Below are 115,343 nucleotides of genomic sequence, written 5' to 3'. Positions count from 1 at the left end.
CATTTTCGATGTGGCCATGCCGGAGGTCCGCGGCCTGGAGACGCTGCGCCGACTCCAGGCCCATAGGGCGACCCGAAAAATCCCGGTCATCGTTACCTCTCCCCAGGCGGAACTCGAATACGAACTGCTGGACGTCTACGACTTTCTCCCCAAGCCTCTGGACGAGCGGCGGCTTCTCGAGGATCTGGGGCGGCTGGCCAAAAGCCCGCAGGGCAGGGATCCCCAGGCTCCCTATCCCCCCCTGGGAGACGGGGAGTTTGGACGGTTCCAAGACTACCTCATCCTGCACAGCGGTCTGCACTTCGACCGGCGCAACAGCAAGATTCTGGAGCGGGGGTTGATGCGCCGCATGCGCGCGGTCGGCGCCAGGGACTACCGGGACTATTTCGCCTACCTGGAGACCTATGCCGAGAGCCGCCAGGAGCTGAAGAAGCTCCTCGGCCTGCTGACCATCGGCGAAACCTACTTTTTCCGTTATCTGGCGCACTTCAAGGCCCTGGCCGGAAGGATCCTGCCGGAAATCATCCAGCGCAAACGCTCCGAGCGGACCCTGCGCATCTGGACGGCGGGCTGCTCTACCGGCGAGGAACCCTATTCCATCGCCATGCTCCTGCTGGAGATGTTCCCCCTGTTGGCCGACTGGCAGGTGAGCATCCTCGCCACGGACATCAACCAACGCTCCATGCGCTGCGCCCGTGACGGGGTGTACGGCGAACGCTCCCTGCGGGTGACCGAGCCCCTGTTCCGGGACCGCTACTTCCAGAGGCATGGCAGCTCCTATGTTCTCGACCCCCGGGTTAGGGATATGGTCGACTTCGGCTATTTCAACCTGCAGACGGGGGATTTCCCCTCGCCTGAAAACGGCACGTCCGACATCGATATTATCTTCTGTCGCAACGTGATGATCTACTTTCGCCTGGCCACGACCCGGCACATCGTGGAGAAGTTCTCCCGCTGTCTGCGGCCGGGGGGCTATCTTTTTCTGGGTCACGCCGAAACCCTGATCAACATCTCCGAGGACTTCGACCGGGTCCAGGAGGCGGGGGGGTTTTACTACCGCCTTCCGTTGGAGGGAGCCCGGGCGGCGAAGAGTCCCTCCCGAAGGCCGAAGCCTCCCGTTCCGGTGGCGCCCCCGAAACCGCGACCGCCCCGTCCCGTCGCAAAGCCGCCTTCGCCGCCGCCTGCCTCTCCTTCGCCCAAGCCCGACCTGGACGAGGTCTTTCGTCGCGCCGAGGAGGCCTTCGACCGGGAAGAATTAAAAACGGCTTCTAAGGAATATGATATAATCCTCCGCTGCCGGCCGGCCCATCGGGGAGCCTTGATCGGCAAGGGGTTCCTCTGCGCCAACCGGGGTCGCTTCGAGGAGGCCCTGGAGTACTGCCGGCTGGCCCTGGAGGCGGATGACCTGTGCCCGGACGCCTACTTTCTGCGCGGGCTCATTCTGGAGTTTCAGGAATACCTGGAGACGGCGGTGGCCGAGTACCGCAAGGCCCTTCTGCTCGACATGGACATGGTCATGCCCCACTACAATCTCAGCAAGCTCTACCTGCGCATGGGGCGGCAAGGCGACGCCCGGCGCGAGTTGAACAACACGGTCCGTCTTCTGGAAAAGATCCCCGAGGAGGCCTTCATCCCCCATTCGGGGGGACTTTCGCGGGCGGTCTTTTTGGAGGTGTGCCGGGAGGATGTCGCCCGCCTCGGCGAGGCGGGTTCGGCCCGGTAGCGGACGGAGAAGGGGAATCTCATGGATGAGCGAAAAGGCTACGAAATCGGGCATGTGCTCCGCGAGATGCGCCAGGAGTATTGGCGCGGCATCGAAGAGGCCTCTGAGAGCAGGGTCGCCGAGACCCGGGACTATGTCGTCTTCCGCCTGGGCGGCGAACGCTACGGCCTGCCCTCGGCGGTGGCCCGGGAAGTGGTGCGGATGCCGCGCCTTGTTCCGGTGCCGCGGGTCGGCGAGTACATCCGGGGGGTCGTCAACCTGCGCGGGCAGATCGTGGCGGTCACCGACCTGCGGCCGCTGTTCGGCCTGAAAGGGCGGGAGCTTCCCGCCGGGGGGCGCCTGGTCGTGGTGGAGGCTGCAGGGTTGACCACCGCACTGCTGGTGGAGATGGTGGAGGGGATTCGAGGAATCGAGGTCGAGGCCGTCGAGCCCCCCACCGAGGGGCTTGCGGGCTTTCCCCGCGAGGCCGTGGAGGGGCAGGTGGGCGGCGAAGACGGTCTTCTGATCCTCCTGAACATGGAGCATATTCTCGCCCGGCCCGAGTTCGTGGTCGATCAGAAGGGGGAGTAGCGGGGATATATTTTCCCCTCGCGCGCGGCAGGCCCGGGCAGGGGGGCATGGATAGTGACCATATACATTCAAAGGGGGTTGGCATGTTCAGTTGGATCACGGACCGCATTTCGGTAAAGATCAGCGTCTCACTCATTGTCGTTCTGGCGCTGCTCATGGGCCTGTTCACCTACTTCTTCACAGAACGGCGCGCCGAAGCCCTCAAGGAGCTGATGCTGACCAAGGCCCGGACCATCGCGCTGGTCGGTGCCGAGAGCATGGAGACCCTCCTGGTGGACGCCATCGACAGCGGGCGATTCACCCGGGAGCAGATCTTCGATGCCGACTACCGGAAGATCACCGAGGGGGCGCTGGCCGGCTCCGACATCCCCAAATACCACACCGCCTACGACCGATTTCTGGACGAAAAGATCCTTTCCATCCAGGACACCTTGCTCGAGGAGGACAGCATGGTCTCCTTTGCAGTCCTGGTGGACCGCAACGGCTACCTGCCCACCCACAACTCCCGCTATTCCCGGGCCCTGACCGGCAACCCCGACCAGGACCGGGACTGGAACCGGACCAAGCGCATCTTCAACGACCAGACCGGCCTGGCCGCCGCCCGCTACGACGGTGGCGACGGCAACAAGATCCTGCGCCAGGTTTACACGCGCGACACCGGGGAGACCATGTGGGACATCACCGCGCCGGTCTTAGTCAAGGGCGAGCACTGGGGCGGTTTCCGGATCGGCTTCTCCATCCAGGAGACCGAGGAGACCATCGCCGAGCTGCGCAACACCGTCGGGCTGTCCATGCTTCTTCTTCTGGTGGTCGCCTCGCTGACCATCTACCTGGTGGTTTTGCGCATCACCCTGCCCCTGAAGAGGGTGACGGCGGTCGCCGAGACCATCGCCGAGGGCAATCTGGACGAGACCATCGCCATCGAGTCCAACGACGAGATCGGCAAGCTGGCCAGCGCCTTCAACAAGATGACCCAGGTCATCGTCAAGAACCTGAAGAGCGAGATCGAGAAGAGCAATCGCCTCGTTCAAAGCGTCAAGGAGGCCATCCAGCAGCTTTCCTCCAGCGCCAACGAGATCATGGCCATCTCCGCTCAGCAGGCCTCCGGGGCGACCCAGCAGGCCTCCGCCGTCCAGGAGGCCACCACCACGTCAGAAGAGATCGCGGTCACCGCAAAGCAGGTGGCGGAGAACGCCCGCCGGGTCGAGGCCCAGGCCGAGATGGCCAGCTCGGCCGGCAGCAACGGCATGCAGGCCGTGGACAACGCCATCGACGGGATGGGCCAGATGAAGACCAAGGTCCAGTCCATCGCCGAGTCGATGCTCGAACTCGGGGAGAACTCCCAGAAGATCGGAGGGATCGTCGACATCATCGACGAGATCTCCGACCAGACCAACCTGCTCGCCCTCAATGCCGCTATCGAGGCGGCCGGGGCGGGGGAGGCCGGCAAGCGCTTCTCCATCGTCGCCAACGAGGTCAAGCGCCTCGCCGAGAGGACCGTCGATGCCACCGGTCAGATCAAGGGGCTCATCGATCAGATCCAGAAGGCCACCAACTCCACCATCATGCTGACCGAGGAGGGGACCAAGGGGGCCGATGCCGCCAGCACCCTGGTGGCGCGCATTTCCGAGGAGCTCTCCAATATCACCCAGATGGTCGAGGAGACCACAAACGCCGCCCGGGAGATCAAGCTCTCCACCCAGCAGCAGACCACCGCCAGCGAGCAGATGGCCGAGACCGTCGCCGAGGTGCGCGACGTGGCCACCCAGGTCGCGGCCAGCGCCCAGGAGACGACTCAGGCCATTACCGAGCTGACCAGCCTGGCCGAGCGCCTCAAGGAGTTGGTAGAGGAAGAGGACTAGGGTGAAGACCAAGAAGTTCATGGAGATCTTCGCCCGGGAGGCGGAGGAGCACCTCCAGGTGCTGCGCCGGGGGGTTCTCGTTCTGGAACAGGAGGAGTTCTCCCGGGAACAGGTACACGAGCTGCTGCGCAGCGCCCATACCCTGAAGGGGTCGGCGCGAATGCTCGACCTGGGGGACCTTGCCCGGGTCGCCCATCAGATGGAGAGCCTGCTGAAGGACCTCGAGGAGGGCCGCCGTCCAGTTTCTCCGGAGCTGGCCGACCTGCTCCTCGTCTCCACCGACGCCCTGGAGGCCCTCGTCGCCCAGGCCCATTCGGGCGGGGAGGTGGCGGTCAACGTCGACGCGGTCCTGGAGGGGCTGGAGACGGGCGTGATGCAGAAGGTTGCGCCGCCGGCCCCGGCCGCCACCGAACCGGAGGCGCGGACGACGGGGGAGAGCGTGCGCACCAGCGTGGCCCAGCTCGACCGGATGTTCAACCTGCTCGGGGAGACCCTCATCGTCCGCCGCTCCTTCGGTGAGCGGGGTCGGCAGCTGGGGCAGCTGCTCGGACGGCTGGACGGGTTTCTCGGAGGGCTTCGCAAGGCCGAAAAATACCGTCAGCTGAAGGGCATCCTCGACGACTTTCAGCGCCTGTCCCTCGACCTGGAGGGGGATACCCTCGACCTGGGCTATCTCGCCGAGGAGCTGCACGGCGGAGCCATGCAGCTGCGCATGGTCCCCCTGGAGAGTATCACCGACGAGATGCAGCGGGCGGTTCGGGACCTGGCCAGGGACCAGGGCAAAGAGGTGGAGCTGCTGGTTCGGGGGGAGCAGGTGGAGCTCGACCGGACCATCCTCGAGGCGGCCAAGCCCATGTTCCTTCACATGTTGCGCAATGCCGTGGACCACGGCATCGAAGTCCCCGAGGATCGCGTCCTGGCCGGGAAGCCTGAGCGGGGCCGGGTGGAGCTGGCCGCCCGTTACGAGGGGGGCTTCGTGCATCTGACTCTCAAGGACGACGGGCAGGGGATCGATCCGGAGCGGATCCGCGAGGTGGCGGTGGAGCGCCGCCTGATCACCGCGGAAGAGGCCCGCGGCCTTTCCGACGAAGAGGCGGTCTACCTGATCCTGCGTCCCGGGTTCACCACCCGGACCATCATCACGGACGTGTCCGGCCGCGGCGTCGGCATGGATGTGGTCAAGACCAATATCGACCGGGTGAAGGGGAACCTGGTGATTCATTCCGCGCCCGGCGAGGGGACCGAGATGTTTCTGCAGGTGCCTCTCACCCTGGCGGTGATCGCCGGGCTCGTGGTGGAGTGCGAGGGAGAGACATTCGCAATTCCCCTGCACTACATTTCGGAGATTCTGCGCCTGTCCGAGGGGGACATCCTCACCGAGGGAGGGCGGGAGGTGGTCCGGGTGCGGGGGGCGACCCTGCCCCTTCTTTCGCTGGGGGACATTCTCGGCCTGCCCCGGCGCCAGGGGGGCGGCCTGGGAGGGACCGTGACGGTTCTCGTCCTGAGCTTTCGCGAGCAGCAGCTGGCGTGCCTGATCTCCCGCTCCGGCGGTGTCCAGGACCTCGTGGTCAAGGGGATGGGTCAGCAGCTCAAAAGCGTCGAGTTCTTCTCCGGGGCGACCATCCTGGGGGACGGCTCCCCGGCCCTGATCCTCTCCATTCCCGACCTGTTCGGGGTCGGTCTGGCCGGCAAGGGGACGCGGCTGCGCCAGGAATTCGCCGCCACCCGGGAGGAGGCCCTTCGGGGACGGGTTCTGGTGGTGGACGATTCCATCACCACCCGGACCATGGAGAAGAACATTCTGCAGACCCAGGGCTACGACGTGACCGTGGCCATCTCGGGCGAGGAGGCCCTGGCCAAGGTCGCCGGAGCCGAATTCGACCTCGTGGTGACCGATGTCGAGATGCCCGGCATCGACGGTTTCGAGCTGACCCGCAGGTTGCGGGAGCTCCAGAATTACGCCGAGGTGCCGGTGATCATAGTCACTTCGCGGGCTTCCGACGATGACCGCCGCATGGGGATCGAGGTCGGCGCTCAGGCGTACATCGTCAAGGGAAGCTTCGATCAGGGCACCCTGCTGCAGACGGTTGAGACCCTCATCGGGTGAGGGCGTAACTCTCTTGAAGAGGGTAGGAAAAATGGTCAAGGTCCTCATCGCAGACGACTCCATGCTGGTCCGCCTGGTTCTCAAGGACCTGCTCGGCCGTGACCCCGGCATCCGGGTGATCGGAGAGGCGCGCGACGGCCGCCAGGCTGTGGATGAGGCCTGCCGGCTGCGCCCGGACCTGGTCATTATGGATATCATGATGCCGGTCATGGACGGGATCGATGCGGTGGTGGAGATCATGGCCCGCTGTCCCATCCCTATCCTCGTCCTCTCTTCCAACGTCGACCCCAACGACAGCCGCAGTGCCTTCAGCGCCATCCAGCACGGGGCCCTGGATGTCATGGAAAAGCCCCGGGGGGTGGTGACCGAGGCCTTCGAGGAGATTGCCGCCCGCCTCGTCGAAAAGGTCAAAATCCTGGCCCGAATCCGGGTCATGCACCATTTCCGCAAACGGCCCGGCATGAAGGCTGCTCCCCTGCCACCCCCTCCCGGCGGGCCGAGGGACATCCTCGCCATCGGCGCCTCCACCGGCGGGCCGAGAGGGGTCATGCACCTGCTGCAAGAACTGCCCCGCCGGACCGGGGTCCGGATCCTTATCGTTCAACACATCGCACGGGGTTTTGCCGCCGGCTTTGCCGAGTGGCTCGACCGGGAGAGTCCCTTTTCCGTGCGCCTGGCCCGCGAGGGGGATGTTCTGGAGGAGGGGGCCGTCCTGGTGGCTCCCAACCACCTGCACATGGAGGTGCGCAGCGAGCGCATTGCCCTCTCGGACGGCCCCCCGGTCCACAGCTGCCGCCCCTCGGTGGACACGCTTTTTTCCTCCCTGGCCCGGGAGCAACTGGCCCCGCGGACCGTGGCGGTTCTCCTCTCCGGGATGGGCCGCGACGGCGGAGAGGGAATGGCCTCTCTGCAGCGGGGGGGCGGATACAATATCGTCCAGGATGAGGCCACGAGCACCGTCTTCGGCATGCCCAAGGCCGCCATCGACCTGGGGGCTGCCCACCAGGTCCTGCCCTTGGGCGAAATTCCCGCAGCGATCGCCGCGCGGCTGGGGGCCGGGCCCTCCGCCTGAAGTCTTTTCATGCCCCGCCAACTGTGTTATTAAAAAGGCCGTAACCGGCCACCTCCCGAAACCGCACCCCGAGGAGAACGTTTAGAGCCATGAGCCTGCGCCTTTTCAATACCCTGACCCGCCAGAAGGAAGAGTTCCGCCCCCTGCAGCCCGGCAAGGTGGGCATGTACGTGTGCGGCGTGACCGTCTACGATTACTGTCACATCGGCCATGCCCGGGCCAACATCGTCTTTGACATCATCTACCGCTACCTTCGGTATGCCGGTTACGAGGTCAACTACGTGCGCAACTACACGGACGTGGACGACAAGATTATCAACCGGGCCAACGAGCGTGGCATCGACAGCCGAGAACTCGCCGAAGAGTTCATCCGGGCCTTCGACAAGGACATGGCGGCCCTCGGCCTCGACCTGCCGACCCACCAGCCGAAGGCGACTGAGCACATCCCGGAGATCCTCGCCATCATCGAAAAGCTCATCGACAAGGGGCTGGCCTACGCCTCTGGGGGAGACGTCTACTACGCAGTGGACAGCTTCCCCGGCTACCTGAAGCTCAGCGGGCGCAACATGGAGGAGATGCAGGCCGGAGCCCGCATCGCCCCCGGGGAGCAGAAGCGCAACCCCATGGACTTCGCCCTCTGGAAGGGGGCCAAGCCCGGCGAGCCAGCCTGGGAGTCCCCCTGGGGGTCGGGGCGCCCCGGGTGGCACATCGAGTGCTCGGCCATGAGCATGAAGTACCTCGGCGCATCCTTCGATATCCACGGCGGCGGCAAGGACCTCGTCTTTCCTCACCACGAGAACGAGATCGCCCAGAGCGAGGGGGCCAACGACAAACCCTTCGTCAAGTACTGGATGCACAACGGCTTCGTCAACGTCAACCAGGAGAAGATGAGCAAGTCTTTGGGCAACTTCTTCACCATCCGAGACATCCTCCAGAAATTCGACCCCGAGATCGTGCGTTTCTTCATCCTCTCGGCCCACTACCGCTCCCCCATCGACTTCTCCGACCAGAATCTCAAGGAAGCCCGGCAGGGACTGAGCCGCTTCTACGAGGGGCTGCAGACCGCCGCCGCGGCCGTTGACGGCTGCCCGGAGGGGGAGGCGACCTCGGACGAGGGGGCCCGGCTCGAGGCGAAGTTCCGCGAGGCGATGGACGACGACTTCAACACCGCTCTGGCCATTGGTCACCTCTTCGAGGGGGTGCGCGCCATGAACCGCATCGCCGCCACCAAGAAGTTCCGCAAAAAACCGGACCTTGTCTCCGCTGTGCGCGACCTGCACGACGCCCTGCTGCGCCTCGGCGCCGTCCTCGGCATATTCCTTTCCGACCCCGCCGGGTGGCTTCAGAAGCAGAAGTTCGCCGCTCTGGAGTCCCTCGACGTCACCGCGGAGGAGATCGACGCCCTCATCGCCGAGCGCCTGCAGGCCCGCGGGGAGAAGGATTTTGCCCGCTCCGACGAAATTCGCGACGGACTGGCGGCCAGGGGGATCGAACTCCTCGACAGCCCCGGGGGGACCGACTGGAAGGTGAAATAAATATTTGCCTCCGAGACACCGAGAGAGGCAAAAACAGGGCTGGCCTGCAATGACAAGAAGGGGCGTGGAAGAAATATTCCGCGCTCCTTTTTTATCGGGTTACAATAGGTTTGATTTTCCCCCGCCTTTTCCGTGACGCGGCGCTTCAACGGGTACTTGTATGGCCAAATTCGTCCTGAAATCCGACTACCAGCCCCGCGGGGACCAGCCCCGGGCCATCGAGGAGATCGCCGCCGGCATCGAACGGGGCGACAAGCACCAGGTGCTGCTCGGGGTCACCGGCAGCGGCAAGACCTTCACCATGGCCAACGTCATCGAGGGGGTGCAGCGGCCGACCCTCGTTCTGGCCCACAACAAGACCCTCGCCGCCCAGCTCTACGGGGAGTTCAAGGAACTCTTTCCCGACAACGCGGTGGAGTACTTCGTCTCCTACTACGACTATTATCAGCCCGAGGCCTACGTCGCTGTCACCGACACCTTTATCGAAAAGGACTCCTCCATCAACGAGGAGATCGACAAGCTGCGCCACAGCGCCACCCGATCCCTCCTCTCCCGGCATGACGTGATCATCGTCGCTTCGGTCTCCTGCATCTACGGCCTCGGCTCGCCGGAGGCCTACTACGGCATGCTGGTGCAGCTCGAGGAGGGGATGGAGCTGGAACGGGACAAGCTGCTGAAGCGCCTGGTGGAAATCCAGTACGAGCGCAACGACGTCGACTTTCACCGCGGCTCCTTCCGGGTGCGGGGCGACACCGTGGAGATCTTTCCCGCCTACGAAGAGAAGCGGGCGATCCGGGTCGAGTTTTTCGGCGACGAGGTCGAGGCCCTCTCAGAGATCGACCCCCTGCGCGGTGCCGTCCTCGACCGCATCCCCCGAACCGCGATCTTCCCCGCCAGCCACTACGTGGCGACCCGTCCCACCCTCGACCGGGCCATCGGCGAGATCCAGGAGGAGCTGCGGGAGCGGATTCAGCACTTCCGCGCCCAGAACAAACTCCTCGAGGCCCAGCGCATCGAGCAGCGCACCCTCTTCGACATCGAGATGATGGAGGAGATGGGCTACTGCCAGGGCATCGAGAACTACTCCCGGTTCCTCGACGGGAGAAAACCCGGCGAGGCCCCGGCGACCCTCTTCGACTACTTCCCCGAGGACGCCCTGCTCTTTATCGACGAGAGTCACGTCTCCGTCAGCCAGGTCGGGGCCATGTATCGGGGCGACCGGTCGCGAAAATCGACCCTCGTCGAGTACGGCTTCCGTCTTCCCTCGGCTCTTGACAACCGCCCCATGACTTTCGGCGAGTTCGAGGGCAAGGGACTGCAGACCCTCTACGTCTCCGCCACCCCGGCCGACTACGAACTGGAGAAGGCAGGAGGGGTCATCGTCGAGCAGATCGTCCGCCCGACCGGGCTGGTCGACCCCCCGATCTAGGTGAGGCCGGCCTCCGAGCAGGTCGATGACCTGATTCACGAACTCCGAGCCACCGTGGAGAAGGGGGACCGGGTGCTCGTCACCACCCTGACCAAGCGCATGGCCGAGGACCTCACGGGTTACCTGGAGGAACTCGGCATCCGGGTCCGCTATCTCCACTCGGACATCAAGACCGTGGAGCGCATGGAGATCCTGCGCGACCTGCGCAAGGGGGTCTTCGACGTTCTCGTCGGGATCAACCTGCTGCGCGAGGGCCTCGACCTTCCCGAGGTCTCCCTGGTGGCGATCCTCGACGCCGACAAGGAAGGGTTCCTGCGCTCGGAGCGCTCACTCATCCAGACCTGCGGGCGCGCCGCCCGCAACGTCGACGGCCGGGTGATCATGTACGCCGACAAGGTCACGCGTTCCATGCAGAAGTGCCTCGACGAGACCGAGCGGCGCCGGAAAGTCCAGTTCGCCTACAACGCGGAGCACGGCATCACCCCCGAAACGGTGAAGAAGAGCTTGCGATCCATTCTCGAGGACATCGCCGAGAAGGATTACGTGGAGCTGCCCCTGGTGGCCGAGGGCGAGGAAGAATACCGCACCCCGGACCAGCTGAAAAAGGAGATCGTCCGGACCAAGAAGGAGATGCTGAAGGCCGCGGCAGAGCTGGAGTTCGAGAAGGCGGCCGAGCTGCGCGACAAGTTGCTGGGGCTGGAGAGGCGGGAACTGGCGATGCGCTAGGGAAGGGTTGTCTGCTCTTAAAAAATGAAGCCCCCGCTGCACATACGCAGCGGGGGCTTTTTGCATGTCTGGTGGGGGAAGGATCAGGGAATTCTTACGTTGACGGTGGTCTCGCCGTCCCCCGAGACGAAGGTGACGGTGGCGGTGTCGCCGGAGGCGACATTGGGACGGCCGAAAATGGTCACGGTCGAAACGAAAAAGCCGTTGACGTCGGTGATGCCGCCGGTGGCGGAGACATTGAACTGACTGGGAAATTCCTGCCAGGTATTGTTCAAAGTCCACCCGCCCCCGTTCTCTTCGCAGGACGTCTGGTTGCCATAGGTCGGGTCGCTGCAGGTGCCTGCCGCCTCGCAAGACTCTTGCTCGAGAAAGGCGGAATCGGAGCAGACACCATAGGTTCCCAGGCTGTCAATGGTCACGAAGGCGGAGACCGGCTCGTAGGGTACCGGGATCGTGTCGCCCCCGTCCCGCACCAGCATGGTGACTTGGCCGCTATCCGTCAGCTTGGCGGGGACCGCCTCGACGCTGAAACCGGCGATGGGCGAGAAGCAGAAGCGCCCTTCGTCGACGGTGATGGCGCTGTCGTCGCTGCTGGCGGCGACGGTGAAGACCTTGGCCGACCCTATCGGGAGGTGGCGCTCGTCGATGTTCGGGACGTTGCCGCCGCCGACGTTGATGGTGTTGATGTTGGCCGGGTAGGTGACGAAGATGTCGGCCACTCCGTCCCGGGTCAGGGTGATCCCGGTGGTCATCGTTTCCGCATTGCCCCTCTCGATCGTGCCGGAGATGTAGCCGCCGAGCAGGGACGAGCCGACGAGGAATTCCTTGTTGGTGTAGGGCCCCGAGTAGTCGTTCTGGACGGTGAGGGTGGTGCCGCTGGCCGAGGCGGCGTGGCGGCTCTTGTCCTGGGCGGGGACTCCCCGCAGGATGACCCGGTCGCCCCCCTGGATGCCCCGGCTCGTCTCGTTGCGGGTGATGGTCGCGCCGATGGTTGCGGCGCCGGCTGTCATTGTGCTGCCCGAAACGGAAGAGGCGGTCCCCTCGGCGATGACCGAGTCGATCAGCCCGAGGTTGATGGCGGTGCCGTCGGGAACGCTGTTGCCGTAGCGGTCGGTGACCATCGCCGTGCCCTGGCGCCGGTAGAAGCCCCAGCCCAGTTCGTTGACCACCGATGCGGTGATGGCGCTGGTCAGGACGATGGTGTGGGGGGGGCCGGAGGAGATGGAGACCTGGGGCAGGCTCGCAATTACCGGGTCGGTCAAGGCGTTGCCGTCGGCGTCCACCAGGACCTCCACCCGGACCTCCACGGTGCCGGGGAGGGTCCCCTACTTGAGGTTGACGGGGATCATCCCGTCCACGGTGCGCAGCTCGATGGAGCCGGCGCCGCGGGTGTCGACCACTACCCGCTCGCCCTCCGCGTCGACCCCCTCGCCGGCGAGGTATTCCCCGCCGTAAGGCCGGGTCACGAAGCTTACCCGCAGGTTGTTGAGGGTCGGATCGTCGTAGGCCTCCTCGTTGATGGGGGCGCCGGAGTCGTCCACCACTTGGATGTTGAAGGTGGTCTGCTCGACCTGGCCGACGCCGGACACGGTGATGTGGGGTTCGGAGACGCTGAAAAGGACCGAAGCCGGGTCGCCGCTGGAGGGGGCCGGGCCGGTGTCGGGGACGGTCGTTGTGTCGTCTTCGGGGACGTTGACCATGCCCGAGGCGATCTCGAAGGTCTCGTCGGCCCGCAGGTTGGTGTTCTCCCCGCCCGGCGGGGTGATGGTCACGGTGACCGTCGCGGGCTTCTCCTCTTCTCCCGGATTGCTCGCCAGGGCGAAGCTGTAGGTGCCCCCGGGGCCGGTCGTGTCGGGTACGGTGAATTCGGTCAGGCCGACGAGGGTGCCGGCGTCGGTTTCGACCTTGACCGATGTTCCGGCCGTCAGGGCGTTGCCCCAGATGTCCATGAGATCGAAGGTGAAGGTCTGGCTGTCGCCGACGGCGATCTGGAAGTTGGTCGGAAAGAGGTTGATCGGCGCCACGTCGTCGGAGATCAGGATGTTCATGCTGGTCCAGATCATGGTGTCGTCGATGCAGTTGACCACGTCGGAGCTGAAGGCCCCGTTGCCGTCGACGTCGACGTAGAACTCGCCCGCCTCGAAGCTGCCGCTGTCGTTGGCGTCGATATACGGTTCGTCCATTTCGGTGACGCAGCTGTCGGTGCCGGCCTCGTAGGCCCCGTTGCCGTTCAGGTCGAGGAAATTTCCCTTGCCGGGGGTGAAGGCGACCACACGGCACAGGCCGGGGTTGCCCTCGGGCGCCAACCCGTCGAGATCGGGGACTGTCGGGGAGGAGGTCTGCAGGGCCGCCGAGGCCACGCCGAAGTTGGTGGTGGTGGTGAAGCCGCCGCTCTGGCCGATGGTGCCGCACTCGGAGATGAAGCTGACGGGGGTGCCGTTGGGCACCACGTTGCCGAAGCGGTCCCCCAGGTAGGCGCTGAGGGTGCTCTGCAGGCCGAGGGTGACGCCGCCGGCCAGGTTGAGGGTTTCCGCCCCCATAATGATGCGGCCTGCGTCCGGGGTGCTGCTGACGATGGTCACCCGGGCCTCGGTGATGATGAGCTTGCCCTCGCTGGTGGTGATGCTTGCGGTGACGGTGACGGTGCCCGCGACGGATCCGCTCTGGAGTGCGACCATGACGTTGCCGCCGGCGGTCGTTCCCGAGTCGAAGGTGAGGCTCTCGCCGCCGCCCAGGGGCGTCCGGATGGCGAATTCGACCTCCGTGCCGTCCGGGGCCGGGTTGCCCGACTCGTCGCGCACCTGGAACTTGATCTGGGAGGTGTCCTCGATGCCGCTGCCGAAAACCCCGATGGTCCCTGGGGAGACGCTCTCGGTAAGGATGGAGGCAGCCTCGCCGACGGCGACCTCGACCGTGATGCTGTCCGTCGCGGTGTCGGCGGTTGCGGTGATGAGGACGCTGCCGCCGGTGGTGCCGGCCTGGAAGGTGGCGACCGTCTGTCCCTGGCTGGTGGTGGCGGAGGGGGTGATGTCGCCCGATGTGGCGGTGAAGGTGACGAGGGTGCCGTCGTCGACCAGGTTGCCCTCGCCGTCGAAGACGGTGGCGGTGATGGTGGCCTGGCCGCCCTGGGACAGCAGGGTGCTGGCGGGCAGGGAGCTGTTCAGCTGGATGGCGGCGGGCTCGCCGGCACCGGGTTCGTCGGTTCCCGGGTCGACCGGGACAGGGCCCGGCGTGGTGCCGGCGGGGACCAGGTTGCCGCCGGTCGCGGCACCGCTGCCGTCGCTTCCTCCGCAGCCGCCAAGGGCCAGCATGGCGGAAAGCAAAAGCGCCAGGGTCAAGGCGTAAAAGCTTCTCATCCTCGTCCTCCTAAAAGATTGCAGAAGAGTGGTGTCGAAAAAACCGTTGTGCGGGCCGCCACTTTAAAAGGCATAGGAGACCGCCGTGCCGATGGAGACGGAGCTTTTGTACTGCCCTTCCAGGTCGATGTTGAGGCCGTTGCGCAGGGGCCAGCGGATGCCCAGAACGACGCCCATGTTGTTTTCTTCCTCGAGGGTTTCCTCCCGCAGTTTTTCACTGGAGAAGCCGCTGGCGGAGAAGACGTTGCGTACATCAGTTTCGGCCATGTGGTAGAAGGGCCCGCCGTAGAGGTATGCGCCTTCGAGCTCGATCTGGAACGCCAGCCCTATGTTGAATTCCCAGAGGTTGTCGAAGAAGACCTTTTCCCGTCCCGTGATCAGGGTCCCGGTCTGGGAGTCCTGGGCCACGGCGGTGGCGCTGTCATCGTAGAGGGAGAAGTAGCTTCCCTGGAAGAAAGAGCCTATTTCCAGGGTCTTGCCGATGAAGAGGGGCCCCTTGAGGGTAACCGTTCCATAAGGCAGCAGGCTGTTATCCGAATCGCCGTTCTCCAGAACATAGGCGTTTTCCATTTGCCAGTCGGCAACTCCGCCCCGCACGGTGGCTTCCCAGTGGCGGCCCAGGCCGATCCCCATCTGCAGGTAGAGCTGGTTCTGGTTGAGCTTGATGTCGCTGAAATCCCTGGAGGCGCCCTCCCAGTCGGCGGAGACGTGGAAATAGCCGGTGCCCAGGTCGATCTGCCCTGGGGCAAGGTCGGAAGAGAGGGGACCGAACGGGCCGGCATGGCTCAATCCGGCTCCCAGGAAAAACAAGAGCAAGGTTCCGAGAAAACCCTTTTTCATAGCCGTCTCCTTAAATTAAAAAAATCATTAGACTTCGGAGTTCAATAGCACGAAAAGAGCCTTAAAGCAACAGGTTTCACCCCGGCTTGCGCCTCTCCGGCGGGGCGGATGCAGGCGGCCATGGTGCTTCTCGGAATGGGTTTGCAGGCTTTGTGCCGAAAAAGGCAAGGCAGCGGAGGGGAGGGGCAGCCCGCCAACTCCCCCGGTTTGCTCCTGTTCCAGGTGAAGTGCAGCAAATACCTGTTATTCTTTTAGTAATTGGAGAATGGGAAACCATAACAAGGACGAGGTGGGATATGAGCGAACAGGGTGGAAATGAAAAGCGCTCTCTCGAAGTGGCCGAGGCGGCCCGGGAAAGCGCGTGGCAGAGGCCGAGTTTTGTCGGTGAGCTGTTCATGGGGAGGTTGCGGGCCGACCTGATCTTTCCCTTTCCGGAGCAGGGAGAGGCGGATCGCCGGGCCGGGGACGAAATCCTCGAACGGGTGAGGGCCTTTCTGGCGGAAAAGGTCGATGCCGACCGTATCGACCGGGAGAAGGAGATTCCCCCCGAGGTGATCGAAGGCCTGCGCGAACTCGGGCTGTTCGGGATCAAGCTTCCCGAGGATTACGGCGGGCTGGGTCTCTCCCAGGTCAACTACAACCGCATCATCCAGCTGGTGGCCAGCCACTGCGCCTCCACCGCGGTCATGCTCTCGGCCCACCAGAGCATCGGGGTGCCCCAGCCCCTCAAGATGTTCGGCACCGACGAGCAGAAGGCGAAGTACCTGCCACGCCTCGCGGCGGGGGCGATGAGCGCCTTCGCCCTGACCGAGCCGGAGGTCGGCTCCGACCCCTCCAGCATGACCACGGTCGCGACCCCGGTCGAAGACGGCGCCGCCTATCTCATCAACGGCCAGAAGTTGTGGATCACCAACGGTCCGGTCGCCGAACTGCTGATCGTCATGGCCCGCACCAACGACCCGGCGGAGGAGCGCCCTGAGATCACCGCCTTTATCGTGGAAGGAAGCGCCGAGGGGCTGGGCGTGGAGCACCGCTGCGACTTCCTGGGCCTGAAGGGGGTTCAGAACGGGCTGCTCGCTTTCAAGGACGTGCGGGTGCCGAAGGAGAACATCCTGGGCGGCCCCGGCGAGGGGCTGCGCCTCGCCCTGCGCACCCTCAACACCGGGCGCCTGACCCTGCCGGCGGCCTGCGGCGGGGCCATGAAGCAGGCCATCGCCATGGCCGGCCGCTGGGCCAAGGAGCGCCGCCAGTGGGGGGCCCCCGTCGGCCACCACGAGGCGGTTGCGGCCAAGCTCGCCACCATGAGTGCCGAGACCTACGCGGTGGAGAGCCTCACCTGGCTGACCTCGTCCCTGGCCGACCGGGAGGAGACCGATATCCGTCTCGAGGCGGCGATGGCCAAGCTCTTCTGCTCCGAGGCCCTGTGGCGGACCGTGGACGCCGGGCTTCAGGTGCGCGGGGGACGCGGGTACGAAACCGCCGATTCCCTGCGAGGCCGGGGAGAGCCTGCCATGCCCATGGAGCGGCTGCTGCGCGATGCGCGGATCAACCTCATTATCGAGGGGACGAGCGAGATCATGCACCTGTTCATCGCCCGCGAGGCCCTCGACCCGCATCTGAAGATCGCCGGCGCCTCGGCGACCTCCGGCAAGGTGGATTATCAGGGGGCCGCCAAGTTCTACGGCCTCTGGTATCCGGCCCTGTGGCTGCCCCGCTTCGCCACCCCGGGAGAGGTGGTCCTGCCCCGACGGCTGGCCCGCCATCTGCGCTTCGTGGAGCGCGGCGCCCGGCGCCTGGCCCGGGATCTGTTCCACATGATGGTCCTCCACCGTCAGGGGCTGCAGAAGAGGCAGATGGTCCTGGCGAGACTGGTCGACACCGGGGCGGAGCTCTTGGCCATGAGCGCGGCTCTGGCAAAGGCCTCCTCGCCCCGGGCCCACCCCGGCGAGGAGGAGCTGGCCGACCTGTTCTGCCGCCAGAGCCGCCGGCGCGTCGGTGATCTGCACCGGGCGGTCTACTGCAACGATGACCGGTTCGCCTACCGCACCGCCCGCCAGGTTCTGGCCGGGGCCTACCCCTGGCTGAAGGAGAACATCCTGAGCACCTGGGACGACGGAGCAGGAGGACCATGAGCGGTCCCTACGACCTCGTCATCCTCGGTTCCGGAACGAGCGCCTTCGCCGGCGCCCTGCGGGGGGCGGAGATGGGCGCCCGGGTGCTGATGGTGGAGCAGAGCCACTTGGGGGGCACCTGCGTCAACTGGGGGTGCATCCCCAGCAAGACCTTGATCCACCAGGCGGAGACCTACTTCGAGCCCCGCCGCAGCGGGCCCCTCGGCCTCGACTTGAGGGCCGGCCCCCCCGACTGCCGGCGCATCATGGAGGCCAAGCGTCGCGCGGTGGAGACCCTGCGTCGGTAGAACTACCAACAGGTTCTGGATGCCAACCCCGATATCGACGTGGTTCGCGGCCACGGCCGCTTCATCTCCCCCAGGGAGCTGCGGGTGGGGGCCGAGATCCTGGTTTCCGACCGCTTCCTCATCGCTTGCGGGGGGGTGCCCCGCAACCTCCCCATCCCCGGCCTTGCCGAGGTCGGTTTTCTGACCAGTTATTCGGCCCTCCACCTGCCCTGTTTCCCCCGCTCCCTGGTCATCATCGGCGGCGGGGTGATCGCCCTGGAGATGGGGCAGATGTTCAGCCGCTTCGGAACCCGGGTGACGATTCTGGAGCGCGGGGAGCGGCCCCTCAAGGAGTTCGATTCCCGCCTCACCGGCCTGCTTCGGCAACTGGTGACCGAGGAGGGGATGACCCTGGTCTTCGGCGCCGAGACCCGGCGTGCCTATCGCGAGGGGGAGGACGCCTGCCTGGTGGCGGCGGTGGACGGGGAGGAGCGGGTGCTGCGCGCCGAGCAGATCATGGTGGCGGTCGGCACCGCTCCGGCCACCTGCGACATCGGTCTGGAGGAAGCGGGGGTGAAGGCCGATCGCTCCGGCTTTATTCTCACCGATGCCGAGTGCCGCACCAGCGCACCGGGCATCTTTGCCGCCGGGGACGTTACCGGCCCGCCCCTCATCGCCCCGGCCGGGGCTCGGGAGGCGGAGGTCGCCGTGGAGAACATGCTCGATTCCGGCGCCCACCGTCGCATCGACCACCGGTGTACGCCGATGGCGGTTTTCATCGACCCGGAACTGGCCATGGTGGGCGATTTCCCGTTTCCGAAGGAGGCCGCGCTGGTCGAAACCTATCTCGATTTGCAGAAGGTGTCCAAGGCCCACGTCATGGGGGGGCGCCGAGGGGCCATTCTGCTCTGCGCCGAGCGGGAGACGGGGAGGATCGTCGGAGTGCAGGTGCTGGCGCCGCGGGCCGCCGACGTCATTCACGAGGCGGTCCTCGCCGTGCGCCTCGGCTTGACCGTCTATGATCTGGCCGAGACCGTTCACGTCCATCCCACGATCAGCGAGGGATTGCGCCAGGCGGCCCTGGAGAACATCCGTCAGCAAGGGGGCCGAGCCGCGCCTGCCGGAAAAAAGGGTTGAAATATTTTGAAAAATTTAATATTTATGCGGAGAGGATGAGTTCGCGTTCATTTTTAATCTAGGAGGGAGCATGAAGATCGCATCGATCCGGATTTTTGTTTTGCCGTTTCTTATCTTTCTGATCTGCGGGCAGGCCCTGGCCGCAGACGGCATACGCTGGCGGGGAAGCGGCGGGTGGGGGGCGGGGTTGCCCTACGGTCGCAATTACGACCCCGCCGCCGAGCAGAGCCTGCAGGGGACCGTCATGCGTTTGGATCGCTCGGCCCCGGTTCGGGGAATGGCCGACGGCCTTCACCTGATTCTTAAGACCCGCGACGGCCAGGTTTCGGTCCACCTCGGCCCGGTCTGGTTTCTGGAACGGCAGGACTTCTCCCTCGAGGAAGGCAGCAGCGTAGAGGTGGTCGGATCCCGGGTCATCTTCGACGGCGCTTCCGTCCTTATCGCCCGCCAGGTGAAAAAGGCGGACAAGGTCTTGGTCCTGCGCGACGGGGAGGGCTTTCCCCGTTGGAGCGGGTGGCGGCGCCGCTAGGGCCCTTTCGGAAGCGTCCGGCCCGAAGGGGTCGTCCTTTGCGAATCAAGCCCCCCGGGCTGATAGCGGCTCGGGGGGCTTTTGCATTTAAAGTAGGAAGTTGGCTCAACCTAAAAGTGGATCAATTTTTAAAAAATAATTGGATATAGTTAAGGACATTGGTTGCAAAGGTAAAAACTCCTGTTAAACATAGAGTTACGACAAAAGCAAATCCAGGGTGACCTGGTGACGCAAAGCTACCTGTCCTGGTCCGCAGGAAAGAGGGGCTGCCGAAGGGAGGATTGGCGTCCGAGAAAGGCCTGGCCCGGTTTGGCGGCAGGCCTTTTTTTTCTCGAATGCAAAGATAAGATGCGTTGAGGCGCTCCCCGTTATGAATAACAGGTTGTCCCGGTTTTTATTTTTCAAGGGAGGTGCATCGCCGGCTGCCGGCAGGGAGCGGCTCGGACTTGCGATCATCTTCGCCTGCCTGGTGGTTTCGGCGGTGATTCTCGTTTTCGTTCTGAACCTTCATCGGGACACCCGGATGATGCAGTACCGGGCCGAGGGGCAGCGCCTGATGCACGTCTTCCCAAAGATTCCCATGGAGGCTCATGCCCAGGGCCTTCTGTTGCGGAGTATTCTGCAGGCCTCCTCCGGCGTGGAGCGGGATTCCAACTTCGCTTACCTGGCGGTGTTCGACGCCGAGGGACACCTGCGCGACGAGGTCATCCGCCCGGGGGTGCTGGTCCCCGCCTTCGCCTTTTCCCGAGATCCGTCCACCTGGTACTCGGAGCGAGTCACGCAGGGCAGCGAAGGCGGACCGGAGATTCTCGAGTTCAGCGCCCCCCTGTTTAACGAGGGGGAGTTGGCCGGGCTCATTCGGCTCGGTTTTCTCGTTCCGGGCTTCGGCCTTGGCGGTGCGGGTTGGGACATCCTTCCCCTGCTGGCCCTCCCGGTCCTTTTGCTCGGGGCCTTTTTCTACTATCTGTTCAAGCGCGAGACTCGCCCCATCGAGGAACTGAACACCCAGTTGCAGCAACTCCTGGAGGGAAGCAGCCCGGTCAAGCGCGTCAGCATCAAGAAGTCCGGGACCATGCAGGAGGTGCTGGGGCGCCTGAATATCCTGCTCGAACATGACGGGACGCGCATCCGAGAGCTGGAGCAGAAGCAGATGAGCCAACTCACCGCGGACCGGGTGCTGCTGTACAAAAAAGAGAGCCTTGAGGCGATCCTGGAAGTACTTCCCGAAGGGGTGCTGGTGGTCGATGGCACCCTGGCGGCGACATTCGCCAACCGCAGGTTTGAAACGCTCCTCGGATGCGGCCGCAGGGACGTGCTCGGCCGGGGCTACAGCGAATGGTGCACGGACCCCGCCCTGTCTGCTTTTTTCGCCGGGCTGAAGGGCTCCCGGGGAGGGCTGCACAGGGCCAAGCTCGACTACCAGCCGCAGCAGCTGCCCGACCGGACCGTGGCGGTCCACGCCTTTCCCCTCGTCTCCCGGGGGGCCGAGGGCATCAGCCTCGGCACCCTGGTGGTGTTCCGGGATGTCACCTCCGAGGTCCTTGCCAAAAAGGCCCGCAGCGAGTTCGTGACCCACCTGGCCCACGAGATCAAGTCTCCCCTCAACGTGATGCGCATGTACAGCGAACTGCTGCTGGACAACAAGGGAGAGAAAGAGTTCAGCATCGAGGCGGTGAACACCATTTACGACGAGGTCGAGCGCCTCAGCACCCTGATAAACAGCCTGCTCAGCATCTCCAAGATCGAGATGGGAAGCCTCTCCCTGGAGCGTCAGCGGATCAAGCTCCTCGACCTGCTGCGCGACACCTTTCAGGCCGCGAGCAGAAACGGGCGGGGGGCCGACCTGCGTCTTCACATCGACCTGCCCCACGAAATGAGCCATGTGGCCATCGACAAAGACCTCTTCAGGATCGCTCTCAACAACCTGCTGACCAACGCCATCAAGTACAACCGGCCCGGCGGCAGCGTGACTCTCGCGGCAGAGGAGACCGAGGGTTTTATTACTATCCGGGTGCGGGATACCGGCGTCGGCATCGCGGCCGAGGACCGGGAGCGGATCTTTGACAAGTTCTTCCGCTCTTCCCGGGAGGAGATCCGCGACCTGCCCGGCCACGGTCTGGGTCTGCCCCTGGCCAGAAGCATCGTCGAGCTGCATCAGGGGCGGCTCTCGGTGGAAAGCGAGCCCGGCAAGGGGACTGAATTCACCATCGCCCTGAACAAGGGGCGCGGTCTGATCATGGAGGCCATCTGAGACATGAAACGCATTCTCATCGTCGATGACGAGCCCCATGTGCTGAGGGTCCTGAGATACGCTCTGGAGCGGGAGGGCTACCGGATCGAAACCGCCCGCGACGGGGCGGCGGCGCTGAAGCGAATCGCCGAGGCTCCCCCCGACACCATGATCACCGACCTGATGATGCCGGGAATGACCGGCCGGCAGCTCTGCCAGGAACTGCACCGCATTGACCCACGGCGCTCCTTTCCGATCTGGGTGATGACCTCCCGGGCGGAGCGTTCCGACCGGGAATGGATGGACGCCATCCCGAACCTGGAGTTCATGGAGAAGCCGGTCAGCCCCCGGTTCCTCCTCAGCAAACTGGAAGCTGTCCATGGCTGATACGGTTCTCAGGGATCTCGATTTTAGCGCCTGCGGGCGCCTCTTCTCCTCCCTGGTCGGAGACGGCCACGCTCTGGCGGTCTGCGACCGGGAGGGGGGGCCGCTCTGGGCGGGGGACCCTCCCGGTTCGGAGCGCCTGGAGGCTGCTCTGAAACGCTTCGGCCAGGAGCGGGGCTTTGCTGCCTCGGAGGGGAACATCGGCCGTCTCGAACTCGGAAGCGAGGGCACGCTGCTGGTTCATCCCATCGCATCCGAGGGCGAAGCGGCCCTCGGATGGCTGGCCGCCCTCGCTGAGGAGCCTGACTTGGCCGAAGAGCGGGCAGGTCGGCTTCGAGAGGCGTTGGGGCAGCTCGCGTCCGGCCTGGAAAGGGAGTGCCAGCTCAACATGGAGCTTGACGGGATGGCTGGGGAACTGGCCGAACGCTACGAGGAACTCAACCTCGTTTACGGCCTGTCCGGAATCGCCAAGGACTACGGCCAGGGCGAAGAGCTCTTCAAGCCCCTGCTGAAGTTGTGCACCCAGTTCCTGCGGGTCGATTTGGCCGTCTTTCTGCGCTCCGAAAAGGAATTGACCTTTCATGCCGGCGACCCCAAGCGGCCCCTCTCCGACATCGACCTGGTCCTCGCCCGCCTGCAGGGGGAGGTTTACCACTTCGTCGCCAGCGGGCGGGAGACCGCGATCATCAATCGACCCGACGATCCCAAGCGCGCTTACCTCTATTCGGATTCCAGCCACAAGATCCTGGCCACCCCGATCCTGGTCAAGCAGAAGGTTCAGGCGATCCTGGTGCTGATCCGCGCCGACGACCGCCCCGATTTCTCCAACAGCGACCGCAACCTGGTGGAGGTGCTGGCCGACCAGGCCGGCATCCTGATCCGGGACATGGACATTTTCCAGGAGATGAAGCTCTTCACCGAGCAGATGGTCTTGGCCCTGATCGAGGCCGTTGACGCCAAGGACCCCTATACTCGGGGACACTCGGAGCGGGTCAACCTCTATGCCATGGAGATAGGGCGCGAGATCGGTTTGGCCGGGGAGGACCTTCAGATTCTCTACTGGTCGTCCCTCCTTCACGATCTGGGCAAGGTCGGCATCCCCGACCGGGTCCTCTCCAAGCCCCAGGAGCTCGACCGGGACGAGAACTTTCTCATCCGGGGCCATGCTGAGAGGGGTTTCGAGATCCTCAACCACGTGATGCGGCTGCACTACGCTCTGCCCGGCATCCGCTACCACCACGAGCGCTTCGACGGCAGCGGCTACCCCTACGGTCTCAAGGGAAAGGCCATCCCCCTCCAGGCCCGGATCATCGCCGTCGCCGATACCTACGACGCCATGACCAGCTCCCGCGCCTACCGACCGGCACGCTCTCACGAAGAGGCCATGGCCGAAATGGAGCGGGTCTCCGGTTCCCAGCTCGACATGGACATCGTCGCCGTGTGGTTCGAGTTGGTGCGAAGCCGCCCGGAGATTATCAGCACCCTGAACCCCGTCGACAAGGTGGCCCAATGAACGGAATGCTGCAGACCCGGGTCGGGATGACCACCTACCTGACCCCGGCGGGGGCGATCGGGGAGGCGGGGGAGATGGCGGCTCTGAAACAGGCCGTGGAGGAGCACCTGCGCCTTCACCAGGGCAACCTGGTTCTCGACCTGGGGCGGACCCCGTCGGTCCAAAGCGCAGCCCTGGAATCCCTGCTCGACATCCACGACGAACTGGCCCGGGCCGGAGGCTCCCTCCAGGTGACCAACGCCAACGCCCTGCTCCGGGACATCTTCCTGGTGAGCGGCTTCAGCGACTACGTCGAGGTGAGCGACTAAGGCCGGCAGCGGCCGAGGACTTTTTGATGGGTATTGCCAGGGGAATTCCAAAACGCCTGGGCGAGCTTCTCCTCCAGAAGGGTTTGGTCAATGAGGACCAGGTCGCTCAGGCCGTGCGCCTGCAGACCGAGTCCAGCAAGCGGATGGGGCAGATCCTCATCGAGCGGGGCTGGGTCGCCGAGGCCGACCTGCTGCGCCTGCTCAGCGAGCAGTTCGCCCTGCCCTTCATCGCCCTGCGCCCCGGCATGTTCGACCCCGTGGCGGTGGGGCTCCTCAACAAGGAGACCGCCCGCCGCCTCGAAGTGCTCCCCTTGTTCCGGGTGCGGGGGGTCCTTTCGGTCGCCACCGGGGACCCCCAGGCGATCCCCAAGTTCGACGAGGTCGAGGCCCGCACCGGGCTCAAGGTGCGGCCGGTGCTGGCCCGGTCCGGGGAGATCCGCAAGAGCATCGAGGAGGCCTACGCCGGCAGCGGCACCATCAGCGACTACGTGGAGGACGTGGAGGAGGATTTCGAGCTGGTCGACAGCCAGCTCCTGAAGGACTACGCGGCCATCGACGAGATGGCCGAGGGCAGCCCGGTGGTCAACCTGGTCAACGCCATGATCCAGCGGGCGGTGCGCGAGGGGGCGAGCGACATCCACATCGAGCCGTCCCGCACCGTCTGCCGGGTGCGCTTCCGCATCGACGGCCTGCTCTACGAGGTCATGACCCCGCGCATCGAGATGCACGCCGCGATCGTCTCCCGGCTCAAGGTCATCGCCAACCTCGACATCGCCGAGCGGCGCCTCCCCCAGGACGGCCGCATCCAGGTCGCCACCCAAGGGCGCATGGTCGACCTGCGCTTCAGTTCCCTTCCCGGCATATTCGGCGAGAAGGTGGTCCTGCGGGTGCTCGACAAGAACAGCTCCGTGCTCGACATCAACAAGCTCGGCATGACCCCGGGAAACCTCGGCTTGTTCAAGGGGCTGCTGGGCAAGAGCAACGGCCTTATCCTGGTCACCGGCCCCACCGGCAGCGGCAAGAGCACCACCCTGTACGCCGCCATCAGCAACCTCAACAGCCGGGAGAAGAACATCGTCACCATCGAGGACCCGGTGGAGTACCAGCTCGACATCGTCAACCAGAACCAGGTCAAGGAGTCGATCGGGCTCGGCTTCGCGATGATGCTCAAGCACGTGCTGCGCCAGGACCCGGACATCATCATGGTCGGGGAGATCCGCGAGCACCAGACGGCGGAGATCGCCGTTCAGGCGGCCCTCACCGGCCACCTGGTCCTCTCCACCCTGCACACCAACGACGCCGCCGGGGCCCTGACCCGGATGCTCGACATGGGGATCGAGCCTTATCTCCTCTCCTCGGCCCTGATCGGGGTCATCGGCCAGCGCCTGGTGCGCACCATCTGCCCCGGGTGCAAGACGAGCTTCGTCCCCGACAAGAAAGTGGCGGCACTGCTCGGCGCCGAGGAGGGGAACCTGAGGCTGGCTCGGGGCCGGGGCTGTCCCGCCTGCTACGACTCGGGCTACAAGGGGCGGATCGGGATCCACGAGATCCTCCCCGCCGACAGCGACTTGCAGCGGCTCATGAACGCCCACCCCTCCCGGGAGCAGGTCGAGGCCTATGTCGGGGAGCGGGGGATCAAGACCCTGCTGGACGACGGATACGACCGGGTCCGGCGGGGTCAGACCACGGTCGAGGAGATTGCCCGCGCGGTTAACTCCGGGATGTGACGTATGGCTATTGAACTGAAAACCGCATCGGCGCCGGCCCCCGGCGCCAAAACCCTGAGCTGGCCTGCCTGGGCCCCGGCGCGCCGGGCCGGCATCAGCGGCCGGGAGCGGATGTTCTTCTCCGAGCGCCTGGCCCTGCTCCTGGAGACGGGGGGGGCTCTGGAGCCGAGCCTGCGCGCCCTGGGCAGGCAGACCGAAAACCCCCAGCTGAAAACGGTCATCGGCGCCCTGGCCGACGAGGTGCTGGAGGGGCGCTCCTTCTCTCAGGCCCTGGCCCGCCATCCCGACTGTTTTTCATCCACCTATGTCAACCTTGTGCAGGCCAGCGAGCAGGGCGGCTTTCTCCCCCGGGTGCTGGAGGAACTGAAGGGCCTGGAGGAGCGGCGCGAGCGGCTGCGTTCCAACCTCTCCACGGCCTTCTCCTACCCGGCGTTCCTGAGCGTCTTCTCCCTGGCGGTGATCATTTTCGTCCTCGTGGTGGTCTTTCCCAAGTTCGGTTCTCTCTTCGAGACCATCCGCGACGAGCTCCCCCTCTCTACCCGGGTGCTCATGGGCGCCAGCGACCTGCTGTGCCACTACTGGATCGTGATTCTCGCCCTTACCCTCGCCCTCGCGGTCGGCCTCGCCCGCTGGCTCGGTTCGGTGCAGGGCAGGGAGGTGGTCGACCGGGTCAAGCTCCGCCTTCCCCTGGTGCGTTCGATTTTTATCGAGGTCTACCTGGTCCAGGTGCTGCGGGTGCTCAGCCTTTCCCTGGCCAGCGGAGTCAGCGTGCCCGATGCCCTCCGGTCCTGCCGGGACGTGGTCGACAACCGGAGCTTCCGCAGGTTCCTCGGAGGGCTGGAGAGGCACGTGGCCGAGGGCAGGGGCCTGGCTGTCGGCTTCGAGGAGGCCGACTTCATTCCCGCCATGGCCCGGGAGATCGTTCGCACCGGGGAGGAGACCGGCAACCTGGCCACGGTCATGGACCGCACCGCTCTCTTCTACGAGCGGGACCTGGAGAAAAAGGTGGTGATGGTCGCCAAGATCGTCGAACCCCTCATGCTCCTGGTCATGGGGGTGGTGGTCGGGCTGATTGTGGCCTCGCTGATCCTGCCCATCTTCAAGCTCTCCCGGGCGGTGCACTAGAAAGAAATGTCCGGAATACGTCAACATGGCCCGTCCGAAGGGCGGAACGGTTAACCTGAAATCATGGAGGTGGAAGTGAGCGTTTGGAAAGGGAATCAAAAAGGATTCACCCTGGTTGAATTGTTGATCGTGGTCATCATCCTGGCTGTGCTGGCGGCCATCGTGGTGCCCCAGTTCGGCTCCTCCACAGCGGAGGCCAAGGAGGCGGCGCTGCGCAGCACCATCACCGAGATGCGCAACGCCATCGAACTCTACTACCACCAGCACCGGGCGTCCTACCCCGGGGCCAAGGCCTCCTCCGGCGCGGGCGACGGCACCGGCGCGGCCGGTACGGAGGCCGCCTTTACCGAGCAGCTCATCTACTACTCCAACGCCGACGGTGCGACCAACAAGACCCGGACACCGGTCTTCAAGTACGGCCCCTACCTGAAGAAGCAGGATTTGCCGGTCAACCCCATCGACGATCTGCAAACCCTGACTTTGCTTAAAACCGGGGATGTCGGTGTCGGGAGCCTTGCCAGTACCGGCGACGGGACTACCGGGGGCTGGTGGGTCGACACGGTGTCGGGCAAGTTCATCGCCAACACCAATGACGGTACCACCGACTACCGGACCTGGTAAGGCCGAGGCGGTGCGGCGATGAGGGAAAAGGGGTTCACCCNTCCCGCGGTCAGCAGCTACCAGGGCGACGTCCAGGCGGCCCTGGCCGCCGGGGAGGTGGCCGACGCCCTGCGTTTCGCCCGGGCCGAGGCCCTGCGCACCGGCAGACCGCACGGGGTGGAAGCCAGCGCCGCGGCCCAGCAGGTGCGGCTCTACCGCCTCGACTTCTCCGTCGATCCCCCCGACCGGGAGTATGTGGTGCGCCATCCCCTCGACAAGAAGCTCTATGACCTGCAGTTCCAGGCGGCCGGGCCCCTCGCCGGGGCCCGGCTCGAGAGCGTCGCTATTCGCTACGCCGGTCTTGAGCCGGGCCAGGCGTTTCTTCATTTTGACGCGCGGGGGACCCCCCGTCTTTACGATGCGGGCGCTTTGCGCCGGCTGGAGTCGGCCATTATCCGGGTGAGCGGGGCGGGGGACGAGGTCCTGCTCCAGGTGAACCCGGTCACCGGACGGGTGACGGCGCTATGAAACGGCAACCGGGAGGGACCACCGGCACAGGGACAACGCCCCGTTGGAGGGGCTTGGCCGCCACATCCTGCGCCGGTTTTTCCTACGTGGAGGTCCTCGTGGCCACGGTCCTGGTCGCCGTCGCCCTGGTGCCGATCGGCGAAGCCCTGCAGGAGGCGGTCTCCGGAGCCTATGCCGGCGAGGCCCACGCGGTCGGCCGGCACCGCCTGGAGGCCAAGCTGGAGGAGGTGCTGGCCGAGCCCTTCTCCGCCCTGGAGCATGCGGCGGCCGCCGCGGGCGGGGCGGAGACCGCCTCCTCCTATTCGGACGACGTCACCGTCGCCGAGCGGCGCCTCGTCTACCTCGCCCCCTACGACGCTGACGACGCCGACGGCGACGCCGACCCTTTCACCGGAGGGGACGAGGGGGTGATCTGGGTGCAGGTGGCCATCGAGGATAGCGGCCAGAGCCTGGAGACCCTCACCAGCGGCCACTGAGCCCGAAGGGAAGGCCCGATGGCAAAGCGGAGAGAGAGTGGATTTACCCTCGTCGAGTTGCTCGTGGCGGTGGTCATGGGGGCGCTCCTGATGGCCGCTCTGGCGGGGTTGGTGGGCGGCGCCCTGGGCGGCCGGGAGGCGGCCCGGGAGAGGGTCGAGCTGGGGCGCCAGGCCGGCTTCGCCCTCGAGAGGATGACCGCGGCGCTGCGCGGCACCCGGCGCCTGCTGCTCCCCCTGCCCACGGTTCCGGTGCGGGACGTGCTGGCGGTGGCCCTCGACGAAGGCGCCGATCTCGACGGGGACGGGGTCGCCGATGCCGACAACGACGGGGACGGGCTCTTCGACGAGGACCCCTCCTACGACCTGACCAACGACCTGGCCCCTGGCATCGTCGGCATCGACGACGACGGCGACGGGGAGATCGACGAGGGGACGAACACCGGCGACGATGACGAGGACGGCGTCTTCAGCGAGGACCCCGACAACGGCACTGACGACGACGGCGACGGCCTGGTCGGGGAGGACTCCTGGGGCGATCTCAACGGCGACGCCGAGGCCGGCGTCGCCGGGGTGGACGACGACGGCGACGGAACGATCGACGAAGGGACCGGCAACTGGACCGGGAACGACGACGAGGACGAGGAACTGGACGAGGACTGGCTCGACCCGGTCGTCTTTTTCCTGTCCGGCGCGGTCCTGGTGGAGCGCATGCCGGTGCCCTGGGACGAGAACGGAGACGGATTGGTGGACGGACGGGATTATCTCGAAAACCCCCTGGCGGAGAACGTCAGCCTGTTCCAGGTGGAGCGGATCGCCAACGGCTCGGGGCGGGCGGTCCTCGTCGACCTGGCCCTGACCCTGACCAGTCCCGGCGGGGAGTCGGTGGACCTGCAGACCCGGGTGCGCGTGGGAGGCGGACTGTGAACTGGTGCGGCATGACCCAGGAGGGGTACATCCTGATGCCGGTGGCCCTGGCCATCGCCCTGATCGGCGCCAGCGTCTTTCTCCTCGGCCGCGAGGGGGGGGTGGCCCTGCAGTTGAGCGCCGGCGGCGGGCAGGCGGCCGAGGTGCGCTACGTGGCCGAGGCGGGCCTGGCCCACGTCGACTGGCTGACCCAGAACAGCGGCTGCACCGGTTATCCCGCCCTGGCCGACGTCTCCTTCGACACCGCCGGCGGCGCCCACAGTTACTCGGCCTCGGTGACACCCGACCACGGCTCTCCGGTGAGCATTTCCGCCACCGGCACCCTCGACGACGGCACCTCGCGCACCCTGGTCCGCAGCGAGGTCGAGGTCTTTTCCGGCCCGATCACCGAGACCCTGCCCCTCGGCGAGGCGGGAATGGACACCTACGTCAACGCCCAGGCCAAGACGACCAATTACGGCGTCGCCGCCCAGTTCGGCATCGACAGCGGCGGCGCCCACGACTACTACGCCCTGCTCCAGATCGACCCGGCGGCGGTCCCCGACGGCCCCCAGCTCCTTTCCGCCCAGCTTCAGCTCTACATGGAGTCCTTCGGCGGCAACAGCAACGCCAAGTTCACCGCCTACCGGCTGCTGGAACCCTGGACCGAGGGGACCGGGGACGGCACCCGCAGCGACGACGGCGCTACCCACACCACATCCGACGGGGCCACACCCTGGTCCTGGCCGGCCAACTACGACAGCGCCAACCCGGTCGCCACCGCCGCGGTCAACGCCGCCCTCTCGGGATGGCACACCTGGGACGTCACCCCCCTGATGGAGGGCTGGCGGGATGGAACCTACCCCAACCATGGCCTCGTGATCATCGGCAACAACCAGGTGCGCGACGCCTTCTTCGCCAGTGACGAAAGCCCCAGCGAGGCCCTGCGGCCGCGCCTCGAGATCATCTACGCCTGCCCCTGCGGGGGCGATCCCGGCAGCGCGATGATCCTGCAGCCGGGCCCCATCGCCGGGCAGGACACCTACCTTTTCGACGGCCAGCCGTCGATCAACTTCGGCACGGGAGACCGGGTCTACGTCAGCGGCAAGTTCAACCGGATGCACCATGGCCTGCTCCGCTTCGACCTCTCCGGTATCCCCGCCGGGGCGACGATCGACTCGGCGATCCTGGAGCTGAATCTGGAAGGTATCTCCTCTACTAATACGGGGACGGTCTCCGTCCACCGTCTCACCCGCTCCTGGTCCGAGAGTCAGGCCACCTGGAGTATCTATTCTACCGCCGCCTTCTGGACCTCTCCGGGGGGGGACTATGACCCGACCCCGGTCGCCACGACAGGGATTGATATTGCCGCGCTGGGGCCACGCCAGTGGGACGTCACCCCCCTCGTGGAAGCCTGGGTCAGCGGCAGTGAGAACAACAATGGGCTGCTTCTCACCGCCAGTTCCGAGATCGATTCGGCCAAATTCACCAGCAGCGACGGGGTGGTCGACACCGCCCGCCCCAAGCTGGCCATCACCTACAGCTGCCCCTGCGGAACAGACTGTTCCGCCCCGCCGCCCCCCAAGATCTACCGTGACGAGTTCAACAGCATGATCTGCGACCCGGCCGTCGACTACGCCGGCAGCGACGGGACTCTCGACTGGAGTCCCTGGCCCTGGAGCGAGGTCGGGGAGGGGACGGACTCCTGCCTTGGGGGGATCAAGCTCAAGGAGGACCTTGCCGAGCCCCGTCTCTTCCTCTCGGATGCGACCAAGCAGATCGCGCGCCAGGCGGACCTGAGCGGACTCAGCAGTGCCACCCTGAGCTTCGACTACCGGCGGGAGAGCCTGGGGAGCAGCGACGACGCCCTCTACGTCATGGTCTGGGGCGTGCCGGCGGTGATCGGCTTTCTGGGGCCGATCGCCGGGCCGGGGACGGACGCCGAGTACCAGACGGCCAGCTTCGACATCAGCGCCTTCATCTCTCCCACGACGACGATCCAGTTCAGGGCTTCCGGCCTCGCTGGGTCTTCCGACGCCTTCTACATCGACAACGTGCAGATCGACGAGACCGACCTCGGGGGGGGAGCCGTTGTCCTGGAGAGCCCCGCGACCCTCGGTCCGGTCGCCGACGCCGGCCTCTATGAATCGTTCAAGAACACCAATTTCGGCAGCGACACTCAGCTCCAGGTCGGCAAAGACGGCAAGGTCCAGCAGAGCCTGCTCCGGTTCGACATCACGGGCCTGCCGGCCGATGCGACCGTCACTTCAGCCCGGCTGCGCCTCTACGTGGAGGGGGCTGCGGCCAGCCTGCCGAGCCTGGCGGTCGGCGCCTACCGGGCTACCGGCATCTGGGAAGAACTGACCGTCACCTTCACCAGCTTCGCCGGCCAATTCGACCCGGCCCAGCTCACCCAGGCCGTCGTCCCGATCTCCCCGGGCTGGGTGGAGTGGGCCCTGCCGGTGGGGCTGATTCACGAGTGGCGCGACGAGGTCAACCCCAACCACGGATTGCTCCTGAAGTTCGAGGGCAATGACAAGAACAACACCGTGATGTTCGCCAGCCGCGAAAACGCCACCCTCGACTGGCGCCCCCAGCTGGTGCTCGAATTCACCCAACCCTGACACGGAACGGAAAGAGCCATGAGAAGCAAGCCATCCCGGCAGCCCGAAAAAGCCACCGGCGAGACGACCGGTTTCTGGCGCATCACCCGCTTCGGCAAACCCGAGCTGGAGGCCTACGCCGTCGGTCTGCTGGAGGGCGAACTGCGCAGCGGGCTGCGAACCCTCAGCGTGATCTTCCTGCTGCTGCTGGCCGCCGCCTCGGTCCTCTTCGCTTTGCTCGGCTTCGGCGGGACCTACCTTTACACCTACCTGGTGCTGGCGGTGCTGGCCACCCACGTCTTCTTCGCCGCGCGCACCATCCGCGACCTGCAGGCCCTGCAGCTGCTCGGCATGACCCTGCTGGTGCTGTGCAGCACCGCCCTGGTCCTGCAGGCCCACAAGGTCAGCGCCGTCGGCTCGCCCCTGCTGACCGGCGTGGTTCTCCTCTTCGCCACCGTTCCCCTCATCCCCTGGGGGATGCGCGAGGCGATCATCAGCCTGTCCCTCATCTATTCCGTGTTCACCCTCTCCACCTGGTTCGGGCGCCACCGCTTCGAAACCGGAGACCTGCTGCTGCTGCAGTTCTTCATGGTCGGTTCGGGGCTGATCGTGCTGACCCTGGTCGGCCGCAACGCTCTGGTGCGCAAGGACGGAATCAAGAGCCTCTTCGAGCTGGAGGTGGCCCACGAAAAGACCCGCAACCTCTCCTACCGGGATCCCCTCACCGGGGTCTGGAACCGCCGCTACCTCCAGGAACATTACCTCGATCAGGCCGCCCAGTACCGCCTGGAGGGCAAGCCCTTCTATTTCATCCTCTTCGACATCGACAAGTTCAAGCTGATCAACGACACCTACGGCCACGACTACGGCGACATGGTCCTGCAGTGGGTGGCCGACGCATTCTCCGCTCCCCTCGGCCCCGATGAGATGCTGGTGCGGGTGGGGGGCGACGAGTTCACCCTCGTCGTGAGCGGTGACCCCAACGACCTCATCCAGAAGGGGATCGAGGCGGTCAAGGGATCGCTGGCCGCCAACGGCTGGGAGGAGCACCGGGCGGTAAACCTCAGTTTCGGTATGGTGCGGGTCCCGCCGGAGGCCCAGTTCTCCCTCAAGGTCGTCTTCCGCAACGCCGACAAGGCCCTGTACGCGGCCAAGAAGAATAGCGGCAACTGGGTGGTGCAGGGCGACCTGACCCTCAACGCCCCGGGTGCCGGGGCCTTCGCGGTCCCGCCGGGGGAGGGAGCGTCGCCATGATATCGGTCCCCGCCCGGATGAAAGAGGTCTTTCGTCGCCGCGAGCCCCAGGTGCTGGGGCCCATCGGGCTCGACCTGGCCCTGGAGAAGATGCACTTGGTGCAGATGGAGAAGGCCGGCTCGGGGCTGAACCTCCGGGCCTTCGCCTCGGTGCCCTACCCGGGCGGCAGGGAGGAGCTGCTCTCTTCCCACAAGGCGCTGCGGGCCCTGCTGAAGGAGGCTCTCGGCAGCCAGCCCTTCAAGGGGAGGCGGGTCGTCACCGCACTGCCCGGCCGGGGCACCCGGCTGATCAACCTCAGCTACCGGACGGCGCCGGGCGGCGACGAGGCCGAGGCCATCGTCCAGGGGGTTCTCGGCCGCATCGGAGCCAGAGCCGAAGAGCTGGTCATCGATTACCTGCCGATCCGCCAGCCCGAGAAGGGCGCCCAGGAGCGCACCGCCCTGGCGGCGGTGGCCCGCAGGGAAGATGTCGTGGCCTATCTCGACCTGCTGGCGGCCGCCGGCTTGGAGGTGAGCGCCCTCGACTTGGGCCCGGCGGCCCTGAAGCGGCTGGTGATGTCCGCCGACCGGGAGGGGGAGCACCCTACGGTGCTGCTGGTCAACTTCGGCGTGGAGCACAGCTACCTGACGGTGATTGCCGGGCAGCGCCTGATCCTCGACCGGGAGATCTCCCTCGGGGAGCGGGAGCTGTCGACGCGCCTCGGCAGGGGACTGGGCATGAAGCCCGGGCAGGCCCTCGAACTTCTCTACAGCTACGGCTTTGTCCGGGGCGGGGCCAAGGCGCAGGAGCAGGAGATCCTCGAATCGATCGCCGCCATCCTGAAGCCGGCTTTCCTCGAGTTCGTCGACGAGGTGAACAAGGTGCAGCTCTACACTTCGGCGGAGATGCACGGGCTGATCCTCAGCACGGTCCACCTGATCGGCGGCTTGGCCCGCTGTCCCGGCATCGACTCTTTTCTCGCCCGGCAGCTGGGCCTTCCTACGGCGATCCTGAGCCCCTTCGAGCATTTCCGGGTGCGCAGCGAACACGCCATGCTGGTGGCCCTCAACGACCCGGCCAGCATCGCCCTGGCGGCCGGTCTTGGCCTGAGAGGTTTGACGGACCATGCATGACATCGACCTGATCCCCGCCGATTACCGTCGTCGTCGCTCTCTGCTTCGGGTGCTGCGCATCTACCTAGTCCTGCTGGCGGCCGTGGTGGCGGCCGTCGCCCTGGGCCGCGTCGGGCTGGGCCAGGTATTGCGCACAGAACAGGCCCGGGTCGGCGAACTCAAGACCGGGGAGGTTCAGCTCCTTGAGCAAAAGCGGCGCCTCGAGGAGCTGGGCGCCAGTCGCGAGGACCTTCGCGGACGCCTCGCCCTGCTCGAGGCTCTGCGCGGCGGGCCGCCGGCCCAGCGGATGTTCGAGGTCGTCGACCGGGCCCTCAACCCCTCGGTCTGGTTCAGCGACTGGAAGTTCGTGCGCGAGGGGGAGGCCGGGCAGGCCGCCAGGGGCGGGCAGGCCGGCTACTTCCTGATCGTCCCCAAGGGGGAGGGGGCATTCCCCGAAGAGCCTTGGCGGGAACTCACCCGGATGGAGATCAAGGGGCAGGCCCTCAGCCACGCCGCCCTGGCCGAATTCGTGCGACGGCTTCTCGGCCAGCCCGAGATCGCCGATGTTCACCTGCTCAACACCAAGACCCGCCAGTACCGGGTCGGGGGGGTCATCGAGTACGAACTGACCGTGGAGATCGACTGCGGGAAGGTCCCGTCATGATGGCGCTTCTGGAAAAGGTGCCTCAGCGCACGGTCTACGGAGTTCTGGCCGCGATCGTGGTCCTGCTGCTTCTGGCCTCCTGGCTGTACCTCTTCAAGAAGCCGCTGGCCGAGTATGCCCGGGTGCACAAGGTGCGTACCCTGCTCGAGGCCAAGGTCGAGTCGGGCGCGGAGCTGGAAGGGGAGCTGGCGGCCCTGGCGGCCGAGGTGCAGGGCCTCAACGTGCGCCTGCTGGGGGAGAGGCCGCCGCTGACGGTGAGCGAACTGGTCGCCCACACCGTGGCCAGGCTGGACCAGATCGCCGCCCGCCACGGCATCCGTCTGGTGAGCCTCAAGCCGGGCAAGAACCGAAGGGTGCCGATGTTAGAGGAACTCCCCTTCCACATCAAGGTCGAGGGGGAATATTTCGGTCTCTACGAGTGCCTTTACGAGGTGGAGCGGGAGCTCGGCCCGATGGTGATCAAGAATTTCAGCGTCAAGCCCCTGTCCGGAAAGGACTCTCTGAGTATGGAACTGAAGATGGTCTCTTACCGGCCGGCCGTGGAGGAGGGTTGATGCAGCGTGCGGTGATTTTAGTTTTGATCTGGGCGCTCCTGGCGCCGGGGATCGCCATTGGCGGAGAGGGGCCCATGCCCCTGGGTCGCAACCCCTTTTCCCCCCCCGACCTGAACCCGCCCCCCCCGCCCCCCGTCGCGCAGACGGTGCCCGAGGCCCGGGCGGACGACCTCGAGTTGCGGGCCACCCTCGTCGCGGGGGAGGATTCCCTGGCCAACGTCAACGGCACCCTGCTGAAGCCGGGCCAGGAGATCGAAGGCTTTCGCCTGGTGAGGGTCGGCGAGGGCGAATCGGTCTTCGCCAAGGACGGCGAGACGATCGTGGTGACTCTGAGAACGGCTCCTTGAGGCGATTTTTCGGCCGGAGGGGAGATGCACGGTGAGATGTGATGAGGAGGTATGATGTGACGATGTCATGGTATCGACCGCCGGGGAGCCTACCGGTTCTGGCGCTCCTGCTGGCTTTCGGGGTCTGCTTCGCCACCCCGGCGGCCGGGAAGATCCCCGGGGACGGGGACGGGGACGGAGTCCTCCTGAAGGAGATACGGGCGGGGCGGCACGCCCTGTTCAACTCGGTGGTGTTCGAGTTCGACGCCCCCTTCGAGTTTTTGCCCCCGAGCGTCGAGGACGACGAGGTGCGCTGCCGGCTGGTGGGCGTCTCCACCGGCCTCCAGCACTACCGAAAGTACCGGGCCGTCGACTCCTGGGTCCGGATGGAGGAGGACGGGGGCGACATCGCGGTGAGCCTCGGTCTTCCGGCCGATGCGCCGGAGATGCGTTTCCTGGTCATGGAGGGGCCCCCGCGCCTGGTGGTCAACCTCTACCGGCCGAAGGAACTCGCTGCTGCGGTCGCTCCGGAACCCGAACCCCCGCCCGTCGCAGCGGCGGCCGATGCGAAGCCGGCGGCGGTCGATGCGGAGCCGGTCCTCCTCGCCCGCAACGATCCCCCACCGGCTGTCGTCCCCACGGTGGTCGTTCCCCCGGCGCCCCGGGACAGCCGCGTTACCGTCTCTTTCCGGGACGTGTCGATGGCCGAGGCCTTCGAGATGCTCTCCCGCAAGGAGCGGGTCAACGTCGTGCTGGGCAAGGGAGTGACCGGGCAGGTCAACTGCAACCTCTACGACGTGCCCCTCAAGGAGGCGATCATCGCCATCGCCGACAGCGCCGGCTACGGGGTCCTCGAGCGCCACGGCGGGTTCATCGTCCTGCCCCGGGGGGATTCCGGCCAGGGCGGCGGGGAGCTGGTCGACACCGTGATCCGCACCTACAAGCTGCAGTACGCCAAGCCCGCCAAGGTCGAGGAGATCCTTTCCAAGCACCTTTCCGGCTACGGCAAGGTCACCTTTCTCAAGGAGCGCAACCTCCTCATCGTCGAGGACCTGAGGCCTGCGGTGGAGCGCCTGGAGATGCTGCTGCGGCAGATCGACCGCGCCCCCCGCCAGATCCGCATCGAGGCCAAGATCCTCGAGGTCACCCTGGACGACTCGGAGACCTTCGGCCTCGACTGGGCCAAGCTCTTCAGCGGCGACGGCGGCGACGGTACCGTCGGTCTCCAGGGCTTCGCCAGCCCGGACGCCACCGGCTTCATCGCCAAGCTGGTCGATGCCGACAACGTCTCCTTCGTTCTCAACGCCCTCAGCGACCGGGGCCGGGTGCACACCCTCTCCACCCCCAAGCTGCTCGCCCTCGAGGACGAGGAAGCCTCGGTCATCATCGGGGATCGCCAGGGCTACAAGGTGACCACCACGATCAACCAGGTCACCACCGAGAGCATCGAGTTCCTCGAGTCGGGCGTCATTCTCAAGGTGACTCCCTCCATCGACGACCAGGGCCGCATCCTCATGGCCATCCATCCCGAGGTGAGCACCGGCACCATCCAGGACGGTCTCCCCTCCCAGACCACCACCGAGGTGGAGACCGAACTCTTCGCCCAGAACGGCCGGCCGATCTTCATCGGCGGGCTGATCAAGAGCAGCAGCAGCTTCAGTCGCGCCGGGGTGCCCTTCCTCGGCTCGATCCCCGGCATTGGCCGGCTCTTCTCCAGCACCGAGGAGATCGTGATCAACACCGAGACCATCATCCTGATCACCCCCTATATCCTTACGGACGGCGGCGACCTGCGCCAGGACGAGGAGGAAGGCAGGGTCAACGAGGCGGAGGTGCACCTTCATGTGGAGACGCCGCCCCGGGAGTGGGATGTGCGTTGATATCGGAACGGAAGTTTCCGGCAAAACAGAGGGCCGCTTCCCATCAGGGGGGCGGCCCTTCGTGCGTTCAGGCTGGGAGGGGTGTCCGGCTGTTGAGGCCGTCAGCTTCAACCCTGTCCCTGGAGGTTTCTCAGGCGGGTCGGGAGGTCCCACGCCTTGACGAGGGCGGCGACCCCCGGGGGGACCAGGTGCTCCCAGGGCTCGCCGGCGGCCATGCGCGATCGCACCTCGGCGGCGCTGATCCCCTTTTCCTCGGGCCGCACCTCCCACAGGACGTGAGTCTCCAGGCCGAGGGAGCGGAAGTACTCCAGTTTCTTGCGCCCCCAGTCGTCGTAGATAGAGAGGAAGAAGACCGCGTCGGCGGGGGTGTAGTAGCGGTAGAGCTCGGGCAGGTTGATGGGCAGGGGCACCACCGAGAACTCGGCGGGGCCGACCCCGGCTTCTTCCAGGGTCCGGCGCACCAGGAGCAGGCGCTCGAAGTAGGTCAGGGGGTTGGCCAGGGCGCTGCTGCGCTTGGGGTCGGCCTCCTCCTTCCGGGTGTGGGTCGGGTCGGGGTTGGTGATGCCGACCACCAGGTGGTCGCAGATGGCCTTGCCGGCCAGCAGGTAGCGCAGGTGGTCGTTGTGCAGCACCTGGAAGCGGCCGTGGATGACCCCGGTGGGGTAGGGCGGGCTCATTGGCCGGGCTCCTCGAGGCGGAAGGGCTGGAAGTCGCCGGGCCAGTAGGGCTGGTCGATCGGGGTGTCCATGATGCCCGCCAGCTTGGCCCGTTCCAGGTGGTTGAGAACGAGGTACATGAACTCGCGGCCGCGGACGAAACCGATGGCCCCGGCGGCGGCAGCCACCTCGTCGTAGCGCGCGACGGCGTCGCGGCGCACCCCGCGGCCGTGCAGCAGCAGAGGGACCGGTTCGCCCGAGTGGATCAGGGGTCCGCCGCTGGGGGTGGAGTGGTCGGCGGTGACGATCAGCAGCAGGTCGGGGTCGGCCAGCAGGTCGGGAAGGACCCTGCCGATGCCCTCGTCGAAGGCCTCGATGACCGCCTTCTTTGCCGCGGGATTCTTGCGGTGGGCGGCCTCGTCCGCCGCCTTGGTGTGGACGTGGACGAAGTCGTAGTCGGGCAGCTTTTCCCGGGCCAGCTCCAGGCGCGCGGCCAGGTCCGCGCCGGGGGCGGCGCTGTCTTTCGCCTGGACCAGGTCGAGGCCGAGAAAGCGGGAGATGCCCCAGTAGACGATGCCGGAGGAGAGCGACAGGCCGCGCAGCCCGTTGCGCTCGGCGAAGGAGGGGACGTTCTTCAGGCGGCCGGCGCGCTGGGTGACGAGGCCGTTGACCGGGTGCCGCCCCTGCGCGGCGCGCTCGGCATTGACCGGGTGCGCCTGCAGGCGGCGATGGGCCCAGACCAGATACTCCTTCAGGGCCCGGGCGGTGTTCCGCGCGGCGGGGTCTTCCCGGTGCGTCTGCCAAGGCAGGACTTCGGGCAGGGGCACCCTCTCCATCATCAGGTTGGTGTCGGTGACGTAGGGGGCCACCTCGCCGCTCAGGGTCAGGACCCCGAAGAGCCCTTTGGTCCGGTGGAAGCGGATTCGGACGCCGCCGGTCTCGTACGTGGCGACGGCCGCGATGAGGGCCTCGGCCTCCCCGGCTGACGCCTCCGGCAGGTCCCGGTCAAGGATCAGGGTTCCACTCTCCTCGTGCACCCCGACCAGGTGGACGAGGAGGGCGACTTCGCCTGGCTGCAGGTCGACCCCGCCGCCGAGGGCCTCGAGAGCTCCTCGGCCGGGGAACTCTTCCGGGCTGAAGCCGAACATGGCGAAGTGGGCGTTCTCGCTCGGCAGGGCCTGGCCGAGGGCGGCGGCATGGTAGAGGCCATTGCCCCCCGCGGCCGCGAGGCGGTCGAGGTTCGGGGTGGCGGCCGCCTGCAGGGGGGTCAGCCCCCCGAGTTCTTCGTAGGCGCGGTCGCCCAGGCCATCGAGCAGGATGAGAATGCACTTGTCCGGCACAGGTTCCTCCGAGTGGATTTCGATCGGCCGATGGTAGCACATCGTCGGGGCGGATCAAGGGCAAATTCCCGGCGGCGTGTCCCTCTTTGGCAAAGAAAAGGGCGCCGCAGGGGGCGCCGATTGCAACATCCAGGAGGTCCGGGTTCCGGGCGGGCAGGTTTCCGCCTCGGTAATTTAGTGATTTTGGAAGAATTTCGGAGAATTGCTGTCTCGGTCCGAGTTTGATGAAGCACGGGGTCTCGCCCCCGCGGGCGTTTCAGCTGCGGCGAAAGGGGGGCGGGCCTTCCTTTTCCCTGGCGGCCTCAGTAGGTTACGTAGAGTCCGGCCACGAGGGAGTCGACGCTGTCCTCGCTTGTCCCGCTGAGGTTCCGGTCGGCGCTGAAGCCCTCGTAGCCGACCTTGATGTTCGCGTTGTGTCCCTTGAGGAAGTAGGAGAGGCCGACCCGCAGGGCGTTGAAGCTCCCCAGGTCGCCGGGACCGTCGCTGCTCCATTGCTCGTACAACACCCAGGGCTGCCAGTTGCTGATGAAGTAGCCGGCCTGGATATAGTAGCCGTCGCCCTGGGCCTGCCTGGCGTCGCGGAAGCTGGCGCCGTCGCCGTTGAAGTTGAGCCGGGCGGCGTCGTCCAGGTCGAGGTCGATCCAGGCAGTCTCCAGGGTCAGGGCGCCGGGGCCGAGGGGGAGGTCGGCGAAGGCGTCCACCGTCCACATGGCGTAGTCCGCGTTCTTCCCCGTGGCCAGGTCGACGGCCACGTCGTTCTGGAGATCGTAGGTGGCGCCGAAGCCGAGGGTCCTTTTCCCCCCCAGGTAGGTGGAGAGGTTGTAGTACTTGGGCTCGGCGTCGAAGAGGTTGAACTGGACCCGGGCGGCGTAGCGCTCGCTGTCCTCGTCCCCTTCCTGGACTCCGTCGTAGACCCCGAGGTAGTACTTGAAGTGCAGGGTGTCGGTGATAGAATCACTTCCAAACAGGGTGGCGCCGACATCGCGGGCCAGGTTGTCGGCACGCAGGCCGGCGTCGCTGTCATCGTAGTTGGTGTTGGTAAAGCCGTACTTGGCGCGGGTGCCCCAGGAGAGGTTCTTGTTGACGATCGCCGGACGGTCGACCGCCATCAGGGCGCCTGAACTCGTCAGGTTCTGGCGCAGGGAGGCGGCCATGTTCTCGCCGACGATGATGTTGGTCAGTTTGTGGGCCTTGAGGGTGACATAGGCGTCGATCAGGCGCACGTCGCCGCCGACGCCGCCGTCGTCGTCGGCGAATTCGCTCTGCAGGAAGATGGAGACCCGGTCGGTGACGTCGGCTCCGAGGCGCAGTCGGGCCCGGCGGACGATAAAGTCGTCGAAATCCTCGAAGTCTCCCCCTCCGTCCAGGTCCTTCTCGGTGCTGAAGTATTGGGCCTGAAGGCGGAAGCCGAGGTCGATCACGGCGTCGTCGCCTATTTCGATTTTGGCCCCCGCCTGCGCCGGGGCTGCGGCGAGCAGGGGCAGGGCCAGGAGGGCGAGACTCCAGAAAAACAGTTTTCGGCGCATGGGGAACCTCCTTGGGCAGGGTATCGGTCGCCCCCGGCTGGGCGGCAGAATATCAGAAAACGGTTCTTTAAAACCCCATCACGATCTTTTGGATGCCGGAAACGGAGCTGCAGAGAATAAGCCATGGATGAGCGAACCGGGAACTCCGCATTCTCGGAGTCTCGGCGTTTTGGCCTTTGAATGGAATGTGAATTCAAAAAAGAAACCTTATCAGGAGTCCGCCATATTGCAAATAGGCAAGGGTCATTAGACACTTAGCCCCTCCCGGTGCGAAGGAGAGACAATGGCAGAGGTCCTTTCCGGGCTCCTTTTTGTTTAACTTCGGGGGCTGTTTTTCCGAAAAGAGGGGAGCGCCCCTCTGTCGGAGGACGTCGCCCGGCCTGGGGGTAGGGGAATTTATCTAGAGCAAAAAATATAAAAAAGTTGAGTTTTTTCCCGGTCCGGTTTTTACTTGACCTTGCCTGGTGGCAACGATACAAGGATGGATGATTTACAAAAAAGTCCAGGGAGGGACGAACATGCACAAAGTCAAAAGGGGGGTGTTGCTGCCCCTGTCGGTATTTCTGGCATTTTTCCTGTCGCTGCCGGCATGGGGCCAGGAGGCCCTCGTCGTCGCCGGTTCCGGCGATTCTCAGGAACTGCTCCGCAAAATCGCCGAGGCCTTCGAGGAGGCCCACCCCGGCGTCCGGGTCGAGGTCCCGGAAAGCGTCGGCTCCAGCGGGGGGATAAGGGCCCTGGATCGCGGCGAATGCGACCTGGCCCGGGTGGCCCGGCCCCTGGACGAAAAGGAACAGGCCCCCGGGATCCACAGCAGGGTCTTTGCCTATTCCCCGGTGGTGGTCGCCGCCAACCTTCCTGCCCGCTGCGTCGACAACCTGACCCCGGAGCAGGTCGTGGCGGTCTATTCGGGCAAGGTCACCACCTGGGCCGGACTCGGCCCCTGCCCCGACCACAAGATCTACGTGGCCAACCGTGAGGCGGGGGACTCCTCCCGCTCGGTTCTGGAGGCGTCGCTTCCGGGATTCGGCGATATCGACGACCCGGTCGGCAAGACCCTTTTTTCCGCCCCCGAGGCGGTGGAGGTGCTCCGCCGCTATCCCTTCACCATCGGTTACCTTTCGAGTGCCATGGTTCCCGGCCCCAGTCTGACGGTCTTTTCCATCGACGGGCGCAGCCCGACCCCGGAGCAGGTGGGCAACGGCACCTATCCCCTGGTCAGCCCCTTCGGCCTGGTCTGGAAGGGGGAGCTGTCCGGCCTGAAAAGAGTCTTTGTCGAGTTCCTGTACGGACCGGCGGCCCGGACCATCATCCTCTCCCACGGCGCCATTCCCGCCGCATCTCTTCCAGGGTCACGGTAGGAGGGCGAAAGGGTGTTCATGCTTCGCAGCCTCAAATCGAAAATCCTTCTTGCCGAAATTGTCCCGATCCTGCTGGTGGTGTTTGTCCTCGGCGTGCTCGCCGATCGGTTCATTGAGCGGGCCCTCCTCGATGCCAAGGAGGACCAGATGCACGCGGCCGTGGCCGGCCTGGTCCAGGATGTGGAGCACTATCTCCGGAGCCTGAGCGAGATGGTGGAAGGCATCGACCTGACCGACTATCACCGCACCGCCCGGGCGGAGCCCCTGGCCCGGCAGTTCGCCCGGCTGCAGAATAATCTGCAGGTGCTGTGCCTTCTCGACGCCGACGGGCGGGAGGAGATTCGGGTGGCCGGAGGGCAAAGTTCCCGGGAACTGAGAGATCACGGCGAGTCGCCGGTCCTCCCCGAGGCGATGCAACATCCCAACGAGGTGGTGTTTTCCTCTATCCGCGTTCACTCCGGCCTCGAGGCGCCCCATTTCCACCTCGCCCTGGCCCGCTACGGCTACTTCGGCGACGAGTTTCACGGCGTTCTCTGGGCCGATGTGACCGTGGCCAGTATGGTGGAGCGGTTTCTTGCCGAAGTGCCGGTGGACAAGGGGATTATCAGCCTGGTCGATGCCCAGGGGCGGCTTCTCTACCACTCCGAAACCGGTTACGCTGGGGAGCCGGCCGCGGCCGGGGGGCCCGAGGGAAGGCGCCTCCTGGAGGAGGCCCGGGGGCTCCGGGCCGGTTTCGGCCGCGGGGTTCTGCAGGGTATCGACGGGTTCGTGGCCCATGCCCCGGTGGAGAAGCTCGGTTTCTCGGTCCTGCTCACCGTGCCGAGCTCCGATTTCCTGGCGGCCTCCAGGGACCTGCAGACCCTCGTTCTCCTGCTTTGCCTCGTCGCCCTGGCCGGCGGGACCGTTCTGGCCCTGCTCCTGGGGCGCAACTTTACCCGCGACCTGCTGCGCATCGGGCGTCACGTCGAGCTGGTGGCCGAGGGGGACCTGGGCCAGAGGCTCCGTATCGGTTCGGGGGACGAGCTTCAGAGACTGGCCGTCTCCATCAATGCCATGACCGAGAATCTGCAGCACTCTTTGTCGCGGGAACGGTAGCTGAACGAGATGCTCCAGTCGATCGTCGATCCCCTCCTCGTCGGGGACTGCTTCGGCCGCATCAGCGCGGTGAACGATGCCGCTGCGGCCCTGGTTGGCCGCCGCAGGGACGACCTGCTGCAGCGCAACCTGGCCGAGTTGTTCAACGACGACCTGTTCAGTGGGGGCGGGGACGAGCCGCTCCTGGCCCACGGGGCCATGCGGGATGTCGAGTGCCGACTGACCGGGGCCGACGGCGAGAAGATTCCGGTGCTCCTCTCCTGCTCCTCGTACAAGGGGGAGGACGGCGAGTGTGCGGGGGTGGTGGCCATTGTCAAAGACATCACCGAGCGCTACCTGGCCGAGAAGGAGAAGGAGCGGCTCGCCTATTACGACAGCCTCACCGGGCTGCCCAACCGTTTGCTGCTCGGCGACCGCATCGAACAAGCTCTGGCCCGGGCCAAGCGGGAGGAACACTGCTCGGCGATTCTGTTCCTCGACCTCGACCAGTTCAAGGTGGTCAACGACACCCTCGGCCATCATGCGGGGGACCAGCTCCTGCGGGTGGCTGCCGAGCGGCTGAAAGGGTGCATCCGTCGCAGCGATACCCTGGCGCGCATCGGCGGGGACGAGTTCGTGGTGATGCTCTCCCACGTCAAGGCGCCTGAGGACGCCTCGGTGCTGGCAGAGAAGATTTTCCAGAGGTTGGCCCGACCTTTCGATGTCCAGGGGCAGGAGATCTACACCGGGGCCAGCATCGGCATCGCCCTTTACCCCCAGGACGGCGCAGACACCTATCAGCTGTTGAAGAGCGCGGATATGGCCATGTACCAGGCCAAGGCCAAGGGGCGAGGCGGGTTAGAATTCTTCTCCGCCGAGCTGAACGAAAAGGCCCAGAAACGCCTGGAGATGGAGAATCGCCTGCGCAGGGCCGTTCAGGAAGGGCACTTCGTGCTCCATTTTCAGAAGCGGGTCGATGTGCGGAGCGGCGCTTTTATGGGCGCAGAGGCCCTGGTCCGGTGGCTCGACCCCGAGCGGGGCCTGGTGCCGCCCCTCGACTTCATTCCCCTGTCCGAGGAGAACGGTCTCATCATCCCCATCGGGGAGTGGGTTCTGCGCCAGGCCTGCCGCCAGGGCAGGGAGTGGCAGGAGACGGGCTTGTCCATCGGCCGGATATCGGTGAACATCTCGAGCCGGCAGATTCATCACGGGGGCTTCGACGCGACGGTGGCCGCAGCCCTGGAGGAGAGCGGCCTGCCGGCCGAGTGCCTGGAGCTGGAGCTCACCGAGAGCATCCTGGTCGATCCTGACGAGGAGGCTCTGCGGACTCTGAGTCGGCTCAAGGAGATGGGGGTGACCCTCTCCATCGACGATTTCGGCACAGGCTACTCCTCCCTGGCTTACCTGAAGCGCTTTCCCGTGGACGTGCTCAAGATCGACCGCTCCTTCGTCAAGGACCTGCCCGAGGACGGCGACAGCGCGGCAATCGTCAAGTCGATGGTGAGCCTCGGCCACAACCTCGGCCTGAAGGTCGTCGCCGAAGGGGTGGAGTCGGCGGAGCAGAAGGCCTTCCTGCAGCAGCAGCAGTGCCACGAAATCCAGGGTTTTTTCTACGGCCGCCCGGTGCCGGCCGAAGAGCTGGCGCGGGAGATGGGGCAGGGGGGCTCATAAGCGGCGCCCAGCTAGCGTTGAACCGGGCCCTCGGGAGAAAAAGACAAAAGCCGCCCCAGGCCGGGGCGGCTTTTGTCTTTTCTGTCTGCTGGTTAGGGCAGGGACCGTCCCCCCCGCCGTCTCCGGCTACTTTTGAGGCAGTTCGAGGCCGCCGAGGAAGATATAGGTCGCGACGAAGGGCATCTTCAGTTTGAGCGTACCGGCCGCCATGACCGCCTTGCCCAGCTCGGGGGTCAGCTTTTCGCTGGCCAGGGCCGCATCGAGAGCGGCGGAGAACCTCTCCAGGGCCTGCCCGGTGGCATCGACCATGCCGTAATACTTCTTCATTTCCCCGGCGGAGAAGCCCCACAGGCCGGTATCGACCGGGCATTTCTCGACCTTGCTCCAGGCTTTTTCAGCCGCATCGCGGGTTTCGGCCAGCTCGGCGAGGAGGGCCGGGGTCAGCTTGCCGCCCGAAGCCTTCAGGGACAAAACGATGTGCTCCATCGGGCCGTGGTAGGCGGTCATCTGGTCGGCTATGAACTTGGGGAAGCCGTTGTGGCCACGCAGTTCGCCCATGTTGGCCCGTACCGCCTCGAGGGCCTCGTGGGCCTGCAGCAGGCTCTTTGTGTTGACCAGCTCGAGAGCCTCGTCCACGGCGGGATCGATGACGGCGAAGTAGGCACCCCAGTTGGCATAGTCTGGGCGGTAAAACTCGTACTTGTCAGCGAAGAGCGTCCACGCCTTCTTGAACTTGGCGGTGGCCATCATGGCCGGCTTGGCGGCTACCTCCCCCTGGTTGGTGTAGAAGAGGGCGGGGATGTAGACCTTCTCCAGGGCCACGAAGTCCTTCAGCAGTTCGTCATCCTTGGCGCTCGCCGTTCCCGCGACCAGGCCGACGCCCATCAGTGCCATCAACAGCAGATTCAACAACGTTTTCATGCAACTTCTCCCTTTTTCGGTGCTTCCCTCTCGGGGAAAGATGGATTCTTCCGGGATGCCCGCTCCTGCAGACGCCGTTCCGGAAGAAGAGTGCCGGGGCAAATGCCCCATGAAATACGGGGATATCCATTCAGCAATTTGTGTACCGAATAATGTAGGTTCGAAGTATCGTTTTTGCAAAAGCGTATGGGTGAATTTGTCGGTTTGGCAAAATATTGACTAAAAACTATGTGGTTGGCCTTTGGGAAAATTAAAGTCGAAAAATCGGCCAAATGATCCAGTTGAAAAGCTCTTCTTCTTGAATGTATCAATTCGGGTGGGTATGCACTATTTTGTGGGGGAAATGCCCCGGGCGTTTTCCGGGACCTTTCGTCTGGTCAGTCGGGACGGAAACGGCTATCTTTATTAGGACTTATTGAATCGCTATCGGGAGGAAAATCATGAGCAAGACAATCGCCATACTGACCGGAGGGGGCGACTGCCCGGGGCTTAACGCGGTTCTCCGCGGCGTGGTGCGGGCCGCCGTTTTGCAACGGGGCTGGCGGGTTGTGGGGATCGAGGACGGCTTCGACGGCCTGGTCGAGGGGCCGCGGACCGTGGAGCTCGACTCGGCTGCGGTCCGGGGCATACTGCATCGGGGGGGGACGATCCTCGGAACCAGCAATCGGGGCAACCCCTTCGCCTTCCCGGTTCGCGAGGGGGGCGAGACCAGGTTGGTCGACGTCTCGGCGCGGGTGGTGGAGAACTTCCGCAGCATCGGGGCCGAGGCCCTCATCGCCGTCGGCGGGGACGGCACTCTGAAGATCGCCCGCCGGCTCAATGAGCTGGGGGTCCCCGTCGTCGGAGTGCCTAAAACCATCGACAACGATCTCAGGAAGACCGACGTTACCTTCGGTTTCAGCACCGCCGTCGATATCGTCACCGAGGCTCTCGACCGCCTGCACACCACCGCCGAGAGCCACGACCGGGCCCTGGTGGTCGAGGTCATGGGGCGCGACGCCGGCTGGATCGCCCTGGAGGCGGGGATCGCCGGAGGGGCCGACGTGATCCTGATCCCGGAGATCCCCTTCGACCTGAAGAAGGTCTGCGACGCCATCTCCCGGCGCTGCCGGCGGGGACGCCATTTCTCCATCGTCGTCGTTTCCGAGGGGGCCTTCCCGGCGGGGGGCTCCAAGGTCCTGCAGCTGAACGCCAAGCAGAATTTCGGCGTGGAGCGGCTCGGCGGGGTCGGACACTTCGTGGCCGGGGAGATCAGCCAGTGCCTCGATATGGAAAGCCGCACCGTGGTCCTCGGCCATGTCCAGCGCGGCGGCACCCCTTCGGCCTTGGATCGGATTCTCGCTTCGCGCTTCGGTGTCGAGGCGGTGGCGATGATCGAGCGGGGCGACTTCGGCCGGGCGGTCGCCCTGCGGGGGCGCTCCCTGGTGACCGTGGAGATCGAGGAAGCGGTGGCCGGCCTCAAGCGGATCGACCCCGCGGGCGAGTTGATCAAAACCGCCACCGAACTGGGGATCAGTTTCGGAAACTAGGGGAGGCGGAAAAGGTCGGGAAAAAAGAAAAGGCCCCGCGTTCGCAAACGCGGGGCCTTCTGATTTCTGGTGCCCAGGGACAGAATCGAACTGCCGACACGAGGATTTTCAGTCCTCTGCTCTACCGACTGAGCTACCTGGGCGAACAGGAAGTCACCTTATAGCTAAAAGCTTGGGGGCTGTCAAGAAAAAATCCGCCTCCTGGGGGCTTCGGGTCGCTTCGTGGGGCGGGTTGCGTTGCGAGGAACCTTTTTGTCGGTTAAACTGTACCTTCTTCACTCTGCGGTAATGAAAGAAGATTTGTTCGAAAGGTTCGCCATGCCCAATGCCGCCAGCGATGAGACGCAGGTCGTGCCCTTTGCGGTCAGGGACTGCGCCCTGATCACCATCGCTTCCGGCCTGAAGGCTCAGAACCTTCGGGAGCTTTGCGCCGGCCTGCAGAACGCGCCCCCCGGGAGCGTTTACCACCACTTCTGGGGGCGCTTGCTCCGGTCCCAGTTCGACGAGCCCGAGTACAACAACGATTTTGCATCCTGGGTCTATCACGGTCTGCACGACAAGCCCCTGGCGGAGCGGCTGAGCATGGTCGTTCCGATCGACTTCGCCGACATGGAGGGCCTGCGCCAGGAGCTGGTCGAGGTGGTGGAGGAGCGATTGGACGAGAGCGAAATGGTCCCCTGGGCCAAGGCCGACCAGCAGTTCCATTTTCTCCATTCCCAGATCGTGATCTTCGATACCGGCCTGCGCTTCGGCCATCCCTCCGACATGGTCCCTTATCTTCCGACTCTGCCGACCGGCAGCATCTACTATCACTTCATCGACGCCCGCAGTCGCTCCGACTGCCACTGCGACGATTTCAGCGCCTGGCTGCAGGGCTTCGGCGAGGAGTTTCAGCCCCTGCTCAACCGCCTGCAGCGGGTCGACCCCTATTTCTCGTCCCTGAAGGAGATCCGCAACATCGTGACCGGGATTTTTCAGCATTTCTTCGAGGAAAGACATTGATGGACGTGCCGGTGGAGGAGTCCCTGCGCAATCTGATCGAGGAATACACCGCGGTGACCAGCCGCGGCGTCATTCAGAACCTCGAGCAGCTGGCGGCGCCGCTGAAGGGGGCCAAGGTGGTGCACGTGAACTCCACCCGCGAGGGGGGCGGGGTGGCGGAGATCCTGCAGAAACTGATCCCCTTCAAGCAGGCCCTCGGCATCGACGCCCGCTGGGAGGTCATCACCGGCGAGGGTCCCTTTTACCAGTGCACAAAGGGCTTCCACAACGCACTGCAGGGAAGCAAGGTCGGCATTCCGGAGAACCTGCTCGAAGGGTACGAGGCGACCAACGCCCGCAACGCCGAGAGGCTGCGTCCCGTCCTGGAGGAAGCGGACTACGTCTTCATCCACGACCCCCAGCCGGCGCCCCTGCTGGCCTATTGCCCGGGTCGCAAGGGGAGGTGGATCTGGCGCTTCCACATCGACGCCAGCCACCCCTATCGTCCGGTGTGGAAATACCTGAAGAAGTGGGTGGCCCCCTACGATGCGAGCATCTTTTCTCTGCCCGAGTTCGCCCAGCCCCTCGACCATCCCCAGTACATCATCGCCCCGAGCATCGATCCGCTGAGCGAGAAGAACCGCGACCTGTCCGCCGAGGAGGTGAAGGAGGTTTTCGACCGCTTCGGGTTCGATCCCGACCTGCCGATGATCCTGCAGGTCTCTCGCTACGATCGGTTCAAGGATCCCCTCGGGGTCATCGAGGCCTACAAGCTCGCCAGCAAGCTCACCCCCCTGCAACTTGTTCTCGCCGGGGGCGGGGCGAGCGACGACCCGGAAGGCGAGGCGGTGCTCAGTGAGGTCCACCGGGCCGCCGAGGGCGACCCCAACATCCACGTGCTGCTCCTGCCGGCCGATGCCCACCGCACCATCAACGCCCTGCAGCGGGCGGCCGACATCGTCCTGCAGAAGTCGGTACGCGAGGGTTTCGGCCTCACCGTGGCCGAGGGGATGTGGAAAGGCAAGCCGGTCATCGGCGGCGACACCGGGGGCATCCGCCTGCAGGTGATTAATCACTATACCGGATTCCTGGTGCAGACGCCGGAAGGTGCCGCCCTGCGCATCCGTTACCTCCTCCATCGGCGGGACATGCTCGAGGAGATCGGGGAGCGGGCCCGGCGCTTCGTTCGGGACAACTACCTCATCACCCGCCACCTGCGCGAGTACCTGACCCTGATGCTGGGACTGCACGACGGCCAGCGCGAGCGCATCGAGGTCGGGCTGTGAGTGGGGAGGGCATTCCGGAGTCGTTCTGGGACCGTCTGCGGCGCTCCGGCAGGAGGGCCCTGCTGCTCGACTACGACGGTACCCTGGCCCCTTTTCAGGTCGACCGGGACCGGGCCTGTCCCTATCCGGGGGTCCGGCAGGTCCTCGACGCCATCCTTTCCGAAGGCCGATGCCGACTCGTCGTGGTCAGCGGCCGGCCCGCCGAGGACGTGGTGTCTCTCCTGGGGCTCTCCCGCGCCCCGGAGGTCTGGGGCTGCCACGGTTGGGAGCGGTTGCTGCCGGAGGTCGGCCTGCAGCGTGGGGATCTGCCCGAGCCCGCGACCCGCGCCCTGAAGCAGGCGCGGGCCTGGGCCGAGGAGCGGGGGTACGGGGAGCGATGCGAGGTCAAGCCCGTCACGGTGGCTTTTCACTGGCGGGGCCTGGATGCCGGGGTCGTTGCCGCCCTGCGCGCGGAGGTCTCGGGGGTCTGGGGTCCCCTCGCGAAGCGGGGGGGGCTGGAGCTGCACCCCTTCGACGGCGGGCTGGAGCTGCGCTGTTCGGGGCGGGACAAGGGCTACGCGGTGCGCCGGGTCCTCGCCGAACTCGGGGCGAACGCGGCGGTGGCCTATCTGGGGGACGACCTGACGGACGAGGATGCCTTTGTCGCTCTTCGGGGGCGGGGCTTGGGGGTGCTGGTGCGGGATGAACCCCGTTCCACCGCCGCCGAGGCGCACCTTGCGCCTCCGGGCGAGTTGCTGGAGTTTCTGGAGAACTGGCGGGACGTCTGCCGGGAGAATGAATTGGAGTGATGATGGAGGGAAGCGAAAAACGCCTGGTGGTGGTCTCCAACCGGTTGCCCATCGTAATCGGCCAGGAGGAGGAGCAATGGACCATTACCCCCGGTTCGGGCGGATTGGTGACGGCCCTGACCCCGCTCATGAAGAGCAGCCGGGGGATGTGGATCGGCTGGCCCGGCTGCGGGGAAGAGGCGCCCCTGCAGGAGTTGTTCGATGACTTCGGCCGCGAGCAGGGCTACCGGCTTGGGGCCGTGCCCCTTTCCGAAGAGGAGGTGGAGAGGTATTACCAGGGCTTTTCCAACGAAGCCCTCTGGCCCCTGTTCCATGGCCTGCTTGGATTCTGTCGTTTCAGCCTCGAAAACTGGCAGACCTACCGGGAGGTGAACCGACGCTTCGCCGAGGTGGTCGCAGCGGAGAGTCCCCCAGGCTCGGACGACGTCATCTGGGTTCATGATTATCAGCTCGCCCTGGTCGGCGCAGGGCTGCGGGAGCTGGGGGCGGACCAGGCTCTCGGCTTCTTCCTCCACATTCCCTTCCCCTCCCTCGACCTGTACCGGCGCCTGCCCTGGAAGACGGAGATCCTTCGGGCCCTTCTGGAATACGACCTGATCGGGTTCCAGACCCTGCGCTACTGGCGCAATTTCGTCCAGTGCGTGACCGCCCTCGTCCCCGGGGTGGAGGTGCTGGCCCGGCAGCGCAACCAGACCCTGCTCAACGTGGGGGGACGGCAGGTGAAGGTGGGCCATTTCCCCATCAGCATCGATTTTAACGAATTCCACCAGGAGGCCCAGTCCCGGAATGTGGCCGAGGCGGCCTGGTACCTGCACGAGAACCTGGAGGGGCGTCAGCTGGTCCTGGGGGTCGATCGCCTCGATTACACCAAGGGGATTCCCGAGCGCTTTCTGGCCTTCGAGCGGGCCCTGGAGAAGTACCCCGATCTGCGTCAGAAGGTCTCTCTGGTCCAGGTGGTGGTGCCGAGCCGGACCCTGGTTCCCGACTACCAGAACCTCAAGGAGCTGCTCGACCAGACCGCCGGAAGGATCAACGCCCGCTTCGCCGAGTCGGGCTGGATGCCCATCCACTATCTGTTTCGCAGCCTCGATCGCACCCAGCTGCTGGCCCACTACCGCACCTCGGAAATCGCCCTCATCACCCCCCTGCGCGACGGCATGAACCTGGTGGCCAAGGAGTACTGCGCCGCATCGGTCGATCACAACGGGGTGCTGGTCCTCAGCGAGTTCGCCGGGGCCGCCGACCAGCTCGGCAGGGGGGCGCTGCTGGTCAACCCCTATGACATCGACGGCACCGCCGATGCCATCTATCGGGCCTTCTCCATGGAGCCGGAGGAGCGCCGGCGGCGCATGGAGCAGCTGCAGGGCCAGGTTCGCCGCAACGATGTCCACCGCTGGATGAGGCGCTTCCTCGACACCCTGGGCGGCCGGCGGCCGAGAGATTGAGGGCAATTGGTGCTTGCTTTTTGTCCGGTTATTTGTTAGTAAAGAAAAACAAATTCACTTTTGGGATCTTTTGATGCGCTTCTTTTTCGCCAGCTTTAGCAGCTTTTACTTTTGGTACGGCTTTTATTTTGGGTCGTCTGCCCGGGGTGAAAGTCTGTCGGCGTAAAGAAGAAGGATCACATCGCCAGATCAGGCAACCACGGGCAGACCTATTCCGGGTCTTCCGTGGTTTTTTCGTTTTGGATCGATGAATGAAAGGGCCGCCGGGGATACCGGGCGGCCCGTTTTGTTTAGAACCGTCCACCCATATCGATCCAGGAGGAGCTAAACCATGATCATCGTTATGCAGCAGGGGGCCAGCAAGGAAGAACTGGCCGAGGTCAAGAAGCAGATCCGCGAGTTGGGCTACACGCCCCACGTCATCCACGGCGAAACCCGCAACGTCGTCGGCGCGGTCGGCGACGAGCGGGGCAAGGCCGTCCTTCAGGCCCTCGAGTCGTTGCCGGGGGTCGAGAGCGTGGTGCCGATCCTCAAACCCTTCAAGCTGGCCAGCCGGGAGGTGAAGCCCGAGCCGAGCGCGGTGGAGATCGCCCCCGGACTGGCGGTCGGCGGCGACGAGCTGATCGTCATGGCCGGGCCCTGCTCGGTGGAGAGCGAAGAGCAGATCGTCGAGACCGCGCGGGCGGTCAAGGCGGCCGGGGCCCAGGTTCTGCGCGGCGGGGCCTTCAAGCCCCGCACCAGCCCCTACTCCTTCCAGGGGATGGAGGAGGAGGGCCTCAAGCTCCTCGACCTGGCCCGCCGGGAGACGGGCCTGCCCATCGTCACCGAGGTGGTCAACCCCCGCGACGTGGAGCTGGTGGCCCGCTACGCCGACGTCATGCAGGTCGGGGCGCGCAACACCCAGAACTTCGCCCTGCTCAAGATGCTCGGCCAGCTCGACAAGCCGATCCTCCTCAAGCGGGGGATGGCGACGACCATTCAGGAGTTCCTGATGAGCGCCGAGTACATCCTCTCCGAGGGCAACCAGAAGGTCATCCTCTGCGAGCGGGGCATCCGCACCTTCGAGACCGCCACCCGCAACACCCTCGACATCTCGGCGGTACCGGTCCTCAAGGCGCAGACCCACCTGCCGGTGATCATCGACCCCTCCCACGCCACCGGCCACGCCCACCTCGTCGCGCCCATGTGCTACGCCAGCGTGGCCGCCGGCGCCGACGGCCTCATCGTCGAGGTCCACCCCCAGCCGGAAAAGGCCTCCAGCGACGGGGCCCAGTCCCTGCGCCCCGAAGACTTCGCGGCGATGATGCGCAAGCTGGCCGAGTTCGCCGCGGTCTCCGGTAAGACCCTGCGGTTGCCCGAGGGGGCTTGACCGCCCTGCCCGGTGTCGGGTAGGGTTTCAGCTATCAGCTATCAGCTATCAGCTATCAGCTATCAGCTATCAGCTATCAGCTATCAGCTATCAGCGAAAAGGAGTCCCCATGTTCCTCATCCCCCTCAACCAGATCGAGAGCGTCGATCTGGTCATTCATGCCCTGCGGGCCGCAGGGGGCGAGGCCGACTGCACGGTCTGTCCCGCCCGCAAGGTTTGCACCAAACAGTGCCTGACCATCGCCGAGTCCGTTACCAGGATGGTCGGGGACGGGACCCTGCCCCATTTCGGCTCGGAGGACGAGCCATCCGAAATTCCCGACGGGGGAGAAAAGGAAGAGGCGAAGCCGGAAGAAAAGAAGGGGCCCAGCCTGAGGGTGGTCAAGTAACGACCTTCTCCCGGGTGCATCCTCCCAGGCGCAGGGGGGGCGGGTATGCCTAAAATGCCTATTCGTACATAGAAGCCTCCGGGTCTTTGCAACCCGGGGGTTTCTTTTTTTGTGCGCCAGGCATGGCGCAGGGGGGGGTAGTGTCAAGTCGTTATTCTTTTATTGTTTTTTGGGTCCTGTTTGCCGGCGAGTATAGTAGTCAACGCAATTGGCCACTTTCTCCTGGTTAATAGATCAACTCTCCACTGTCTCGACCATCTTTTGTCCTTCGCCCTTTTTGCCTTGCACATCGCTCAAAAATGCACAAAATTCTGGTCATTTCGTTAATTGCTGAAGTCAGGCGTTGCCACCATTTTTTCAATAAATGTTGAATCCACGCCATGGCAACAGGAAGGTGCCTGGGCATTTAATGTTGTCAATATCATTATGGTGTGATAACAAGAAGTGACGGTTTGGTGAGTGGTAATGGCCTTCTGTTTTTCAACCATTGGGTGCCTTCCCTCTCTCAAAATGGCAAATTTTTATCCTTTCGTCCATGGTAACTCCAAGTTGCAAGTGCACCACCCCGAGCTTCATCGAAGACCTCCTGGGGTGTCTGGTATCCAAGACACTTTCGAGGGCGGTATGTGAAAATTTCGGCGACCACAAAAAAGCCCAGAAGGCAAAGGTGCACTTTTTCATCGCAAACGGTTGGCCCCATCCCCCCATCAAAGTAATAACAGTGACCCTTTAAGATTTAACAGCGACAAATGCCTAAGTTTCCGATTTCTATTTCGGTCGCTATTAAACTCTTATTTGTCTTCCGCGGTTGATATTATGATGGTCTTTGCTAGGTACTTATTTTTTTCCTGTTTATCATTCCTGGTAATAATTGGCTGTTCGCCGGATTAATACACCATACTTTAAACATATTCACGGAGGACTCTATGTACTTTTTCCCACATATTCCCAAGAGTGGTGGGACAACAATTAAGGAATTGTTTTATGATGCTTTTTGCTTTAAGGACTGCATAAAGGTCTGGGATCCAAATTTTGGGGCTGACATTGATGGGTCTGGGTTTGCCTCTTTGCCCTTGGAGTATTTTTCAGGTAAAAAAGCAATAATTGGCCATCTATCTTTTCGTGACATGTTGAAAAATCCTTACATGGCCAGTCTACACAAAAGGGGCCATATAAAGCCAGTAACTGTCATCAGGGATCCGATAGAGCGAATTATAAGTGAAAGAAATTATAAATGTGCAATGACAAACCATCCATACCATAAAAGTACTTTGTCAAAGCCTCCAATAACAGACATAATGGAGCGGAAGGAAAATTTTCAAGTACAGTTTTTGCGTGAGGTTGACGACGAACCTGTTCGCTCGATTGTGAATAGGATGGAATGTTTTGCTATAAAAGGCTCTGAAGAGAAATTGAGAATTTGGCTTCAAAGAGAAACCAACAAAGAAATAAAAATTATTACACCTAAAAACGTAACACAAGAGAAGTTCCCAAACTATACCCCGTTAGATAAAAGCTTTCTGAGCAAGGAGGAGTTGAAGATTTTATATCAGAAGCATGAGGAGGACTTCCGATTGTATCGCTTAGCAAAGTAGAGTTGAGTCGTTTTATGAAATATTTTCAACTAAATCATGTTGTATTGTTGGGCTTTTCCAATGCCCAGGGATGCACATGTTCGCAGAAGAGAAACCGGCCGGCTACCACCCGCGCACACCGCAGCAGTCGCCTATCTGGACGCTGCACGACCGGCATTGTGGCAGTTTCGAGGGGCAGTACCAATAGCGGTTCGCCAGATCATACGGCTTCTTCCGGTTGGTCGTCAGAGATGTCGTCAAGGATTATCTCAAGTGCGGCGACCTGCGTGAAGGTTTTGCCCGCGTTCGCTGTCCCGATTGTCGCCATGGTACCTACTCGCCTTCAGCTGCCGGGGGCGCTGGTTCTGCCCCAGCTGTCACAGCAAAAAGGGGATCCAGTTTGGCTAGCACCTGAAGGATGTCATCCTTCACCCTGTCCCTCACCGGCAGTACTTCTTCAGCATCCCCATCATTTTGCGACCTGATTTCAAGTACGACCGCCAGTTGCTAAGCAGGCTCTGCCTCTGCGCCAATATGTGTCTCCTTTCCTTTTTCCAAACGGTGCTCGGTGTTAAAGGGGGGGGGCATCGGGGCTGTGACTGGTGCGGTATTACGGATGGTATTACAACCGGGCACGGGGGGATCGGCTACTGCGAAACTTGAAAGGGGTGTTGAGGCGGGTGAAGGGTTTCTGTCCGATCCCCCGGTGGAGGCTTTAGGCGTCGCGGAGCATAAGCCGCGACGGATTCCTTTAAAGGTCTGGCGCGAATGCATCAAGAAGGTCTGGGAGGTCGATCCGCTGGCGTGTCCGCACTGTGGGGCTGAGATGGAAATCGTCAGCTTCATCAACGAAGCGGTGGTGATTCGGCGGATATTGGAACACCTCGGGTTCTGGACGAAGGTCAAGCCGGTGACCCGGCCACCCGGCGCCGATGGTCGGATGCGATTATTCTGCCTCTCAGCCGTCGCGACGCTGCCGCCCGATGCCGCCGGCCGGTTCGCACCGCTCTGCGGAGGGGGCAGAAGAGGCATGGAGAAAGGCAAAAAAGGGGTTCCTCCCCGTCCCCTCCTGCGATCACCCGAGACCTCTATCATGGCCCGGAACTGATGAAGATTGACGGATTAAAAAGATATGTGCTAAAAAGATGACCTGCTCTAATCGGCCCTGAAAGACGACTCAAGGGCCTTTATATGCTGAAGTCGCTTGGATCAGGGAACCGGTACTGGTTTTGGCGGCTTTTTTTCGATTTGTGAGGGCAAAGGGAACGCTTTGACCCGGCCAGCGGGTGGCCGGCGAAGCCCGCTCCCTGCCGAACCGCACCGAGAGAACCGAGGGGGGAGATCCACAATGAAACGAATGGCCAAGGGCATCCTGTTCACCCTGATCCTCACCGCCGTGATGGCCGGCGCATCCCACGCCGCCATCCCGGCCGCCGACCGGGAGGCGCTCATCGCCCTCTACAACAGCACCGGCGGGGACAACTGGACCAACAACAGCGGCTGGAAGGACGGACCGCTGGAGGCCGACGGGTTCGCGGCGGTCGGCTCGGAATGCACCTGGTTCGGCATCATGTGCTATGGAACCAGCCAGGTCAGCCAGATCTCCATGAGCAGAAACAATCTCGTCGGGCCCATTCCGGTCGAAATCACAGACCTGGCGCAACTCCAGCACATAAGGCTCGACTACAACAACCTCACCGGGGCGATCCCGCCCCAGATCTCTGCCCTGTCAAATTTAAGGTCCTTGGACCTCTACTACAACCAGCTGACCGGCCCCATCCCGCCGGAGGTAGGGGCGATCACCAACCTGACCCGCCTGCACTTGGGATGGAACGACTTCGGAGGCTCGATCCCCCCGGAACTGGGTAACCTGGTCAACCTGCAATGGCTTGACCTCTATAAATGCCAATTGTCCGGAGACGTCCCCTCCGAGTTGACGAATCTTTCCCAACTCCACCACCTGAACCTTGCCCAAAACGGTCTGACCGGAAGCGTCAACTTCCTAACGGCATACCCTCTGCTGCGGTACACAAATCTTAACTACAACCAATTCTCCGGGACCATTCCTCCCGGGTTGGGCTCCCTGAGCGACCTTACACATCTCGATCTTCACTCCAACAAGCTCACCGGTGCCATCCCTCCGGAACTGGTGAACCTGTCCGGCCTGACTTACTTGAATCTGGGCCACAACCAGCTAAACGGACACATCCCCCAGGCACTGGGGAACATGCCGGGCCTCACCTACCTGTTCCTCGACAATAACAAGTTGAGCGGCGAGATCCCCCCGGAACTGGGGAACCTCCCTGCATTGAAGAGCCTGTCCCTTTCCAAGAACCAGCTCATGGGCGCCATTCCCAAAGAGTTGGGCAACCTCCTCTCCCTCAATCAGCTCAACGTGCACGCCAACCAATTAAAAGGGGAAATGCCCTACGAGCTGTCAAACCTGACCGGTCTGACGTTCCTGCAGATCCACTGGAATGCCCTTTACACCTCAAACCCTCTTCTCAAAGAGTTCGTCGATACACATTCCCAGAGCGGATGGCTTGATGCGCAGGCTCTGCCACCTGAGAACTTCGGGGTGTCCAACCAGACGGAAAATTCCGTCTCTTTGACATGGTCCCATATCCCCTACCAGTGGGGGCAAAAGGGCTACGAGCTGTACTTCGCAACGGCCGAGGAGGGGCCCTACACCCTTGTTGACACCCTCCGGTATTCCTCTAAAACCGTTGACAACCTCGATCCTGCCACCACCTACTACTTCCGCCTGCGCAGCTTTACCGACAGCAACCCGTACAACCAGAATCGGGTTGTCAGCGACTTCGCACCCGTCGTCACAGCCAGCACCGCCGGCACCCGCGACATCGAGGTCGCGCCCCTGTCCCACGACTTCGGCCTCGTCGGCAGTGGGTCGGCGGCCTCGCAGGTCTTCACGGTCTCCAACGTCGGCACCGCCGACCTGACCCTCCTCGGCATCGACTTCGGCGGGGCAAGCAGTAGCGACATGGCCTTCGTCTCCCCACCGGCCCTCCCCCTCCTTCTGGCAGCCGGGGCCAGCGCTCAGTTCGAGGTCGGCTATGCGCCCACCACAACCGGAGCCGCCTCGGCCACCGTCGTCGTCTCCAGCGACGACCCGGACGAGGGCACGCTCGAGATCACCCTGAGCGGGACGGGCCTTTTCGATCCCCCCGCCGCCGACGCCGGCCTGGACCAGACCGTTCACGTCGGCTCCCCGGTGCTCCTCGACGGGTCCGGCTCCAGCGATCCCGACGGCGCCTACCCCCTGAGCTACTCCTGGCAGATGGTCAGCCAGCCGGCCGGCAGCACCGCCGCCCTGGCCGCCGCGGACACGGTCAGCCCGTCCTTCACCCCCGACGTCGTCGGCGACTACACGGTCGAACTGATCGTCACCGACAGCATGGGACTGGTCAGCGCGAGCGCGGACCAGGTCGTGCTGAGCACCTACAACTCGGCGCCGGTCGCCGACGCCGGCGCGGACCAGGCCGTCACCCTGACCGGAACGCTGGTCACCCTCGACGCGACCCAGAGCTACGACGACGACGGCGACGCCTTCTCGGTCCTCTGGAGCATCGCCGCCAAACCGGCTGGCAGCGCGGCGACCCTCTCCGACCAGGCCTCGCCGACCCCCCAGTTCGTCGCGGACGCCCACGGCGATTACCTCTTCTCGCTCGTCGCGACGGACGTCTTCGGCGCCGAAAGCGCCCCGGCCACGGTCACCGTCTCCTTCGCCAACCTCCCCCCCGTGGCCGATGCCGGTGTGAACCAGTCCGGAGAGCTCGGGGAGACCATCTACCTGGACGGCACGGGTAGCTCCGACGCCAACAACGACCCGCTGACCTTCAGCTGGAGCTTTGCCTCGCTGCCGGACGGCAGCGGCGCCCTGCTCGGCGATCCGCTCTCCTCCCAGCCGAGCTTCACGGCGGACCAGCCCGGGCTCTACGTGGTGAGCCTGGCCGTCAGCGACGGCTCGGACAGCGCCACGAGCAACATCGAAGTGCTGATCGTGGACAGCCCGGCGACGGTCTCCGAGGTCCTGGACACGGCGATCGAGACCATCAACGAACTGGACCCCGCCAGCTTCAGCAACGGCAACCAGCAGAACACCATGACCAAGAAGATGGCCGTCGTCATCGGGATGGTCGAGGATGCCTACGCCGACGTCGACGCGGGGCTCTTCGCCGAGGCGCTGAGCAAGCTCGAGAACGACGTGCTGAAAAAGACCGACGGCTGCGCCACCAAGGGCGCCCCGGACAAGAACGACTGGATCATGGACTGCACCGACCAGGGCCTGGTCTATCCCATCATCATCGATGCGGTCGACAGGCTGCAGGCCCTGCTGTAGGATTGAAACGTAGCGATAAAAAGGCCCCGCCTCCCGGGAGGCGGGGCCTTTTTGCTTTTTCTCGGGCACCGGGCCAACCGGGTCTCCCTGCCCAGGCGCCCGCGCCGGTGGAGAGATCGGCTCTATTTTTTCCACCAACCGCGCTTCATCGGGGATCTCGCCGGTCTGCTTTTTCGAATAGGCCAGCGTTCCGTCCACGACGACCTCGAACACCCCCCGCTCGACTCGATCAACTGGACCTCCGCAGCCATCGCCCTCTGGACGAAGGTCAAGCCGGTGACCCGACCATCGCCGGCGCCGATGGTCGGATGCGATTATTCTGCCTATGAGCCTGTCGATGGCGGCTGGGGCGGTTATGAAGAGCCGTGCATTCGGTTGATTTGAATAGGATGGGAGGGAGGTTGCGGCGGAAGTGTGGTCGGAATAGGCTCTCAGGGCCTGGATTTTGAGGCTTTTGGGAGGGTTGTTTGCCGGGCGGGGGGGCGTTTGGGGGATGCTTGAGTTGACAGCCCTAATGAATGAGTAGTAAAAGTTGTGGGTCGAAGGGGGGGCGGCGAAGCGGCCCATTTCAGGCGCCTGCGGCGCCGACCCCGAAAAAGCAGATTCCTATCACCCTCTCGGCGCCAGGCGCGGAGCCTCCGTGTAGACGATCACCGCCTTCAGCAGGGAGGCGCTGTGACCCAGTTGCGCGTAGGCCTCCTCTTCTGTCGGAAGCCGCTTCTCGGCCCTGATCCTCTCTCCCAGTTCCCTGGCCAGGTTCGCCACCCGGGCCACCTCGCGCGCCAGATCCGCCTCGGATCGCACCGTCACCGGGTAGGTCTCGATCCGGCCGGGGCGCTCCAGGATGCCGGCATCGACCATTCCGTCGATCTTCGCGTGGTTCTTCCTGTTGAAGGCGTCGTACTCGGTGTTGTGCAACGGCATCGAGAGGTCGCCGAGGTAGTGGGCGGCGAATCCCAGGTGGTATTCGCCGTACTTCCCCTCGGCTTTCGCACCCATGTAGTCCCGGACCGAGGCGAGGATGGCCCCGTAGAGGTGGCCGCGCGGCTCGATCGTGTTGTAGCGACCCGCCTGGCGAAGGACGGCCTCGGCGGTGACGACCGTCCCGGTCCGGTTGTTGACGTAGTGGTTGTGCTGCTCGGTCAGCCCGGCCTTGAGCTTCGCCATGTCCGCGCCGGTGGCGTTGTACCACTTGGCGTAGCCCGCGGCCCTGGCGACGGCGAGGTGGGTTTCGTCGTGCCAGGCGGCCGAGTCGACCGCCCAGAAACAGACGCAGAGCGCAAGGATTGTGGCACTTAGCCTGGACAATTATTTTCTCCCGAGGTTTTCCCCAACGGACCAGAAATGCCTCCGCATTTCCGACTTGTGATGGGGACGGTTTCTGAAGATTCATCTTAGAACAAGCAGATCTGTTTGCGAATACCTTTTCTTGATGTCCCCCGCCGCAGGAGGGTCATTGATCCCACCTGGAAAAGGGGGCCGCCGGGGGGCGGTTTTCTCCGGCTGGCAGAGCGCGCAAATTCAGCCGTTTACGGCGTTGACAGGGGGGGGCAAAAGGTCTAAGATTCTCGCTTCTGAAAAAGATGGCGCCGCCTTGCCCGGTGCCAGGACCACCTTTTGACAGGAGCGCCCATGAAGGTCCTCATTACCGACGAAATTTCCCAGGAAGGGCTCCAGCCCCTCCTTGACGACCCCCGCGTGGCCGTCGATGTCCGCCTCGGCCTGCCGGTGGAGGAACTCCACCAGATCATCGGCGGCTACGAGGCGATCATCACCCGCAGCGGCACCCGGATCGACACCGCCCTGCTCGAGCACGCCGCCAGCCTCAAGATCGTGGCCCGCGCCGGGGTCGGCATCGACAACGTCGACGTCGAGAGCGCCAGCAACAAGGGGATCATCGTCGTCAACGCCCCCTTCGGCAACGTCAACTCGGCGGCCGAGCACACCATGGCGATCCTTCTCTCTCTCTGTCGCAACGTCACCGTCGCCAACGCCAGCCTCAAGGGCGGCGACTGGAAGCGCGCCCCCTTTACCGGCTCGGAGCTGAAGGGCAAGACCATCGGCGTGATCGGCCTCGGCAAGGTCGGCGGCCGGGTCGCCCGGCGCTCCAAGGCCTTCGAGGCCGAGGTCATCACCTGCGACCCGTACATCTCGGAGAAGCGCGCCGAGGATTTCGGGGTCAAGCTGGTCAGCCTCGACGACATCGTGCGCTACTCCGACATCATCACCGTTCACACCCCCCTCAACCAGGAGACCCGGGGGATGATCTCCGGGGACCATTTCGAGCGGATGAAGGACGGGGTGATCGTCGTCAACTGCGCCCGTGGCGGCATTATCGAAGAGGCGGCGATGCTCGCCGCCCTGGAGAGCGGCAAGGTGGCCGGCGCGGCCTTCGACGTCTGGAGCGAGGAGCCGCCCAGTTCCGAGGTCCTCAAAAAGCTCATCGGCCACCCGCGCATGCTGGTGACCCCCCACCTGGGGGCCAACACCTTCGAGGCCCAGAAGAACGTGGCGGTCGACGTCAGCCGGGAGATCATCAACTACCTCGACGGGCGGCCCATGGAAAACGCCGTCAATATTCCCAAGTTCGACCCCGACCTGATGGACCACATGAAGCCCTTTATGGGCCTGGTGAGCAAGATCGGGGAGTTCGTCGCCCAGCTCGCGCCCCCCAATCCCGCCAAGGCCATCTTCGCCTACAACGGCAAGATCGCCCGTTACGACTGCGCCCCCCTGACGGTCTGCGGCCTGGCCGCCCTGCTCAACCGGCAGACCGAGCAGGAGGTCAACATGGTCAACGCCCGCCTGGTGGCCAAGACCATGGGCCTCGCCGTGGAGGAGGTGCGCACCACCGAGTCGGAGTCCTTCTCCAGCCTGGTCACGGTCACCGTCGAGACCCCCGAGGGGCGGCGCACCATCGCCGGTACCCTCTTCGAGGGAATCCCCAAGATCGTCAAGATGCGCGATTTCCAGACCGACTTCACCCCCGAGGAGCATATGCTGGTGATCAGCTACGCCGACCGGCCGGGCCTGCTCGGCAAGATCGGCACCATCCTCGGGGAGGCCAGCGTCAACATCGGCAACATGAGCCTGGGGCGGCGGGCCAAGGCGGGCGAGGCGATGGTGGTCCTCTCCCTCGACACCCCCGCCGACGAGGCGACCCTGGATCGGATCGCCAAGGCGGTCGACTCCCATTTCATCAAGGCGGTGCAGATGCGCTGAGACCGGGCAAGCTGTAAGCTGTAAGTTGTCGGATCGAGAAAGGCGACTCCCGGGTGGGAGTTGCCTTTTTTTGTTTTTAGGGGGTTTCGCGAGGTGGAGATTTCCCTCTGCGCAGCGGAGGGGACCCCCGTCACCGATGGGGGGCAAGGTGTCGGGGGCGTCCTTGGGTCCAGGGGGTTGGGCGGGCAATCCCCTGGTCGCCTGCGGGGGCGAGTCCCCGCCATCGACAGGCCAAAGATGGACGAATCCTCGGAGATTCCGAAATGGTGGCAAAGGAAGAGCTCAGGACAAAAAGAGGGGCCGTTCGCAGGAAGGGATGAGGCCGCGCTCCTCGGCGCGCCGCAGCAGATCCTCCACCGCCCCCACCCCCTCCTCCCCGAGGTTGAGGGAGAAGTCGCTGACGTAGAGGTCGATGTGGCTGGCGACCACCTTGTTGTCCAGTTCCTGGGCGTGGTGCCCGATGTAGGCCCTCGTCTCTTCGGGGTGAGCGCGGGCGTACTTGAGGCTGCTTCGGATGGCCCGGTCGATCAGGCCGATCATCTCCGCCCCGAGGGAGCGGCGGGCGAGGATGCCGCCGAGGGGGATGGGGTGGCCGGTCTCCTCTTCCCACCAGCGGCCGAGGTCGCAGAGCTCGACGAAGCCCTGGTCGAGGAAGGTGAAGCGCGACTCGTGGATGATGACCCCGGCCTCGGCCTCGCCGGCGGCGACGGCGTCCATGATCTCGTGGAAGGGGAGGACCAGGACGTCTTCGTAGCCCTCGCCGTAAAGCTGGAGGAGGAGGTTGGCGGTGGTGAGTCGCCCCGGGATGGCGATGCGCCTGCCCCTGAGGGCCTCCATGGTGGTCTTTCCCCGGCTGATGACGAGGGGTCCGCAGCCCCGTCCCAGGGCGCCGCCGCTGCGTAGCAGGGCGTATTCGGAGCGAAGGTGGCCCAGGGCGTGGTAGGAGACCTTGGTCAGGTCCAGGGCCCCGGACAGGGCGAGCTGGTTGAGGGTCTCCACGTCTTCGAGGCGCTCTCGGACGGCGAGGCCCGGCAGGGGAATCCGGCCGTGGATCAGGGCGTAGAAGATAAAGGTGTCGTTGGGGCAGGGGGAGTAGCCGAGGGTCAGGGTCCGGGTCATGCGAAGGGACTCCCCGGCTGCCAGCTGGCGAGCAGGTCCTTGGTCGCTCGCTGGGCGATGTCGGCGCCGCCCTTCAGGTCCCAGCGGGACAGGTCCCGGTCTTCCACAAGGTTGGAGATGCCGCGGATTTCAAGGAAGGGGATTCCGTAAACGGCGCAGATCTGGGCCACCGCCGCGCCTTCCATGTTCTCGCAGATGCCGCCGGTGCGGCGGGCCATTGTCGTCCCGGCCGCTTCGGTGCCCGAGCAGGTGGAGACGGTGACGAAGCCTCCCGTCGCCAGGGTTCGGCCGGTGATCGCGGCGGTGCGTTCAAGGGCGGGGCGGGCCGATTCCAGCCGGGAGGGGTCGGCGGGGAAGCGGTTGAACAGTGGGCGACCGTCCCGCTTGACGAGAGGCAGTCCGATTTGGTCCATATCCTGGAACACGCCGGGGGCGAGAACCCCTTCGTCGCCGTAGATTTCCTCTGTGGCCAGGGCCAGGTCGCCGACCGCGAGACCGCTTCCCGGGTACGCTCCCCCGCAGCCCAGGCTGATGACCGCGGCGGGTTGACAGGATGTGAGCAAGGTGGCGGTGGCGGCCGCGGCGTTGGCCTTGCCCACCCCGCTGTGGAGCAGCTGAACGAGCTGCCCGTGCAGGGGGCCCAGAAAGAGGTCCCAGCCGCCGCTGCGGCGCACTTCGCAGGGCGCCATTGCTTTGCGCAGCAGTTCGGTTTCCATGGGGATGGCGGCGATAAGGGCGATCATGGCTTCAGGAGAAAGGTAACAGGTTCTAGGTGAAAGGCAAAAGGCTGCAGGAGTCCACGCGAACGAAAGCAGTCCTTCCCTTTTGCCCGGCTGTCTTGACCCTGGGACGTACAGCCTGGTTCCGTCGGTCCGGGGCGGGAAAAGGTGTGCAGTTGCCCGGTCAGAGCCCCTCCCGGCTCAGGTTGCAGGCTTGAACCAGCCCTGGCGGATCAGGTCGCGGCGCAGGTAGGCGCCCTGGTTGCGGACCATGCCCCGGTACCAGAAACGGTCATCCTGAGCCGGCCCGGGCCCCGGAGGGTCGAGACGCTTGCGCCGGTCGGTCAGGTTCTGCTGGAACTTCTCGTCTGAACTGGCGATGATTTCGCGCACCTTGCCGGAGAGGGTCGCGGGGATCCCCTCCAGGACGTACTCGATCATGTCCCGCAGTTTAAGCCCCTGGCGATAGTCCCAGAGGTCCCCTTCGAAGGCGGTGGAGCATTCGCTGACGAAATCGTCCCAGTCCAGAAGCAGGGTGCCGAAATCCTCCTCGGCGAACTCGGCGAGGTCGGGGTTTTCCTGGAGGCGCGCCTCAATCAGGTCCTGCTCCTTTTTGGAGAGGAAGAAGGAAAGACTCTCCTCCACGGGGTACATGTCGAGAAGTTGGGTGACCTCCCCGCAGAAATGGACATAGTCGAGTTCCGTTTCGCTGAGGGCGCTGAAGGGCTGGGGGAGGGTGCCCTGGGGATGGCACAGCAGCGAGAGGTGATCGTGTCCAAGGTCGGTGGGATAGAGCAGGTCCGAGCGGTGATGAAGGCCGTGGCGGGCCAGCATGTCCGTGACCCGGAGGTGGTTGCCGGTAAAGAAGGTGAGGACCTTCTCTTCCGAGTAGAACAGTTCCATGCCCGCCCGGTTGTTAGCCAGCCCGAATCCGACGAAGCCGTCGTGGATGAGGCGGGGCAGGTAGGGTTCGAGGGTCTCCAGGATCTCGTTGGTGGGGAGGTAGGGGGAGTAGTAGACCGCCGGAAGGGGTTGCTCGTCAGGGGCCGCTTCGTGTTCCTCCTGGTAGAACTCCAGGATCAGGAAGGACTCCTCCGGAAGGCAGTCGGCAAAGGAGCGGAAGACCCCGGGGACCTTGGCGGCGCCGGAGACAGCGGTGAAGCGAAAGGAGTCGCTCGAATTTTCAATCGGGGAGTAGTCGTAACCCTCCCGCAGGCGCCGGACCCGGCGCCGCTCGTTGGGCCAAAGGCGGATGCCTAGAGGCCAATCGAAAGGTTCAACTTGCAAGGATGTATGTACCTCGTTGGAATTGATGTCGTGTGGAAAGGGGCTGGAATCTCCCGCAGAAGCGCCATGGACCAGAATTAAAGTAGTGGATCCGGAGAAAAAAGTCAATATGCCTCCGGTCGTTCTGAGCCGTCCTGGCGGGGGCTTGGTGGAGGGGGGGATTGAAAAACAAAACGAAAGTTTGAAAATCCGGGTGCGATGGAAGGGGGCCGAAGGCGGGGAAGGGGAGGCGGCTAAGTAGTTAAAGCGGCTCTTTAATCTGAATAAATGTTTTTATCTAAGGTAAATAATTTTATTGACAATTTCGACCATTTCCGTTATATCCTCCCCGAATAGAACTTCTTTTTATTTTTGGTGGGAAATAGCATCCTGCGCGCGAGCCTTCTGTCCGGCAGCCCCGGGAGGGGTTCGGCGGCGTTTGGCGTTTTTCACGGAACCGTATCGTTTTTGGCGGTTTCAGGCAGTCCGAGTTGTCGATAGGCTGGTTCGCAGCACAGAGAGTCGTTTTCCGGAGATCCGTTCATTTATTTATTCAAAAGGGATGACCGAAATGTCCAAAAAATTGATCAAACCTTCCTTGAAGAATCCTTTGGCGCCACGGGAGGAAGTCGAATTCAACATCCCGGGGGAAATCGCCGGTGCGACCGGCGGCTATGAAGAGGTCATGAAAGAAGGCTACGAGCTGATCCAGCGTCCGGTCAAGTCGGTCGCCGTCGGACAGATCGAGAAGCAGCACTTCAAGAAGCGCATGACCGTCTGGGAGCGGATCAAGGTTCTCACCGACGAAGACCCGAACATTCTGTTCCAGAACTGGGGCAAGAATCTCGACGGCGCTTCCCTGGTCACCGGCATTCTCAATATCGGCGGCCGCGACGTCGCCCTCTACGGGCACGATTTCACCGTCCGCGCCGGCTCCATCGACGCCACCAACGGCAGCAAGCTGGCCAAGCTCTTCAACATGGCCGGCGAGAAGGGGATCCCGGTTCTCGGCATGAACGACTCGGCCGGGGCCTTCGTGCCGGCCGGGGTCGGCGGCCTTGACGGCTACGCCGAGGCCTTCACCGCCCTGCGCAAGATCAGCGGCGTGGTCCCCTCTATCATGTGCATGTTCGGCTTCAACGCCGGCGGCGGCTCCTACCTGCCTCGCCAGGGCAGCTTCGTCATCCAGCCCGAGGATACCTTTTTCGGCCTCACCGGCCCCGGCGTCGTCAAGTCGGTCCTCGGCGAGGACATCACTCCCGAGGAGCTGGGCGGCCCGAAGGTTCACGGCAGCTCCGGCGTGGCCGACCTGACCGTAGCCGACGAGACGGCGGCCCTGCGCACCGCGGTGCGCCTGCTGAGCTACCTTCCCGACAACAATTTCTCCATGGCGCCCTTCCAGGAGACGAGCGATCCTCTCGAGCGCAAGACCTGGGAGATCAACACCCTGCTCAAAAAGGCCTTCAACTCGCCGACGGGCTTCAACACGCCTTTCGACGTTTCCATCGTCATCCAGCAGATCTGCGATCACGGGGATTACTTCGAGATGCAGCCGGGCCGCGCCCGCGAAGCGATCACCGCCTTCGGCCGCCTCGGAGGCAACGTGGTCGGTTTCGTCGCCAACAACTAGGCGGTCGCCTCAGGCCAGATCGATTGCGACTCGGCGGTGAAGATCGCTCGGTTCGTGCGTTTCTGCAATATCTACAATATCCCGCTGATCTTCATGGAGGATACCACCGGCTTCCTCCCCGGGCGCGAGCAGGAGGCCCGCGGCATCGTTCAGGCCGGCCGCTCGATGCTCGACTCGATCGTCGACGTTCGCACCCCGCGCATCCTGCTGATCCTGCGCAACGCCTTCGGCGGCGCCTACGCCTCCTACAACAACTACCCGACCGGCGCCGACCTGGTACTCGCCCTGCCGACGACCCGCCTGGCGGTCATGGGGCCGGCGGGCAAGGAGTTCGTCTACAAGGGCGAGCTGCGCAAGCTGCGCGGTTCCCTCTCCGAGATGATCAAAAAAGGGGCGGCCGAGCGCATCGCCGCCGGCATGGACGGGACCGAGGCCAAGAAAGACGCCGAGAAAGAGGCCGCCGATTGGCTCAAGGCCCAGGAGGCGGAGCTCAACCTGCGCTACGAGAAGGAACTGATGAACCCGAAGGAGGGTCTGGCCCTCGGCTCCATCTCCTCGATCGTGATGCCGACCGACCTGCGCCAGGAGCTCGGCAAGAACATGAACTTCCTCCTCCGCCATTACAAGCCTTCGGCGTGGCAGGGCGTCCAGCGCGAGTTCCACTAGGCTGGCGAGGGGGCTATTGAATGAAAGCGAACGTAGGTTTCGATTTGGAGATAAAACCGATGGCACAGACGACTGACTACTATCAGAATAATCCGCTGATTCACCGCGATCGCCGCTTGAGCCTCTCCTCCTCCGAGTGGGTCCGCTCTTTCTCCTGCGAGGAACTCAAGCCCCTGATCGTCTGCCGCGGCCCGATCCGCAAGGAGGCGATGGACGTCTACGACGAGATGGGGATTGCCCACTACGGCATTCTCCTCTCCGAGAAGGACTCGATCGTCTATCCCAACGCCCTTTCGCCCGAGCTGCGCAAGCTGACCGACAACAGCCGCGTCCACCGGGTTCCCGACTACACCGGGGCCAGCAAGGAGGAGCGCATCGAGCGCATCGGGCAGATTATCTCGATTGCGAAGGACAACGGCTACGACGCGATTTTCGCCGGCTACGGTTTCATGGCCGAAGACGATGAGTTCGTCGCCGCCATCGAGGACGCCGGGCTCAAGTTCATCGGCCCCTGCGCCGCGACCCAGCGCGGCGCAGGCAAGAAGGACGAGGCGAAGCGCACCGCCCTCTCCGTCGACGTCTCGGTCACCCCCGGCATCGACAACGTCACCGCCCGCACCCTGGTAAAGAAGCATCCGAGCCGCGAGGCGCTGCTGGCGCTGGTCAAGGCCGAGGGGCTCAAGGTTGACGCCAAGGTGCTCAAGGACGAGACGCTCTCTCTCGAAGAGTTGGCCGACAAGATCCTTTTCGCCTCCTACGACAAGGGGATCGACCTCTTCTCCATGGAAGAGCTCGGCGCCCAGGTCGAGGCCGAATGTGCGGCGATGTTCAAGGACTATCCCGGCGCCCGGATCCGCCTCAAGGCCATCGGCGGCGGGGGCGGCAAGGGGCAGCGGATCCTCGGCGCGTCCCTGCTGACCAAGAAAAACCCGACCGACGCCGACGTCAAGAAAGCCGCCGCCGACGCGCCGGAGCTGGTTCGCGAGGTCCTGCTCGAGGTCAAGGCGAACGGCGTCGGCGACAACAAGAACGTTCTCGTCGAGCTCAACATCGAGCAGACCCGGCACAATGAGATTCAGCTTCTCGGCAACGGCGAGTGGGCGATCGCCCTCGGCGGCCGCGACTGCTCCCTGCAGATGCACGAACAGAAGCTGCTCGAGATCTCCGTGACCCAGGAGGCTTTGGCGCTTGAAATCGAAAAGGCCAAGAAGGCCGGCCTCAAGGCTCAGGTCAAGGCCCTGGAGTCGGACCTGAAAGTCCTCAAGCGGATGGAGGAGGAGTCGGAGCGCTTCGGCAAGGCCGTCGGCCTCGATTCGGCCTCGACCTTCGAGTGCATCGTCGACGGCAGCCGCCACTACTTCATGGAGGTCAACACCCGCATTCAGGTCGAGCACCGGGTGACCGAGCTGGTCTACAGCCTCAAATTCACCAACCCCAAGGACAAGAACGATTTCTTCATTGTCGAGTCGCTGGTCGAGGCGATGGCTCTGCTCGCTGAGCACAAGGAGCGCCTTCCCCGTCCGGAGCGCCTGCCCCGTTTCGGCGCCGGCGCCGAGGCCCGGCTCAACGCTACCGACTGCTCCCTGTCGCCGAGCGCCGGCGGCGTCATCCGCTACTGGTCGACCCCGATCGAAGGGGAGATCCGCGATGACCAGGGGATTTGCATGGTCAACCCCGACACCGGCCAGTTCATGCGCTACACGGTTGCCGGAGCCTACGATTCCAACATCGCCCTGCTCCTGACCAAGGAGAAAGACCGCCTCGAAAGCTACAACCATCTGTCGAAGGTCCTGCGCAGCACGACACTGCGCGGTACCGACCTGGCGACCAACCTCGAGTTCCACTACGGCCTGGTCAACTGGTTCATCGGCAACAACGTGATGGCCAAGCCGACAACCCGCTTCGTCGTTCCCTACCTGACTCTCGTCGGCAAGCTGAAGGAAGAGGCCGCCAAGCTCGACGTTGTCTATGCGTTCCTGGCCATGAAGAAGCACTACGGCAAGCTCTACGGCGGAGAGCCCGAAGCGGCAAAATCGGTTTCGGAGACCCTCGACCGCAAGGGCACCCTGCTGACCCGGCCGATGGAGAAGCTGTTGGCAGACCCGCATCTCCTTTCCGGCTGGTTGAGCCTCAACAGGCAGAACTTCAAGCTCGAGAAGGGCAAGGTCCTCTGGCTGCGAAATCCCCTGGTTATCCTGGAAGAGACCTACGAGTACCTGCACATGACCTGGCGTCCCGAGGCCCCGGCCGCCGAGGTGATCTGGACGCATGACCGCGATCTGCTCGAAAGCGCCCTCGCCTTCTACGCCGAGCTTCGCAAGACCTTCGGTCTGGAAAAGGGCGAGTTCCTCAAACTTAACGAACTGCTGAACAGGGAAAAACCCCAGGGCGGTTACGATGCGCAGACCTGGGCCCAGGTCCAGTCCGCCCACCAGGGCTACGAGATCGGCAACGAACTTCTCGGCATGCTCTTCATGGTTGCCCAGAAGACCAACTTCTACGATTTTAAGGTCGAAGATGATCTCGAGGTGACGATTCCCGAATATCTGAACGATCCAGACCTCCAGGCGGCGATGAAGAAGGTGCTGGTTCCCCCGCCGGCGACCAAGGCCGACGAAATCGTCACGCCGGGCGGCGGCATGTACTACGCCCAGGAGGCCCCGGGAATGCCGCCCTTCGCCAAGGAAGGCGATCATTTCGAGAAGGGCCAGCCGCTCTTTATCCTCGAGGTCATGAAGATGTTCAACAAGGTCCCGGCACCCTTCTCGGGGACCATCGACAAGATCCTCATCGAGGGGGGCGACGGGGTCATCGTCCAGAAGGGGCAGCCGCTCTTCAAGGTGACCCCTGACGAGAAGTTCGTCGATGTCGATCCGAAGGCGATCGAAAAGGAAAAGCGTGGTCGGACCGCTGAATACCTGGAGGCTGTGCTCTAGAGCGCGATAGCGCTAACGGTCCCAAAGAATCACCTGGAGAGACATTCAAGCCCCGCCTGATCCAGGCGGGGCTTGTTGTTTCGGGGGCGGGTTTGGAGTCGATTTGCTGAAAGCGGGAAACGGTCCCTTCCCGTGGGCGCTAGGCCGGGAAAAGGGGGTCCCGCCCGGATTCAGGCGATAGAGGCCCACTCCGGACTAGAGGGGTTGTCCAGTGGGGGGATCAGGCGACCCAGCAGTAATCGTCCCCTTCAACGCATTCAGAGGTTGCTTCGAGGAACGATTTTTCCTGGGAATCCTTGACGACCTCCGAAACGCCGTGGTTGACCGACCAGGTCGTTCCGCAGATATCGCACTCGATGATCTCTTCATCGAAGCCGTTCGCGTGGACGTCGATCTCGATGTGCTGGTCGGTGTTTTTGCAGACGGGGCATTTCATGCCGAGGCTCCTTTCGCTTGTTATGGTAAAAATGGCCAGAAGGGTAACGTTGTAGAAAATTATACGCTCATAGAAACATTGTGCAAGGGAAAAAACGCCAAAAGCTTCGCCAAAACAGCATGTTACGAGACTTTCTTGTTTTGCTGGACATACCGGTGGTTTGAAAAAGCCAAATTTGTCCCCCCCCATAACGCCCCCACCTTCGGGGCCCAAGTCTTTGAATTGATATAGAAATTCTGAAATAGACCAGGATTTTGAAAATTCCCCCCTGAATGGGGTCGGGTGGACAGCCGGGGTTCCAAAAAAAAACGACTGGAGAAGTGGTCAGGCCAATCCTAAACCGCGTATTCCTCAACTCCGTTTAGATTGAACGGGTGAAACGGGCGGTTTTCCGACCCGTGGTTGCCCAGGTCATGGGTGAGAGCTGTTTCCTTGGGGGGGAGGGGCGCATTGGGGTCCCAAAAGCACAGTTTTGGTGTCCCGTCTTTTTTTGCCTCCGCAGGGAGGGAGCGCTCCCGGTGTTGATGGAAGCGGGGGAATGATTCCTGGAGCTCGTCTCGATTCGGTCGGGACGCGCCCCGAGTCGAAAATTAAAACATAAGTTTGGGAGTTTTTGGGGAATTTGAAACCTGGGCCTCAGCGGGGGCGGGTGGCTTTAATGACAGTAAATAGGTTTTACCCTCAATAAACAATCCTGTTGACAATTCCTGCGTTTTCGGTTATATCTGCGCTCCTATAAAACCATTTTTTATTTCTTTTTACGGGATCGAATATGGCTCTGGAATTCAATATCGGCTCCAAGATCAAGAAACTTCGCAAAGCGCGCAAGCTTACCCTGCAGGACGTGGCTCGGGAGACGGGTTTCTCTCCCGCCCTGATTTCGCAAATCGAGAACAACAACGTCTCGCCCCCCATCGCGACCCTCTCCAAGCTCGCCAAGTTCTTCGACGTGAAGATGGGCCTGTTTTTCGAGGAGGAGGAGGAGGAACGCAAGTTCGAGGTTGTGCGCAGCGGGGAGCGGCGGGTCGCAAGTCGAGTGATCTCCAAGGCAGGAACCGGCCACGGGTACACCTACGAGGCCCTCTCCTTCCGCAAGCGCAATAAGAAGATGGAGCCGTTTCTGGTTTCCGTCTCCGAGCGGGCCGAGGAGGAGACCCTCTACAATCACGAAGGGGAGGAGTTCCTGCTCATTCTCAAGGGCAAGGCGGAGGTCATTCTCGAAGACCAGCGCATTATCCTCGAGGCGGGGGATGCGATCTACTTCGATTCAGAGCTCAAGCACCGCCTTCTCTCTTACGATGGCCAGGAGGTTCAGGTGGTTGCCGTTGTAACTCGCTGACTGCCGGCGAAGAGCGACCCCGCCCTTCTTGATCGGGCATCGGAGGGCAGAGGAACAATCGCCCCCCTTATAGAGACAAGACCGGAGGATCGGCCGACCCTGGTCGGTCCTTTTTCTTTTTGCAGAAGCCGAAAACCGGGGAGTCGGAGCCGTAGGGACGGCTTCTGGTTTTGTGACTGAAAGGAGCTATGACATGAGCATTCGCGACCAAAAAGGACGCTGGGAATCGACCACGGTCAAGAAGGTCACCGACCGCAACCCCGAACGCAAGGCCAAGTTCGAAACGACCTCCGACCTTGAACTGGAGCGGGTCTTTACCCCCGAGGGCGACGCCCCCGCGTATATGGAGACCCTCGGCCTTCCCGGCGAGTATCCCTATACCCGCGGCGTGCAGCCGACCATGTATCGCGGCCGTTTCTGGACCATGCGCCAGTACGCCGGCTTCGGCACCGCCAAGGAGTCGAACGAGCGCTACCGTTACCTTCTCGGCGCCGGTCAGACCGGGCTCTCGGTCGCCTTCGACCTGCCGACGCAGATGGGCTACGACTCGGACGGCCCCATGGCCGACGGCGAGGTCGGCAAGGTCGGGGTCGCCATCGACACCCTGGCGGACATGGAAATTCTCTTCGACCAGATCCCCCTCGACAAGGTTTCCACCTCCATGACCATCAACGCCTCGGCCGCGGTGCTGCTCGCCATGTACATCGCTGTCGCCGAGAAGCAGGGGGTCAGCTCCGACAAGGTCATGGGCACCATCCAGAACGACATCCTCAAGGAGTACATGGCCCGGGGCACCTACATCTACCCGCCGCAGGAGTCGATGCGGATCATTACCGACATCTTCGCCTATTGCAAGGATCACGTCCCCAAGTGGAACACCATCTCCATCAGCGGCTACCACATCCGCGAGGCCGGCTCCTCCGCGGTCCAGGAAGTCGCCTTTACCCTCGCCGACGGCATCGCCTACGTCGAGGCGGCGATCAAGGCCGGCCTCGATGTCGACGAGTTCGCCCCGCGCCTGGCCTTCTTCTTCAACGCCCACAACAACCTGTTCGAGGAGGTCGCCAAGTTCCGCGCCGCCCGCCGTATCTGGGCGAAGGTGATGAAGGAGCGCTTCGGGGCCAAGAACCCCAAGAGCCAGATGCTGCGCTTCCACACCCAGACTGCCGGTTGCACCCTCACCGCCCAGCAGCCCGACAACAACATCATGCGCGTAACCATCCAGGCGCTGGCCGCGGTCCTCGGCGGCACCCAGTCGCTGCATACAAACAGCCGCGACGAGGCCCTCGCCCTGCCGACGGAGGACTCGGTGCGCATCGCTCTGCGCACCCAGCAGGTCATTGCCCACGAGTCCGGGGCGGCCGATTCCATCGATCCCCTGGCCGGCTCCTACATGGTGGAGAGCCTCACCGACCAGATCGAGGCGAAGGCACTGGAGTACATTCAGAAGATCGACGATCTCGGCGGAGCCACCGAGGCGATCAGCCGCGGGTTCCAGCAGAAGGAGATCCAGGACAGCGCCTTCGCCTACCAGAAGGCGATCGAGAGCGAGGATCAGGTGATCGTCGGGGTGAACAAGTTCACCGTCGAGGAAGAGCCGCCGAAGGACCTGCTCAAGATCAAGCCCGAGGTGGAGATCGCCCAGAAGAAGGCCATCGCCGAGGTCAAGGGGAGCCGTGACCAGGCCGCGGTGCAGGAGAAGCTGGCGGCCCTGAAACAGGCCTCACAGGGGACTGACAACCTGATGCCCTATATCCTCGACGCCGTCAAGGCCTACGCCTCCCTCGGGGAAATCTGCGACGTGATGCGCGACGTCTTCGGGGAGCACCAGGAGACGGTTGTCCTTTAGGGGCTGTAGAAACAATTGGCCACAGAGACGCGGAGACAAAGAGAAGAGTCCTTTAGAGGTCTCTCTCCGTGTTTTCTGTGGCTCTGTGGCCTTTTACATTCAAGGAGATGATTGCCGTGACAAAAAAAATCAATCACATCGGAATGGCCGTCAAGAGCCTCGATGCGTCCGTTCCCTTCTACCGGGACGTGATGGGGATGGTTTTCGAGGGGGCCGAGGAGGTCGCCGAGCAGAAGGTGAAGGTCGCCTTTCTGGCCGTCGGCGAGAGCCGGATCGAGCTGCTCGAGCCGACCGCCCCCGATTCCCCGGTGGCCCGGTTCCTGGAAAAGAACGGTGAGGGCATCCACCACGTCGCCTATGAGGTGGAGGATGTCGAGACGACCCTGGCTCAGTTCAAGGCCAAGGGGATTCGCCTCATCGACGAAGTTCCGCGCAGCGGCGCCCACGGCACCCGCATCGCCTTTCTCCACCCCAAGGCTACCGGGGGCGTTCTGACCGAGCTATGTCAAACCCCAAAAAGATAAAACAAAACAATGTTTGTTGAAAAAAGTTCCGTGTTTTAGATTTAAAAAACAGGACCTTGGCGGCACAACATGAAAATTGTCTTGACAGGTCAGAAAAGAAAAATATACTGGACCCTAAAATTTTAAAACAGGGGGTGCGGGTTGGTGCTTGACTCCCGACGGGGGGTTGTTAGACTGGGCTGGCAGGAGGTTTCATCCATTTTCGGGGAGGTCCTCAAATGCTGAGATGGAAACAACTGGCCCTGGTCTTTTCATTCCTCTTCTTGCTTCCCGCACTCGCTCCCGCCATGGAACAGGGAGAACCGGCCCCCGACTTCAAACTGCCGACGCTCGAGGGGGAGACGGTCCGCCTTTCCGATTACCGGGGCAGGATCATTCTTCTCAAGTTGGCCACCACCTGGTGCCCGACATGCAAGCAACAGTCGGAAGCCATTGAAGACGCTGAGGCCTATCTCAAAGAGAAAAACGTGGCGGTATTGGAGGTGTTCCTTCAGGACTCCGAGTCCATGGTTCGGAAGTATCGCGAAAAAAACACCGTCAATCTCGATTTTGTGACTCTGCTCGATGACGGGTCTGTACGAAAAGCATACAATGTCTACTTGATTCCGCGGGTGCTTTTTATTGATCAGGAATTCAAGGTTCGCCGCGACGGCAGTATCATGAGCGCCAAGCAGTTGATTCTTGAGGTTGACAAGATGGCTGACGTTGGCGACTCGGAATAACCGAAGGAAGCGGATGCCCTGTGGTGTTTTGACCCGCTTGTTCGTTGGAAAACGCGAGAAAGGGTTGCCGCTTGCAGATGAGGTTCTCTAGGATCGGCCGATCCGGCGCTTGAAGGGAGCTCGCCCCGGGCGTTTTTTGTTTTCTGCAACATTAAATATATTGACAACCCGAAAAGGTCTTCTATTATCCTTGGTATGCATTTATTAGGCGAAGTGATGTTTAACCGTTGCGTAAAAACAACACTGTGGCAAAGGTTCTACAGGTCTCGGATCCTCGGTTCGGCGGCCGACGGTTTTGGGGGCGAAAAAAGTCCCGACAAATCGGCTCCTTACGAGGCCCGGGTTTGTTTTGGGGTTTTCTGAATATTGGCATTGATATTGTATTAAGTATAATTATGCTTAAATAGGGTTCTGTTTGGATGTGTGTTTTTGTGGTCAAAATGACCCAAAGTTCAATCATTCACGAATGAAAGGAGGTGAAAGGATGAAAAAACTGATTTCTGTCCTGTTGGTGTCCGTGCTGGCCCTCTCCCTTTCCGCTTGCGCTGGTATGAAGAAAGGCGAAGCCGCCCGCGTCAAGTGCCCCGCTTGCGGGTACGAGTTCGAAGTTCCCGTTGACCATGATTAATTGATTGTTCAGGTTGTCCCAAGCCCTTGTGGAGGTATTTAAATACGCGAGGGGTTAAATTATTCATTCAGGAGGCAAAAGTGAGCAGAATTTTAAAGACCTTGTTCGTTGTGGCTCTGGCCCTGGCCATCGCCACCCCGGCCTTTGCCGAGTTCAAGCTGAACGGCTACTACCGGGCGCAGGGCTATCTCCAGCAGACGAAGGTGGCCGGCGTCGAAGAGCCGACCGATCAGACTTTCGTCAACCAGCGCCTGCGCATGAAAATGACCTACAGCCTCACCGACCGCGTCTCTTTCGTCTACTACGGCGAAGTCGACACAGATTGGGGTGAGAACGGCAAAGGCGGCAACGACGGCAAGCGTGGCGCCGACAGTATCAACCTCGAAACCAAGAACGCCTTCCTCAACGTCAAGTTCCCCGACAGCGGCTGCAACCTGCGCCTCGGCGTTCAGGGCATCAAGGACGACTTCGACGGCGTTGTCTTCTTCGACGACATGGCCGGCGCGGTCGGCACCGGCAAGCTCGGTACCGCCGATGTGCGCCTCATCTGGTCCAAGTGGAACGAGAACGACCGTAGCGAGACCGACGACGTTGATCTCTATGGCCTCGGCGTCTCCAACAAGTTCAGCGACGCCCTCACCCTCGGCGGCGGCGTCTACTACCTGGTTGACAACTCCGATGACCTCGACGGCAACACCGCCCTGTACGCCGGCCTCAACGGCGACGTGCGCTTCGGCAACATGGCCATCAACGGCTTCGGCGTCTTCCTGAGCCAGGACGACGAGACCGCGAGTTCCGACGGCACCGGCTACGCCGCCACCGTCAAGGGCAACATGAAGCTCGACAACGGCCAGCTCGGCCTGCGTCTCTTCTACTTCAGCGAAGACGACGACTCCGCCGACAACAACGGTTGGACCGGCAACTACGGCGCCTACGAGTTCGTCAATGAGAACCTGGTCTTCTTCCTCGTCGACAAGTACGTCACCGACGCCGGCAAGAACCGCTACGTCTTCACCGACGCCGTCAACGCCGGCTTCGGCGCCTGGGGCGCGGTCCTGAGCGGCAGCTTCAACATGCCCATGGACATGTACACCAAGTTCGGCCTCGGCTACTTCTCCGCCGTCACCGACGACGCCAACGACGATAATGTCGGCGTTGTGGACGGCGAGGGCATGGGCTTCGAAGCCGCTGCCCAGGTTGGCAAGAAGTTCGCCGAGAAGGTGGACCTCAGCCTGCGCGTTGCCTATGCCGGTTTCGGCGACTTCTACAAAGGCACCGCTGCTGGCAACGATCCTGACGACGCCTACGCTGCGATCGCCATGATCCACGTGCCCTTCTAAGTAATATTGCGTCGGTTGCCAATGGCGACCGTCTGTCCTATCATGTGGCCGGGCCTTGTGCCCGGCCTTTTTTTATCGAGCACCACAAGGGCTTTCACGCAAAGCCGCGAAGGTGGCACTGAAGGGCGCAAGGAAACGGTGATAAAGAAGTCGCCCGGGCCTTTTCCCTTTGCATCATTCTGAGTCGTAGTTCCAATACTCGTCCCGCTCATGGCAGGAAGATTCGCGGTGTCACCCGCCCCTTGAGTCCTTTTCGGAAAACAGGAGATTGTTCTCATGCAACGGTTTTCGCTCTGCGTATTTCTGGTCCTGATCTCCCTTCTTCTGAGACCTTTCCCGGGCCAGGCCGAATTGACCGACGACGTGGCCAAGGACCTGCTGCCGGTCCCCGGCTCTCTGGTCATGACGGTGGGGACTGAATGGCTGGTCGACCTGGACGCCACCCAGGGAACCCGAGTGGGCGACCTGTTCAGCGTGGTGGGACCCGGGGAGAGGGTTGTCCACCCGACCACGGGGAAAGTTCTCGGCACCCTCGACGCGGTCAAGGGGTTCGTCCAGGTGACGCGGGTCAAGGAGGGATACTCCTATGCCTCCATTCTGAGCGCCAGCGAGGCCCTGAGCCCCGGTGATCGCATCCGGCGGTGGGAAAACCTGCCGGCCCTCTTCTGGGATGACACCGGAGGGGGAGAACCCCTCTTTCAGGCGTTGAGGGAGAGACTGCCCCATCTCGACTGGACGCCCTATGCCGATGCCCAGGCGGCCAGGCCCCGTCCCGCAGGCCCTCTCGAAGGGCAAAGGGCGGTCCTGGTTTTTCTGCTCGATGAATACGGGCTGGGGGTGAAGGACGGTGCCTTCCAGACCCTGAGATCCTATCCCCCCGAGGCTTTGGGCGGCTTCGCAGGGACCGCCTTCCCGGCGCTCCCCCTCTCTCCCGCGCAGCCCCCGGCCCCGCCGGCCGTGCCCGCGCCCGCAGTTTCGGCAACGGCTGCAACTTCGGGCCAGCTCGCGGGTTCAACGCTGAGCGCCTCGCTGGCTCCGGCAGAAGGCCGGGGGGCGATTATCCGCAAGGAGGCGGCGGGCCTGGAGGGGGTCTGGTCCAGTGCGGAGCTCAAGGGCCAGCCCGTCGGCATCGAGGTCGGCGACCTGGACGGTGACGGCCGCCTGGAGGTGGCCGTCTGTTTCAAGGACCGGCTGGAGATCGGACGGGTTGCGGCGAAGGGTTTCGATCCGCTGTCCACCCTGCCGCTCAAAGACTCCCGCAAGCTCATTTCCCTGGACGGGGCCGACCTGGACGGCGACGGCAGGTTGGAACTCTACCTCACCGCGGGGCGGGGAGAGGAGCTGGCCTCCTTCGTGGTGGAATTGGTCGAGGGCGGACTGCAGGAGGTCATCTCCCGGGTCCCCTGGTGGTTCCGCCGGGTGGATCTGCCCGAAGAAGGGCCGGTGCTCCTTGCCCAGCGAATGGGAGCGGGGGAAGACGATTTCAGCGGCTCCCTCTTCCGCGTGGTTCGGGAAGACCGCCAGCTCAAGCGGGGCCCTGCAGTGAAGCTGCCCGGGAATCTGGCCCTGTACTGTTTTGTTCCTTTCGAGGGGGCGAAGGGTGATTCCCTGCTGGCCAACCTTTCCGGCGGGGACCGGCTGCAGGTCCTCGATGCCGGCGGCGCCAAGCTGTGGGAGAGCGAAGACCAGTTCGGCGGGTCCGAATCGTTCATGGTGCGCACCGAGGAAGCCTATGAGCCGGGACCGCGTTTCGTCTTTCTGAAGGCGCGCCTGGAGCGGAACGGCGGCGAGGTGCTGGTCCCGGTCAACGAGGGTTCGCGTCTGGGGAGCGCCTACCGCGAGTTCCGCCAGAGCCACCTCAAGGCGATGAGGTGGGACGGCTTTGCCATGGTGGAGACCTGGCGGACCGGCAGCGTGGGCGGTTATCTGGCCGATTTCCGGGTCGCCGACGCCGACAACGACGGGGCGGACGAGCTCGTTACGGTTGTGGCCTTTTCCCACGGCGACTTGTTCAAGAAGGCGACTCCCCGCTCCTCGGTGCTGATCTACGAGATTCAGTAGATCTGGAGACTTCCTCCTTCCCCTGAAACCTCAAGCCCCGGCTTTTTGCCGGGGCTTTTTCGTTGGCCACGGAGGTACGGAGACACAGAGAAGGCAGGGGCGGATCGGCCTTTCTTTGCGTCTTTGCGGCTTGAGTGAGCGCAGGCGAACGGGCGTGAGGCCGGTTTTTGGGGCTGGTTCTCAAGTTTTTAACCCCATGTGTCCCGAGCAAGCGAAAGGAGCGGGCGGCATGGGGATTCAGGCGGCCTCGTCGAGAAACCCGACCCATTCGACGTTGAGGGTCGCCACCCCGAACTCCTCCTCCACCCGTCCCTTGAGCAGGTAGGGGCGCAGCCGGGAGAGCTTGCGGCAGAACCGCGCGTAGGTTCTGGGGAAGAAGGTGGCGTCGAAGATGGCCGTGGTGTCTTCGAAGGAGAGGAACTCCATGGGGCTCCCTTTGCGGGTCTGTACGACCTTCCCCGTCACCCACCACCCCGCGACGCTGACGTAGCGCCCGGTCCAGCGGGATAGTTCGGCCGCCGGCACGGTCCCGGCCCTCGCGAGGGGGCGCCGGTGGGGGACCAGGGGATGGCAGGAGACCAGCATGCCGAGGGTCTCGATCTCCTGGCGCAGCACCGCGGCCGCCTCGAAGGGGGGCGGGGCGGGCAGCTCCGCGGCGGGCCGGGCGAACAGTTCTTCGCTCTGTCCCCGGGGGGCGCGGTGAAAGCGCAGGATTTCCCAGCCCAGGCGGGGCCGGCTCTCCCGCCTCTCCAGGGCGTCGAAACACCCCGCCTTGACCAGGAGCCGGGCGTCGGCCGGACCGAGGGGCGCCCGCTGCAAAAAATCCCCGAAACTGCGATAGGGTCCTCCTCGGGCCCGTTCATTCAAAACCGTCTCCAGGCCCTGACGGGTCAGGCCCCCGATCTGCATCAGGCCGACCCGCACCTCGCGCCCTGCGCCCGTGTAGTGCCGGCCGCTGGCGTTGACGTCGGGGGGCAGCACCTTGAGCCCAAGGCGCCGGCACTCGGAGAGATAGGCCAGGGGCGAGTAGAAGCCTCCCTCGTTGGAGATCACCGCGGCCATGAACTCGGCCGGGTAGTTGGCCTTGAGCCAGGCGGACTTGACGCTGACCAGGGCGTAGGAGGCCGAGTGGGGCTTGCAGAAGGAGTAGCCGCCGAAAGAAAGGATCTGCTTCCAGGCCCGCTCCAGGACCTCCGGGGCGATCCCTTTCTCCCCGCCGCCGGCGAGGAAGCGCCGCCGCAGGTCCTCCAGTTTTTTCCCCTTGTGCTTCTTGCTGATGATCTTGCGCAGCTGGTCCCCCTCGAAGGGGGAGAACCCGGCCATGGCCATGGCCATCCGGGTGATCTGCTCCTGGTAGACCGCGATGCCGTAGGTCTCGTCGAGTACCTCCCCGAGCAGGGGGTGCAGCGGCTTCCAGGACCTGCCCCGCACCCGGGCGACGAACTCGCGGATATAGGTGTTGGCCGCCGGGCGGATGATGGAAGAGGCCATGACCAGATGTTCGAAGAGGTCGCGGCCGCCTGCCTCCGGGCCGCCCCACATCTTGCGCAGCAGCTGGCGGGTGGCGGGGGACTCGATGTAGAAGCAGCCCATGGTCTCGCCGCGCCGCACTAGCGCCCGGGTCGCCTCGTCGGCGAGGGGGTCCCAGGCGGCGTAGTCGATGTCGCGGCCGGTATTCTCCTTCACCGCCTCCAGGGCGTCTCGGATCACCGCCAGGGAGCGGTTGCCGAGGATGTCGATCTTGACAAGGCCGGCGGCCTCCGCCTGGTCCTTCTCCCACTGGATGACCGGAAGCCCCTTGGCGGAGACCTCCACCGGGACAAAACGGCGGATCTCGTCGGGGACGATCACCAGGCCGCCGCAGTGCAGGGAGAGGTGGCGCAGGTGCCCCTTCAGGCGGCCGGCGATGCGGAGAATCCGGCGCCACTCGGGGGGAAGCGGGTCGCCGGCGAACAGGGGATGTGCGCCCGTCGCCGCGACGGACTGTTCCGCCTCCCAGTAGGTCGAGATGCGCTTTGTCACCATCTTGATCTCGGCCTCCGGGATGCCGAACACCTTGGCCGTCTCGCGCAGGGCGGCCCGTCCCCTGAAGCCGATCTGGTTGGCCACCATGGCCGCCCGGCGGCTTCCGTAGCGGGCGAAGGCGAAATCGAGCACGCCGTCGCGCTCGTCCCAGGGGAAGTCGATGTCGATGTCCGGCGGGTCGATGCGCCCCTCGTTGAGGAAGCGCTCGAAGAAGAGGTTGTGCCGGATCGGGTCGACGTGGGTGATGCCGAGGCAGTAGGAGACCAGGGAGGCCGCGGCGCTGCCCCGCCCGCATGTGCGCGGCGACTGTCGGGCGATCTCCTCCACCACCAGGAAGTAGTGGGCGAAGCCCTTGGCGCCGATGATGGCCAGCTCCTTCTGAAGACGCGCTTCCACAACGGCGTCGATGGCCCCGTAGCGGCTGCGGGCCCCGGCCCGGGCCCGCAGCGCCAGTTCCTCGATCGCCTCTTCCTTCTCCATCCCCCGGAAGGCGGGGAAGATGGTGGCGTAGAAGTCCCAGTCGGTTTTGCACCCTGCGGCGATCCCGGCGGCGTTCTCCAGGGCCTCGGGGCAGTGGGGGAAGAGATCGGCCAGCTCCCGGGGAGAGAGGAGGCGGTCTCCCTCCCGGGCGCAGCTCTCGGGAGCGAGGCGGGAGAGCTTGGCGCTGGTGGCGATGGCCCGCAACACCCGGTGCAGCTCGAAGTCCTCCGCCTCGATCGAAACGGCGCGGCAGGTGGCGACGGGGGGCAGCCGCAGGCTGCGGGCGAGGGCCAGGGCGCGGCCCATGGCGTGCCCCGGCGAGAGCTCGACGTAGAGGTCGTCGCGGCCGCCGCGGCGCAGCGATTCGAGGACCTCGGGGTCGTCGCTGAGGACGGCCAGGCCGCGGCGCAGGGGGGGCAGCGCTTCGGGCAGGGAGAAGCCGGTGCGGCAGTGGCGCTCGGAGAGGAGGCGGCAGAGGTTGGCGTAGCCCTCTTCGTTCCGGGCCAGGAGGAGCGCCCGGTTCTTTCCGGCCGCCACCTCGGAGCCGATGATGGGGCGGATCCCTTCCTCGGCGGCCACCTCCAGAAAGTGGGGGATGCCGTACAGGCCGTTGCGGTCGGTCAGGGCCAGGTGGGTCATGCCGAGGGCGCGGGCCCGGCGGCACATCTCCCGCGGCGTGCGCACGCCCCAGCCGGGGGAGAAGGAGGAGTGGACGTGGAGGTGGGCGAACATCGCTTAGGCGCCGGAATCCAGAAGCCGGGAGCCGGGAGCCAAGCTCTTCCCCCGCCTCACCGCGTTCATGCCGTAGCGGCCGCGCAGCTCGTCGAGGGCCTGCTGCAGGGCCTTCTCCTGGGGGGAGGTGTCGTGGTCGCCGAACAGGTCCAGCTGGCGGCCTGCCGGGGCGAGGCGTCCGCAGGCCAGGCGCATCGACTTGACCCGCACCCGCCGCTCGCAGGCCCTGCGGAAGAGTTCCCCGGCCGCCGCCAGCAGGGCTGCATCGGTGCTCTCGGGGCGAGGCAGGGTCGCCGAGCGGCGCACCGCCACCCCGTCGGCGTAGTGCAGGGTGAAGCTCAGCTGCCCCGCGCCCAGGCCCCGCTCGCGCAGGCGAAAGCCGCACCTTTCGGCGAGGCGGCACACCTCGGCCATCAGCAGGGCGTCGTCGTTCTCCTCCCGGGGCAGGAGGGCCTCCTCAGCCACCATCGGGATTCGCCGGGGGGGCAGGACGGGGGAGGGGTCGATCCCCCGGGCCCGCCGCTGCATGAGCAGGTCGAGGGGGCCGAAGACGAGGTGCAGTTGGGCCAGGGAGAGGCGGGCCAGCTCTTCCACCCGGCGCAGGTTGAGTTCCTCCAGCAGGAGCCGGGTGCGGGCTTCCCCCATCCCCGGCAGGACCGAGACGGGCAGGGGGCCGATGAAGTTCCCCTCGCTGCCCCGCAGCACGTCGCAGACCCCGGGCTTGTCAAGATAGTCCGAAGCGATGCGCGAAGTCAGCTTGTTCGCGGCCACCCCGACGTTCCCGGCCAGGCGCAGGCGGTCGCGAATCTCCCGCTCCAGCCGAGCCGCCGCATCCCGGCCCGGGCCGAGCAGGCGGCCGGTGCCGGTCAGGTCGAGATAGAGCCGGCCGGTTCGCCCCGGTTCCCACAGGGGGGTGTAAGCCGATGTCAGCTCCACCAGGGCCTTCATCGCCCGCCCGGCCAGGGCCGGGTCGGGGGGGAGGAGCTTGAGGGCGGGGCAGAAGCGTCGGGCCCGGTAGACGGGCATCCCTTCGCGCACCCCGTCCGCCCGGGCCTCCGTGGAGACCGCCTGGACCAGGGCCCGCTCCGAATGGGCCGGGGCCACCGCCCCCGGATGCTGACGCAGTGCCGGTTCGGTCACCCGGGCCACGGCCACGGGAAAGGCTGGAATCGAAAGGTGGAGGATGGAGCGCATAGGGTGTAAGACCGTGACGCGTGACAGGTGACGCGTGACAAGGGTAGTGGGGAGGCGCGTCACGCGTTACGCGTCACGGCTCTTACTCGCAGTGCCGGATCACCCCGACAACAACCCCCTCGATGCGGAAGTCGCTGCCGGGCTCGACGGTGATGGGGGCCATGGCGGGGTTGGCGGGGTGCAGTTCGACGCTTTCGCTTCGGCGATGCAGCCGTTTGACCGTGGCCTCGCCGTCGATCAGGGCGACGACCGTCTGGCCGCTGTCGGCGCTCGCCTGCTTTCGCACCACCACGTAGTCGCCGTCAAGGATTCCGTCGCCGACCATGGAATCGCCTTTCACCCGCAGGACGAAGTTCTCCCCGCGGCCCGCCATGGAGGGGGGGACCTCCAGGATGTCCGGCGTTTCCACGGCCTCGATCGGCTTGCCGGCGGCCACGGTCCCCGCCAGCGGCAGTTCCACGCCGCGGGGAGCTTGGCGCACCGGGCGCAGGCCCCGGCGGGCGTTCCAGTCTCGCTGCAAGGCGCCTTCCCGTTCCAGGCGTACCAGGTAGTTCTGTACCGTGCCGAGGGAGCGGAAGCCGAAAGCTCGGGCGATCTCCTGCTGCGAGGGAGGGTAGCCCTGCTGTTCGATGTGTCCGGTGATGAAATCGAGGATGCGCTTCTGTTTGGGGGTCAGGGGGCTCATTTGCGGTCTCGCAGGGTCAGGGTGCATGGTATGGAAGGAGCATATGCGTAAGTTTTGCGTAAGTCAAGGGCAAACAAAACCCCGCCCGGAGGGGGCGGGGTCGGAAGAGGACTAAAGGTGCTTGCCGAGGACCTTGGCGATGGCAACGAGGGTGGTCAGGTCGTTTTTCACGAAGTCCTTGACCCCCTCGTTGGCTTTTGCCGCTTTGCGCGAGACCTGGATGACCCCTTTGACCTGGCCCTCTCCGGAGATGGGGACGCTGATGATTTTCTGGATCGGCAGGGGTTTCTCCACGCGGCCCTCTTCCAGGCGGACCCGTTCGAAGATGGAGGTGTGGGGCGCCGAGGAGAAGCGGTTGTTGAGAAAGGCCTTGTTGTCGCGGACGGTGCGGGAGGCCAGGGAGTCGTGGGAGGACAGGGGGATGAAGCCGAGTTTTTTCAGCTTGAGAGGCCAGCGGAAGTGGAGAATGGTGCGGCCGGCGTCCAGGGAAAAGATGGCCACCTCTTCGGTGCTGACGCCGTAGGCCCGGGAAACGGCCTGGACGGCCGTTTCGATCCGCTGTTCGGCGTCGGCCAGGGGGGCAAGCTGCTCTTCGAGCTGATGGCAGAATTCCTCGACCTTCATGAAACCTCCTGTACGGCGCTATGAGAGGGTATCGATGTATTCTAATAATGGATAACTATTACCACAGGGCGGTTTTTCCGTCAAAGTTTTTGCGTCCGCCGCGGCCGGTTTATCTCCGCACCAGCAGGCGCATGATCTCCGCCGGGGAGACGTCGCTCTGCCAGCGGCCGGCGGCCCGTCCGTAGAGATCTATGCCGACGAAGAGAAGGATCAGCAGCAGGGCGAAGACCGCCGAGGGGAGGGCGATCCGGCCGGCCAGCTTCATCTCCACGGCGCCCGGCGAGGGGCAGCCGTGGACGCAGCGGTAGCAGGCGTAGCATTCGGGGGAGCGGACCGTCTTCTTCTGCATCACCGGCAGCCAGGCCGGGCAGCGGGCGGAGCAGAGACCGCAGCGGCTGCAGCGGGCCGCATCGCGGCCGACCTTGCCCAGCGACAACAGGGAGACCAGCCCCAGCAGGGCTCCGTAGGGGCAGAGGTAGCGGCACCAGGCCATCTGCACGAAGAGGCAGGCCAGAGCCATGACGGCGAGCACCGCCAGGGTGACCGCCGAGGGGTCCTGGAAGAACTGCAGCAGGCGGATGTCGGAGATCTTGTGGTAGGGGGCTGAAAGAAAGGCGCGCAGTCCCGGCAGGGGCATGAGCCACAGGATCTGCCAGGCGAAGAAGCCGAGGATCAGGTACTTGAGGCCCCGCAGGGGCAGGTCGAGCCAGAAGGGGGGGGCGAAGCTGCGGCCTAACAGGCGCTGTCCCAGCCGCCACAGCCCCTCGGAGAGGGGGAAGACCGGGCAGACCCAGGAGCAGAACCCCCGCTTGAGCAGCAGGGCGGTGAGCAGGGCCGCCAGGAGGATGAGAGCCGCCGCGGGGTGGACCGGGTGCAGCTCTCCGGTCTGAACCCAGTTGCGCAGCCCCATCAGGCCGCTGATGGGGAGGAAGCCGTCCACCGCCGGGGGCCGCTCGAAGCCGGGCAGGGTCCCCTCCTGCAGGAGCGCCACCCAGCGGCCGAAGCGCAGGGCGCACCAGGCGAAGAGGGCGAGAAATCCCGCCTGGACCAGGTAACGGGGGAGCATGGGAGGCAGGCGGCGTTTCATCTCTTTCTCCGTCGGTGGTTCAGGGGACGCGTTCATGGGCAAAGGGTAGCCGCGGGGGGGGCTGTTTGTCAATGGGGGGCGGCGGTGGAACAACGGGATTGACAGAGAGGCTTTCAGCCGTTAACGTTTCTTCGCCGAGCACCCTGACCAAGGAGGCCTGAACGATGAGCAAAGACGCAATGGACTGGGATCTTTCGTCCCTCTACGATGGTCCCGAAGACCCCCGCTGGGAAGCCTACCTCGCCGCTGCCGGGGAGTTGGCCGAGGCCTTCCGGGGCGAATTCCGGGGGCGGATCGCCAGCGAGGATCTGACCCCGCAGCACCTGGCGACGGCCCTGGGGCGGTTCGAGGCCCTGCAGCGGCGGGGTCTGAAGCCCTTGCTCTACGCTCAGCTCCTCTTCTCCGGCGACAGCACCCCGGACCGGCACCGGGCCCTGCTCGCCCGGGCCCGGGAGGCCTGGAGCGAGGCCACCGAGACGGTCCTTTTCTTCGAGCTGGAGATCCTGCGCATCGAGGGGGAGCGCTTCGCCGCCCTGCTCGCCGACCCCGCCGTGGCCCCCTACGCACACTACCTGGACAACGCCCGCGCCCACGCTCCCTACACCCTCTCCGAGGAGGTGGAGCAGGCCCTGCAGCGCAAGGACCTGACCGGAAAGCAGGCCTTCGTCCAGCTCTTCGAGGAGCTGTCCTCCTCCCTCCGCTACCTCTTCACCCTCCCCGGCGAGGAGGAGCCCCGGGAGGTGACCGGGGAGGAGCTGCTGGCGCTGCTGCACCATCCGGACGGCGGGACCCGCGAGACGGCCTTCGCGACCTTTCTGGAGAAGCACGCCGAAAACGCCCTCGTGCTTTCCTCCTGCTTCAACAACATCTTCCTCGACCACGGCAAGGAGGTCGACCTGCGCGGCTACCCCGACCTCATGACCCCCACCCACCTGGCGAGCGAGACCGAGCCGGAGATGGTGGAGCGGATGATGGAGACCGCCGAGGCGAACTACGGTCTGGCCCGGGAGTATTTCGGCCTGAAGCGGCGCCTGCTCGGCCTGGAGACTTTCAAGAACACCGATATCTATGCCCCGGTCGAAGAAGAGGGACGCACTTTCACCTACGCCGAGGCCCGGGACCTGGTCCTCGAGGCATTCGGCGGCTTCGCCCCGGAAATGGCGCTGGCGGCCGAGGGCTTCTTCGCCGAGCGGCGCATCGACGTACCGCCCCGGCCGGGCAAGACCGGGGGCGCCTTCTGCATGCCGATGATGCCGGGCCTCGCCCCCTACGTCCTGCTCAACTTCACCGGCACCCCCCGCGACGTCTCCACTCTCGCCCACGAGCTGGGTCACGGCATCCACAACACCCTGGCCCAGGGGCAGAACTTCTTCCATTACTACCCCTCCCTGCCCATGGCCGAGACGGCGAGCGTCTTCGGGGAGATGCTCCTGACACGGCACCTGCTGCAGCGGGAGGAGGACCGGGGGGTGAAGATCGCCCTGCTCTGCGCCAAGCTCGAGGACATCATCGCCACCACCTTTCGCCAGAACGTGCTCACCCGATTCGAGCTGGCCGCCCACAAAAAGCGCGCCGGGGGGCTCCTTTCGGCTGACGACTTCTGTCGGTTGTGGCAGGAGGAGAACGCCCGGCTCTTCGGCGACGCCGTGGAGATGATCCCCTCCTATCGCTGGGGCTGGAGCTATATCGGGCACTTCATCCACTCCCGCTTCTACTGCTACTCCTACGTCTTCGGGGAGCTGCTGGTGCTCGCCCTCTACCAGAAGTACCTGGAGGAGGGCGCCTCCTTCGTGCCCAAGTACCTCGACCTGTTGCGTCTCGGCGGCAGCCGTCCGCCGCAGGAGGGGCTGCGGCCCCTGGGCATCGACCTGACCGACCCCGGCTTCTGGCAGAAGGGCTTCGACTTTACCCGGAGCCTGTTGGAAGAACTGAAGGCCCTGGCATCCGGACCCGCCTGAAAGGCCTACCCATTTTTCAGGTTTTGCGCTAGACTGAGGCCGCTCCCCGGTTGCCGGGGAGCGGCCTTTCCCATTCCATCCTGGAGGAACTAAACCATGACCCGAGGAACCACCCGAACCCGGATCGCCCTGACGACCCTGCTGTGTCTTTTCCTGGCCGCCTGCGGGGGGGGAGACGGCGACAAGGTCGATATCTCCGATGCCTACACCGGCAACACGAGCGGCGTCGTCCTGACCGCCGAGAACTTCGAACAGGTGGTCCTCGACGCCTACCTGGGTGGGGACTCCCAGGTCGAGATCGCCGTCATCCCCCTGAGCGCCGACCGGCAGGGCGGGGAGCCTCTCCCCCTCTCGCTGGCCGGGGTGCTGGAGGAGGCCATGAGGGAGATGAATCTGGGCGGGCCCGAGTCCCTCGACCTTCTCCCCGGGGATGCCACCATCTACGGCGACTGCGGCGACGGCTATGCCGACTGGGAGGCCGACATCAACCCCCTCAACTGGAAGGTCGAGGGGACGATCGACTTTTACGACTATTGCTCCGAGGGGGTGACCATCTCAGGCCCCGCCGACTTCTGGGGGGACATCGACCCCCTGAGCAGGGAAATGGACCTGACCATGGCCTTCCCGGCCCTCTCGGTGGAGGCCGACGGCGAGGAGGTGACGGTCCAGGGGAACGTCGGCATGGACTTCGAGGTGGAGCTCGACGGCCGCACCGAGGGGAAGATCAAGATGGACCTCGTCCTCGAGGACGAGAGCACCGGCAAGACCTACTGGCTCAGCGACTACAAGGTCGAGGAGAAGGAGCGCGCCACCTTCTACGAGGTGCGGATGGGCGGTCGCTACTACGACCACGATGCGGGCTACATCGACTTCGAGACCCTCGACCCTCTGGAGATCTTCTTCGAAGACGACCAGCCCTCCGAGGGCCAGGTCAAGTTTTCCGGCGGCGAGGGCACCTGGGCCCTGCTGGACTTCGAGAGCGACGGGCATTACCGCATCGAGATGTCCGACGGCACCGTCGAGACCGGAACCCTCTGAGCCGGGCGAAACTTTAAAACTCTGCACAAGAAAAAGGGCGGCCGTCGGGCCGCCCTTTTTCTTTGGATGGGGTGTGGATGCCGCCTGAGGATCTTCCTGGTCGCGCAACCTGAAGCCGGGTTCCGGGCCGCCTTCTGCCGGTTGATCCGGTTTTCTTCGTCCGGCAGGATTCGCAGGGACTGATCCGCCGGGCTTCCGGCAGGGCCGGGCCCCGGGCCGGGGACTTTCAACCCACCTGGAATCTGGTATGTTTTAATGGCTCTGGGCAAATGGCGGCCACATTCTCCCGGCGCCGGCCTGGTGGTCAAATGGGCGGCGGCCGCCAAGGGCGTTCGCGAAGCCGCTGCGGTCGGGACGGCGCGGCTCGGACGGTTCGTCTTGCAATCATTTTGATCGAAGGGGACGAGGGACGATGAACGAGCTACAGCAGTTGCTGACTCCGGAGAAGGTGGATGCGGTGCTTTTCGACATGGACGGGGTTCTGACCGGGACGGCAAAGATTCATGCCGCCTGCTGGAAGAAAATGTTCGACGAATTCCTGTTGCGGCGAGCCACCGAGGGCAATGAAAGCTTTCAGCCCTTCGACATCGATCTCGATTACAAGGAGTTCGTGGACGGCAAGCTCCGCTACGACGGGGTTCGCAGTTTTCTTGCCTCCCGCGGCATCGAACTGCCCGAGGGGGAACCGGAGTCGGCGCCGGGCGGTGAAACCGTCTGTGGTCTCGGCAACCTCAAGGATGAAATGGTTCAGGAAGCGATCGAGGCCGAGGGGGTGGAGGTATTCGAAGGTTCAGTGGCCCTGGTGCGTAAAATCCGGGCTGTGGGAATCAAGACGGCCGTCGTCTCGGCGAGCAAGAACTGTCAGGCTGTTTTGAAATCGGCGGGCATCGAGGATCTGTTTGACCGGCGGGTCGACGGGGTGGTGGCCGCCGGCCTCAACCTGCCGGGAAAGCCGGCCCCGGACACCTTTCTGGAGGCCGCCGAGCAGCTCGGCGTCCCGCCATCGCGGGCCGTGGTGGTGGAGGACGCCATCAGCGGGGTGCAGGCCGGCCGCAGTGGAGGCTTCGGGCTGGTGATCGGAGTCGCCCGGCACGGCAACGCCGATTCTCTGAGGGAAAACGGCGCCGATGTCGTGGTCAGCGATCTGAGTGAAATGCTGTAGGGCCTTCCTGGCTCGTTGCTATGACGGAGAGGCCCCGAAGGGGCGAAGGGAATGAACTCAGAGACAGGACTGTCATGATTCGACATGAAACCCTGAATCCGCCGAAACAGATCTATCCGGTCAACGAGTGGAAAATCATCGAAACGGCCTTTTATCCCCGTTTTCTGGCTCAGACTGAAACGATTTTCTCCATTGGCAACGGCTATCTCGGCATGCGCGGCAGTTTCGAGGAGGGCCGGCCGGTCTCCCATTCCGGCACCTTCATCAACGGGTTCCACGAAACCTGGCCCATCGTCTACGGCGAGGAGGCTTTCGGTTTTGCCAAGACCGGGCAGACCATGCTGAACGTCACCGACTGCAAGGTGATCCGCCTGTTCGTGGACGACGAGCCCTTTTTCCTGCCATCGGCCACCCTGATGCTTTTCGAGCGGATCCTCGACATGCGCGCGGGGACCCTGGACCGGAAACTGTTGTGGGAAACGGCCTCGGGCAAACAGGTGCTGATCGAATCGCGGCGCCTGGTCTCCTTCGAGCACCGGCACCTGGCGGCCATTTCCTATCAGGTCACGGTCCTCAATGCCGAAGCGCCGGTGGTGATTTCCTCCGAGGTGCTCGGCGATCAGCCCAACCAGGCCGGCCGGGACGACCCGCGCCAGGCCCGCGGGTTCAAGGAAAAGGTGCTCGTGCCGGAGCAGCATTATGTCGAGAACAACCGCATCATGCTGGCGTACCGGGTCAAGAACAGTGGGATGACCCTGGCCTGCGGGGTGGAGCATGTCATCGACACCGAGTGCCCTTTTGAATGTTTCAGCGAATGCGCCGGGGAGTCGGGGCACATGGCCCTCTCGGTCGAAGCCAAGCCGGGCAAGCCGATCCAGCTGATCAAGTACATGAGCTATCATTCCTCGCGCAGCGCCCCGCCGGAAGAGCTCTGCGCCCGGGCCGAGCGCACCTTGAATCGGGCCGTCAGGGGAGGCATCGACGAGGTGCTGGAGGGTCAGGTCCGGTTTCTGGACGATTTCTGGCGGCGCAGCGACGTCCGGATCGAAGGGGATCCTACCGCCACCAAGCGACCGCCGGCGGAAATGCAGCAGGCCCTGCGCTGGAACCTCTTCCAGATCCTGCAGGCCAGCGGCCGGGCCGAGGGGGTGGGCATCCCCGCCAAGGGGCTGACCGGGCAGACCTATGAGGGGCACTATTTCTGGGACACGGAAATCTATGTCCTTCCCTTTCTCATCTACACCGAACCGAGGATCGCCAGGAATCTGCTCAAATTCCGCTACAGCATGCTCGACAGGGCCAGGGAGCGGGCCCGCGCCGTGAACCTGAAGGGAGCCCTCTTTCCCTGGCGGACCGTCAACGGGGAGGAGGCCTCCGCCTACTACGCCGCCGGAACCGCCCAGTTCCACATCAACGCCGACATCATCTACGCCCTGAAGAAGTATGTCGACGTCACCGGCGACCAGGCCCTCCTGTACAACGAGGGGGCCGAGATGCTGGTCGAAACCGCCCGCGTGTGGGAGGACCTCGGGTTTTATTCAAGCCGCAAGGGCGGCAGGTTCTGCATCCACGGAGTGACCGGCCCGGACGAGTACACCACGGTGGTCGACAACAACACCTTCACCAATCTCATGGCTCGGGAAAATCTGTGGTTCGCTGCCGAGACGGTGACCACTTTGCGCCAGAACTATCCCCAGTACTACGAGTTGCTGGTCCACAAGACCGGTCTTGACCCGGCCGAAGTCGAGGCCTGGAAGACGGCGGCGGACAGCATGTACGTCCCCTTCGACAAGGAGAGCGGTATTCACCCCCAGGATGACAGCTTCCTCAACCACGAGGTCTGGGACCTGGCGAACACGCCCCGGGACAGGTTCCCCCTGCTCCTTAATTATCACCCCCTCGTCATCTACCGCCACCAGGTGATCAAGCAGGCCGACGTGGTTCTGGCCCTCTTCCTGCTGGGCCACGAGTTCTCAGCCGAGCAGAAAAAGCGCACCTTCGAATACTACGACCCCCTGACGACCGGCGACTCCTCCCTTTCGGCCTGCATCCAGAGCATCGTCGCGGCGGAGGTCGGCGACATGAAGAAGGCCCTCGCCTACGGTCGCTACGCGGTGCTCATGGATCTGGCCGATATCGGCGGCAATGTCAGCAACGGCTGTCACATCGCCTCCATGGGGGGAACCTGGATGGTCATGGTCTATGGCCTGGCGGGACTGCGCGACTACAATGGCGCCATTTCCTTCAACCCGCGGCTGCCCCCGGAGATGAAGCGACTCCTCTTCCCCTTGAAAATCAGGGGACAGGACCTGGAGGTGGACATCGTCCAGGGGGAAGCGACCTATCTGCTGCGGGAGGGGACTGGGCTGGTCATCAGCCACCGGGGGGAGGAGATTTCCCTGGTCAAGGGCGAACCGGTCACCAGGGCGCTCAGCGCCGGTGACGAAGGGCCGGAAAACTAGAATTTCCTGCAAATTATGCCTGTTGGGAACGGGTCGAAGGAGAGACGATGGAGCTGCCCAGTCCGAGTGATGTCCAGGTGCCGACGCTGGGGGCCTGCACGGTGCCTTCACCGCTGCCAATGGCGGAAGACGGTTTCATCGATGAAGGCGACCGGGTGCTCCTTTTTTCCAGCACCCGGCCGTTGCAGCCCTTTCTCCAGTCGGGCCGGGAGCCGCCGGCTTTCGAAATGGCCGGCCCCCGGCGGAAGATTTTTTTCGACCCGAAAAAGTTGACCTGCGGCATCGTGACCTGCGGCGGCCTTTGCCCGGGGCTCAACGATGTCATCCGTTCGATCGTGCTGACGCTTCGGCACGGCTACGGGGTGCAGCGGATCCTCGGTTTCCGCTACGGCTACCTCGGTCTGACCGGAAAGAGCAGCGACCCGCCGCTCGAACTGACCCTGGAACTGATTAGCACCATCCACGAGCGGGGCGGCACCCTGCTCGGCTCCTCCCGGGGGCCCCAGGACATCTCCGAGATGGTCGATACCCTGGTCCGGCAGAACGTGGGAATCCTCTTCACCATCGGCGGCGACGGCACCCTGCGGGGGGCATCGGCAATCTGTCAGGAGATCACCCGTCGCCAGCTGTCCATCGCCGTCATCGGCGTGCCCAAGACCATCGACAACGATCTCGACTGGACCATGCGCAGCTTCGGGTTCACCACCGCCGTTTCCGAGGCCCGGGAGTCCATCTATGCCGCCCACACCGAAGCAGTCGGCGCATACAACGGCATCGGGCTGGTCAAGCTCATGGGGCGGCATTCGGGGTTTATCTCCGCCCATGCCTCCCTGGCCAGCGGCGATGTCAATTTCTGCCTGGTGCCAGAAGTCCCTTTCTCCCTCCATGGCGAAAAAGGTTTTTTGGCGGCCCTGGAGCGGCGGCTCGGGCAAAGGCGCCATGCGGTGGTTGTGGTGGCCGAAGGGGCGGGGCAGGACATCCTGCAGGACCCCGCCCACCAGGAACAGGATGCCTCCGGGAACCTGCGCCTCAAGGACGTCGGGGTCTTTCTGCGCGACCAGATCGGGCTCCATTTCCGGGAACGCGGCATCGAGACGACCGTCAAGTACATCGATCCCAGCTACACCATTCGCAGCCTCCCGGCGGGCGCCCTCGATTCGGAGTTCTGCCTGATGCTCGGGCAGCACGCGGCCCATGCGGGAATGGCGGGCAAGACCGACCTGGTGGTCGGGCTTTGGAATCAGAACTTTACCTATATCCCCATCTCCCTGAGCGTGGCCCGCACTAAAAAAATTGATCCGCGCAGCGACCTCTGGCAGCGGGTGCTGGAGACGACCGGGCAACCGGCATCTATGCCGGGCTGAAAGGCCGGTCGCTTTCGTCGTCGGAAGGCTGATCCCAGCAAGAAGCTTCAGCGGGGACTTGGGGGTCGGGGCGGGAAATAGAGCGCTCTACGCGGTGTATCGTTTCGGCCGCATCGTTCCGCAAGGTTATGTTCCGATAATTGAGCCTCCGCGTTGACATGCCTGGAGATCGACTATAATGGGACTTTAGGCAGGACAAAATCTTTGTGGAGGATGTCCATGAAACGAGCCATCCTGATGCTCTTGACCGGAGGCCTGATGCTGAGCGTCCCGGTGCAGGCCGACGACGTCACCGACCAGATCGACGAGGCCCTGAGCGCCTACGAAAGGAAAGACCTCTCCACCACCCTGACCGCCCTCGATACGGCGTCGGCCCTGGTGCGCCAGGCCAAGGCCGAGCAGCTCTCGGATTTGCTCCCCGCCCCCCTTTCGGGATGGAACGCCGAGGAGGCCGAGTCGGGCTTTGCCGGCTCGGCGGTGATGGGAGGCGGAATCAACGCCGAGCGCCGCTACTTCAAGGACGATGCGGAAATCACCATCTCGGTCGCCTCCAATTCGCCGATGATCCAGGCCATGGCCATGGTCTTCTCCAACCCGATGTTCGGCGGCGCCGGGCAAAAGATCAAGATCATCGACGGGCGCAAGGTCATCGCCGAGGAGCAGTCGCTGCAGACTGTGCTCGGGGGGGCGGTCCTCGTGTCGGTCCAGGGGCACGAGGCCTCGCAGCAGGATTTGAAGGCCTATTTCAAGGCCATCGATTTTGAAGGGATCGAAAAGGCGGCCGGATTGCGGAATTGAGAGCCCAGGGTGCAATAAAGTATCATTCATTGCATTCCCGGTGCTGTTATTTGCAGAAGGGGAGGGCGTACCGGAGGGCTTGAAAGATCGAAGAAAGGGTCATTTCTATCGTTATAAGTAACCTTGCTTTTACGAAGGAGAAGAGCCCATGATGATTCGAGTCGAGTACACCGATGGACAGCAGCAGCTTGTTCGCCCCCACTTGCTGAAAAAACTCCTCGCCTCCAGGACGATTGCCTGGTTCGAGCGCTCAGGCCAATGGGCCAGGGTGGACGAAGATGCCTTGAGAAACCCGGGAGGCAATGCTGATTATTCAGGTCCTGAGAGGCGTTCTGCGTATTGAGGCGGAAAGCGGCCTCGGGGGTCGGCGCCGCAGGCGTCGACCCCCGAAGAGCAAAGAGCGATCAGTTCACCCTTTATCTCCCCCATCCCTGAGATCAATCAAAGCCCTGACTTTTCCTGCAACCTTTTCCGCAGTGAATCCGAAATGTTCCATCAGTTCCCCTCCCGGGGCGCTGGCGCCGAAGCCGGTCATGGCGACGACGATCCCTTCGTGCCCCGCGTAGCGCTCCCAGCCGAGGGGGGCCGCCGCTTCGATCGCGACCCTGGCCCGGCAGGCGGGAGGCAGAACGGCCTCCCGGTAGGTCCGCTCCTGCTGCTCGAACAGCTCCCAGCAGGGCAGGGAGACGACCCGGATCCCAAGCCCTTTCTTCTCCAGCAGCGCCCGTGTCTCCAGGGCCAGGTGCACCTCAGAGCCGGTGGCGATAAGGATCGCGTCCAGACTCCCTTCCTCCCCGGCCAGCACGTAGCCGCCGCGGCGAAGGCCGTCGGCGGGGGCGCAGAGTTCCCGATCGAGGATCGGCAGTGACTGCCGGGAAAGGACCAGGGCCGTGGGACCGGTGCGCCTCTCGACCGCGAGGCGCCAGGCTTCGGCCGTTTCGTTGGCGTCGCAGGGGCGGATGACGCTCAGGTTCGGGATCGCTCGCAGGGCCGCCAGGTGCTCTACCGGCTGGTGAGTGGGGCCGTCTTCGCCCAGGCCGATCGAGTCGTGGGTGAAGACGTAGATCGGGCCCAGGCCCATCATCGCCGCGAGGCGAATCGGCGGCCGCATGTAGTCGGAGAAGACCAGGAAGGTGCCTCCGAAAGGGATCAGGCCGACGTGGCAGAGGCCGTTGAGGATCGCCCCCATGGCGTGCTCGCGCACCCCGAAGTGAAGATTTCGGCCGGCCCGCTCCGCGCAAAAGGACGCTTCGCCCTTCAGGGCCGTGTTGTTGGAGGGGCCGAGGTCGGCCGAACCTCCGAGCAGCAGGGGCAGGCGCGAGGCCAGCGCGTTCAGCACCACCCCGCTCGCCACCCGGGTTGCGAGCGGGCCGTCTTCGGGGGAAAAGCGGGGCAGGGCCCGGTCCCAGCCGTCGGGAAAGCCTCCTCCCTGCATCTGCAGCCAGGGGGTCAGGGGCGAACCGGGTGTCTCCCTGAGGCGGTCAAAGCGCCTTTGCCACTCGGCTTCGCGGCGCGCTCCCCGTTCGGTGGATTCGGCCAGGTGGGCCCGGACCGCTTCGGGGACGACGAAAGAGCCTTCGGGGTCTCGCCCGTAGGCTCGCTTGGTCAGGGCCAGTTCCTCGGCGCCGAGGGGGGCGCCGTGAGCTGCGGCGGTGTCCTGCTTGCGGGGGGCGCCCTGGGCGATGTGAGTGCGGGCGACGATCAGCGAGGGGCGCCCGTCGGCCTTGGCCCGGACCAGGGCGGCGTCGATCTCGGCCAGGTTCTCCCCCTCCACCCGCTGCACCTGCCATCCGTAGGCGAGGAAGCGGGTCGCCACCTCCTCGCTGAAGGACAGCTCCGTGCTCCACTCGATGGTGATGCGGTTGTCCAGGTAGAGGGCGGTCAGGTTGCCGAGGCCGAGGTGCCCCGCCAGGGAGGCCGCCTCGGCGGCCACGCCCTCCATCAGGTCGCCGTCGGAGCAGAGAGCGAAGATCCGGGTTCCGAAGAGCTCCCCGTCGATTTTTTCGGAGAGGAAGCGTTCCCCCATAGCCATTCCGACGGCCGCGGCGAGGCCCTGGCCGAGGGGGCCGGTGGTCGTCTCGATGCCGGGGATGTGCCCGAATTCCGGGTGGCCGGCGCAGGGGCTGCCGAGTTGGCGGAACCTCTTCAACTCATCCATGGGCAGGTCGTAGCCGGTCAGGTGCAGGGTGCTGTAGAGCAGGGCCGAGGCGTGGCCGCAGGACAGAACGAAGCGGTCGCGGCCCGGCCACCCGGGGTTGCGGGGGTTGTGGCGCAGGTGGCGGGCGTAGAGCAGGTAGGCGATGGGCGCCGCCTCCATGGGGGCGCCGGGGTGGCCGGAGGCGGCCTTTTCCACGGCGTCGGCGGCCAGAAGGCGGATGGTGTCGACGGCCTCGCGGGCGAGGGGGTGGGGGATCTCCGGCAGGGTCATGGCAGGGCCTCCTTGCAGGGGGAAGGGACGTTGATATTGAATCAGGTCGCCGGGCAATTTTCAAGGGCTTCGGCGGGACAGGGTAGCGATTTTGGTTAGAATGGAAGCAAACCCTATCGAGGAGGAGCTCATGCTGTACTTTGCCTATGGCGTCAACATGGACGAGGAGACCCTGGCCGCTCGGGGAGTGACCTTTACCAAGATGTGCAGGGGGAAGGTGCGCGACATGCGCCTGGTCTTTTTCAAGCCCGGCGACGATGGAACGGGCAAGGCCGATCTGCAGGACCACCGGGGGAATGCCGTCGAGGGGGTGGTCTACGATGTTCCCGAGGAGAGCCTGGCCCGCCTCGACGTCTACGAGGGGGTGGACCGGGGGCACTACCGTCGCCAGGCGGTGGTGGTGCAGAGTTCAAAGGGGGAACTCGACTGCGTCGCCTACCGGGCCACCAAGTTCCGCACCGGCCTCAAGCCGAGCCCCGACTACCTGGGGCCGATCGTACGGGGCGCAGAGGCCCATCGGCTCTCCGGCGATTACATCACCTTTTTGAAATCCCACGACACCATGGACGCTTCAAGGTAGGGCCAGAAAAAGCTACAGGGCCGGACCGGGGGAAGGCGCCCCGTAAATCCGGCCCCAAAGCTTTGCTAGCATCGGAACAGAAGAAGGAAGGTTTTTATCGCCGGCCCGCCTGCCACAACAGGCCCTTGATGGTTCCTACTATATCGGGGGGAGGCGGGCCCTGCCACGTGGGAACCCGTAAAAAGGCGAAACCGGAGCGACAGTGCCCGACTGTGCTTTCGCACAGGGGCGCCGTCAGCCCCCGAAGCGGCAATGGGCCATGAGGGTGGCCAGTTGTTCCCGGCGCGACCCGGTCCACTGCGCCAGCAGCCGCTCGGCCAGGGTCACTCCGCTCTCGGCGATTTCCTCGATGCCCTCGAGGTAGATGCTTTCATCCGCTCCTCCGGCGTCTCTTTTCCGCTCCGCTCGCAGCCCCCTTCGGGCGATGTCCAGGGCTTCCAGGGCCACCTCCCGCAGGGTCCTTTTCCCCATGGGCGTCTTCAGGCCGAGGCGCCAGGACTGCCGCCAGAGCCGGTCCCGTTCGGCGGCGTCCTGGTTCCGGAACAGAGCCCAGATCTCCTGTCGGGACTCCTCGCCGTACAGCAGGCCCTTCACCAGCGCCGCCATCGCCATCGTCTGCTCCGGCAAAAGGCTGTCGGCGGAGCGAATCTCGATCTGCGGGCGAAGCCGCGCCTCGGGGAAGAGGGTGGAGAGGTGCAGGTCCCAGTCGGCGAGGAGGGGGCGGTGCCCCGCGAAGCCCTCGGCCATGAAGCGGCGGAAGGTGAAGCGCTCCTTCGTCATGTCGAGAAACGTCCCCCTGCGCGCGATAAAATACATCGGCACGTCGAGGGCCCAGTCCACGTAGGCGGCAAAGCCGGCCCCCTCCTCGAACAGGGGGGGGATGAGACCGGTTCGGTCGGGGTCGGTGCGCGACCAGATCTCGCCCCGGGTAGAGAGAAAGCCGCTCGGGCGCCCTTCGAGGATCGGCGAGTTGGCGAACAGGGCGTAAAGCAGGGGGGCAAGGGACAGGGACAGGCGCAGCTTGGCGATGCAGTCGGCTTCGTCCGAAAAGTCGAGGTTGACTTGGAGGCTGGCGGTCTGCTTCATCATGCGCAGCCCCATTTCGCCGGTGCGCTTCATGTAGGGGGCCATCACCCCGTAGCGCTCCTTGGGGACCAGGTCGATGCCCGTCAGGGGGGAAAAGGGCTGGACCCCCAGGCCGAGAAAGGCGAGCCCCTCGGTTTTTGCGGTGGCCAGGACCTGGTCGATGTGGCGGGCGAAGTCCACCTGGCAGCAGTGGATGTCGGGGCAGAGCCGGCCGGAAAGCTCCATCTGGCCGCCCGGCTCCAGGGTGATGGAGCTGGTCTTCCCGACCAGGGCGATGAGGCGCCCCTCCTCCCGGATGCCCTGCCATCGACCGGACTGCTCCAGGCTGCCCAGAAAGCGCTCGATCTGCTCGAAGGAGGCCGCCTCGCCGGTGCGCTCATCGACCACCAGTTTTTCGAGTTCGGCGCCGATGCCCCAGCGCTCCCGGGGCTTTGCAGCGTGTGCCAGGTAGTCGACGAGATCTTGGGGCGAGGCGACCGGTCGGTCCAGGTTGGGCTTGACGAGAGTGGTCATGCGGTAAGGGTATCACTCTGCCCCGGGAGGTAAATCGCTCCGGGGCGTTTAATCCGCAGACCGGCCCGGGGGCCGGCCTGCGGTGTGGGAGAGTCGGGGAGGGGCTAGGAACCGAGGTAGTCGGTAATGGCTTTTCCGATGGTCTTGAAGATCCGGACGAACTCCTTCTCGTTCCTTTCCAGCAGGGTGATGCGGAAACCGAGCTCCGGGGTGCAGAAGGACGAGATGGGCACCACGCAGATGCCCGTGGAGGCGAGCAGGTAGTAGACGAAGCGCTTGTCGAGGGAAACCCCGGGCTCGCCGACCAGCCCTTCGACCAGGCTCTTCACCTCGGGGTTTTCGATGGGCAGGCTTTGTCCGCCGGTGAGCTTGCCCCGCTCGAAGACCACGCTCATGTAGAAGGCGCCGTTGGTCCGGTTGGCCTTGATCCCGGGGACCTCCTTGAGGATATCGTAGGCGAGGTTGGAGAACTTCTCGTAGCGTATCTTGCGCTCCTCGAGGTACTTCGGATACTCGGGGTGGCTCATGATCGGAGGGATCGCCTTCTGGGGCAGGGTGGTGGAGCAGACCTCGACCATCTTGGAGTCGAGGATGCTCTGGATGTAGCGCTGGAACATGGGGTCCTTGTCGGCGTTGTAGACCTCGATCCAGCCGCAGCGGGCCCCCGGCCAGGGCAGTTCCTTGCTGATCCCCTTCATGGCGATGGCCGGCACGTCGCCGATCAGGTCGGAGATCGGCTTGGTCGCCTCGCCGTTGTAGACGATGTTGTGGTAGATCTCGTCGCAGATGATGAAGAGGTCGAATTCCCGGGCGATGGCGACCATTTCCTTGAGGATGCGCTCCGGGTAGACGGCGCCGGTGGGGTTGTCGGGATTGATGATGAGGATCCCAGAGATGGCCGGGTTGTACTTCACCGACAGGCGCAGGTCGTCCAGGTCGGGGTACCAGTTGTTGTCCGGGTCGAGGCGGTAGGAGACCGGCTTCTGCCCGGCGTGGGAGGCCTCGCCCGAGGAGTGGGTGGAGTAGGTGGGGGAGGGGCCGATGACCCGGGCTTCCCGGCGCAGCAGGCCGTAGACCTTCTGGATGGCGTCGCCCAGGCCGTTGAAGAAGATGATGTCCTCGGCGGTGATCTGGGCCTTGCCCCGCTTGTTGTTCGCTTCGGCGAGGAACTCGCGCGTCTCGAGCAGGCCCTTGGTGGCGCAGTAGCCGTAGGAACAGTCCTTCATGGCCAGGTCGGCGACGATGGCCTTCATCCATTCGGGGATCTTCTCCCCCTTGGCAATCGGGTCGCCGATATTCTCCATGTTGGTCTTGATCCCGAGGTGCTGGAGCTTTTCGGCGATTTCGACGATGGCCCGGATCTCGTAGGTGAGCTCTCCGGCACCGATGTGTACGATGTTGTTGCGCATGGTTGTTCTCCCCGCTCTCCGATATTGAAGCCGCCGCAAGGGCGCCCGGCCTTCCGGATACGAAAAAGGCCATGGACTCGCCGCCCATGGCCTTTGTTCAAGCAGATCCGGTGAGGGTCACATGGCAAGGAGCCGGGCGCAGAGGCGGCGTACGGGCGCCGCGCTGCTAGCTCGCGCAGCCTCTATCGCCTTGACCTGTCCCTTTTCGAAAATAGCCACGAAACCTCTCTTTGATTTCCTGCGTTTGCTTACCACGGAGTCCGCGCAAAGTCAACGATTACCTTTGTCTTCGCCCGCTCCGGGTAGGTGACGGCCGGGCGGGGCGGCGGCCCGGGCACGGCGCGGGAGAGGTCGTTCCGGGATCTGAAGTTAATGAAAACAAAAGGCTTTTTGACAAAGTTTATCTTTTTGGTTATGGTTGAAAGAGAAAAGGTAAAGAAAGGCGGGTCCGGCAGGTCGAAAAAGGAGTTCGGACATTAAACATGCGATAACGAACGATAAGCACGGCGTTCGGGCGGCGACAGAGATCGGGGTCAGGGAGAAGTCGGACATCGGGGTGAGAGCCCTGAAGGTTGTTTTCCGGGCCTCCGTTGTCCTGACATTTGCGGTGGTTTTTCTGATCGGTGCATGGGCCGTCCTGGCGTTGGTGAGCGCGGCGGTCGGCAGCGGTGGTGTGATGGAACTGATTAAGGGCTGGTTCGGCGCGGTCGGAGGTTAGTCGGAAGGCTTGCCCTGCCTGGATGTTAAACACACACCGCAGAGGCTGTGGATGCGTCTCGGGCTTTTAGAGACGCGGATTCAGACCAGATGCGTACACTCATTTCTCCTCCTTGAACCTGCGGTCTGTGCGCGTGTCCGTTGGACCAGGGTCTTCCTTGTGACAAAAGGGGACTAGGTTTGGGGCTTGTCGAGGAGCAAGGCAACCTCCCCCGTGCCTTTAAGAGCTTAAAATTAAAAGCTTTGTTGCGAAAGAGTTCAAGGCTTCCGCCAGCACTGCGTGAAATTCAGGAGCGTTTCGCCATAGATTGTCACAAGATCTTCTAAATAGGCTGCTTAAAATCCCAAGCTATATTTTCAACCCCCTCCCCGCCAAATAAAAAACAAAACAATTCTGGATGTTTATACTTTAGACTCCCCTTCATGGCATTCCTTTTGCTCCTGTTCATCACAGGTTTATAAACAAAACACTAAATATTCCCCTTCGATAATGGCAAAGCCAGAGTGATCTGGTGACGCAAAGCCACGGGTCCACTATCTGGATGGCCGGGTTACCGAAAAGGGTGCCGCAAAACCTAATTACAAATTAGGAAAGGATAAGTGCGCCCAATTCCATCTGGAATGTGGGCGTTTTTGTTTTTGAAACGAGTATTACGGTAAATGCCCAGTGTTCAACAGCCACTGTGCGATCTTGAAGCCTCGCGTCTGCAAACAAGAGGTTTTAGTAATCATCTGTCACCAAATAGAGACACTATTGGCCCGGATTTCAGGAGAAACTTTGATAGTGAACTTTAAATGAAAAAAATATGTACCTGATTGATTCATAGTCGTTTTTTTGTTTTTGATGGCCATACTAATTGGCTGCGAAAAAATTCGGAATCTTGAAGCGACAACTGTTGTACATAAAATATCGACAATTTAGAGGCAGTCTGCAAAGAAAGTGTTGCTGATAGGCAACATATCTATATTTTTTCTCGAAAAAAGTATCTAAGGATTGTCTATGTGTTTGAAAAATAATGAGAAGTACATTCCTGGTACTGTAATTGCTCTAGGCAGGGGTTTGGTTTTGATATTTGGGAATCACTAAATAAACATAAACGCCCTAAAGGCTGAGTATGTAACCAGAAGGAATGGTTCATTTTTACATAGAATTCAAAAAACCAACAGGAGGTGTTTTCATGTTTTCATTTTTTCAAGATGGCGGACTTTTTATGTATGTAATTTTAACGGTCTCTATTATCTCTCTTGCTCTGTTTTGCGAGAGAGCGAGCTTTCTGTTCTTCCGGCTAAAACTCAATACCGACAAGGCCTATCAAAAGATCTTATTGGCCCTTGAAAGCCTGAATTACAGTGCCGCGCTGGAAGAATGCGCCAAGATCGAAAAACACCCGCTGGGCCGGATTCTGAAGGCGGGATTATTGAAATCGGACAAACGCGATAAAGACATCGAACTGGCGATGGAAGAGAAGATCATGGGGGAAATCCCCCTGGTCAAAGCGCGCATCAACTACCTGACCATGTTCGCCAACATCTCCACCCTGCTGGGCCTGCTTGGGACGATCATCGGTCTTATCACCGCATTCCAGGGGGTCAGCAGCGCCTCGGAAGCGGCCAAGCAGGAAATTCTCGCAGCCGGTATCTCCGTTGCCATGCTGACGACCGCTTTCGGCCTGATCGTGGCCATCCCCTGCCTGGTCGGGTTCTACGTCCTCAACAACCGGGGTGATCACCTGATCGAAAAGTTCGAGGAAAAGGCCCTCGGCCTGCTCAACACCCTCTCTGCTCTGAAAAGAGAAAAGGACCTGGAATGTCAAGGCTAGCCAGGAGAAGACAGAAGGTGGAGCAGGACGTCGACATCGACATGGTCCCGGTAATGAACATGTTCCTGGTGCTGATCCCCTTCCTGCTGATGTCGGCCAGCTTCCTTCACCTCAAGGCGATCAACACCTCGGTTCCGGTTCGGGCCGAGACGGTGAGCGAGGCGGCCCCGGAGCAGAAGGTCAAGGTCACGGTGATCGTCGAGCTGGGGGAAGGCGGCATCAAGATGTCCGCCCTGGCCGACGAACTGGATGCCGGCACCCTGGAGCGGCTCGATGCCACCATCGAGAAGTCGAAGGACCAGGAATACGCCTTTGGCCAGATGGTCGGCCACTTGGAGCAGATCAAGAGCCGATACCCCGCGAGCGACACCATTATCGTGATACCGGAGGACAGCGTCCGTTACCACGCCATCATCGAGACCATGGATGCCGCCAGGTATTCCGAGGAGACGCCGCTCTTCCCGAAGGTGGTGTTGTCCGAGCGGGTCGGGTAGGGAGCGCACATGGCACTGGGACAGATCGGACGGCGCTCCAGGCAGGGGACGGTGACGCCGAGGCTGCAAATCACCGCGATGATGGACATGTTCACCATCATCATGATTTTCCTCCTCGTCTCCTTCTCGAGCACCCCCGAGACATTGCAGCTCGACCAAAGCCTGGAGTTGCCGAAGTCGGCGGCCAAACTCGATTACACCAAGAACATCAAGCTGGTCATGACCCAAACGAGTCTTCAGCTGGAGGGCGAGGTGGTGGCCACCCTGGACGGGGAAACCATTCAGGGCCTCGATTCGCACAAGCCGCAATCATCGAGCCTTTACCAGCGGCTCAAGGAGTACCGGGAGAAAGCCGACGCGGAAGCGGCGGCGGAGACGGGGCCGGACGAGGTCCAAAACCACCTCCTTTTTCTGTGCGACCGGCGGCACTCCTTCAAAACCATCAACAGCATCATCAAAACGGCTGGCATGGCAGGCTATCCCAACCTGCAGTTCGCGGTTCTGGAGAAATGAAAGCCATGAGGGAGACGACGAAGAAGCGATGGCTGCCGATCCTTGCCCTGGTCCTGGCCGCACAACTGCTGGCCCCGGCCTGGCCGGGCAATCGGGCCTGGGGCGAAGAGGGAAAAGACGGCAAGGGGGAGGCGCTTCTCAGTCGCATCGACTTCGGCAATGCTTATGTCATGGGCCAGTCGATCAAGTCCGGGGCGGTCTACCTGCTCAACCGCAAGAAAAGCGACATCCAAAGCATGCTCGACTGTCGCCGGGATTACCGGCGGGAGATCCGGGAGGATGCCGAGGTGGTGGACACCACCCGGGAGCGCTTTTCCCGGCGGTGAGAAGGCCGGATAAAGGACTTTCCCTTCTGTCGAATGCAACTGAAATCTGATTTTATCCCGGGGCAATGACGATGAACCGATCATCAGCGAAGAAAGAAGAGGCTTCGGCCGCCAAGCCGGCGGGCGGAGGCCAGGACGGACCCGGTTCGCTTGCCGGGGTTGTGGCGCAGTTTTTCGTTTTTGAAAGAGAGGATTATCTCGGCTGGGACTGTTTCGACAAGGCCACGGTGGTCATCGGCAAGGGGCCGGGCGCCGACTTGGTTCTGCACGATCCCCGTATTGCCGACATTCAGGTGGTGGTTCGGGTCGAGGATGCCCGGGTCATTATCCATGACCCGACCGAAAGCGGGCTAGCCCGGGTCAATGACGAGGCGGTCACCACCTGTCTGCTGGGCCCTCTGGATGCCATACGGATCGGCCGTTACACCATTAAGGTCAGGCTGAAACCGATCAAGCGCAAGGCCACCCGGCTTCAACCCGTGGAGCGGGAGACCGAAGGGCGGAAAAAGGTTGATCCGAACACAGAGGCCGGCCCGGGCGTTTCAAAGAGGAGAGGGGATGATATCCCGCCGGCCCCCGCAACCTCCCAAGAGGTCCAGACTGTTGACGCCGGGGAGAGGGAAGAGGTCGTCGATTCCCCCGAGACGTCTTCCCTTCCCCGGGTTCTGAGGTCCTGGCAAGCCCGTAAGGCGAAGAGGGCGAAAAAGCCCCAACCGGCCAAGAAGCCGGCAAGCGCCGATGAAGCTCAAGAACCTTTGGCCGGGAGGGAAACCTACACGAGGCCCGGGTCGCAGGAAACTCTGCGTCCGCCCCGGGCACCTGAAGGACCGGAACTTCCACCGAGCCAGGAGGACCCGGAGATTCTGGAATGCCTGCAGACTCTGACCGGGGGGGGGGCGGACACACCGGCCGAAGCCGGCAAACCCGTTGATGAGAGCGGAGGTAAGGAAGAAAGGGGCGCTCCTGAAGATCCCCGGGGATTGCACGCTCCTTCCGCGCCCAGGCCCCTCGATGCTCCGCGGGCCACCCGGCAGCCGGCCAACGGCGAAAGCCCGGCGACCCCCGGGGCCGTCCCTTCGACCTCCTGGCTGGGCAGCCCCCACCTCGACCGGGAAGAGGACGACGAAGAGGAGCGCGAGGACGTCGAGGCCGATTTCTCCCTGCGGGACAAGCTGACCGCGGAGGCGGGCCGGGACCAGGGTCGGGATCAGCGGCAGCCTGTCCTCCAGGTCATCCGAACGCGCCGCGACCAGGTGGTGGATATCCGCTATCTCGGCCCCAAAGACAAATACCTGGCCCGGGGACAGCGCCGTCCCTTCTGTATTGCCGAAAACGGCGGCGAGGAGGGTTCCTTCGTCTTTTTCGACCAGGAACAGTCCGTCGCCAAAATTCTGCGGGACGGGCAACAGCCCCTGGAGGGCGATCGGCTGTGCGTCCCGGCCAACCGGGCCGGCCGACTCCGCAAAGTCTTCAGGGCGCCGGTCCCGGTGCACGGTCGGGCGGTCGTCGCTCATGGCGGGGACGAATATCTGATCCGCCGGACCTTCGCCCGTCCGAGTCCGCGTGTCGCCGATGCGCCCCGGTCCGGGGGCAACGTGCTGCGCACCCTGGCGACGTCCACCCTGTTCCACCTTTTCGTGCTGCTACTGGCCGGCATGTTCGTTTCCCTGCCCGGCACCGACCGGCTCGAGCCGCCCGAGGCCCGTTTCGTTCAGATCGACGCCCGCCGGCTCGAACCGCCGAAGAAGCCGCCGGTGGAAAAGAAGCTCGCCGAGGTCAAGCCGAAGCCGAAAAAGAAGCCGCCGGTCAAAACGGTCCGGAAAGCCAGCCCGAAAAAGACCAAGGTGGCGAGCAAGAAGGCGGCGCCGCCCCAAACCAGGCAGGTGGCCAAGGCCGCTCCCGCCTCGTCGCCCCAAGCAGGCAATGCCCTGAACCGCAATATCAAGAAGGAAGGGATTCTCGGCGCCCTCGGCATTTCCGACGGGGTCCAGGCCGGGGCCAAGGAAGCCCTGGCCGCGGTGACCAATATCGCCGCCGTCTCCACCTCCCACGCCAGCGAGGGCACCCTCAAGGTCGGCGGCATCACGGGGAAACTGGGCAGCTCGAAAATCGAAATCCCCAAGATGGGACTGGTGAACACCCGGGGGGCGACCCAGGTCGTGGCGAGCGCCGGCATCGCGGCCCTGGACAAGGGCCGGACCGGCCGGAACCAGGTCATGGCCATGGTCTCGGCCGACCTCAAGGCCCCGGTTCAGATCCAGGGCGGCATGAGCCGCGAGGAAGTCAAGAAGGTCATCGACGCCCACATGGACGAAATCAGCTACTGCTACGAAACGGCCCTGATCGAAGATCCGGCCCTGATGGGCAAGATGGCCTTCGAGTGGCGGATCCTGACCGACGGCGCGGTGGGAGAGGTGCGGATCAAGTCCTCCTCCGTCCGCTCCGACAGCCTCCATGCCTGCATCAAGCGTTCGATCAAGTCGTGGGATTTTCCCGAACCCAGGGGGGCCGAGGTCATGGTCTCCTATCCCTTTATTTTCGACGTCGTCGGTTTTTAAGGAGTTTGAATTCGATGAAACACAGGACCGTTTCCTTCATCATTCTTTTGTCGCTGCTGTTCGGAGCCCCGGCCGCACTCGCCCAGTCGCCCGACGAGGATGAACCGGTCTACGCCATCCAGAACCGGATCTTCGACCGCCATCACGAAATCGGTCTCGCCGCCGGCTTCGTTCCCAACGACGACTATTTTTACGCCTACCCCCTTGGGTTCAATTACATCTTCAACCTCGACGAGCACCTGGCATGGGAAGTGGTGCGGGGGCAATGGATCTTCAACAACGAAAAGGACGTCAAGAGCGACCTGGAAGACGATTTCGGCGTGACCCCGACCGAGTTCGACGAGTTGAATTTCACCGTCCACAGCAACCTGATCTGGAAGCCCTCCTACGGCAAGGACGCCCTCTGGAACAAAAAGGTCGTCAACCATGAAACCTACCTGCTGGCAGGGGCCGGCCTGGTCAATTACGACCGGAAGAGCAGCAGCGGCGAGCAGACCAGCGAAAACGCCCTTTCCCTCAGTTTCGGTCTCGGCCGCAAGTATTTTCTGAACGAGAAATTCTGCGTCAACCTGGAGTTTCGGGACCTGCTCAACTTCAAGGAGGACGGCACCGACAACCTGGTCTATCTCGGGGTGGGCCTGGGATACCGTTTCGACCTGGCGCCCCGCCAGCCGGTGCAGAAAACCTCGGTCGACAACTTCAAGCGATACCTGAGAGCCAATGACCAAGACAAATAAAATAGTATCGGCTGTTTTTCTGGCCGTCTTCCTTTTCGGGACGGCCCCCAGCGGCGAGGCCGGCATCTTTGACCTTTTTCGCGGGAAGCCCCGGCCGGGGCCGTCGGTCGCGGCCGCGGCGGAGGCCGGAGCGCCGGTCGGCGAGGATGCGTTCAGCCGCGGTTACGAGCTGTTCAGCCGGAAGGACTACCGGGCCGCCATCCCCCACCTTTACCGCTATCTGCAAAATCACAGCTTCGACGACGAGGACTACGAATGGGCCCTCTTCTTCTTCGGACTGAGCCTGCACGAGACCGGGCTCTCCCATGCCGCCGTCGACACCCTGTCCCACCTGGTGACCAAGAAGCCCAACGCCAAGATCGTTTCCTACTCCCTGGAGCTGCTGGAGCGGATCGCCCGCACCCGGCCCTTCGACCGGGAGGAGGTGGTGCTGAACGTGCTCAGCGGCCAGGAGCTCGGCTTCGTCGACGACGAGTTGCAGAACTTCATCAACTACTACCAGGGGATCTACGACTGGGAACACGGCTACACGGAGTGGGGCAGCGAGCATCTGGAGCGGATCCGGCCGGGCAGCCATTACTACTACAAATACCTTTTCCAGAAAGCCCTTCGCCGGATCTATGCCGACCGTCTCGACGAGGCCGAGGCCCTGCTGTCGGAGATTCTTGGTGCCGATTCGGCGCCCCCGGAGGAGAAGGACGAGGCCCGGGTCACCCTGGCCCGCATCCTGTTCGAACAGGACCGTTTCGAGGAGGCCTTTCTGGTCTACCAGGACCTCGAAAAGCCGAACGTGGAGCAGGCCAAATACCTCATGGAACGGGCCTGGGCCCAGTACCGCCTCGGCCGCCCGGAAAAGGCCATGGGCCTGCTCTACGCCTTCGAGGCCCCCGGTTTCTGGCGCCATTTCACCCCCGAGTTCTTCATCCTCAAATCGTTCATCTACAAAGACGTCTGCCACTACAACCGGGCCATGAACGTGGTCGAGGATTTCCACGAGCGCTACGGCGACGCCCTCGATTTCATCTACGGCCGGGGCGACGTGGCCGAGAACAGCGAACTGCTGACCGTGATGATGGAAAAGCGCACCGTCAAAACCCTTTACCGCTTTCTGCGCCTGCTCGAGCGGGAGCGGACCGCCGCGGGCGCGCTGGAGGACCCGGAGCTGCGGCAGCACCTGGAGAAAATCTACGCCCTGCAGACCGAAGAGACGTCTCGGCGCCTGCAGGAGCACGTTGAGCGCGAGTACGAGAGCCTGGCCGAGAGCCTGCTCCGCTACGAGGAAGAGGCTCACCTGCTGGAGTACGAGATCGGCCTGGACATGTACCAGCGGGTCTCCGATTACCACTACCGCGACCAGGGGCAGTCGGTTGGCGGTGAGGAAAAGGTCGTGGCCTTCGCTTTCCAGGGGGAATTCTGGAACGACGAACTGGACGATTTCGAGGTCGTGCTGGAGAACCGGTGCGACTCCCTGGAAGAATGGGACATCTTTTTCAAATGATAAGACAACGCACTCCGAAGATCCTGCTGGCCCTTCTGCTGGCCCTGCCGCTGCTTCTCCTTCTGCCGCACCCGGCTGCCGCTGGCCTGGACGAGGCGGCCGCCACCTACGAGCTGCGCAGCGAGGAAAAGGCCCGGGAGCAGGAGCGGTTTCTGCAGCGCCTGAAGCAGGACAAGACCAAGATCGACCTGGCCATCGAAAACACCAAGTCGCTCATCGACAAATCGCGGCAGCGGCCCTACCTGCCCGAACTCTACCTGCGGCTGGCCGAACTCTACATCGAGAAGTCCCGGACCGTCTACTTCATCCGCAAGGCCGAACTGCCCGAGGGGGGCAAGTCCCTCAACCATCTCGAATCGAACACCCTGAAGAAGCAGGCTCTCGAGGTCTACCAGCGGATCCTGAGCAACTTCCCCGAATTCAAATACCGGCCCAAGGTCCATTTCTTCATGGCCCACGAGTTCCGGGAACTGGGGCAGATTGACGAGATGCTCCAGGAGTACAAAACCATTATCAGGAAGTACCCCGCCAGCGCCTATGCCGCCGAGTCCTACCTGCTGCTCGGCGACCACTTTTTCACCCAGCAGGAACTCGACCTGGCCAAACGGCACTACCAGGCGGTGCTCGGCTTCAGCGGCAGTCCGGCCCTGGCCATCGCCCGCTACAAGCTGGCCTGGTGCTACATCAACGAGGCCGACTACGGCCAGGCCCTGGAGCTCTTCGAGGCGGCGGTCAAAACCGCCGGGGCCGAGCAGGACGTCGATATCGACACCTATCGCAAGGTCGACATCAAGCTGGAGTCCCTCATCGACCTGGCCTTCTGCTATGTCGAGCAGTACAAGGAGAAATCGCCCCGGGAGGCGCTCGACTATTTCGAAACCCTGAGCTGGTCCCGGCCGGTCTACATGGTGGCCCTGGAAAAACTGGCCTACCGCTATTTCATCAAAAAGAAGTGGCAGCACTAGGGCGCGATCTACCGGACCCTCGCGGCCCTGGAGAACGACCCGGAAAAGCTCCTTCTCTACGCCGGGCGGGTCTTCGAGTGCGTTCGGGCCATCGGCACCTTCGAACATGCCGACCGGGATATGGCCCTGATCGTCAAGGCCCTGGAGACGCAGAAGTATTCGACTCACATCGCCGACGAGGTCAAGGAGAAGAACGCCCACGAATACGAACTCTACGCCCGGGACATCGTCACCCACCTCCACCAGAAGGCCCTGAAGGGCAAGTCGGCCGAGGGATTCCGCCTCGCCGCCGCCGCTTATCGCAACTACCTCGACTTTTTCGACGCCAGCGAGGCGTACGACGAGATGGCGATGAACTACGCCGAGACCCTCTTCTCGGCCGAGGACTACCTGGAGGCCGGCAAGCAGTTCGAGACGTTGGCCGGCAGCCGGGTGCGCTCGGAGCGGGAGCGCCGGGACGGCCTCTACAGCGCCGTCCTTTCCTACTACCTGGCCCTGAAAAACACCGAGGACCTGAGCGCCTACGAGAAGGTCTACGCCCGCAGCGGCCTGCGCGCCGTCGGCAAGACCTACACGGCCGAGTACCCCCGGGCCGACAAGGTCCCCAACGTTCTGTTCAACGTGGCCTGGGTCGCCTACAACGAGGGCAAGTACGGGGTCGCCATCGACGAGTTCTCCCGCTTCGTGACCGCCTACCCGCAGTCGGCCGAAGCGAAGGCGGCGGTTCACCTGATTCTCGACGCCTACAACCTGACCGAAGATTACGAGGGCCTTGTGGCCTTCGGCCGGGGGGTGCTGAAAAACGGCGCCCTGGACCGGGACCTGAAGGCCGAGGTCGCCGGAATCGTCCAGGCCTCCGAGTCCAAGGTGCTCAATCCCCTGGCGCTGGCGGCGGTGGAGAACTGGGACCAGGGCAAGAAGGGCCTGATCGCCTTCGCCGAAAAGCACCAGTCCTCCTCCCTCGGCGAGCAGGCGCTGCAGGCGGTGGTCGCCTCCAGCTCCGAGCTGCGGGACCTGCCGACCCTGTTCGGGGCGGCCGACGACCTGCTGCGGAAATATCCCCAGTCGTCCAAGGTGGAGGAAACCCTCAACCTGGTCATCGAGACCTGTCTCAACGCCTCCCAGTTCCGCCGGCTCGCCGCGTCCCTGGAGGAGTTCGCCCGGCGCCTGCCCCGGCATGCCAGCAGCGCCGATTTCCTCTACCAGGCGGCCCAGATCCGCCAGGGGCTGGGGCAGTATCGGCTGGCCAACGCCGACTACGCCCAGCTGCTCGCCGGCACCTCGGCCAAGTACCGGGACAAGGTGGAGATCGTCTGGACCCTGGTCGAAAACAACCTGAAGCTCGGTGACGACCGGGGCGCCCTGCGGCTCCTCCTGGAACGCGAGGGCAAGCTGCAGGGGACGTCCCGAACCAGAGCCCAGGCCACCATCGCCGAACTCTATCGCCAGGGCGGCGACGGCCAGGGTGCCGCTAAGTTCCGGAAAGCGGCCCGGATAGGCTTCGAGAAGAACGGCGGCGATCAGGATCCGGCGATGAAAGACGCTCTGGCCGGGATGGAATTCGGCTTTCTGGCGGGGCAGTACCGGGACTACATGGACCTGCAGCTAGGGGGAAGCATCGACGACGCGATCGTCCGCCGGAAGGGGGATCTCCTCGGTTCCCTGCTCAAGGGCTACCACAAGGTCATGAAGCTGCAGAGCCCCGAGTACGCCCTGGCCGCCTGCAACCGGGCCTGCGAGGTCAACCACGAATTCGCCCGATTCCTCCGGGGCGCCCCCCTGCCCGAGTTGACGCCGGAACAGCAGGAGCAGTATGCCGGCATCGTCGCCGAAAAGGCCGCCGGCTACGAGGAGAAGGGGGACGACTACCTGCAGAACGCCATCGAAATGGCCCGCAAATGGGAGATCTGCGACGCCGATCTGGCCGCCTATTTCCGCCGGAACGGCGGGGGCGGGCAGGCGGCGGCCCCGACCGTCGAGACCGGCCCGGAATGGCTGGCCGATCCCGGCCTGAAGGGGCTCCACCTGCAGGCCCTGGAGAAACCGGGCGATCCCGGCCGTCTGCAGGCGCTGGCGGTCCGGTACCTGAAGAGGGGCGACTACCGCCATGCCATCCTGATCGCCCAGAGGGCCCTGGAGGGGGCGGGCGACGACGATCCCGCCGGCAAGGCCTCCCTGTACAACACCCTGGGGGTGGCCTACCTGTACTGCAACGAGGACCAGATCGCCAAGGACGCCTTCCACAAGGCCATCGCCTGTCAGGCCGACCACCGGGCGGCGCGGGTGAACCTGGCCGGTATCTACCAATACTACGAGCATATGGGCAAGGCCCGGACGATTTACATGGACCTGGGCGTGAGCATGCCCTCCGCGCCGAACGATGAACTGATCCACCCGAGATCCAGGGAGTACTACCATGCCTTCAATCGATTCGCTCAGCAATAATCCAGGTTCCCGGCTGCGGATTCTGCCCCTGCTGCTGTGCCTTCTCCTTTGCGCCTGCGGGGGGGGCGGGGGGGGCGAATCGGATCCGCCCGGATCGGATGCCCCCGATCCGGCGGCCTGGGAGCAGACGCCCCTGCTGCCGGTGGCGGCGGCGGGCCTGACGGTCCCCTCGGTGGCAGCCGCCCCGGCCGGCGACGGCCAGGTCCACATCGCCTACTTCGAGGGCACCGGTCTCGCCGAGCGGCCCCACGGGGTCACCTACCTGAAATTCGATCCCGAGGCCGCATATAGGGATGGCGGATCGGACCTCGCGGGGGAACGGGTGGCGGCGGTCGATACGGGCAACGGCCTGAGCCTCGCCGCCGGTGCCGGCGGCGAACCGGTCCTCCTTTACCAGGGGGGGCAGGCCCGGCAGTGCGGCAACGCCCAGCAATCCGACGCCATGTTCAGCCTCCCGGCGGGGGGCGGGTGGCAGGAGTACACAGCGGCCATCGGCGAGAACCCCCGCAACCCGGTCTTCCAGGACGGCCTCGCCGGGGCCGGGATGGCGGCGGCGGTGGACGGCCAGGGTCTGCTCCACGCCGTCTACCAGTTCTACTACGAAGGGTGCGACGCCATGAACTTCCGCTACCCGGACCTGCGCTACGTGCTGATCGACCCGGCCAACCCGAGTGCCCCGGGGCTCGAAGAGACGGTCGAGGGCAATGATTACGAGGAAAATAACGAACAGATCAACGTGGGCGACCACGCCGCTGTCGTTCTCGACGGCGCCGGCAACCCCGCGGTCTTCTACTACGCCGAACTGTCCGACGGAACCCGGGGGTTGCGGGCGGCCCGCAAGGTCGACGGCGAATGGGTCCGGGAGTGGGTCGAGACAGGCTGCGCGGTGGGCGGGGTCAGCGCCGCCTGGTCCGAAGTCGAAAACCGGGTAGTGGCGGCCTATTACGTCAAGGACTACGACGACGGCCGGGACGACGAGGACTGCCTGCGCTATGCCAGGGAGGGGGACACCGGCTGGACGACCGAGACCGTCGACGACAGCCGCCGGGTCGGGGCCGACTGCAGCCTCGGTTTCGACGGTGCCGGGCAGCCGCTGATCGCCTACCGGGAGATGGCGTCCCACGCCGGCTACTCCTTCCAGGACCTGAAGCTGGCCCGTCTCGACGGTTCGGCCTGGAGCCGGGAGACGGTGGCGACGGCCGGGGACATCGGCTACTTCAACAGCGTGTGGGCCGACGAACAGGACAGGGTCGTCATCGCGAGCTACTCCNNGGGGGGCAAAACCGAAACCCCTGTCTCACGCAAAGCCGCAAAGACGCAAAGAAAAGCGACAAAATCGCGGCTTATGGTTTTCCTTTGCGCCCTTTGCGTCTTTGAGTGATGAAATGGTCTCCCCTCGCTACCTACTTCGGCGTCGATGCGCCATGATGGAGAGAGAGAAACTTTCCATCAACGAGGAGCGAGAGGAGACC

The 115,343-nt window shown here is 63.9% G+C and carries 86 protein-coding genes, 1 tRNA gene, 4 pseudogenes and 2 riboswitches (1 of these 93 running past the window's edge); of the genes and pseudogenes, 69 read left to right on the top strand and 22 right to left on the bottom strand.

Annotated elements, in window-relative coordinates; genetic code table 11:
- The 7 genes and pseudogenes from C0617_RS12270 to uvrB form a co-directional block, all read left to right on the top strand.
- Positions 1–1,723: the 3' portion of a CheR family methyltransferase gene (locus C0617_RS12270; RefSeq protein ID WP_291317320.1), read on the top strand. The gene continues 161 nt to the left of window position 1, outside the view; 1,723 of the gene's 1,884 nt are visible here — the last part of the coding sequence; the start codon falls outside the window, past its left edge; its stop codon occupies positions 1,721–1,723.
- A 21-nt stretch (positions 1,724–1,744) separates the two neighbouring features.
- On the top strand, positions 1,745–2,293 hold the full coding sequence (locus C0617_RS12265) for a chemotaxis protein CheW (protein WP_291317319.1): 549 nt from the start codon (positions 1,745–1,747) through the stop codon (positions 2,291–2,293).
- Positions 2,294–2,376: 83 nt separating this feature from the next.
- On the top strand, positions 2,377–4,155 hold the full coding sequence (locus C0617_RS12260) for a methyl-accepting chemotaxis protein (protein ID WP_291317318.1): 1,779 nt from the start codon (positions 2,377–2,379) through the stop codon (positions 4,153–4,155).
- Between the two features lies 1 nt (position 4,156).
- On the top strand, positions 4,157–6,262 hold the full coding sequence (locus C0617_RS12255; RefSeq protein WP_291317317.1) for a hybrid sensor histidine kinase/response regulator: 2,106 nt from the start codon (positions 4,157–4,159) through the stop codon (positions 6,260–6,262).
- A 31-nt stretch (positions 6,263–6,293) separates the two neighbouring features.
- Entirely contained in the window at positions 6,294–7,334 is a 1,041-nt protein-coding gene (cheB, locus tag C0617_RS12250) for a chemotaxis-specific protein-glutamate methyltransferase CheB (RefSeq protein WP_291317316.1), read from the top strand.
- 89 nt (positions 7,335–7,423) lie between these two features.
- Positions 7,424–8,869, top strand: coding sequence for a cysteine--tRNA ligase (cysS, locus tag C0617_RS12245; protein WP_291317315.1), 1,446 nt, complete (start codon positions 7,424–7,426; stop codon positions 8,867–8,869).
- A gap of 160 nt (positions 8,870–9,029) precedes the next feature.
- Positions 9,030–11,024, top strand: a pseudogene (gene uvrB, locus C0617_RS17160) (excinuclease ABC subunit UvrB).
- 83 nt (positions 11,025–11,107) lie between these two features.
- Here uvrB and C0617_RS12230 read toward each other — a convergent pair.
- The 3 genes from C0617_RS12230 to C0617_RS12220 all read right to left on the bottom strand — a co-directional run bounded on the left by C0617_RS12230 (position 11,108) and on the right by C0617_RS12220 (position 15,220).
- Entirely contained in the window at positions 11,108–12,319 is a 1,212-nt protein-coding gene (locus C0617_RS12230) for a hypothetical protein (protein WP_291317312.1), read from the bottom strand.
- Positions 12,320–12,349: 30 nt separating this feature from the next.
- Complete coding sequence (locus C0617_RS12225) at positions 12,350–14,380, bottom strand: hypothetical protein (protein ID WP_291317311.1); 2,031 nt, start codon at positions 14,378–14,380, stop codon at positions 12,350–12,352.
- A 63-nt stretch (positions 14,381–14,443) separates the two neighbouring features.
- Positions 14,444–15,220 carry a hypothetical protein gene (locus C0617_RS12220; protein WP_291317310.1) on the bottom strand — a complete coding sequence of 259 codons (777 nt, stop codon included), beginning with the start codon at positions 15,218–15,220 and terminating at the stop codon, positions 14,444–14,446.
- A 296-nt stretch (positions 15,221–15,516) separates the two neighbouring features.
- Here C0617_RS12220 and C0617_RS12215 point away from each other — a divergent pair, with 296 nt between their 5' ends.
- The 21 genes and pseudogenes from C0617_RS12215 to C0617_RS12120 all read left to right on the top strand — a co-directional run bounded on the left by C0617_RS12215 (position 15,517) and on the right by C0617_RS12120 (position 37,450).
- The gene (locus C0617_RS12215) at positions 15,517–17,352 is read left to right on the top strand and encodes an acyl-CoA dehydrogenase family protein (protein ID WP_291317309.1); all 1,836 of its coding nucleotides are present in this window, start codon (positions 15,517–15,519) and stop codon (positions 17,350–17,352) included.
- Positions 17,349–18,287 (top strand): annotated as a pseudogene (locus C0617_RS12210) (NAD(P)/FAD-dependent oxidoreductase); the annotation flags it as partial. The gene C0617_RS12215 and the pseudogene C0617_RS12210, both read left to right, overlap by 4 nt.
- Positions 18,288–18,335: 48 nt before the next feature.
- Positions 18,336–18,755, top strand: coding sequence for a hypothetical protein (locus C0617_RS12205; RefSeq protein WP_365889318.1), 420 nt, complete (start codon positions 18,336–18,338; stop codon positions 18,753–18,755).
- A 70-nt stretch (positions 18,756–18,825) separates the two neighbouring features.
- Positions 18,826–19,284 (top strand): hypothetical protein, encoded by a 459-nt coding sequence (locus C0617_RS12200; protein ID WP_291317308.1) that lies wholly within the window; start codon positions 18,826–18,828, stop codon positions 19,282–19,284.
- Between the two features lie 195 nt (positions 19,285–19,479).
- Positions 19,480–19,558: riboswitch (cyclic di-GMP riboswitch) on the top strand.
- Between the two features lie 96 nt (positions 19,559–19,654).
- Entirely contained in the window at positions 19,655–21,535 is a 1,881-nt protein-coding gene (locus C0617_RS12195) for a PAS domain-containing sensor histidine kinase (RefSeq protein WP_291317307.1), read from the top strand.
- Between the two features lie 3 nt (positions 21,536–21,538).
- Positions 21,539–21,901 (top strand): response regulator, encoded by a 363-nt coding sequence (locus C0617_RS12190; protein WP_291317306.1) that lies wholly within the window; start codon positions 21,539–21,541, stop codon positions 21,899–21,901.
- On the top strand, positions 21,894–23,411 hold the full coding sequence (locus C0617_RS12185) for an HD domain-containing phosphohydrolase (protein ID WP_291317305.1): 1,518 nt from the start codon (positions 21,894–21,896) through the stop codon (positions 23,409–23,411). The genes C0617_RS12190 and C0617_RS12185 overlap by 8 nt, the downstream gene beginning before the upstream one ends.
- Entirely contained in the window at positions 23,408–23,719 is a 312-nt protein-coding gene (locus C0617_RS12180) for an STAS domain-containing protein (RefSeq protein WP_291317304.1), read from the top strand. The genes C0617_RS12185 and C0617_RS12180 overlap by 4 nt, the downstream gene beginning before the upstream one ends.
- 26 nt (positions 23,720–23,745) lie before the next feature.
- Positions 23,746–25,446 carry a type II/IV secretion system protein gene (locus tag C0617_RS12175; RefSeq protein WP_291317303.1) on the top strand — a complete coding sequence of 567 codons (1,701 nt, stop codon included), beginning with the start codon at positions 23,746–23,748 and terminating at the stop codon, positions 25,444–25,446.
- 3 nt (positions 25,447–25,449) lie between these two features.
- A complete protein-coding gene (locus C0617_RS12170) occupies positions 25,450–26,571 on the top strand; it encodes a type II secretion system F family protein (RefSeq protein ID WP_291317302.1) in 1,122 nt (373 codons plus the stop codon).
- A gap of 75 nt (positions 26,572–26,646) precedes the next feature.
- The gene (locus tag C0617_RS12165) at positions 26,647–27,192 is read left to right on the top strand and encodes a type II secretion system protein (protein ID WP_291317301.1); all 546 of its coding nucleotides are present in this window, start codon (positions 26,647–26,649) and stop codon (positions 27,190–27,192) included.
- Between the two features lie 96 nt (positions 27,193–27,288).
- A complete protein-coding gene (locus tag C0617_RS17155; protein ID WP_365889317.1) occupies positions 27,289–27,699 on the top strand; it encodes a hypothetical protein in 411 nt (136 codons plus the stop codon).
- A gap of 53 nt (positions 27,700–27,752) precedes the next feature.
- Positions 27,753–28,175, top strand: coding sequence for a hypothetical protein (locus C0617_RS12160; protein WP_291317300.1), 423 nt, complete (start codon positions 27,753–27,755; stop codon positions 28,173–28,175).
- A gap of 18 nt (positions 28,176–28,193) precedes the next feature.
- Positions 28,194–29,099, top strand: coding sequence for a prepilin-type N-terminal cleavage/methylation domain-containing protein (locus C0617_RS12155; RefSeq protein ID WP_291317299.1), 906 nt, complete (start codon positions 28,194–28,196; stop codon positions 29,097–29,099).
- Entirely contained in the window at positions 29,096–31,702 is a 2,607-nt protein-coding gene (locus tag C0617_RS12150) for a DNRLRE domain-containing protein (RefSeq protein WP_291317298.1), read from the top strand. Before C0617_RS12155 ends, C0617_RS12150 begins: the two co-directional genes overlap by 4 nt.
- Before the next feature lie 18 nt (positions 31,703–31,720).
- Positions 31,721–32,935: a GGDEF domain-containing protein gene (locus C0617_RS12145; RefSeq protein WP_291317297.1), complete on the top strand. Its 1,215-nt coding sequence runs from the start codon at positions 31,721–31,723 to the stop codon at positions 32,933–32,935.
- A complete protein-coding gene (gene pilM / locus C0617_RS12140; RefSeq protein ID WP_291317296.1) occupies positions 32,932–34,047 on the top strand; it encodes a pilus assembly protein PilM in 1,116 nt (371 codons plus the stop codon). Before C0617_RS12145 ends, pilM begins: the two co-directional genes overlap by 4 nt.
- Entirely contained in the window at positions 34,040–34,690 is a 651-nt protein-coding gene (locus tag C0617_RS12135) for a PilN domain-containing protein (protein ID WP_291317295.1), read from the top strand. The genes pilM and C0617_RS12135 overlap by 8 nt, the downstream gene beginning before the upstream one ends.
- On the top strand, positions 34,687–35,244 hold the full coding sequence (pilO, locus tag C0617_RS12130; RefSeq protein WP_291317294.1) for a type 4a pilus biogenesis protein PilO: 558 nt from the start codon (positions 34,687–34,689) through the stop codon (positions 35,242–35,244). Before C0617_RS12135 ends, pilO begins: the two co-directional genes overlap by 4 nt.
- Complete coding sequence (locus tag C0617_RS12125) at positions 35,244–35,591, top strand: hypothetical protein (RefSeq protein ID WP_291317293.1); 348 nt, start codon at positions 35,244–35,246, stop codon at positions 35,589–35,591. Before pilO ends, C0617_RS12125 begins: the two co-directional genes overlap by 1 nt.
- A gap of 62 nt (positions 35,592–35,653) precedes the next feature.
- Positions 35,654–37,450, top strand: coding sequence for a secretin N-terminal domain-containing protein (locus C0617_RS12120; protein WP_291317292.1), 1,797 nt, complete (start codon positions 35,654–35,656; stop codon positions 37,448–37,450).
- A gap of 107 nt (positions 37,451–37,557) precedes the next feature.
- On the opposite strand, the gene C0617_RS12115 is transcribed toward C0617_RS12120, so the two are convergent.
- From C0617_RS12115 to C0617_RS12105, 3 genes are all read right to left on the bottom strand, one after another.
- Positions 37,558–38,127 (bottom strand): nicotinate-nucleotide adenylyltransferase, encoded by a 570-nt coding sequence (locus C0617_RS12115; RefSeq protein WP_291317291.1) that lies wholly within the window; start codon positions 38,125–38,127, stop codon positions 37,558–37,560.
- Positions 38,124–39,446, bottom strand: coding sequence for an alkaline phosphatase family protein (locus tag C0617_RS12110; protein ID WP_291317290.1), 1,323 nt, complete (start codon positions 39,444–39,446; stop codon positions 38,124–38,126). The genes C0617_RS12115 and C0617_RS12110 overlap by 4 nt, the downstream gene beginning before the upstream one ends.
- 302 nt (positions 39,447–39,748) lie before the next feature.
- Entirely contained in the window at positions 39,749–40,972 is a 1,224-nt protein-coding gene (locus tag C0617_RS12105) for a porin (RefSeq protein ID WP_291317289.1), read from the bottom strand.
- A gap of 518 nt (positions 40,973–41,490) precedes the next feature.
- On the opposite strand from C0617_RS12105, the gene C0617_RS12100 reads away from it, so the two are divergent.
- The 3 genes from C0617_RS12100 to C0617_RS12090 are packed head-to-tail and all read left to right on the top strand — an operon-like array spanning position 41,491 to position 45,075.
- Positions 41,491–42,330, top strand: a complete 840-nt coding sequence (locus C0617_RS12100; RefSeq protein ID WP_291317288.1) for a substrate-binding domain-containing protein — start codon at positions 41,491–41,493, stop codon at positions 42,328–42,330.
- 18 nt (positions 42,331–42,348) lie between these two features.
- The gene (locus C0617_RS12095) at positions 42,349–43,425 is read left to right on the top strand and encodes a HAMP domain-containing protein (protein WP_291317470.1); all 1,077 of its coding nucleotides are present in this window, start codon (positions 42,349–42,351) and stop codon (positions 43,423–43,425) included.
- A 9-nt stretch (positions 43,426–43,434) separates the two neighbouring features.
- The gene (locus tag C0617_RS12090; RefSeq protein ID WP_291317287.1) at positions 43,435–45,075 is read left to right on the top strand and encodes a GGDEF and EAL domain-containing protein; all 1,641 of its coding nucleotides are present in this window, start codon (positions 43,435–43,437) and stop codon (positions 45,073–45,075) included.
- A 126-nt stretch (positions 45,076–45,201) separates the two neighbouring features.
- Here the strand turns inward: C0617_RS12090 and C0617_RS12085 are convergent, their stop codons facing one another.
- Positions 45,202–45,996: a hypothetical protein gene (locus C0617_RS12085; RefSeq protein ID WP_291317286.1), complete on the bottom strand. Its 795-nt coding sequence runs from the start codon at positions 45,994–45,996 to the stop codon at positions 45,202–45,204.
- Positions 45,997–46,436: 440 nt separating this feature from the next.
- Between C0617_RS12085 and C0617_RS12080 the strand changes: the two genes are divergently transcribed.
- Entirely contained in the window at positions 46,437–47,525 is a 1,089-nt protein-coding gene (locus C0617_RS12080) for a 6-phosphofructokinase (protein ID WP_291317285.1), read from the top strand.
- A gap of 67 nt (positions 47,526–47,592) precedes the next feature.
- Here C0617_RS12080 and C0617_RS12075 read toward each other — a convergent pair.
- A tRNA-Phe gene (locus C0617_RS12075) sits at positions 47,593–47,668 on the bottom strand.
- Positions 47,669–47,825: 157 nt separating this feature from the next.
- On the opposite strand from C0617_RS12075, the gene C0617_RS12070 reads away from it, so the two are divergent.
- The 9 genes from C0617_RS12070 to C0617_RS12030 all read left to right on the top strand — a co-directional run bounded on the left by C0617_RS12070 (position 47,826) and on the right by C0617_RS12030 (position 59,716).
- Positions 47,826–48,527 carry a DUF5752 family protein gene (locus tag C0617_RS12070; RefSeq protein ID WP_291317284.1) on the top strand — a complete coding sequence of 234 codons (702 nt, stop codon included), beginning with the start codon at positions 47,826–47,828 and terminating at the stop codon, positions 48,525–48,527.
- Positions 48,527–49,792 carry a glycosyltransferase gene (locus C0617_RS12065; RefSeq protein WP_291317283.1) on the top strand — a complete coding sequence of 422 codons (1,266 nt, stop codon included), beginning with the start codon at positions 48,527–48,529 and terminating at the stop codon, positions 49,790–49,792. Before C0617_RS12070 ends, C0617_RS12065 begins: the two co-directional genes overlap by 1 nt.
- Complete coding sequence (gene otsB, locus C0617_RS12060) at positions 49,789–50,580, top strand: trehalose-phosphatase (protein WP_291317282.1); 792 nt, start codon at positions 49,789–49,791, stop codon at positions 50,578–50,580. The genes C0617_RS12065 and otsB overlap by 4 nt, the downstream gene beginning before the upstream one ends.
- Entirely contained in the window at positions 50,580–52,025 is a 1,446-nt protein-coding gene (locus C0617_RS12055; protein ID WP_291317281.1) for a trehalose-6-phosphate synthase, read from the top strand. Before otsB ends, C0617_RS12055 begins: the two co-directional genes overlap by 1 nt.
- Positions 52,026–52,356: 331 nt before the next feature.
- Positions 52,357–53,394 carry a 3-deoxy-7-phosphoheptulonate synthase gene (aroF, locus tag C0617_RS12050; protein WP_291317280.1) on the top strand — a complete coding sequence of 346 codons (1,038 nt, stop codon included), beginning with the start codon at positions 52,357–52,359 and terminating at the stop codon, positions 53,392–53,394.
- Between the two features lie 109 nt (positions 53,395–53,503).
- Positions 53,504–53,782 (top strand): hypothetical protein, encoded by a 279-nt coding sequence (locus tag C0617_RS12045; protein ID WP_291317279.1) that lies wholly within the window; start codon positions 53,504–53,506, stop codon positions 53,780–53,782.
- Between the two features lie 926 nt (positions 53,783–54,708).
- Positions 54,709–55,377, top strand: a complete 669-nt coding sequence (locus C0617_RS12040; protein ID WP_291317278.1) for a sulfotransferase family 2 domain-containing protein — start codon at positions 54,709–54,711, stop codon at positions 55,375–55,377.
- 574 nt (positions 55,378–55,951) lie between these two features.
- Positions 55,952–56,464 (top strand): hypothetical protein, encoded by a 513-nt coding sequence (locus C0617_RS12035; protein ID WP_291317277.1) that lies wholly within the window; start codon positions 55,952–55,954, stop codon positions 56,462–56,464.
- A 240-nt stretch (positions 56,465–56,704) separates the two neighbouring features.
- A complete protein-coding gene (locus C0617_RS12030) occupies positions 56,705–59,716 on the top strand; it encodes a PKD domain-containing protein (protein WP_291317276.1) in 3,012 nt (1,003 codons plus the stop codon).
- Positions 59,717–59,884: 168 nt separating this feature from the next.
- On the opposite strand, the pseudogene C0617_RS17150 reads toward C0617_RS12030, so the two are convergent.
- A pseudogene (locus tag C0617_RS17150) lies at positions 59,885–60,283 on the bottom strand (hypothetical protein); the annotation flags it as partial.
- A gap of 42 nt (positions 60,284–60,325) precedes the next feature.
- Entirely contained in the window at positions 60,326–61,024 is a 699-nt protein-coding gene (locus C0617_RS12020; protein ID WP_291317274.1) for a hypothetical protein, read from the bottom strand.
- Positions 61,025–61,348: 324 nt separating this feature from the next.
- On the opposite strand from C0617_RS12020, the gene serA reads away from it, so the two are divergent.
- Complete coding sequence (gene serA, locus C0617_RS12015; protein ID WP_291317273.1) at positions 61,349–62,938, top strand: phosphoglycerate dehydrogenase; 1,590 nt, start codon at positions 61,349–61,351, stop codon at positions 62,936–62,938.
- Positions 62,939–63,220: 282 nt separating this feature from the next.
- On the opposite strand, the gene C0617_RS12010 is transcribed toward serA, so the two are convergent.
- The 3 genes from C0617_RS12010 to C0617_RS12000 all read right to left on the bottom strand — a co-directional run bounded on the left by C0617_RS12010 (position 63,221) and on the right by C0617_RS12000 (position 66,063).
- On the bottom strand, positions 63,221–64,057 hold the full coding sequence (locus C0617_RS12010; RefSeq protein ID WP_291317272.1) for a 1,4-dihydroxy-6-naphthoate synthase: 837 nt from the start codon (positions 64,055–64,057) through the stop codon (positions 63,221–63,223).
- Positions 64,054–64,800 (bottom strand): futalosine hydrolase, encoded by a 747-nt coding sequence (mqnB, locus tag C0617_RS12005; RefSeq protein ID WP_291317271.1) that lies wholly within the window; start codon positions 64,798–64,800, stop codon positions 64,054–64,056. Before mqnB ends, C0617_RS12010 begins: the two co-directional genes overlap by 4 nt.
- A gap of 177 nt (positions 64,801–64,977) precedes the next feature.
- Positions 64,978–66,063 carry a hypothetical protein gene (locus tag C0617_RS12000; protein WP_291317270.1) on the bottom strand — a complete coding sequence of 362 codons (1,086 nt, stop codon included), beginning with the start codon at positions 66,061–66,063 and terminating at the stop codon, positions 64,978–64,980.
- Between the two features lie 550 nt (positions 66,064–66,613).
- Here C0617_RS12000 and C0617_RS11995 point away from each other — a divergent pair.
- Together C0617_RS11995 and C0617_RS11990 are read left to right on the top strand one after the other, a co-directional pair.
- Positions 66,614–68,338 (top strand): annotated as a pseudogene (locus C0617_RS11995) (carboxyl transferase domain-containing protein).
- A 59-nt stretch (positions 68,339–68,397) separates the two neighbouring features.
- Positions 68,398–71,274, top strand: coding sequence for a biotin/lipoyl-containing protein (locus C0617_RS11990; RefSeq protein ID WP_291317269.1), 2,877 nt, complete (start codon positions 68,398–68,400; stop codon positions 71,272–71,274).
- Between the two features lie 220 nt (positions 71,275–71,494).
- On the opposite strand, the gene C0617_RS11985 is transcribed toward C0617_RS11990, so the two are convergent.
- Entirely contained in the window at positions 71,495–71,710 is a 216-nt protein-coding gene (locus tag C0617_RS11985; RefSeq protein WP_291317268.1) for a hypothetical protein, read from the bottom strand.
- A gap of 772 nt (positions 71,711–72,482) precedes the next feature.
- On the opposite strand from C0617_RS11985, the gene C0617_RS11980 reads away from it, so the two are divergent.
- From C0617_RS11980 to C0617_RS11950, 7 genes are all read left to right on the top strand, one after another.
- Positions 72,483–73,049, top strand: coding sequence for an XRE family transcriptional regulator (locus tag C0617_RS11980; protein ID WP_291317267.1), 567 nt, complete (start codon positions 72,483–72,485; stop codon positions 73,047–73,049).
- A gap of 193 nt (positions 73,050–73,242) precedes the next feature.
- Complete coding sequence (locus C0617_RS11975; protein ID WP_291317266.1) at positions 73,243–74,898, top strand: methylmalonyl-CoA mutase family protein; 1,656 nt, start codon at positions 73,243–73,245, stop codon at positions 74,896–74,898.
- 116 nt (positions 74,899–75,014) lie between these two features.
- Positions 75,015–75,422 (top strand): methylmalonyl-CoA epimerase, encoded by a 408-nt coding sequence (gene mce, locus C0617_RS11970; protein WP_291317265.1) that lies wholly within the window; start codon positions 75,015–75,017, stop codon positions 75,420–75,422.
- A 218-nt stretch (positions 75,423–75,640) separates the two neighbouring features.
- Positions 75,641–76,144, top strand: a complete 504-nt coding sequence (locus tag C0617_RS11965) for a peroxiredoxin family protein (RefSeq protein WP_291317264.1) — start codon at positions 75,641–75,643, stop codon at positions 76,142–76,144.
- A 484-nt stretch (positions 76,145–76,628) separates the two neighbouring features.
- Positions 76,629–76,772, top strand: a complete 144-nt coding sequence (locus tag C0617_RS11960; RefSeq protein WP_291317263.1) for a hypothetical protein — start codon at positions 76,629–76,631, stop codon at positions 76,770–76,772.
- An 80-nt stretch (positions 76,773–76,852) separates the two neighbouring features.
- Entirely contained in the window at positions 76,853–78,112 is a 1,260-nt protein-coding gene (locus C0617_RS11955; protein ID WP_291317262.1) for a hypothetical protein, read from the top strand.
- 276 nt (positions 78,113–78,388) lie between these two features.
- The gene (locus C0617_RS11950) at positions 78,389–80,173 is read left to right on the top strand and encodes a VCBS repeat-containing protein (protein WP_291317261.1); all 1,785 of its coding nucleotides are present in this window, start codon (positions 78,389–78,391) and stop codon (positions 80,171–80,173) included.
- A gap of 237 nt (positions 80,174–80,410) precedes the next feature.
- Here the strand turns inward: C0617_RS11950 and C0617_RS11945 are convergent, their stop codons facing one another.
- The 5 genes from C0617_RS11945 to C0617_RS11925 form a co-directional block, all read right to left on the bottom strand.
- Positions 80,411–83,410 carry a DNA polymerase III subunit alpha gene (locus tag C0617_RS11945; RefSeq protein WP_291317260.1) on the bottom strand — a complete coding sequence of 1,000 codons (3,000 nt, stop codon included), beginning with the start codon at positions 83,408–83,410 and terminating at the stop codon, positions 80,411–80,413.
- A 3-nt stretch (positions 83,411–83,413) separates the two neighbouring features.
- Positions 83,414–84,604: a DNA polymerase IV gene (locus C0617_RS11940; protein WP_291317259.1), complete on the bottom strand. Its 1,191-nt coding sequence runs from the start codon at positions 84,602–84,604 to the stop codon at positions 83,414–83,416.
- Between the two features lie 82 nt (positions 84,605–84,686).
- Complete coding sequence (lexA, locus tag C0617_RS11935) at positions 84,687–85,289, bottom strand: transcriptional repressor LexA (RefSeq protein WP_291317258.1); 603 nt, start codon at positions 85,287–85,289, stop codon at positions 84,687–84,689.
- Between the two features lie 111 nt (positions 85,290–85,400).
- Positions 85,401–85,913 carry a GAF domain-containing protein gene (locus tag C0617_RS11930; RefSeq protein WP_291317257.1) on the bottom strand — a complete coding sequence of 171 codons (513 nt, stop codon included), beginning with the start codon at positions 85,911–85,913 and terminating at the stop codon, positions 85,401–85,403.
- 109 nt (positions 85,914–86,022) lie between these two features.
- Positions 86,023–87,000 carry a 4Fe-4S binding protein gene (locus tag C0617_RS11925; RefSeq protein WP_291317256.1) on the bottom strand — a complete coding sequence of 326 codons (978 nt, stop codon included), beginning with the start codon at positions 86,998–87,000 and terminating at the stop codon, positions 86,023–86,025.
- Positions 87,001–87,164: 164 nt separating this feature from the next.
- Between C0617_RS11925 and C0617_RS11920 the strand changes: the two genes are divergently transcribed.
- The 7 genes from C0617_RS11920 (at position 87,165) to C0617_RS11890 (ending at position 96,125) form a co-directional block, all read left to right on the top strand.
- The gene (locus C0617_RS11920) at positions 87,165–88,958 is read left to right on the top strand and encodes a M3 family oligoendopeptidase (RefSeq protein WP_291317255.1); all 1,794 of its coding nucleotides are present in this window, start codon (positions 87,165–87,167) and stop codon (positions 88,956–88,958) included.
- A gap of 96 nt (positions 88,959–89,054) precedes the next feature.
- On the top strand, positions 89,055–89,996 hold the full coding sequence (locus C0617_RS11915; protein WP_291317254.1) for a hypothetical protein: 942 nt from the start codon (positions 89,055–89,057) through the stop codon (positions 89,994–89,996).
- Between the two features lie 412 nt (positions 89,997–90,408).
- A complete protein-coding gene (locus tag C0617_RS11910; RefSeq protein WP_291317253.1) occupies positions 90,409–91,158 on the top strand; it encodes a beta-phosphoglucomutase family hydrolase in 750 nt (249 codons plus the stop codon).
- A gap of 74 nt (positions 91,159–91,232) precedes the next feature.
- Positions 91,233–93,620 (top strand): glycosyl hydrolase family 65 protein, encoded by a 2,388-nt coding sequence (locus C0617_RS11905; protein WP_291317252.1) that lies wholly within the window; start codon positions 91,233–91,235, stop codon positions 93,618–93,620.
- A 47-nt stretch (positions 93,621–93,667) separates the two neighbouring features.
- Positions 93,668–94,984, top strand: a complete 1,317-nt coding sequence (locus C0617_RS11900; protein ID WP_291317251.1) for an ATP-dependent 6-phosphofructokinase — start codon at positions 93,668–93,670, stop codon at positions 94,982–94,984.
- 219 nt (positions 94,985–95,203) lie between these two features.
- The gene (locus C0617_RS11895; RefSeq protein ID WP_291317250.1) at positions 95,204–95,782 is read left to right on the top strand and encodes a hypothetical protein; all 579 of its coding nucleotides are present in this window, start codon (positions 95,204–95,206) and stop codon (positions 95,780–95,782) included.
- Positions 95,783–95,930: 148 nt separating this feature from the next.
- On the top strand, positions 95,931–96,125 hold the full coding sequence (locus C0617_RS11890; protein WP_291317249.1) for a GSU3473 family protein: 195 nt from the start codon (positions 95,931–95,933) through the stop codon (positions 96,123–96,125).
- Positions 96,126–96,191: 66 nt separating this feature from the next.
- On the opposite strand, the gene tkt is transcribed toward C0617_RS11890, so the two are convergent.
- Complete coding sequence (tkt, locus tag C0617_RS11885) at positions 96,192–98,210, bottom strand: transketolase (protein ID WP_291317248.1); 2,019 nt, start codon at positions 98,208–98,210, stop codon at positions 96,192–96,194.
- 130 nt (positions 98,211–98,340) lie between these two features.
- On the opposite strand from tkt, the gene C0617_RS11880 reads away from it, so the two are divergent.
- The gene (locus C0617_RS11880; RefSeq protein ID WP_291317247.1) at positions 98,341–98,790 is read left to right on the top strand and encodes a gamma-glutamylcyclotransferase; all 450 of its coding nucleotides are present in this window, start codon (positions 98,341–98,343) and stop codon (positions 98,788–98,790) included.
- A 234-nt stretch (positions 98,791–99,024) separates the two neighbouring features.
- Here C0617_RS11880 and C0617_RS11875 read toward each other — a convergent pair whose 3' ends face one another.
- The gene (locus C0617_RS11875; RefSeq protein ID WP_291317246.1) at positions 99,025–100,389 is read right to left on the bottom strand and encodes a glutamate-cysteine ligase family protein; all 1,365 of its coding nucleotides are present in this window, start codon (positions 100,387–100,389) and stop codon (positions 99,025–99,027) included.
- Positions 100,390–100,493: 104 nt separating this feature from the next.
- A complete protein-coding gene (locus tag C0617_RS11870) occupies positions 100,494–101,798 on the bottom strand; it encodes a pyridoxal phosphate-dependent aminotransferase (RefSeq protein WP_291317245.1) in 1,305 nt (434 codons plus the stop codon).
- Between the two features lie 556 nt (positions 101,799–102,354).
- Between C0617_RS11870 and C0617_RS11865 the strand changes: the two genes are divergently transcribed.
- The 10 genes from C0617_RS11865 (at position 102,355) to C0617_RS11820 (ending at position 113,871) form a co-directional block, all read left to right on the top strand.
- Positions 102,355–102,516: a hypothetical protein gene (locus C0617_RS11865; RefSeq protein WP_291317244.1), complete on the top strand. Its 162-nt coding sequence runs from the start codon at positions 102,355–102,357 to the stop codon at positions 102,514–102,516.
- A gap of 481 nt (positions 102,517–102,997) precedes the next feature.
- A riboswitch (cyclic di-GMP riboswitch) is annotated at positions 102,998–103,074 on the top strand.
- A gap of 619 nt (positions 103,075–103,693) precedes the next feature.
- Entirely contained in the window at positions 103,694–104,335 is a 642-nt protein-coding gene (locus C0617_RS11860) for a MotA/TolQ/ExbB proton channel family protein (RefSeq protein WP_291317243.1), read from the top strand.
- A gap of 17 nt (positions 104,336–104,352) precedes the next feature.
- The gene (locus C0617_RS11855) at positions 104,353–104,829 is read left to right on the top strand and encodes a biopolymer transporter ExbD (protein WP_291317242.1); all 477 of its coding nucleotides are present in this window, start codon (positions 104,353–104,355) and stop codon (positions 104,827–104,829) included.
- A 9-nt stretch (positions 104,830–104,838) separates the two neighbouring features.
- Positions 104,839–105,342, top strand: coding sequence for a biopolymer transporter ExbD (locus C0617_RS11850; RefSeq protein ID WP_291317241.1), 504 nt, complete (start codon positions 104,839–104,841; stop codon positions 105,340–105,342).
- A gap of 5 nt (positions 105,343–105,347) precedes the next feature.
- Complete coding sequence (locus C0617_RS11845) at positions 105,348–105,668, top strand: hypothetical protein (protein ID WP_291317240.1); 321 nt, start codon at positions 105,348–105,350, stop codon at positions 105,666–105,668.
- 71 nt (positions 105,669–105,739) lie between these two features.
- Positions 105,740–108,226 (top strand): AgmX/PglI C-terminal domain-containing protein, encoded by a 2,487-nt coding sequence (locus C0617_RS11840; RefSeq protein WP_291317239.1) that lies wholly within the window; start codon positions 105,740–105,742, stop codon positions 108,224–108,226.
- 14 nt (positions 108,227–108,240) lie between these two features.
- On the top strand, positions 108,241–108,963 hold the full coding sequence (locus tag C0617_RS11835) for an outer membrane beta-barrel domain-containing protein (RefSeq protein WP_291317238.1): 723 nt from the start codon (positions 108,241–108,243) through the stop codon (positions 108,961–108,963).
- Entirely contained in the window at positions 108,947–110,461 is a 1,515-nt protein-coding gene (locus C0617_RS11830; protein ID WP_291317237.1) for a hypothetical protein, read from the top strand. Before C0617_RS11835 ends, C0617_RS11830 begins: the two co-directional genes overlap by 17 nt.
- Positions 110,458–111,426, top strand: coding sequence for a tetratricopeptide repeat protein (locus C0617_RS11825; protein WP_291317236.1), 969 nt, complete (start codon positions 110,458–110,460; stop codon positions 111,424–111,426). The genes C0617_RS11830 and C0617_RS11825 overlap by 4 nt, the downstream gene beginning before the upstream one ends.
- Before the next feature lie 120 nt (positions 111,427–111,546).
- Positions 111,547–113,871 carry a hypothetical protein gene (locus C0617_RS11820; protein ID WP_291317235.1) on the top strand — a complete coding sequence of 775 codons (2,325 nt, stop codon included), beginning with the start codon at positions 111,547–111,549 and terminating at the stop codon, positions 113,869–113,871.
- Positions 113,872–115,343 lie beyond the last annotated feature (1,472 nt).

This window comes from Desulfuromonas sp., assembly GCF_002868845.1.
In the GTDB taxonomy this organism is placed as follows: Bacteria; Desulfobacterota; Desulfuromonadia; order Desulfuromonadales; family BM501; genus BM501.
The sequence above is the reverse complement of the archived record's forward strand: the minus strand, read 5'-3'. Positions and strand labels throughout refer to the sequence as shown.

What these genes read in the sequence shown, in the direction of transcription:
- C0617_RS12265 (WP_291317319.1), top strand. Translation starts at nt 1,745, where the DNA reads ATGGATGAGCGAAAAGGCTACGAAATCGGGCATGTGCTCCGCGAGATG.
- C0617_RS12260 (WP_291317318.1), top strand. Translation starts at nt 2,377, where the DNA reads ATGTTCAGTTGGATCACGGACCGCATTTCGGTAAAGATCAGCGTCTCA.
- cheB (WP_291317316.1), top strand. Translation starts at nt 6,294, where the DNA reads ATGGTCAAGGTCCTCATCGCAGACGACTCCATGCTGGTCCGCCTGGTT.
- cysS (WP_291317315.1), top strand. Translation starts at nt 7,424, where the DNA reads ATGAGCCTGCGCCTTTTCAATACCCTGACCCGCCAGAAGGAAGAGTTC.
- C0617_RS12225 (WP_291317311.1), bottom strand. Translation starts at nt 14,380, where the DNA reads ATGAGAAGCTTTTACGCCTTGACCCTGGCGCTTTTGCTTTCCGCCATG.
- C0617_RS12220 (WP_291317310.1), bottom strand. Translation starts at nt 15,220, where the DNA reads ATGAAAAAGGGTTTTCTCGGAACCTTGCTCTTGTTTTTCCTGGGAGCC.
- C0617_RS12215 (WP_291317309.1), top strand. Translation starts at nt 15,517, where the DNA reads ATGAGCGAACAGGGTGGAAATGAAAAGCGCTCTCTCGAAGTGGCCGAG.
- C0617_RS12205 (WP_365889318.1), top strand. Translation starts at nt 18,336, where the DNA reads ATGCTCGATTCCGGCGCCCACCGTCGCATCGACCACCGGTGTACGCCG.
- C0617_RS12200 (WP_291317308.1), top strand. Translation starts at nt 18,826, where the DNA reads ATGAAGATCGCATCGATCCGGATTTTTGTTTTGCCGTTTCTTATCTTT.
- C0617_RS12195 (WP_291317307.1), top strand. Translation starts at nt 19,655, where the DNA reads ATGAATAACAGGTTGTCCCGGTTTTTATTTTTCAAGGGAGGTGCATCG.
- C0617_RS12190 (WP_291317306.1), top strand. Translation starts at nt 21,539, where the DNA reads ATGAAACGCATTCTCATCGTCGATGACGAGCCCCATGTGCTGAGGGTC.
- C0617_RS12185 (WP_291317305.1), top strand. Translation starts at nt 21,894, where the DNA reads ATGGCTGATACGGTTCTCAGGGATCTCGATTTTAGCGCCTGCGGGCGC.
- C0617_RS12180 (WP_291317304.1), top strand. Translation starts at nt 23,408, where the DNA reads ATGAACGGAATGCTGCAGACCCGGGTCGGGATGACCACCTACCTGACC.
- C0617_RS12175 (WP_291317303.1), top strand. Translation starts at nt 23,746, where the DNA reads ATGGGTATTGCCAGGGGAATTCCAAAACGCCTGGGCGAGCTTCTCCTC.
- C0617_RS12170 (WP_291317302.1), top strand. Translation starts at nt 25,450, where the DNA reads ATGGCTATTGAACTGAAAACCGCATCGGCGCCGGCCCCCGGCGCCAAA.
- C0617_RS12155 (WP_291317299.1), top strand. Translation starts at nt 28,194, where the DNA reads ATGGCAAAGCGGAGAGAGAGTGGATTTACCCTCGTCGAGTTGCTCGTG.
- C0617_RS12145 (WP_291317297.1), top strand. Translation starts at nt 31,721, where the DNA reads ATGAGAAGCAAGCCATCCCGGCAGCCCGAAAAAGCCACCGGCGAGACG.
- pilM (WP_291317296.1), top strand. Translation starts at nt 32,932, where the DNA reads ATGATATCGGTCCCCGCCCGGATGAAAGAGGTCTTTCGTCGCCGCGAG.
- C0617_RS12135 (WP_291317295.1), top strand. Translation starts at nt 34,040, where the DNA reads ATGCATGACATCGACCTGATCCCCGCCGATTACCGTCGTCGTCGCTCT.
- pilO (WP_291317294.1), top strand. Translation starts at nt 34,687, where the DNA reads ATGATGGCGCTTCTGGAAAAGGTGCCTCAGCGCACGGTCTACGGAGTT.
- C0617_RS12125 (WP_291317293.1), top strand. Translation starts at nt 35,244, where the DNA reads ATGCAGCGTGCGGTGATTTTAGTTTTGATCTGGGCGCTCCTGGCGCCG.
- C0617_RS12120 (WP_291317292.1), top strand. Translation starts at nt 35,654, where the DNA reads ATGTCATGGTATCGACCGCCGGGGAGCCTACCGGTTCTGGCGCTCCTG.
- C0617_RS12115 (WP_291317291.1), bottom strand. Translation starts at nt 38,127, where the DNA reads ATGAGCCCGCCCTACCCCACCGGGGTCATCCACGGCCGCTTCCAGGTG.
- C0617_RS12105 (WP_291317289.1), bottom strand. Translation starts at nt 40,972, where the DNA reads ATGCGCCGAAAACTGTTTTTCTGGAGTCTCGCCCTCCTGGCCCTGCCC.
- C0617_RS12100 (WP_291317288.1), top strand. Translation starts at nt 41,491, where the DNA reads ATGCACAAAGTCAAAAGGGGGGTGTTGCTGCCCCTGTCGGTATTTCTG.
- C0617_RS12095 (WP_291317470.1), top strand. Translation starts at nt 42,349, where the DNA reads ATGCTTCGCAGCCTCAAATCGAAAATCCTTCTTGCCGAAATTGTCCCG.
- C0617_RS12090 (WP_291317287.1), top strand. Translation starts at nt 43,435, where the DNA reads ATGCTCCAGTCGATCGTCGATCCCCTCCTCGTCGGGGACTGCTTCGGC.
- C0617_RS12085 (WP_291317286.1), bottom strand. Translation starts at nt 45,996, where the DNA reads ATGAAAACGTTGTTGAATCTGCTGTTGATGGCACTGATGGGCGTCGGC.
- C0617_RS12080 (WP_291317285.1), top strand. Translation starts at nt 46,437, where the DNA reads ATGAGCAAGACAATCGCCATACTGACCGGAGGGGGCGACTGCCCGGGG.
- C0617_RS12065 (WP_291317283.1), top strand. Translation starts at nt 48,527, where the DNA reads ATGGACGTGCCGGTGGAGGAGTCCCTGCGCAATCTGATCGAGGAATAC.
- C0617_RS12055 (WP_291317281.1), top strand. Translation starts at nt 50,580, where the DNA reads ATGATGGAGGGAAGCGAAAAACGCCTGGTGGTGGTCTCCAACCGGTTG.
- aroF (WP_291317280.1), top strand. Translation starts at nt 52,357, where the DNA reads ATGATCATCGTTATGCAGCAGGGGGCCAGCAAGGAAGAACTGGCCGAG.
- C0617_RS12045 (WP_291317279.1), top strand. Translation starts at nt 53,504, where the DNA reads ATGTTCCTCATCCCCCTCAACCAGATCGAGAGCGTCGATCTGGTCATT.
- C0617_RS12040 (WP_291317278.1), top strand. Translation starts at nt 54,709, where the DNA reads ATGTACTTTTTCCCACATATTCCCAAGAGTGGTGGGACAACAATTAAG.
- C0617_RS12030 (WP_291317276.1), top strand. Translation starts at nt 56,705, where the DNA reads ATGAAACGAATGGCCAAGGGCATCCTGTTCACCCTGATCCTCACCGCC.
- serA (WP_291317273.1), top strand. Translation starts at nt 61,349, where the DNA reads ATGAAGGTCCTCATTACCGACGAAATTTCCCAGGAAGGGCTCCAGCCC.
- C0617_RS12010 (WP_291317272.1), bottom strand. Translation starts at nt 64,057, where the DNA reads ATGACCCGGACCCTGACCCTCGGCTACTCCCCCTGCCCCAACGACACC.
- mqnB (WP_291317271.1), bottom strand. Translation starts at nt 64,800, where the DNA reads ATGATCGCCCTTATCGCCGCCATCCCCATGGAAACCGAACTGCTGCGC.
- C0617_RS11990 (WP_291317269.1), top strand. Translation starts at nt 68,398, where the DNA reads ATGGCACAGACGACTGACTACTATCAGAATAATCCGCTGATTCACCGC.
- C0617_RS11985 (WP_291317268.1), bottom strand. Translation starts at nt 71,710, where the DNA reads ATGAAATGCCCCGTCTGCAAAAACACCGACCAGCACATCGAGATCGAC.
- C0617_RS11980 (WP_291317267.1), top strand. Translation starts at nt 72,483, where the DNA reads ATGGCTCTGGAATTCAATATCGGCTCCAAGATCAAGAAACTTCGCAAA.
- C0617_RS11975 (WP_291317266.1), top strand. Translation starts at nt 73,243, where the DNA reads ATGAGCATTCGCGACCAAAAAGGACGCTGGGAATCGACCACGGTCAAG.
- C0617_RS11965 (WP_291317264.1), top strand. Translation starts at nt 75,641, where the DNA reads ATGCTGAGATGGAAACAACTGGCCCTGGTCTTTTCATTCCTCTTCTTG.
- C0617_RS11960 (WP_291317263.1), top strand. Translation starts at nt 76,629, where the DNA reads ATGAAAAAACTGATTTCTGTCCTGTTGGTGTCCGTGCTGGCCCTCTCC.
- C0617_RS11950 (WP_291317261.1), top strand. Translation starts at nt 78,389, where the DNA reads ATGCAACGGTTTTCGCTCTGCGTATTTCTGGTCCTGATCTCCCTTCTT.
- C0617_RS11945 (WP_291317260.1), bottom strand. Translation starts at nt 83,410, where the DNA reads ATGTTCGCCCACCTCCACGTCCACTCCTCCTTCTCCCCCGGCTGGGGC.
- C0617_RS11940 (WP_291317259.1), bottom strand. Translation starts at nt 84,604, where the DNA reads ATGCGCTCCATCCTCCACCTTTCGATTCCAGCCTTTCCCGTGGCCGTG.
- lexA (WP_291317258.1), bottom strand. Translation starts at nt 85,289, where the DNA reads ATGAGCCCCCTGACCCCCAAACAGAAGCGCATCCTCGATTTCATCACC.
- C0617_RS11930 (WP_291317257.1), bottom strand. Translation starts at nt 85,913, where the DNA reads ATGAAGGTCGAGGAATTCTGCCATCAGCTCGAAGAGCAGCTTGCCCCC.
- C0617_RS11925 (WP_291317256.1), bottom strand. Translation starts at nt 87,000, where the DNA reads ATGAAACGCCGCCTGCCTCCCATGCTCCCCCGTTACCTGGTCCAGGCG.
- C0617_RS11920 (WP_291317255.1), top strand. Translation starts at nt 87,165, where the DNA reads ATGAGCAAAGACGCAATGGACTGGGATCTTTCGTCCCTCTACGATGGT.
- C0617_RS11915 (WP_291317254.1), top strand. Translation starts at nt 89,055, where the DNA reads ATGACCCGAGGAACCACCCGAACCCGGATCGCCCTGACGACCCTGCTG.
- C0617_RS11910 (WP_291317253.1), top strand. Translation starts at nt 90,409, where the DNA reads ATGAACGAGCTACAGCAGTTGCTGACTCCGGAGAAGGTGGATGCGGTG.
- C0617_RS11905 (WP_291317252.1), top strand. Translation starts at nt 91,233, where the DNA reads ATGATTCGACATGAAACCCTGAATCCGCCGAAACAGATCTATCCGGTC.
- C0617_RS11900 (WP_291317251.1), top strand. Translation starts at nt 93,668, where the DNA reads ATGGAGCTGCCCAGTCCGAGTGATGTCCAGGTGCCGACGCTGGGGGCC.
- C0617_RS11895 (WP_291317250.1), top strand. Translation starts at nt 95,204, where the DNA reads ATGAAACGAGCCATCCTGATGCTCTTGACCGGAGGCCTGATGCTGAGC.
- C0617_RS11890 (WP_291317249.1), top strand. Translation starts at nt 95,931, where the DNA reads ATGATGATTCGAGTCGAGTACACCGATGGACAGCAGCAGCTTGTTCGC.
- tkt (WP_291317248.1), bottom strand. Translation starts at nt 98,210, where the DNA reads ATGACCCTGCCGGAGATCCCCCACCCCCTCGCCCGCGAGGCCGTCGAC.
- C0617_RS11880 (WP_291317247.1), top strand. Translation starts at nt 98,341, where the DNA reads ATGCTGTACTTTGCCTATGGCGTCAACATGGACGAGGAGACCCTGGCC.
- C0617_RS11875 (WP_291317246.1), bottom strand. Translation starts at nt 100,389, where the DNA reads ATGACCACTCTCGTCAAGCCCAACCTGGACCGACCGGTCGCCTCGCCC.
- C0617_RS11870 (WP_291317245.1), bottom strand. Translation starts at nt 101,798, where the DNA reads ATGCGCAACAACATCGTACACATCGGTGCCGGAGAGCTCACCTACGAG.
- C0617_RS11860 (WP_291317243.1), top strand. Translation starts at nt 103,694, where the DNA reads ATGTTTTCATTTTTTCAAGATGGCGGACTTTTTATGTATGTAATTTTA.
- C0617_RS11850 (WP_291317241.1), top strand. Translation starts at nt 104,839, where the DNA reads ATGGCACTGGGACAGATCGGACGGCGCTCCAGGCAGGGGACGGTGACG.
- C0617_RS11845 (WP_291317240.1), top strand. Translation starts at nt 105,348, where the DNA reads ATGAGGGAGACGACGAAGAAGCGATGGCTGCCGATCCTTGCCCTGGTC.
- C0617_RS11840 (WP_291317239.1), top strand. Translation starts at nt 105,740, where the DNA reads ATGAACCGATCATCAGCGAAGAAAGAAGAGGCTTCGGCCGCCAAGCCG.
- C0617_RS11835 (WP_291317238.1), top strand. Translation starts at nt 108,241, where the DNA reads ATGAAACACAGGACCGTTTCCTTCATCATTCTTTTGTCGCTGCTGTTC.
- C0617_RS11830 (WP_291317237.1), top strand. Translation starts at nt 108,947, where the DNA reads ATGACCAAGACAAATAAAATAGTATCGGCTGTTTTTCTGGCCGTCTTC.
- C0617_RS11825 (WP_291317236.1), top strand. Translation starts at nt 110,458, where the DNA reads ATGATAAGACAACGCACTCCGAAGATCCTGCTGGCCCTTCTGCTGGCC.
- C0617_RS11820 (WP_291317235.1), top strand. Translation starts at nt 111,547, where the DNA reads ATGGCCCTGATCGTCAAGGCCCTGGAGACGCAGAAGTATTCGACTCAC.